This window comes from Nostoc sp. (assembly GCF_036919815.1).
In the GTDB taxonomy this organism is placed as follows: Bacteria; Cyanobacteriota; Cyanobacteriia; order Cyanobacteriales; family Nostocaceae; genus Nostoc.
In genome coordinates, this window is sequence record NZ_JBALCE010000078.1 from 1 (window position 1) to 81364 (window position 81364).

At 41.6% G+C, this 81364-nt stretch carries 69 protein-coding genes, 1 tRNA gene and 3 pseudogenes; 33 read left to right on the top strand and 40 right to left on the bottom strand.

The genetic code is table 11. The annotated features are described in order from the left end of the window. Positions 1-526 (bottom strand): ATP-grasp domain-containing protein (locus V7K15_RS18155; RefSeq protein ID WP_442949693.1); only part of this gene is annotated, 526 nt, incomplete at its 3' end. A gap of 335 nt (positions 527-861) precedes the next feature. Beyond that, the gene (locus tag V7K15_RS18160) at positions 862-1716 is read right to left on the bottom strand and encodes a hypothetical protein (protein ID WP_334907338.1); all 855 of its coding nucleotides are present in this window, start codon (positions 1714-1716) and stop codon (positions 862-864) included. 135 nt (positions 1717-1851) lie between these two features. Between V7K15_RS18160 and V7K15_RS18165 the strand changes: the two genes are divergently transcribed. From V7K15_RS18165 to V7K15_RS18180, 4 genes are all read left to right on the top strand, one after another. Next, positions 1852-2769: a metallophosphoesterase family protein gene (locus tag V7K15_RS18165; protein WP_334907340.1), complete on the top strand. Its 918-nt coding sequence runs from the start codon at positions 1852-1854 to the stop codon at positions 2767-2769. Positions 2770-3101: 332 nt separating this feature from the next. Next, a complete protein-coding gene (locus V7K15_RS18170) occupies positions 3102-4361 on the top strand; it encodes an AAA family ATPase (RefSeq protein WP_334907342.1) in 1260 nt (419 codons plus the stop codon). Next, complete coding sequence (locus V7K15_RS18175) at positions 4358-4999, top strand: retron system putative HNH endonuclease (protein WP_334907344.1); 642 nt, start codon at positions 4358-4360, stop codon at positions 4997-4999. Before V7K15_RS18170 ends, V7K15_RS18175 begins: the two co-directional genes overlap by 4 nt. Before the next feature lie 61 nt (positions 5000-5060). Then, positions 5061-5354: an antibiotic biosynthesis monooxygenase family protein gene (locus tag V7K15_RS18180; RefSeq protein WP_334907346.1), complete on the top strand. Its 294-nt coding sequence runs from the start codon at positions 5061-5063 to the stop codon at positions 5352-5354. Positions 5355-5458: 104 nt separating this feature from the next. Here the strand turns inward: V7K15_RS18180 and V7K15_RS18185 are convergent, their stop codons facing one another. The 4 genes from V7K15_RS18185 to V7K15_RS18200 form a co-directional block, all read right to left on the bottom strand. Then, a complete protein-coding gene (locus tag V7K15_RS18185; protein WP_334907348.1) occupies positions 5459-5740 on the bottom strand; it encodes a hypothetical protein in 282 nt (93 codons plus the stop codon). A gap of 59 nt (positions 5741-5799) precedes the next feature. Next, positions 5800-8124 (bottom strand): DNA helicase PcrA, encoded by a 2325-nt coding sequence (gene pcrA, locus V7K15_RS18190; RefSeq protein ID WP_334907350.1) that lies wholly within the window; start codon positions 8122-8124, stop codon positions 5800-5802. Between the two features lie 49 nt (positions 8125-8173). Continuing rightward, positions 8174-9190 (bottom strand): zinc-binding alcohol dehydrogenase family protein, encoded by a 1017-nt coding sequence (locus V7K15_RS18195; protein ID WP_334907352.1) that lies wholly within the window; start codon positions 9188-9190, stop codon positions 8174-8176. A gap of 405 nt (positions 9191-9595) precedes the next feature. Further along, complete coding sequence (locus tag V7K15_RS18200; RefSeq protein ID WP_334907354.1) at positions 9596-9976, bottom strand: YybH family protein; 381 nt, start codon at positions 9974-9976, stop codon at positions 9596-9598. 112 nt (positions 9977-10088) lie between these two features. Between V7K15_RS18200 and V7K15_RS18205 the strand changes: the two genes are divergently transcribed. From V7K15_RS18205 to V7K15_RS18220, 4 genes are all read left to right on the top strand, one after another. Continuing rightward, positions 10089-10961 (top strand): LysR family transcriptional regulator, encoded by an 873-nt coding sequence (locus V7K15_RS18205; RefSeq protein ID WP_334907356.1) that lies wholly within the window; start codon positions 10089-10091, stop codon positions 10959-10961. A 503-nt stretch (positions 10962-11464) separates the two neighbouring features. Beyond that, positions 11465-12433 (top strand): sodium-dependent bicarbonate transport family permease, encoded by a 969-nt coding sequence (locus V7K15_RS18210; protein WP_334907358.1) that lies wholly within the window; start codon positions 11465-11467, stop codon positions 12431-12433. 4 nt (positions 12434-12437) lie between these two features. Further along, positions 12438-12749: a P-II family nitrogen regulator gene (locus V7K15_RS18215; protein ID WP_334907360.1), complete on the top strand. Its 312-nt coding sequence runs from the start codon at positions 12438-12440 to the stop codon at positions 12747-12749. Positions 12750-12777: 28 nt separating this feature from the next. Further along, positions 12778-13479 (top strand): carbonic anhydrase, encoded by a 702-nt coding sequence (locus V7K15_RS18220; RefSeq protein WP_334907461.1) that lies wholly within the window; start codon positions 12778-12780, stop codon positions 13477-13479. 268 nt (positions 13480-13747) lie between these two features. Here the strand turns inward: V7K15_RS18220 and V7K15_RS18225 are convergent, their stop codons facing one another. Beyond that, entirely contained in the window at positions 13748-15472 is a 1725-nt protein-coding gene (locus V7K15_RS18225; protein ID WP_334907362.1) for a sensor histidine kinase, read from the bottom strand. Between the two features lie 1354 nt (positions 15473-16826). Here V7K15_RS18225 and V7K15_RS18230 point away from each other — a divergent pair. Next, a complete protein-coding gene (locus V7K15_RS18230) occupies positions 16827-17264 on the top strand; it encodes a CAAD domain-containing protein (protein WP_334907364.1) in 438 nt (145 codons plus the stop codon). Positions 17265-17398: 134 nt separating this feature from the next. On the opposite strand, the gene V7K15_RS18235 is transcribed toward V7K15_RS18230, so the two are convergent. After that, complete coding sequence (locus V7K15_RS18235) at positions 17399-18550, bottom strand: S-layer homology domain-containing protein (RefSeq protein WP_334907366.1); 1152 nt, start codon at positions 18548-18550, stop codon at positions 17399-17401. Between the two features lie 175 nt (positions 18551-18725). Beyond that, positions 18726-18980: pseudogene (locus tag V7K15_RS18240) on the bottom strand (Uma2 family endonuclease); the annotation flags it as partial. A 237-nt stretch (positions 18981-19217) separates the two neighbouring features. On the opposite strand from V7K15_RS18240, the gene V7K15_RS18245 reads away from it, so the two are divergent. Continuing rightward, on the top strand, positions 19218-20576 hold the full coding sequence (locus V7K15_RS18245; RefSeq protein ID WP_334907368.1) for a sensor histidine kinase: 1359 nt from the start codon (positions 19218-19220) through the stop codon (positions 20574-20576). A gap of 56 nt (positions 20577-20632) precedes the next feature. On the opposite strand, the gene V7K15_RS18250 is transcribed toward V7K15_RS18245, so the two are convergent. From V7K15_RS18250 to V7K15_RS18285, 8 genes and pseudogenes are all read right to left on the bottom strand, one after another. After that, positions 20633-21712: a sensor histidine kinase gene (locus V7K15_RS18250; RefSeq protein WP_334907370.1), complete on the bottom strand. Its 1080-nt coding sequence runs from the start codon at positions 21710-21712 to the stop codon at positions 20633-20635. Between the two features lie 7 nt (positions 21713-21719). Continuing rightward, entirely contained in the window at positions 21720-22877 is a 1158-nt protein-coding gene (locus V7K15_RS18255) for an FIST signal transduction protein (protein WP_334907372.1), read from the bottom strand. Between the two features lie 353 nt (positions 22878-23230). Beyond that, positions 23231-24727 carry a glycosyl hydrolase family 57 gene (locus V7K15_RS18260; RefSeq protein WP_334907374.1) on the bottom strand — a complete coding sequence of 499 codons (1497 nt, stop codon included), beginning with the start codon at positions 24725-24727 and terminating at the stop codon, positions 23231-23233. A 401-nt stretch (positions 24728-25128) separates the two neighbouring features. Then, the gene (locus tag V7K15_RS18265; RefSeq protein ID WP_334907376.1) at positions 25129-25875 is read right to left on the bottom strand and encodes a class I SAM-dependent DNA methyltransferase; all 747 of its coding nucleotides are present in this window, start codon (positions 25873-25875) and stop codon (positions 25129-25131) included. 187 nt (positions 25876-26062) lie between these two features. Next, positions 26063-26932, bottom strand: coding sequence for an SDR family NAD(P)-dependent oxidoreductase (locus V7K15_RS18270; RefSeq protein ID WP_334907378.1), 870 nt, complete (start codon positions 26930-26932; stop codon positions 26063-26065). A gap of 1316 nt (positions 26933-28248) precedes the next feature. Continuing rightward, positions 28249-29244, bottom strand: a pseudogene (locus V7K15_RS18275) (response regulator); the annotation flags it as partial. 282 nt (positions 29245-29526) lie between these two features. After that, positions 29527-30450: a tRNA (5-methylaminomethyl-2-thiouridine)(34)-methyltransferase MnmD gene (locus V7K15_RS18280; RefSeq protein ID WP_334907380.1), complete on the bottom strand. Its 924-nt coding sequence runs from the start codon at positions 30448-30450 to the stop codon at positions 29527-29529. A gap of 15 nt (positions 30451-30465) precedes the next feature. Next, positions 30466-30705, bottom strand: a complete 240-nt coding sequence (locus tag V7K15_RS18285; protein ID WP_334907381.1) for a pentapeptide repeat-containing protein — start codon at positions 30703-30705, stop codon at positions 30466-30468. 171 nt (positions 30706-30876) lie between these two features. Here V7K15_RS18285 and V7K15_RS18290 point away from each other — a divergent pair, with 171 nt between their 5' ends. Beyond that, a complete protein-coding gene (locus tag V7K15_RS18290) occupies positions 30877-31110 on the top strand; it encodes a hypothetical protein (protein WP_334907382.1) in 234 nt (77 codons plus the stop codon). 155 nt (positions 31111-31265) lie between these two features. Then, a complete protein-coding gene (locus tag V7K15_RS18295) occupies positions 31266-32132 on the top strand; it encodes a sulfurtransferase (protein ID WP_334907383.1) in 867 nt (288 codons plus the stop codon). Positions 32133-32252: 120 nt separating this feature from the next. Here the strand turns inward: V7K15_RS18295 and V7K15_RS18300 are convergent, their stop codons facing one another. Then, the gene (locus tag V7K15_RS18300; protein ID WP_334907384.1) at positions 32253-33548 is read right to left on the bottom strand and encodes a hypothetical protein; all 1296 of its coding nucleotides are present in this window, start codon (positions 33546-33548) and stop codon (positions 32253-32255) included. Between the two features lie 605 nt (positions 33549-34153). Between V7K15_RS18300 and V7K15_RS18305 the strand changes: the two genes are divergently transcribed. From V7K15_RS18305 to V7K15_RS18320, 4 genes are all read left to right on the top strand, one after another. Continuing rightward, the gene (locus V7K15_RS18305; RefSeq protein ID WP_334907385.1) at positions 34154-35527 is read left to right on the top strand and encodes a FecR domain-containing protein; all 1374 of its coding nucleotides are present in this window, start codon (positions 34154-34156) and stop codon (positions 35525-35527) included. Positions 35528-35765: 238 nt separating this feature from the next. Continuing rightward, positions 35766-37142 (top strand): glutathione-disulfide reductase, encoded by a 1377-nt coding sequence (gene gor, locus V7K15_RS18310; RefSeq protein WP_334907386.1) that lies wholly within the window; start codon positions 35766-35768, stop codon positions 37140-37142. A 127-nt stretch (positions 37143-37269) separates the two neighbouring features. Next, entirely contained in the window at positions 37270-37905 is a 636-nt protein-coding gene (locus V7K15_RS18315) for a YqiA/YcfP family alpha/beta fold hydrolase (protein ID WP_334907388.1), read from the top strand. A 413-nt stretch (positions 37906-38318) separates the two neighbouring features. Then, entirely contained in the window at positions 38319-39464 is a 1146-nt protein-coding gene (locus V7K15_RS18320; RefSeq protein ID WP_334907390.1) for a histidinol-phosphate transaminase, read from the top strand. A gap of 8 nt (positions 39465-39472) precedes the next feature. Here V7K15_RS18320 and V7K15_RS18325 read toward each other — a convergent pair whose 3' ends face one another. Together V7K15_RS18325 and V7K15_RS18330 are read right to left on the bottom strand one after the other, a co-directional pair. Continuing rightward, positions 39473-40027, bottom strand: coding sequence for a hypothetical protein (locus V7K15_RS18325; protein WP_334907392.1), 555 nt, complete (start codon positions 40025-40027; stop codon positions 39473-39475). A 740-nt stretch (positions 40028-40767) separates the two neighbouring features. Continuing rightward, positions 40768-41400: a GNAT family N-acetyltransferase gene (locus V7K15_RS18330; RefSeq protein ID WP_334907394.1), complete on the bottom strand. Its 633-nt coding sequence runs from the start codon at positions 41398-41400 to the stop codon at positions 40768-40770. Positions 41401-42364: 964 nt separating this feature from the next. On the opposite strand from V7K15_RS18330, the gene V7K15_RS18335 reads away from it, so the two are divergent. From V7K15_RS18335 to V7K15_RS18345, 3 genes are all read left to right on the top strand, one after another. Then, positions 42365-45955 carry a response regulator gene (locus V7K15_RS18335; RefSeq protein WP_334907396.1) on the top strand — a complete coding sequence of 1197 codons (3591 nt, stop codon included), beginning with the start codon at positions 42365-42367 and terminating at the stop codon, positions 45953-45955. A gap of 68 nt (positions 45956-46023) precedes the next feature. Further along, positions 46024-47289, top strand: a complete 1266-nt coding sequence (locus V7K15_RS18340) for a hypothetical protein (RefSeq protein WP_334907398.1) — start codon at positions 46024-46026, stop codon at positions 47287-47289. A 50-nt stretch (positions 47290-47339) separates the two neighbouring features. Next, positions 47340-47410: transfer RNA gene (locus V7K15_RS18345), tRNA-Gly, on the top strand. A gap of 679 nt (positions 47411-48089) precedes the next feature. Here the strand turns inward: V7K15_RS18345 and pstB are convergent. The 4 genes from pstB to pstS all read right to left on the bottom strand — a co-directional run bounded on the left by pstB (position 48090) and on the right by pstS (position 52155). Next, the gene (gene pstB, locus V7K15_RS18350; protein ID WP_334907400.1) at positions 48090-48896 is read right to left on the bottom strand and encodes a phosphate ABC transporter ATP-binding protein PstB; all 807 of its coding nucleotides are present in this window, start codon (positions 48894-48896) and stop codon (positions 48090-48092) included. Between the two features lie 58 nt (positions 48897-48954). Next, positions 48955-49836: a phosphate ABC transporter permease PstA gene (pstA, locus tag V7K15_RS18355; protein ID WP_334907402.1), complete on the bottom strand. Its 882-nt coding sequence runs from the start codon at positions 49834-49836 to the stop codon at positions 48955-48957. 19 nt (positions 49837-49855) lie between these two features. Then, complete coding sequence (pstC, locus tag V7K15_RS18360; RefSeq protein ID WP_334907404.1) at positions 49856-50806, bottom strand: phosphate ABC transporter permease subunit PstC; 951 nt, start codon at positions 50804-50806, stop codon at positions 49856-49858. Positions 50807-50973: 167 nt separating this feature from the next. Further along, entirely contained in the window at positions 50974-52155 is a 1182-nt protein-coding gene (gene pstS / locus V7K15_RS18365) for a phosphate ABC transporter substrate-binding protein PstS (protein WP_334907406.1), read from the bottom strand. A 723-nt stretch (positions 52156-52878) separates the two neighbouring features. Between pstS and V7K15_RS18370 the strand changes: the two genes are divergently transcribed. Together V7K15_RS18370 and lspA are read left to right on the top strand one after the other, a co-directional pair. Then, positions 52879-53466 (top strand): biotin transporter BioY, encoded by a 588-nt coding sequence (locus V7K15_RS18370; RefSeq protein WP_334907408.1) that lies wholly within the window; start codon positions 52879-52881, stop codon positions 53464-53466. Positions 53467-53581: 115 nt separating this feature from the next. Further along, complete coding sequence (gene lspA, locus V7K15_RS18375) at positions 53582-54058, top strand: signal peptidase II (protein WP_334907410.1); 477 nt, start codon at positions 53582-53584, stop codon at positions 54056-54058. 207 nt (positions 54059-54265) lie between these two features. On the opposite strand, the gene V7K15_RS18380 is transcribed toward lspA, so the two are convergent. Continuing rightward, entirely contained in the window at positions 54266-54988 is a 723-nt protein-coding gene (locus V7K15_RS18380) for a hypothetical protein (RefSeq protein WP_334907412.1), read from the bottom strand. 455 nt (positions 54989-55443) lie between these two features. Between V7K15_RS18380 and V7K15_RS18385 the strand changes: the two genes are divergently transcribed. Then, positions 55444-57711 (top strand): transglycosylase domain-containing protein, encoded by a 2268-nt coding sequence (locus tag V7K15_RS18385; RefSeq protein ID WP_334907414.1) that lies wholly within the window; start codon positions 55444-55446, stop codon positions 57709-57711. Positions 57712-57970: 259 nt separating this feature from the next. Here V7K15_RS18385 and V7K15_RS18390 read toward each other — a convergent pair whose 3' ends face one another. Further along, a complete protein-coding gene (locus tag V7K15_RS18390) occupies positions 57971-59416 on the bottom strand; it encodes a DUF4335 domain-containing protein (RefSeq protein WP_334907416.1) in 1446 nt (481 codons plus the stop codon). Then, positions 59413-60039 carry a DUF3038 domain-containing protein gene (locus V7K15_RS18395; protein ID WP_334907418.1) on the bottom strand — a complete coding sequence of 209 codons (627 nt, stop codon included), beginning with the start codon at positions 60037-60039 and terminating at the stop codon, positions 59413-59415. Before V7K15_RS18395 ends, V7K15_RS18390 begins: the two co-directional genes overlap by 4 nt. A gap of 449 nt (positions 60040-60488) precedes the next feature. Between V7K15_RS18395 and V7K15_RS18400 the strand changes: the two genes are divergently transcribed. Genes V7K15_RS18400 through V7K15_RS18410 form a run of 3 tightly spaced genes read left to right on the top strand, consistent with a single transcriptional unit; the run spans position 60489 to position 62420 of the window. Further along, positions 60489-61007: an adenine phosphoribosyltransferase gene (locus tag V7K15_RS18400; protein ID WP_334907420.1), complete on the top strand. Its 519-nt coding sequence runs from the start codon at positions 60489-60491 to the stop codon at positions 61005-61007. Positions 61008-61039: 32 nt separating this feature from the next. Continuing rightward, positions 61040-62086: an ABC transporter permease gene (locus V7K15_RS18405; protein ID WP_334907422.1), complete on the top strand. Its 1047-nt coding sequence runs from the start codon at positions 61040-61042 to the stop codon at positions 62084-62086. Between the two features lie 52 nt (positions 62087-62138). After that, the gene (locus V7K15_RS18410) at positions 62139-62420 is read left to right on the top strand and encodes a hypothetical protein (RefSeq protein WP_334907424.1); all 282 of its coding nucleotides are present in this window, start codon (positions 62139-62141) and stop codon (positions 62418-62420) included. Positions 62421-62429: 9 nt separating this feature from the next. Here V7K15_RS18410 and V7K15_RS18415 read toward each other — a convergent pair whose 3' ends face one another. The 8 genes from V7K15_RS18415 to V7K15_RS18450 all read right to left on the bottom strand — a co-directional run bounded on the left by V7K15_RS18415 (position 62430) and on the right by V7K15_RS18450 (position 71992). Then, positions 62430-64052: a sensor histidine kinase gene (locus tag V7K15_RS18415; protein ID WP_334907426.1), complete on the bottom strand. Its 1623-nt coding sequence runs from the start codon at positions 64050-64052 to the stop codon at positions 62430-62432. Positions 64053-64067: 15 nt separating this feature from the next. After that, positions 64068-64601, bottom strand: coding sequence for a hypothetical protein (locus V7K15_RS18420; RefSeq protein ID WP_334907428.1), 534 nt, complete (start codon positions 64599-64601; stop codon positions 64068-64070). Positions 64602-65727: 1126 nt separating this feature from the next. Further along, a complete protein-coding gene (locus V7K15_RS18425; RefSeq protein WP_334907429.1) occupies positions 65728-66243 on the bottom strand; it encodes a pentapeptide repeat-containing protein in 516 nt (171 codons plus the stop codon). Between the two features lie 70 nt (positions 66244-66313). Next, on the bottom strand, positions 66314-66880 hold the full coding sequence (locus V7K15_RS18430; protein WP_334907430.1) for a Uma2 family endonuclease: 567 nt from the start codon (positions 66878-66880) through the stop codon (positions 66314-66316). A 270-nt stretch (positions 66881-67150) separates the two neighbouring features. After that, positions 67151-68650 (bottom strand): amidophosphoribosyltransferase, encoded by a 1500-nt coding sequence (gene purF, locus V7K15_RS18435; protein WP_334907431.1) that lies wholly within the window; start codon positions 68648-68650, stop codon positions 67151-67153. Between the two features lie 173 nt (positions 68651-68823). Continuing rightward, positions 68824-71256, bottom strand: a complete 2433-nt coding sequence (gene purL, locus V7K15_RS18440) for a phosphoribosylformylglycinamidine synthase subunit PurL (RefSeq protein WP_334907433.1) — start codon at positions 71254-71256, stop codon at positions 68824-68826. Between the two features lie 42 nt (positions 71257-71298). Further along, complete coding sequence (locus V7K15_RS18445; RefSeq protein ID WP_334907435.1) at positions 71299-71691, bottom strand: type II toxin-antitoxin system death-on-curing family toxin; 393 nt, start codon at positions 71689-71691, stop codon at positions 71299-71301. Further along, positions 71678-71992, bottom strand: coding sequence for a hypothetical protein (locus tag V7K15_RS18450; RefSeq protein ID WP_334907437.1), 315 nt, complete (start codon positions 71990-71992; stop codon positions 71678-71680). The genes V7K15_RS18445 and V7K15_RS18450 overlap by 14 nt, the downstream gene beginning before the upstream one ends. 227 nt (positions 71993-72219) lie before the next feature. Between V7K15_RS18450 and V7K15_RS18455 the strand changes: the two genes are divergently transcribed. Next, a complete protein-coding gene (locus tag V7K15_RS18455) occupies positions 72220-72504 on the top strand; it encodes a hypothetical protein (RefSeq protein ID WP_334907439.1) in 285 nt (94 codons plus the stop codon). Between the two features lie 479 nt (positions 72505-72983). Here the strand turns inward: V7K15_RS18455 and V7K15_RS18460 are convergent, their stop codons facing one another. Then, complete coding sequence (locus V7K15_RS18460) at positions 72984-73469, bottom strand: allophycocyanin subunit alpha-B (RefSeq protein WP_334907441.1); 486 nt, start codon at positions 73467-73469, stop codon at positions 72984-72986. Positions 73470-73619: 150 nt separating this feature from the next. Here V7K15_RS18460 and rlmD point away from each other — a divergent pair, with 150 nt between their 5' ends. After that, positions 73620-75026: a 23S rRNA (uracil(1939)-C(5))-methyltransferase RlmD gene (rlmD, locus tag V7K15_RS18465; protein ID WP_334907443.1), complete on the top strand. Its 1407-nt coding sequence runs from the start codon at positions 73620-73622 to the stop codon at positions 75024-75026. A 394-nt stretch (positions 75027-75420) separates the two neighbouring features. Continuing rightward, positions 75421-75870: an ATP-binding protein gene (locus tag V7K15_RS18470; RefSeq protein WP_334907445.1), complete on the top strand. Its 450-nt coding sequence runs from the start codon at positions 75421-75423 to the stop codon at positions 75868-75870. A gap of 54 nt (positions 75871-75924) precedes the next feature. Here V7K15_RS18470 and V7K15_RS18475 read toward each other — a convergent pair whose 3' ends face one another. Continuing rightward, positions 75925-76203: a DUF6439 family protein gene (locus tag V7K15_RS18475; RefSeq protein ID WP_334907447.1), complete on the bottom strand. Its 279-nt coding sequence runs from the start codon at positions 76201-76203 to the stop codon at positions 75925-75927. A gap of 44 nt (positions 76204-76247) precedes the next feature. Here V7K15_RS18475 and V7K15_RS18480 point away from each other — a divergent pair, with 44 nt between their 5' ends. The 4 genes and pseudogenes from V7K15_RS18480 to V7K15_RS18495 all read left to right on the top strand — a co-directional run. Further along, a complete protein-coding gene (locus tag V7K15_RS18480; RefSeq protein WP_334907449.1) occupies positions 76248-76610 on the top strand; it encodes a hypothetical protein in 363 nt (120 codons plus the stop codon). 178 nt (positions 76611-76788) lie between these two features. After that, positions 76789-78180 (top strand): asparagine--tRNA ligase, encoded by a 1392-nt coding sequence (gene asnS, locus V7K15_RS18485; RefSeq protein WP_334907451.1) that lies wholly within the window; start codon positions 76789-76791, stop codon positions 78178-78180. 294 nt (positions 78181-78474) lie between these two features. Continuing rightward, on the top strand, positions 78475-78768 hold the full coding sequence (locus V7K15_RS18490; RefSeq protein WP_334907453.1) for a hypothetical protein: 294 nt from the start codon (positions 78475-78477) through the stop codon (positions 78766-78768). Positions 78769-78795: 27 nt separating this feature from the next. Next, a pseudogene (locus V7K15_RS18495) lies at positions 78796-78909 on the top strand (VapC toxin family PIN domain ribonuclease); the annotation flags it as partial. 93 nt (positions 78910-79002) lie between these two features. Here the strand turns inward: V7K15_RS18495 and V7K15_RS18500 are convergent. After that, the gene (locus tag V7K15_RS18500; RefSeq protein WP_334907455.1) at positions 79003-79299 is read right to left on the bottom strand and encodes a hypothetical protein; all 297 of its coding nucleotides are present in this window, start codon (positions 79297-79299) and stop codon (positions 79003-79005) included. 141 nt (positions 79300-79440) lie between these two features. Continuing rightward, positions 79441-79644: a hypothetical protein gene (locus V7K15_RS18505; protein WP_334907457.1), complete on the bottom strand. Its 204-nt coding sequence runs from the start codon at positions 79642-79644 to the stop codon at positions 79441-79443. Between the two features lie 520 nt (positions 79645-80164). Between V7K15_RS18505 and V7K15_RS18510 the strand changes: the two genes are divergently transcribed. Continuing rightward, positions 80165-80569, top strand: coding sequence for a hypothetical protein (locus V7K15_RS18510; RefSeq protein ID WP_334907459.1), 405 nt, complete (start codon positions 80165-80167; stop codon positions 80567-80569). A gap of 187 nt (positions 80570-80756) precedes the next feature. Here the strand turns inward: V7K15_RS18510 and V7K15_RS18515 are convergent, their stop codons facing one another. Further along, positions 80757-80948, bottom strand: a complete 192-nt coding sequence (locus tag V7K15_RS18515; protein ID WP_292790970.1) for a hypothetical protein — start codon at positions 80946-80948, stop codon at positions 80757-80759. Positions 80949-81364: the final 416 nt, after the last annotated feature.

The following is an 81364-nucleotide window of genomic DNA, read 5'->3' on the forward strand; positions in this document are numbered from 1 at the left end:
TTAGAACTAACTTTTTATTCAAAAAAACGGCTCTGTATTCAGATTTTATGTGAATAAATTCTTGAGCGATCGCAACGTAATCATACTTTTTATAATTGATATTAAAAATCTCTTTTAGAGCAGCTTCAATTTCATCTGTATTCTGGCATAAAAAAACGTTATGTCCACTCGAGCCAGAATTCCTTTTAACAATCACGGGTGTTTGAAATTTTTCTTTGATTTCTAATATAATATCTTGAAAGCTTGGGAATTTTAAGTAAATCTTATACTGGAGGTCACAAAAAGGAGAAAGAAAACCTACTGTCCGAGGAAGCTTGACTTTTTTCTTTAAAATATGGTAAGTGTATTCCTTGTCTTTGATAATTTGTGCTACTGCTTGATTTATTATCGGAGTACTATAATTACAAAAATAATGTTGTTTATTATTCAGTTTTACTTTGACTAAGTTTTCAGCCGGATGAATAATTTCATAGCTGATATTTAATTTTTCACAAGCTTTGAGCAATAGCGAAAGGTTATCTAACATAAACACTTGATGTTAAACGTCCAAAATAAGTTTTTACATTAATTATTACAAAACATATACTTTGCCTGAATTAACATCCATCAATTCAACGCTTTTTATAATCTGCTTTACGAATTACGTTAGCGTAGCGATAGCAAGTCCGCGTTGGCGTAGCCTCTCGCAGAGAACGTCATTACGAATTACGTTAGCGTGCGGTAGCGAGTCCGCGTACTCTTACAGAGAAGCAAGCTACGCTTTTAGCGTCTGTCTTTGCTACGCAACGCTACCGCGAACGACACGCTGCGCGTAGCTTGTCCTCCGCCAGGAGTACGTAGAGAGCGTCATTACGAATTATTTTAACTTGTTGTTTGCCGTTTAAAAATCACTATCTCATTACCAACAACTGGGTTACGCGCTATCAGCCTATCTTGGGAGTCGATAATTTCTAAATGGGTAAAATCAAGTTCTTGAGAGCGTTGTAATATCTTAGCAGCTAGTTTGTCCTGCTGAGATTCTTTGAGAGTGTACCAATCGTCACTAATTTTGACAGTTAGATTACTCGTGCGGAAGTTAGCTTGAGTTGACTTTATCAGACCAGAGGCAATGCGATCGCTAATTTCGACTACCTGATTTTCAATAGCCGCAATCAAGGCTTGTTCTGGTGTCAATTCTCTGGTTGGTGTCGGGGTTGGGGTTGGCGTGGGAATTGGTTCTGGTTCCGGTTTCAGTTCTGGCGGCGGCGTAATTTCCTCTGGTGGCTGTGGTTCTGGTGCAGTTAACTCCGGTGGAGGAGTTATCGTTGGTGTCGGTGCAGGAACTTCCGCAACTGGGGGAACTATTGCTACTTCAGTCGGTTTCCCAGTAAATACAGTTGTAGTTGTCCAAACGAGAATTACAGCAATTCCAGTCACAATTCCCGTCAAAGCTGTATCTGATAACTTTGTTGACAAATTTGATGGTAAAAATAAGCGGATTGTTCTTAACAGTCCACCCCATCGCAACTGAAGCTGCTGGAAAAAACTGGGTTTTTCCTCAGTACCCGGTGCTGGTGCTGTCTCCAGTTTCTCTACCGTTGTTTCTAAAACCCCAATCGTCCCTTGGAGAAGTTGGATAGTTTTAGCCTTCCAAAATGGCTGAACTCTCTGGTAAGGTTTTTGGGGAGGTTGAGTTATCCGCTCATCCGTCGGTTTTGATTGATTGTCTTGTGACATGGAACTTTCACCAAAAGCAGCGAATCAAAGACAAACAACGTACATTATTACTGTGTGCTGCCTCTTTTGCCTTAATGTATCACTTCATTGCACATTGCTTCAGCTAAACTGACTATTTATTAAATTTGGTAAATTATGAACCTGAAACGCCGTCAATTTTTATTCTTAAGTAGCCTCGGTGCTATTGGTACAGGATTTTTCGGCTGGATGTTAGCTGATCAAAATCATCAAAATGCTGATATTAGCGATTCAACAACAGCTATAGCCGCCAAGCCAGCCAAAAAAGACTTGTTATTACGTTTTGTGTCTGTAGCAGATACCGGGACTGGGGCTAAAGGACAGTATGCTGTGGCTGGAGCGATGAATGCTTATCACAAGCAAAATCCTTATGATTTAGTAGTTTTAGCTGGTGACAACATTTATAATAACGGCGAAATTGAAAAAATCGGCGAAGTTTTCGAGCGTCCCTACCAAGCTTTGCTAAAGCAAGGTGTGAAATTTCAGGCTTGTTTAGGTAATCATGATATTCGTACTGCCAATGGTGATCCACAAGTCAAGTATGTCGGCTTTAATATGAAGGGACGTTACTATACATTTCGGCGTGGAATTGTGCAATTTTTTGCTTTAGATACTAACAGTAATGCTGATTGGGAAAACCAGCTAAATTGGTTACAAAAAGAATTAAGTCTTAGTAATGCTCCTTGGAAAGTGGTGTTTGGACATCATCCGATTTATTCATCGGGTCAGTATGGGAGTAATCCAGATTTTATTAAAACTTTCACTCCTCTATTTCAAAAATACGGCGTTCAACTTTACATCAATGGCCACGAACATAGTTACGAGCGTACTCGTGCTATTGATGGTACAACTTATTTAATATGTGGCGCAGGTGCAGGTAATCGTCCTGTAGGGCGTTCTGAGTGGACAAAGTATTCCACCAGTGATTTAAGTTTTGCTTCTTATCAGGTGTATAAAGATAGAATTGAAGTAAGTGCGATCGCTACTGATAATCGTGTTTTTGATAAAGGTATTATTCAATTAAAATCAGCTTAGTTACATGACTCAGCAAGAACTCCCTTCTGCACTCAACAATATTGTAGAATCATCTCAAACACCAGACGCTCTATTTTCTGCACTGTTACCAATAGATTTTGACCCCTCTCCAAACCTCTCCCCGTTGGCGTCAGCCTGTCGTCAGACAAGCGGAGAGAGGCTTTGAAAGCTAGTTACAGTTTTTCTCTATTTGTATGAAACCACCCTGCCTTCCCGATGCGGAAAGGGAGAAAATTCAAAGTCTCTCTCCTAGAAGGAGAGAGATTTAGAGAGAGGTTTTCCAGATACCATGAAAAGTCGGGTAGTAAATTACGTTCAGCGTTGTTAAAACTATGAAAGTCAAGCGCTTGAAAATGCAAGCCTTCCGTGGAATCGGAGATTTGACGCTGGAGTTTGATGAAACAAGTCCAACGGTACTTATTGGTATCAATGGCGTGGGCAAATCTAGTATTCTTGACTGTCTGGCTATACTCCTATCTCATTGGATAAGTAGAAGCCAATTTGACATTAGCGCTGAACGTTTTTTTAGAGAAGATGATATCAAAAACAAATATAAAAAAACGCACAACCAGATTACAGTTTTACTCTTATCTCGGCAATTAAGTTGGTCTTTAACCACACCTCGTAAACAAGAAACTACAGAAATAAGCAATGACCTTACAGAGTTATTAGCTGCAATTGAAGATGACGATATATATAATCAATTAGAAGGCAGTGAAAACACCAATATCCCTCTGGCAGTTTACTACCCTGTAAATCGAGCAGTTTTTGATATTCCCTTAAAAATCAAGGAAGATATAGCTCAATTATATTTATATGCGTATGACAAGGCACTAACAGGGATAAGTGTTAATTTTGGTCACTTATTTCAATGGTTTAGAGAACGGGAAGATTTGGAGAACGAAGAACGGCGAGATAACCCTGCTCACAGAGATAAACAGCTAGAAGCAGTACGACAAGCTATATATTCGTTAATTCCTGATTTTTATAACTTACGTGTCCGTCGTTCTCACCTCAGAATGACTTTGCAAAAACAACGTGAGGAACTTATAGTTAATCAGCTATCTGATGGCGAAAAATGCTTGCTGGCTATGGTGGGTGATTTAGCAAGACGATTAGCGATCGCTAACCCTAGTTTACCAGATCCACTCCAAGGTAGTGGTGTTGTTTTAATTGATGAAATTGAACTCCACCTACACCCAAAATGGCAACGAGAAATTATTCCTGCTTTGACAAGAACATTCCCCAATTGCCAATTTATTGTCACCACCCATTCGCCTCAAGTAATTAGCCAAGTCAAGCCGGAAGGAATTTATATTTTAGAAAAAACAGACGAAGGTGTTGTTGCTAAAAGACCAGAAAGTTCTTTTGGGAGAGACAGTAATCGTATCTTAGAAGACCTCATGGGTGTTCCAGCACGTCCACAAGAAATTAAAGATCGTTTACATGAGTTATTTAGACTTATTGATGAAGGAAATCTAGATAGTGCTAGGCAATTATTGCAGGAAATTGCTGACATTATTGGACTAGATGAACCGGAATTAGTAAAAGCAAGTGTATCTATTCGACGCAAAGAGATTTTGAAGCGGTGAAATACATCAAAAAAAGTGAGGAGCCAGAAAGTTTTACCATTTGGAAAAACCTAGCAAATGAGGATTGGCAACCAAGCTGGGACAACTTCAGCAAACCACAAAAAATCGATGTACATGATTCTTTGTTACAAGAGCAAGGTTTTATATGTTGCTATTGTGGAAGGCGTATTACCAAGGATATTAGCCATATTGAACATCTAAAGCCTAGAAAAACTCATCATAACTTAGTACTGGAATATACAAATCTGTTAGCTTCATGCCAAAGAGAAAGAGAACGTAAAGAACCTCTGTACTGTAGAAGCAAGAAAGATGAATGGTATGACGAAAATCTCATGGTTTCGCCTCTAGATATAAACTGTGCTGAGTTCTTTAGATATACAGAAGATGGACAAATTCTCTCAACAGAAGTTCTAGAGAAAAAATCTGCGGCCGACACAACAATTGATAAGCTTGACCTGAATATTGATAAGCTAAAAAAAATGCGTAGTGATGCCATAGAAGGTATCTTGGAAGGTTTTGAGGAACTCACAGAGGATGACCGAGAAAGATTACTCCAAGCTTTCTGTCAACCAGATGACAATGGGCAAAATGAACAGTTTTGTGCTGCTATTGCGTATATCCTTAAGAATTATTTTTGAGTTAGTGAAGTAAGCGCGATCGCCTTACCATAGTTCCTGTGTAATTTTTAGGAAAAATTGTATGATTCTTGAGGCAGTTATACTTCCTGTTAAACCTGGTCTGGAATCCAATTTTGAAACTGCTTTTAAAAAAGCTTCTAAAATTATTTCCTCAATGGACGGATATTTATCCCATGAATTACATAAATGTATAGAAGTCAAAGGTAAATACTTATTACTTGTAAAATGGGAAACTTTAGAATCTCATACTGTCGGATTTAGAAGTTCTGTTGAGTATCAAGAGTGGAAAAAACTTCTGCATCATTTTTATGATCCATTTCCCACTGTTGAACACTTTGAAGAAATTGAAATATGAAAAACAAGATCCCCGACTTCTTTGAACAATCGGGGATTTGTGACTGTATAAGCAACAGATACCTCGAAGTCATGTTGAGGTACTCCAAAATCGTGTTGAAGTACTTAAAAATCGTTTTGAGGTACTCCGAAGTCGTGTTGAAGTACTTGAAAATCGTTTTGAGGTACTCCGAAGTCGTGTTGAGGTACTCCGAAGTCGTGTTGAGGTACTCCAAAATCGTTTTGAACTACTCCGAAGTCGTGTTGAAGTACTCCGAAGTCGTGTTGAAGTACTCCAAAATCGTTTTGAGGTACTCCGAAGGCGTGTTGAGGTACTTCAAACTTTGTCGCACCGCGATCTAAGTACAAAGGTGCGTAGGCGTAGCCCGCCGTAGGCATCGCTTTCATAAATCTCCACAAACAAAGGGATGTCCGCTACAATTATTCTTAACCGAACCGTATTGGTATCACTCTACTCGTTGCAACTGCGCTACTCTTGGGTCAACAATTTTTTGTCCCAAACTGGCAAATTTAATTGCCACAGACATTTTACTACCCGTTCCGAAAACATGGGTGATTTCACCAAGCCCAAAAGTTTTATGTAATACTCTCTCGCCTACTTGCCAATTCTGCGTTGTGTTTTGTTTCGCACTAGAAGTAGAGGCACTTTTGGTATAACTTTGACGACTCAGACGTTTAGTAGTTAATAATTCTTCTGGTAATTCGTCGAGAAATTGCGATCGCATCGCAGGTTCACGAGAACCATACAAACGACGTTCCCGCGCGTGTGATAAAAATAACCTTTCTTGGGCGCGAGTTATCCCCACATAACACAGGCGGCGTTCTTCTTCCAAAGATGCGGGATCACTCAGCGATCGGTAGCCGGGAAATAGCCCTTGTTCTAATCCCACCAAAAACACTACGGGAAATTCCAAACCTTTAGAAGCGTGCAAAGTCATCAAAGAAACGGCTGTCTGTCCTTCTTTTAAATTATCCAAATCGGAACTGAGGGCGGCACTACTCAAAAAATCTCGCAGGGAAACCTCTTCGTTTTCTTCTTGAAATTGCAGTGCGGCGTTGTAAAGTTCCTGAACGTTTTGTACCCGATCCGTTGCTTCATCTGTGCCTTGATTCATCAAGTCTTGAACGTAACCAGAATCTTCTAGTATTCCTTGCAAAACCTCAGTCACGGGAAGCGTACCGATTTGCCCTTGCCAACGGCTAATCATTGCGGCAAAACTATTTACAGCTTTTGTCGCCCGTCCAGCTAATGTATTAACTGATGTTTCGTCGCTGAGTATTTCCCACAGGGTTGTCCCTAATTGTTGGGAGGCATTCACCAAAGCATCAATAGTAGTTTTACCAACTCCTCGCCGAGGAGTATTGATGACTCGTAATAAACTGACTGTATCAGATGGGTTAGCGATCGCTCTTAAATATGCGACGACATCTTTAATTTCTTTGCGATCGTAAAATCTCATTCCCCCTACAACTGTGTAAGGAATTTGATATTTCACCAACAATTCTTCAAAGGGGCGAGATTGGGCGTTTGTCCGATAAAGTATTGCAAAACTGCCCCAGCTTAACTCTGGATTTTGGTTTTCTAAAGTGCTAATTTGATTAATCACAAATGCCGCTTCTGCAAGTTCTTCATCGGCTTTGTGACAAGTAATCTGCTCACCCGGTCCCCGTGTCGGTTTGAGGATTTTATCAATCCGTTGGGTGTTATTTTCAATCAGTTCATTAGCCGCTTGCAGAATGTTTTCACAAGAACGATAGTTTTCTTCCAGCTTAACCATCGTTCGGGTGTCATCATCTACCAAACCATCACCAAAGTCTTCTTGAAATCCCAGTAAGATGGTGAAATCTGCCATCCGAAAGCTGTAAATGGATTGATCTGCATCGCCGACAACGAAAACTGAGCGATTTTCCCATTTCCATTCACTCTTTCTGGTTTCGCCATTAGTCACTAATAAATGAATAAGTTGATACTGAGTGCGGTTAGTATCCTGATATTCATCTACGAGGATATGGTGAAACTTGCGATGCCAATAACCCAATACTTGCTCATTTTGCTGAAATAATCTAGTCGGTACAAGAATTAGATCATCAAAGTCGAGAGCATTATTTTCTGCTAACTTATCTTGATATAAATTGTAGACTTGAGCAATTACCCGTCCGCGATAATTTGGTTGATCTTGCTCAAATTCTTGAGGTGATAAACCTTGGTTTTTAGCATTACTAATAGCGTAGCGGACAGAACGAGCGTCAAATTTCTTATCGTCTAGATTTAGCTGTTTATTAACGATTTCTTTAATCAGAGTCATCACATCTGATTCATCAAAGATAGAGAAATTCCGATTCCAACGCCGTCCTTTTTCGTCTACGTATTTTTCAATATCAAAGCGGAGAATGCGAGAAAATAGACTGTGGAAAGTGCCACACCATAAGTCTTTGATCGTGTTTTTGTAAACTTGCGATCGCAATTGCGTTTGTTGATATTCTGTTAACAAATCAAAACGCTGACCGTGTTGTTTCATTGCCAGTTGTTCCGCAAACAGCCGTTGAATCCGGTCTTTCATTTCCCGTGCGGCTTTGTTGGTAAAAGTAACCGCCAGGATATTTTCTGGATCAACACGGTGTTTCAGAATTAGATTCGCAATGCGATAAGTCAGCGCTCGTGTTTTACCGGAACCTGCGCCAGCAACAACTAGCAACGGGCCGCAGTAGTGTTCGACAGCTTGACGTTGACTAGGGTTAAGGTGACTGAGAAAGTCGATGGTTGTTGTCATGGATGTGAAAAAGCGATCGCAGCAGCGCTATTGCCCAGGTTACAACATCCTAACGAAACTTGGTCAATAAAGATTGTTTCTTAGTGCCATTCGATTCATTTACTAATACCACTAATTTTCCTGTTGTTTGATTAGACTCCATATATTCGTGTGCTTCAACAATCTCGTCTAGATGAAAAACACGGTCTATATTGACCCGGTTTTGCCCTACTTCTACACCATCAATAAATCGTTGCAAGTGTTCAATAGATAAATCTTCAGTACCTCCGGTGTAAACGGTCAATCTTACCGTATGAGGAATATCATCCATTGGCGAAAAGTCGTTTAATGTCCAGGCGTTACCCAAAATACCGGTCATGCAGAGAATGCCACTAGGGGCAACACATTGCAGGGAATCCAGCAGGGTAGAGGTTCCTACCAGTTCCAAAACGCGATCAACCCCCTTGGGAAAATTCTGACGGATAGAGGTTGCGATCGCTCCTGTATCTATTACAACGCGATCAACCCCATTTGCTTGCAAGGCTTCTACTTTAGAAGGATTGCGAGTAGTCGCCACAACGGTTAGCCCCAGTTCTTTGGCAAGGTGTGTTGCCGCCATACCAACTGATGAAGTACCCCCCCGAATTAATAGCGTCTGCCCAGCCTGCACGCCCAAACCAGACATGAGAGAACCGTAAGCTGTCTGGAACATTTCTGGAATGGCTCCTAACACTGACCAGTCGAGGTTACTCTTAATCGGAAATACGCAGGCTTGCGGGACACAGGTGTATTCGGCATAGCTGCCATCAAACGCTCGTCCCATACCTCCCATAATCGCTGCTACCTTCTGACCGGGCTGAAATGGGGTGTCAGGGGCGGCTTCGACAACACCAACGCACTCAATTCCCAAAATTCGGGGAAGTTGAACACTGGGAGAGTGCCCTTGACGCGTGAACATCTCAGAACGGTTTAGCCCAAAGGCTTTGACCTCGATTAACACCCATCCAGGCTGAGGAGATGGTTTTGTAATCTCTTGTAACTGAAGGGCTGTCGGATCACCGGGAGATTCTAAAACAATTGCTTTCATAACGTTAATCAGAGACTAAATTAGCTCGTTCTATGGCGTGAAACCCAGTTTTTGGATGAACACCATCATAGAAGGGTTTGTTGCTTGTAAGCCGGAGCATTTATGTTTACAAGCTGTTACCTCGACTTTATCCATTTTTTGGCAACGCTTTAGCTGACGCTGAAAGCTTTGTATGACCGTAGTTTTACTTTTTAGTTTTCACCTAAAATCAGTGATATGGAAAAAGTTTTTGCCAAAAAGCTAGGGTTTTGCCGATACAAGAGATCCAAGTTATTAATTTTGGATAAAGTCGAGGTTACAGCTAGTACCTCTGCGCGGAAGTCAAAAGTCAAAAGTCAAAAGTATTGTATTCCAAGCTTTTGCGCCATTTGGAATGGTATGTTTATTTCCGCCGTGATCTACTAGCTAATTGGATGCCTGTGAAGAGGCAAACAAATACCGATGAATTTTCCAATTGCCGTTCTCCTGCTTGAAGATAAACATCTCATTATTTCCTTCAGACGTAGTTTTATTGTCGGCTAAAACAGTTGCCGTGCCTGATGATGAGGTGCGAGCATAGGCAAATTCCCCCATTGCCTCTACCTCATGGAGCGTAAACTTGACCTGGAGTTGGATAGTTTGAAAAATTTGCTTGTAGGTATCAAGAACTGCATCGCGTCCTACTTGAGCAGGTGCAAACTGGGGCATGAATATCGGATCACTGCTGTAAAGTTCCAGCGCCGCATTCGCATCTGACGCATTCAAAACCTGCTCATATTGCTGAAGAACTTCTTGAATCTGTTTCATAGATACTTTCCTAAATTGAGGTTTTTTAACCTACTGAGCAGTGTACATATTCTTAGATTTGATGGGTAGTGGGTAAAATTGAGAAACATTTTCTCAAATATGGAAAGATAAAATGGACTTCAACTCGGCTGCTTTGTTTGTCAAAGTGGTTCAGTATGGCAGCTTTTCGGAGACTGCCCGACGGACAAATACCCCGGTGGCAACCGTGAGTCGGTGGATTGCGGAACTGGAAAAAGACCTCGGCATTCGACTGTTAGAACGTTCTACACGCCATTTACGAATGACTCAAGCAGGTACAACGTTTTATGAATACGCGGCTCGCGGATTCGAGGCGTTTGAAACTGGCTTGTCTATCCTTGAAAATCAGCAGCAGGAACTGACAGGGACACTACGGCTCTCTCTGCCGCCTGCATTTCTTCCTTGGCAAGAACTACTACATGAGTTTCAAGTACGCTATTGCAAAGTCAAGCTCGAAATTTTTATTACTGAACGCAAGATCAATTTGATTGAGGATGGTATTGATGTGGCTTTAAGAGTTGGTAAACCCAAGGATAATCAGACAATTACCAGGAAGTTGGGTGAATATCGTCATCAGCTCGTTGCTAGCCCAGATTTTCTCGAAAAATATGGTGAACCTTCCCAACCAGAGCAACTTCTCACAATGCCTTGTGCGAGTTGGAACACCCGAACTGATGCGAGAAAATGGTCATTAGGAGATGAGTCTATCCAGATTGCTCCCAGTTTGCAAGTCAATGATTATCTTCATCTCCTGAAGTTAGTTCTAGCTGGTGCATGTGTTACTGAACTGCCCCCTTTCCTGATCAAAGAGCATCTAGCTAGTGGACGGTTGAAGACATTACTGGAAGATTATTCGTTACCCACTCAACAACTAAATCTGCTTTATCCATCCTGTAAGCAACTATCTCGTTTGGTCAGTACTTATATTGACTTTTGTACTGAGTGGGTTGATTGCTTGTTTCAATAGTAAGAAACTTTTACTGACAGAATTTACAACCCAGATTCCGCACCATAAAGTGTCACAGGGCGATCAAGACAAGTAATTAGTACTGATGAACTAAAAGGGAAAGAGATTGTCCCGACAATACGTTAACTTTTCTACGTAGAAAAGTTAGCCGCTAGTTATTCCTGCGCGTTGTGTCGTAAAATCAGCGACGGGGAATCAAACATCAAAAGATGGTGGGCAAACTCTCACTTGTTCTGTTGTTAACAGAGCTTACAGCTATTTTCAATTAATTTAACTACAGATTTTCGTAGGGATACGGCAATGTTTCCTAGCCCGTGGTTTATTTGCTTGAAAAACGCTGTAATACTTAACTGAGAGTATAGTCACCAATAAGACTATTCACTCCTTAAGTACCTAATTGACATTGGGTAGCAATACACGATACATCATGATTGAACCGTTAGATTTTTAAAGATGAAAAATTTCTTTAATTGCAGGTTTCACCAGTATAAAGAGGGGTGGATATGGATTTTAGCTTAATTGTATCTAACATTTTGAATCCGCCAATCTTGTTTTTCTTTTTAGGCATGACTGCTGTTTTTGTCAAGTCTGATCTGGAAATTCCCCCACCAGTGCCGAAACTCCTGTCGTTGTATCTGCTGTTTGCCATTGGTTTTAAAGGAGGGGTAGAACTAATCAAAAGCGGACTGAATCAGGAAGTACTTCTAACGCTCCTGGCAGCAATGATGATGGCTTGTTTTGTGCCAATTTACACCTTTTTTATCCTGAAGTGGAAACTGGATACTTACGATGCGGCGGCGATCGCAGCAACCTACGGTTCTATCAGTGCCGTCACTTTCATCACTGCTGGCGCTTTTCTGAATGAGCTTGGTATTCAGTATGATGGCTACATGGTAGCAGCTCTTGCACTGATGGAATCTCCAGCAATCATTGTTGGTCTGATTTTGGTGAATATATTCACCGCCGATGAAAAGCGGGAGTTTTCTTGGTCGGAAGTTTTGCAAGAAGCATTTCTTAATAGTTCAGTTTTTCTACTAGTCGGTAGTCTGTTGATCGGTGTATTGACAGGACAACGCGGTTGGCTAGTATTAGAACCCTTTGCTCAAGGATTGTTTTATGGCATTCTCACCTTCTTTTTACTCGATATGGGACTAGTCGCTGCTAGAAGAATTAAAGACTTGCAAAAAACCGGAGTTTTCCTGATTTTATTTGCGATACTAATTCCAATACTGAATGCAGGCATTGGGTTAGCGATCGCCAAATTTATCGGTATGCCTCAGGGAAATTCGCTGTTATTCGCTGTATTGTGTGCCAGTGCTTCTTACATTGCTGTCCCAGCAGCGATGCGGATGACTGTTCCCGAAGCAAATCCTAGCCTATATGTTTCTACCGCTCTAGCAGTAACATTTCCGTTCAATATTATTGTGGGAATTCCGTTATATCTCTACGGAATTAACCTATTTTGGAGGTAATAATATGCACGTAGTTAAAAAGATAGAAATTATCGCCAACTCCTTTGAACTTGCCAAAATTTTAGATAGTTTAGACAAGTCGGGTGTACATAGCCATGCCGTAATTAGAAATGTTGTTGGTAAAGGATTACGAGGAACTAGTGAAGATTTAGACATGACCATGCTTGATAATGTTTATATCCTTGCGTTTTGTATGCCAGAAGAACTCAAGCGTGTTGTCGAAAATATCAAACCACTTCTCAACAAGTTCGGAGGTACTTGCTACGTTTCCGATGTGATGGAGATTCGTTCTGTCAGATGTGTCGCATCGATTTAAGGGAGTGATAAATTCAATGAAGCATTTCATGGAACGTCGTGACTTTTTGAAGTTGGGAATGACCGGGGCGTTTGGAATGATGCTAACCGCTAGCGATCTACTCTGGCAGGTTGAACAGGCTAAGGCTGCCGAAATACCCTCAACTTCCCCTGAATCCCTCAATCCCGATGCAGCGTTACAAAAGCTGATGGAGGGAAATCAGCGATTTGTTGCTCATCAACCCCAATATCCCGATCAAACTGCGCTGCGGTTGCAGGAAGTTGCTCAAGCTCAACATCCATTTGCAACTATTCTTAGTTGTGCGGATTCACGAGTACCCGCAGAAATTGTTTTTGATCAGGGCATTGGGGACATCTTTGATGTTCGGATTGCCGGAAATATTGCCACACATGAAGCGATCGGCAGTATTGAATATGCGGTTGTTTTGTTAGGTTCTCCCCTGCTGATGGTGATGGGTCATGAGCGTTGTGGGGCTGTAACCGCAGCTGTCCAAAACGAATCCTTACTCGGTGATATTAGTACTTTTGTTAAGGCAATTAAGCCAGCCGTGGAAAAGGTCAAGAGTCAGCCGGGTGATGCGGTTGAAAATGCTGTGGTTGCAAATGTGCAATATCAAATTGAACGGTTGAAGCGATCGCAACTTTTAACTGAGCAGGTGCGATCGGGCAAATTGAAAATTGTCGGCGGTCGTTACGACTTGGATACGGGCAAAGTGAGTATCATTACTTAATTCGGCATTTGAGTGCTGAGTGGGGAGTGCTGAGTGCTGAGTGCTGAGTGCTGAGTGCTGAGTCCTGAGTCCTGAGTGCTGAGTCCTGAGTCCTGAGTGCTGAGTCCTGAGTCCTGAGTGCTGAGTCCTGAGTGCTGAGTCCTGAGTCCTGAGTGCTGAGTCCTGAGTGGGGAATCTCACTTCTTTACTCAGAACTCGGAACTCGGAACTGTTTTACCCAATGCCCAATGCCCAATGCCCAATGCCCAATGCCCAATGCCCAATTCCTTCAATCCTGCACAGTCATTGGCAGACGAATTGTGAAAGTAGAACCGACTCCCGGCTGACTTTTGACAATAATCTCACCACCCATCATTTCGCAAAAGTGGCGGCTAATTGCCAACCCCAGTCCCGTACCTCCATACTTTTTCGTAGTGGAGGTATCTCCTTGTGTAAAAGGTTGAAATAGCTGCTGCTGTTGACGGTGAGACATACCTATACCTGTGTCGGTAACGGTAAAAGTAATCATACCCAAAGGTGCCTCTGGTCGGAATTCATCCTTTTCTATGTTGACTGTCAGCGTCACCTTGCCATTTGTAGTGAATTTACTGGCGTTGCTGAGTAAGTTTAATAATACCTGCCGCATCCTAGTTTGATCGGCGTACATGGTGCCAAGTTGCTGATCAAAATCCACTTCTAAAACATTGGCATTTTTTTCTATAGCTGGTTTAACTGTGAGGACGACGTTATGAATCAGCATCGCAATCTCGAATATCTCTGGATAGAGGGTCATTTTCCCGGCTTCAATTTTTGATAAGTCGAGGATTTCGTTAATCAAGTGCAGTAGATGTTTACCAGCAGAGTTAATTGTTTCTAAATCTGTGATGAAGTCTGCCGATAAACCAAGATCGGTGGCATCGTCTTCTAAAAGTTGACTCAAGCCAATCACAGCATTTAATGGTGTGCGTAATTCGTGGCTGACATTGGCCAGAAATACGCTTTTTGCCTTGCTAGCAGCTTCGGCTAATTCTTTAGCTTGTTGTAGTTCTTTTGTTCGCTCAGATACTCGCTCAATCAGATGATTTAGAGATTTGGCGAGTAAGCCAATTTCATCTTCAGTGGTGACGGGCGCCCGCAAATCGAAATTAGATTTTCTAGCAACTTGCTCTGCTACTTGGGTGACAATAATAACTGGTTCAGCGATCGCCCGACTGGTACGCCAAGCAACAATAGCTGCGATCGCTACCGAAACCAGCATACTGATGATTACGATCAATCGCTCAACTATTTTTGCCTCATAAACGGCTTTTTGCCTTTCTTGCTCTTGATCTTCAGCCGTTTGCAGAATGTTAGTCAAGTTTTGCGAAAGCTGGTCTAGCCGCATGGCTGTTTCACCAGCCATAATTGTCAATAACTGCGATCGCGCAGAAGAAATTTGCTGAGGCTGCACTTGTTGGGAGTCAATTTTCTGTAAGACGACCTCGATTTGGTCAACGTAAGCTTTTAAATTAGTCTTGTAATCTAGCAATAACGTCTGTAAAGTCGAACTTGTTGCTGCTAGTCTTTTAGGTTTACTATCGATAAATCCGGCAATTTTTGACTCTAATTGTTTAGCTTTTTCAACATTCTTCAGAAAATCGGCTTTTTTGCTTTTTAGCTGTTGTGAATTTTCCAATACAGCAACTAAGTTAGAGCTATGTAATTGCGCCCCGACTACTGCATCTTTATAATTACTCAGTAGTTGTCCTTGTTCATAGGCTTGATTGAATTGCCTAACTTCCTTTCCTCGGTAGTAGTTGGCGATCACTAACCCAGTCAGTGAGCCAAAAAAGCCAATTCCAATCGCTACAAAGTACCCATAGCCAATTTTTTGATGGATGCGCCAAGAACTGGCTTTGAGTTTCCCTCGTGAGGGAAATTCTATAGTCGGGAGTTCGTCTGTCGATGTCTCTTCGGCTGACACTTTTTTGTTTTCTGAACTGTTGTCAATAGGGGTTGGCTTTGGAGTTGGCATTTCTCAAACCTCTTTGCCTTCCCGCAAAAATCACTAAATCAGTCTAGCTTGTGCAAACACTTTAATTGGTGATTAACATCTAGATTATCTTCTTTTATAGCAAGAGCAAATAATTGCTTACTAGATAATTAGTATAACCTTATATAGTCTGAGTTGTTTTGATAGCAATATTGCTAAGTAAACTTACTGATAGCGAATAGAATTCACTTTTTTCAGCCGCAATGAATAATTTTCTGTACTAAGGAATAAGAATTAAATAACATACAATTTATGTCCCTGGCTTACCTCACCCTCAATCCCTCTCCTTATAAAAGAGAGGGAAGCTAGAGACAGGATGAAGTTTTCCATTTTATTTAATCTACGTTCCTAAAGACCTGTTTAAGACCGTCTTCCGATTACCACAGCACTTTCCTCAATATACAGTTGATAGCAAACAGTTCTTGGCATCAGCTATGCCACTACTCTACCTTACTGCTTCCTGATAAAATTAATACAATCAGGAAAAAAACAAAAGCTTTGATATTCGCTGGGCATTGGGCACTTGTACTGACTTGTACTGACTTGTGCCGAGCGTTCGCGTAGCGTCTCGTAGAGAAGTCGTACTCCTGGCGGAGGACAAGCTACGCGGAGCGTCTCGTAGAGAAGTAGCGGCGTCGTTGGCGCAACCTCTCGTAGAGAAGTATGGGGCATTGCTTACAGGACTTACGCAAACAATAGCTGAAAAGAATGATTTTTTTCTTCGGGGCAATACCCATCTCCTCCAAAGCACGCTACCGCGTAGCTTGCTTCGAGGTTCGCGCTACACGAACAATTTTGAATTGATTTCTTCCTCATCCTAAGCACAGATATCATAAAATCCGTTAAAAGTCTAGTCTATGTGAATACACAAAAACTTGTATTACGTATTAATATCAATAGCAATGCGTTAATTGACCAACGCGGCTTAAGATAGCTTTAATATCAGATAAAATCGGCTTTTAGGCTTATATACTTATATAAATGAGAGGTAGACTGATTTTGGGATGATTTGGACTTAAATTCAGTACGATTATGAGCAAATGACACGGAATCACATAATCACAACCTGAGGATTGCAGTTGATTCCAAAAAATCCAACTCAGGAAGTTGATTATAATACATCCTGCTGCATTCTGAGTTCTATCTTCCTACTGACTTTCTACCTTGTAGTTGATGCAGTAGATATTACGGGACAGTTATGATTATAGGACACTAAAACCTTTTTGTGCCCTTCACACAATTGTAGTGATGCACTTTTGCATTACCTAATCAACAGCCTTTTGGTTGTAATTATCCAGATTAGAAAAACTCAACTGTCAAATTTATGGGAGTTAAAATGCCAGAACAAGAATTTACCGAAACCGCATCCAACGAGACAACAGTGGCAGAGATCAACAACCAAACGGCTATGATCACCAAACTCCAGCCTCCCGCGCAGTCTCAAGACGAATGGCTAAAATACGGGGAGCAAATTTCTACCTTTTTAGCAACATTGCCAGAATATGTGGGAAGCTTCTTTAATCAATATAAGCAACCCCTAGTAACAGTTGGTTTAATTCTGGGATCAATTGTTGGGGTTAAAGTACTCTTTGCAATATTAGATGCTTTGAATGATATCCCCTTGGTAGCACCTACTTTTGAGTTGATTGGTATTGGTTATTCTGCCTGGTTTATTTACCGCTATTTACTCAAAGCCTCAACCAGGAAAGAGTTAACTGGTGAAATCACCGTTCTTAAATCACAAGTTGTCGGGCAAGAAATTCCAGAAGCTTAATATCTAATTATCGCTTCTCTATAAGACGCTTGGTGTAGCTTGCTCCTGTGTAAGACTAGGCTGTAATTCCCAATCACCGAAGTCTGATCGCCGGAAGTCGGCGGTCAGACTTGTCTTAAAATTCCCTACGAAGTTCATTGAGACAAACCTCTGGCGGACAATTTCCCCTTTGAGTTCGGTTTTGGAGATATTTTGGGCGATGCCTGGGGCGGGCTACGCCGAAGCACAATGTTTTGAGATGCGATTAAGGGCAACTTGCCGCGTTTTACTAAAGCTTGATGAATCATTGCCGCTACTTCAGCCCGACTAGCTACTTTGTTAGGAGCAAGGATTTGTGGATTTGGATAGTTAACTACCAGACCATTAGCTGTAGCAGTGGCTATTTTCTTAATAGCATAGGTTGGAATATTTTTAGCATCTTTATAGACACTTAAAATCTGATTTGGGGAAGTGGGTGCTTTAAAATTGAACCCACTAACAAGGGCAACTAAAACTTGCACTCGTGAAATATTTTGTTGTGGTTTAAAGCTTTTTTTCGGGTAGCCTTTGAGAAATCCGGTAGTGATGGCTTGGTCAATTGCTGGAGTTGCCCAGAATTTTGCTGGTACATCTTGAAATGCGATCGCAGTCTTAGACGGTTCTTGGTCAAAGGCTTTTTGCAGTATAGCAGCAAATTCGGCGCGGTTTACAGGCTGATTTGGCCTAAAAGAATAATCAGGAAACCCTTTGAGAATACCACGGGAAGAAAGAACGTCTATAAAAGGCCGACCCCAGAAGTTTTTGGGTACATCGTTAAATGCAATTGGCGGCGGAATGATTGATTTTGGTTTTGCCGGAGTTACCAAAGGCAACGCAAATGATGTAATTGATGACTCAAGTCCTATTGAAGAGGATACAGGTGTCTGTGGTTGTGGGGATTGAGTTGGAATTACCTGAGCAGATGGTAACACTGGGCGGGAAGGAGTTGCGCTTTTAATTGGGAATGAAGGTGTCTTGGGTTCAAAAACAGCCGCAGGACTAGAATAGGGCAAGACGTTGTTGGGGACTATATTTGGTTCTACCTTTAGATCAGAGGAGGGCAATACTTGCTTTGGTTGAACACTAGAAGACGGAGTGGAGTCAGGCGACAGTAGCCCGTTTAAGTTCCAGCTAGAATCTCTGCGAGACAATGACCAAAAAAGAATCGCTCCGATAGTGGCGAAGGCAACCAGAATGGCTATAAATTCATCAAAGCCAAGGGCAGTTCTTTGGGATGACTCTGGTTCGGAAGGAGGTCTATTTGTCATCGTAATTACCCTGATAGCAGTAAATTTTGTGTCTAAACAAATTAAGCCACAGATTTAATTCGTAATTCATAGAAAAATATTACACTTCTGGTTCAACGCCGAGCGATGTCTAACGACAAGCCGCTCCGCGTCTAGGCAATTGGGCAGTTAGGCGATCGGCTCTTTGACGTTCCTGTTCTGCTCCTTTTTCCGGGGGATCAGTTAAGCGCCAGTAAATGCCTAAGTCCTGACCAATACAATATTGGTCTTCAGGATTTAATTGCTTGAGGACAGGTGTAATTGAGTCCGTCAGTAAGATGCTTTGAGGATGTTCTTGCCAATTTTTGCCTCCGGCACGCTCCGCGAACACAAATGTGCCATCAGACTCAGGAAGTTCAGTATGGTCGGGGAAAGGAGTGAGGGCGGTGGATGGATCGGTTGCAGAGGTCATAATGCTACCTTTGCACTCTTTGTAAAGGTTATTTTTAGTGTAGCTTGCGATCGCACTTCTTTATATTCTCCACCCAGATGATAAATCGCACGCCAGTTGCTTGCAAGAGATTAAAACGATTTTCACTTTCAAAGGTTAGTCTTAGTAGATACCTAAATCGAAATCGGATTTAGAGGGTGACAAAATGTAAAATATTAACTTATTCTTTACCTATCTTTCTAAAAATCAGGATGTCTTGTGCCAGAAGAACTCAGTTACCAAATTTCACCGCCATTTTTGTCTGTTGGTAGCGATCGCGATCTTGATGTAGAGTCAACCCTCCAAGAACTACCAATGTACAACTTCCCAGTGGAAATCAACCGCACTGGTATGGAAGTGGCTCATTTTCTAGAAAAATACCCCCTGCTACCAGGAGTCATTTTGGTAGAACAGGGAAAGTTCATTGGGATGATTTCGCGGCGGCGACTGCTGGAATTTTTGATTCGCCCCTATGGACAAGAGTTATTTGTTCAGCAACCATTAGCCGTTCTCTACAGCTATGCGCGGATACCGATATTGCTGCTGGCTGATTCAACATCGATTTTAACTGCGATGCAACTTAGCTTAAAGCGATCGCCAGAATTATTAGCAGAACCAATTGTAGTACAAACAGAATCTGGTGCTTATAGATTGTTAGATGTCCAAGAATTAAATATTATTTCTTGGCAAATTCGCGGAATCGACAATTTGGTACGCTATGAACGCAGCCAAGCCCAAATGATTCAAAATGATAAAATGGCAAATCTGGGACGTTTGGTAGACGGCGTAGCGCACGAAATTTTAGACCCAGTAGGTTTTATTTGGGGTAATATAATTTATGTCTCAACCTACAGCCAAGATTTACTCAAGCTGATCGCGGCTTATGATCAAGAGTTACCATCAGCTTCCCAGGCAATTAATCAGGTTAAAGAAGAGATTGAATTTGATTTTTTAGAACAAGATTTGTCGCGATCGCTTGCTAGTATCCGCACAGGAGCGGAAAGATTAAAAAAACTTGTTACCAGCTTACAAAACTTCTGTCACATCGACGAACTTTATCCCAAACCAGTAGATTTACACGCCTGTATAGATAGTATTATTTTATTAATTAATAGTCGTATTCAAGGAGAAATTGAAATTGTCAAATACTACGGTCAATTGCCGCCAGTGTATTGCTTTATGGGGCAGTTAAATCAGGTTTTGATGAATATTTTAAGCGAAGCTGTGGATACTTTACTCAATGAAGCCGTGCGACAGCAGTTGCATCTAGAAGATACTAAGACTCTTCAAAAACCCCGAATTGAGATTACCACAGAAGTTATTTCGCAAGAAGCAAGCAACCCAGATACACCAGATTCCCGCTTGATCTTAATTCGCATTGCTGATAATAGCCTTGGAATGTCTGAGGAGTTACAACAGCAAATTAGGGAGTCTTTTTCTCTGGAAACAAAGACTGGTAAAAATACTAGTTTAGCTGTAAGTTATCGAATTATCACAGCCAGACACGGCGGTAAATTAAATTTACGTTCCCAGCTAGGTGTAGGCACTGAATTTGAAATTTTATTGCCTTTAGTTTGATTGATTCTAAATTATGAATTATGAATAAATTTTTGAATAGCCATCATTATATTACGTTAAATTACTTCACAAACTTGCTGCTGGATAGGAATTTGAACCACAAACTCTGTTCCTTTTCCAGGTGTCGAAAAAAATTCTAACTTGCCGCCATGTTTTTCAGTAATGATTTGATAGCTGATAGCCATTCCCATTCCTGTTCCCTTACCAATAGGTTTTGTTGTAAAGAAGGGATTGAAAATCTGTTTTTGAATCGATTCGGGAATTCCAGATCCATTGTCAGTAATGGCAATTTTTACCCATTGTGAATTAACGACAGAAGTACGAATCATGATGCGACTGGGATTAAGCTGGATTTCTTGATAAGTGCGTTTGGCATTGAATTCTTCGAGCGCATCGAGCGCATTTACTAGAATGTTCATAAATACCTGGTTGAGCTGTCCAGCGTAACATTCTAGATTGGATAAATTGCCGTAGTCTCTGATGACCTGAATTTCTGGACTTTTGTCAGTAGCTTTGAGGCGGTGCTGCAAAATCATCAAAGTATTGTCAATGCCTTCATGAACATCCACCGCTTTGATCTCACTTTCATCTAGGCGGGAGAAGTTACGCAGTGAAAGCACAATGTCCCGAATACGCTCCGTCCCGATATTCATTGAGTGCAATACCATAATCGCATCTTTTTCTATAAACTCTAAATCGATGGTTTTCCGTTCGGTTTGAATTTCAGCAGGTGGGTTGGGAAAGTAACAGTGATAAAGCTCGACTAGTCGTAATAAGTCATGGGTGTATTGGCTAATATAGCTGAGATTTCCGTAAATAAAGCTAACGGGATTGTTGATTTCGTGAGCAATACCAGCCACCATTTGACCCAGGGCAGACATCTTTTCGCTTTGAATCATTTGAGCTTGCATATTATGCAACCTATCTAATGTATTTTCTAACTCTTGGCTTCTGTGCTGCAAGTTTGTGCGAGAGTCTTCTAACTCACAAATGACTTTCTTGAGTAAAAACTCTTTTGTTTCAATGTCAGTTTCTAGCTGACAGCGTTCAGTTTCGCAGCGTTTCAGCTTTTTTTGCAAGATCCGGTTTGTCTTTTTCAATTCTTGGATTTGTATGGAATCATCTTGGTTATCCATAGACCACTTATTTTGTCCCCATTAGCAGTGTGACAAACGTTTTATTATGAAATTGTGTTTGACCTCCGCTCACTAAAGGAGCAATTTCACCATAAGCATAGAAACCACAACAAGGTAATGCCTTTGGTAAATGAGTTTTGACAAGCTGATACTCCTCTTTAGCAAGAGTTCCCAGAATTCGCCGTCGGGCTGCACAGGAAATAAGTAATGCTGCTGTTGGCTCTACACCGGGATAATCGGCAAGAGCATTTTTCAAGGATGTCTCAGAAGCTGACAGAATATTGTCACGAGTTGCATCGGTGATTTGCACAACTGCCTGTTCAGGAATATCTGAGAAGAAGGTCACACTACCAGACTGTTGATCGTAGCCATTGGGTGCTCGCAAATAGAAATGATCTTGATCCTCAAAAACCGCCAGGGCATGGATGGCATAGTTGGACGCAAAACTTTCTTCACCAAGATAGTGCTGATAGAAATCTAAGGCACGCTGTCCATCAATTTCATACACTACGTTGCCATCTACTTTAGTTACACGGCTACGTTGGCCAATGGGAGTCCAACCACTGGCAACTCCGTGGGAAAATAGTAGTTGTCCAGAGAACAGTAGGACTGGAACTGAATCGCTTAAGACTTCACCTTGAAAGAATTGGTAGGTTTTGTCAAAAGTATAGTCATCGGCAGCCATTCCCCCAATGATCGGAATATGCCCTCCCAAGCTTTGTTTTAAACCCTCTAAAATCAAGACCCCATTGCTCGTTAGACTATCGGGAAAGGTGATACACAATTGTGGTAATGATGCACTCTTTGCCTTTGCTTGGGCGATCGCTTCTTGGGCCGCAAGGGCTGGATTTTTGGATGCTTCTCGTCCAATACCTGCCCGAATTTCCACCTCATCGCTAGCAAACAGCATTAAGGTTAGAGAATCTTGCTGAAACTCCAGAATTGAGGAGATTTCTCCATTTGTAGTTCCACCAATCAACTCAATTCCGGGGAAAGCATCCTGGATGCGTTGCAAAATTAACGCATGGTCAAAGTCTATAGCAGTGAATAAAAGTCCAGCCTGAGGAATTGACCCTGCTAGGGAACAGCTACATTCTTGAAGAATTTCAGCGATCGCATTTTGGGAATCAGGATCGTCACTATGACCAACAACAACTCGAAACACAGCTACCCCATTGTAAGTTTCAATATCAGTGTGCTAATCCAATTTGGATGGCAGCACCCTGCAACCTACACTTAGATTTCCCACTTACTTGAACTAAATCTCAATTCACCTGATTTTTTATTTTCCGTCTTATCTGATATTCGGTAAAATACCCATAATATAAAACTTTTGTTGCTAGTGAGGACTTTAGTCGTGTCTACGAGACGCTATGCAAACAAAATCAGGACTTCCGTCCTGACTACAAAAATTTTTTACTCAGCTTGATTAACTGGACATCATATAACACAAAAACCGCATGAAAAATTTTGGGGGCATTTTCTACAAAATTAACTCCCTAGTTCTTAGTTCCCAGCTCAATTCATCTGCAATAAATTTTCGCCACGTTGGTAAATTTCCCGCGCATGGTCAGTCCAAGCGCCTTGTCCCCAATAGCGAAAACAACTGGTTTGCAGCAAAAGGTTATGTAAGAGAATGTTACGATAATGAGATTGTCTGGTAATAGGTTCTGCTGAGTCAGTTTGCAGTAATGGATCAACCTTTTGATGGAATGAACTACTTAATTGATACATTGGAGAAATCACATTTTCATATCCTTTTACCCAACTGATATGATTTGTCCAGGAGGCTCCATCCATGTGAAAATTAGAGTTGATTTGCTTTAATTCTTGAATCGCATTCTCTACAGCTTCCGGTTGACAATTGTCTGCTGAAATTCGCTCCCAAATCTGATGTTGTCCCACTGGCTGACAAGTTGGATAATCTTCAGGTTTACATCCAGCAGCTTCTATTAATTCTAAATATTCTGTACCACATATCCCCACAACACCTGATTTTCCTCCGCCATTATTGACCATATCCCACCAAGCTTGTTTAAAAGCACTAGGAAATTCATTCATCATCACACCACCATTTTCACCATCTCCAATTTGGCTAACTATTGGTGGTACAAAAATACTGCCAATTGGTTGTTTGGATAAGGTTTTAGCTTCATAATAAGGCTGCATTTGTGCGACTAATTTAGTATCTGAACCTTGGGTTTTAATTAAGGCTGTAATGCTAATTGTTTCGCCTTGAGAATTGCGGGCAATCAGACGATGTGGTAAATGTTTATGGGTAAGAGATTGACCGTTAATTGTTTCTACAGAATGTTCTTGAACGAGTAGCCAACGATATCCACATTCTTTCAGCGCTTTCACAAATTCAAAGAGAGCATCAGGGTGATTTGGGAGGTGCATTTCTGGGGGCGAAAATCCTTTGACTCGCGCTAGTGCTTCCCAGCCAAAAATTGCTGCAAAGTGATGTTGCCATGCAATGATCTGCAATTTAATATCTGCTATGGGTGTGGAAGGAATAACTGCATGGCTCCACATTGTACCCAGCCACTCTACATAAGGTTGGTATGTGCGATCGCAAGTGATGCGTTTGAGATTATCGAGAATATCACCGCGTCCCATTTGTCGCAATCCCCACAAAAGATTACCTGAGTAATCCAACATCACACGGGGATTACAACCTTGATTTACAAGTTCGGGAATCAAGTCTCCCATGCGGCTGTAACAATATGCAAAAGCATCTGCATTGTGGTTATCCCCCTCGTTGGGATGTTCAAACATATATTGCAGATTGCTAATTAGTGTACCACCATTTCCAGCAGGTATAGTTGGCTGGTGCATGTGTAAGGCGATCGCAAACACAGCATTTACGTCTTCTAAGCGGATATTCGTTGTTGGTAAAAATACTGGTTGATTATGGTTAACTACAGAGAGAACCTCTGTTTCCCAACCAGAAATATTCGGTAAGCCATCAATGATTTCGGGCAAAGGAGTGAGAGTTGTAGGGAAGGAAAGCATTTCTGGTTGCTCCGAAATAAGTTATATCTATAAAGTTTACGGGAGTATCTAATAGCACCTTAGCCAGCATAAATCCAGTAAATACCCTGATTCATAACATTTTTAGGTGATTTTCAGTAACTGCGAACTCAGGCAAGTCTAGTAATCATTGGTGCAGTCTACCCAGATATTCGCATCTTTGTGTTCTACTTTTTGATAAAGTTTGTTTACGCTCTGCGGATGCACCAAATAAATAGGACTTACACACAAGTTACGGAATAACGTAGACCGCTTCGGCTTGCCGCAGGCTACCACACAGGCGCAGACAAGGCAGTGCGTTGCGGGGGTGGAGGAGTTTGTAGCAACTGGCGCGACACAGAGAAATCAGAGTTTGAGAAGATAAGTCCTAGTAAAGCTTGGCTTCATTTCTGGTTAGGTAGATAGATTGCACTTATGGCACAAAATGATGGATAATTAAAAGTATTTTCATAAAATCTGGGATATTTATTCCTTATTGAATCATTTGGGGTAGCTTCAATTAGGCGTTCTACTACGAAACAATTATCATTTAAAGAATTGACTATTGTTTCAAAAGTATGATGATAACTTACTAATTCCATTTCCTCAAACATATTCCATCTATATTCATCGTTGTGAAAATATGGATGCATGGTCACGTCATAACCACTTCCATTCCAAACTTGACCGATGACTTCATTAAATGGATGATGAAACGAGAAGACAAATTTACCCAAGCTACGGATTACTCTTGCAACCTCAGCAAATAATGGACTTAATTCTCTAATATAGTGAACCATTAAACAGCTATAAATTAGCTCAAATTTTTTATCATTAAATGGTATTTTTTCAGCCATACCAACATAAAATTCTATTTCTGGATGTTCTCTGCGAGCTATCTCAATCATTGTGTTCGACTGATCCAGACCAATAACATTTCCTCCCCAAGACTTCACTTTTGCAGTAAAATTCCCAGAGCCACAGCCCAAATCTAACACATCACGTTGATAAACATTTTTCTCAATCAGCTTTGTCATTGCGGGAATATCTAGATATTCATTCCAAAGACTACTTTCTTTGTTGTTTCGCTTTAGATGATATTGTTCACCATATTTGTCGTACATTAACTTGTTATGTTCTTGATGAATCATGATTTTCTTAACTTCGAGATTATTTTTAGTAGTCTCTCATTTTAAATGACTGACTGAGATGATATTACAAGAAGTTCCTGAAGGCAAATGCATGATCATGGCGCGATCGCAACTCTGGTAGAAATTTTGCTCCCCGGTAGGCGATCGCGTCAAAAAATTTAGGACTTATGTGCAGACACACAACAAATCATGTTCTTGACAAGAACAAATCGCCGAAACGATGGATTCTCGTCAAAAAACTCAGTTTCGGGATCAGCTTGTTCAGTCTTTCACGAGGCTGTTTTGTTGGTGAGGGCGGAGCTGCTATTTTTAAAATTAGCTCTAGCAACCAGGGAGCAAGGCGTTGACACAACACGGCTAAATGACTTTGCCATCCGACTAAAATTTCTGGTGAATCATTTTGCATTCCGGTGACGAGTGCTTTAGCCACTTCCTGGGGAGTCATGGGGATCACCCAGCGAAATAATTTTAAGTCGCGCACCATGTCTGTGTCTGTAAGGGAAGGCAGTAATGCGATCACCCGGATATTATGTTCAGCTAGTTCGCGCCGCAAGGCTTGGGTAAATCCCAAAATTGCAAACTTGGTAGCTGAGTAAGTCGCCATCGTCGGTGCAGCAACTTTCCCCATCAGGCTCGACACATTGACAATTGTCCCTTGTCTTTGGCTGGCCATGCGTCGAGCGATCAGACTAGTGAGGTTGTACATTCCTAACAAGTTCACAGAGAGTTCTTCTTGAACTTGGGGCATTTTAGATTGCAAAAACGAGCTTTGATATGCGACTCCCGCACAATTAACTAGCAGGTGAATCTGTCCATAATTGCGCCACAGTTGGGCAACAGCAATATTCACTTCAATTGTCTGCGTCAAATCTAATGCCACGATCGCAGTTTCTGTGCCCATTGCCTCGATTTCCTTGGCTACCTCAACTAACTTTTGGCGATCGCGTGCTATCAATATTAGCCGCTTGATGCCTTGTTGCGCTAGTTCGAGGGCGATCGCTCGTCCAATACCACGGGAAGCCCCTGTAATGAGGGCTACTTTGCCTTGAATATCCATTGGTTTTATCCTCCAAAATCTAAGTCTTACCAAACTCTTAGTTATTGCTGACACACATAATCAACACCTACTCGCTTATCGGCACAAGGTAAGACAAATAATTAATCGCAATTAAAATCAAACTGAAACTAAGCCTTTATCAACGAGATACTTTTTAGTTAATCTGCAATCCCTCATAATTGTCTATACGAGGCAGACATTTCTCGTTTTTAATCTGTCAAAGCCTAACACACTTGGCTGAATACACGTAGCTCATAGATTTTATTTCTCCTAGATCCAAGCGCTCATCAGCATCGTTGTAATACACACGTTAGCAATTAAATCAAGGTATTGCAATATTCTTTAATCAGAATTTCTTAATAGTTCTTTACGACAAACATATATATGGAAAAGATTTTATTAAATAAGTTTTTATGAATACCTCAGTACAAATATCTCACTTTCCTGACAATTAGCTGCGATTTAGTGAAATTATTCTACCTAAGTCATAGCTAAGAAACAAAAAAGACATATAAGTTTTGCTTTTCTGTTGCAACACTGAGGTTTTTCAAGTATTTGGCAGATTTTAACCAGTACAATTACTGACTAATTTTAAATCCCGGTCTATTATTTTAAATTTTTAAAATAATAGAAAAGAGTTAAATGATTGTCTTCAATGTAAATTACAACGGCATATTTATCTGCCAAAACTTTAGGGAAAATGGTTACTTGTTTGGCTTTAGCTTTGAGTTCATCAAAGGAATGGTTGAGACTTGTCTGGTATATAGCATTCCTTTAATCATTTATGAATAACAAGATCCCCGACTTGTTAGAGAAGTCGGGGAGCTAAAGCTTTCAATCTTCACAAATCAAATAAGATTGCTATAGTTAAAACTCTAAGTAAGTGGGCAAGAATAAATCAAACTATAGCGATTCTGAGTTGAATGCAATACACACCTAACCCCCAGCCCCTTCCCTACAAGGGAAGGGGAGTAATATTCAAAGCCTCTCTCTTTTTAGGAGAGAGGTTTGGAGAGAGGTCAAAGGTATTGCATACAAACGAGCGTAGGCGTAGCCCGTCGTAGACATGGCTATATGTTACGCAATATAAAATTATCGGACTTACGCAGACTCAATGATTCTTCTCTGTCAGACGCTGCGCGTACTCCTGCAAAGAAGCAAACTACGCGTAGCGTCTGGTAGAGATGGCGGTTCGAGAAATTACAGCTATTTTCAGGTAAATAGACCACGCGTAGGGGCACAGCCAAGCCAAGCGTTCATTACAGCAGCTACAAATCATTACTCCCTACTTCCATTCGACTACGCTCACGGCAAGCCTACTGTCTCTCTTTTTCCTGACAAGAGCGAATAAACTCTGCAAACTGCTGCATTAGTTTGGGATTACGCCAACCGGAATCAGTTTCTTTTTGCATGATTGAAAGTGCTTCTGCTGAAGTAAAAGCTCTTTTGTAAGGTCGTTCGCTGGTTAGGGCATCGTAAATATCGATTAACTGAAATACTTGCGCTAGGTAGGGAATATTATTCTCCTTGAGTCTATCAGGGTAGCCTGAACCATCCCAGTGTTCGTGGTGATGGCGAATAATAGGAATTACACCCCGCATACTGCGTAGTGGCTGGCAGATTTTTTCTCCAATTAAAACGTGCTGCTGCATGATCTGCCAATCTTCGGGGGTGAGTTCGCCTTTTTTGAGCAGTATTGCATCGGGAATACCCACCTTGCCGATATCGTGGAGATAACCACCCCACCGCAAATCTCGAATTTGGTAGCGTGAAAGGTTGAGGTATTCACCAAAAACTTGTCCCCGTTTTACCAGCCGTTCACAATGATTACCTGTGTTGGGATCGCGACTTTCAATAGACATGGCAATGGAAAATAGTACTTGTTCGGCATGGTCTAAATCTTCGTTCAGACGCTTCTGCCGCACCAAGGATTTTACGCGTGCCGCCAGTTCCACACGATCAAAAGGTTTGCTGAGAAAATCATCAGCCCCAGCTTCAATTCCCCGAATGCGCGATCGCTTGTCATTTAACGCCGTAATAAAAATCACTGGGATTAGCCTAGTCTGCTCATCCTGTTTGAGTAATTGGCAAACTTCAAATCCATCTATTCCTGGCATCATCACATCCAGCAAAATTAAATCTGGTTGTTTTTGAGTTACCAATTCGACAACAATTGAACCCCTGTCCGCCTCAATCACTTCGTATCCTTCTATTCCCAAGAGGGAAACAACAGCCATACGACTGGCAGGATGATCGTCAACTACTAAAACCCTCGGCGGATCTAAATCAAATCCATTCACTTTAGAACCTTTGACTTATAGTGATCTAGATACCAATGAATGATCACTGCAATTAACATCAGCTTTTATGCAACAATACCTGAGACTTGCCTTTCTTCAAGCATAAGGTTTTCTTGAGATCAGCCTAAAGAATAACCCATAATTAAGCTATTTGGCTTGTAAAAACTTGTTGTCTGAGTATCTGGAAAATAAATCAGAATTTTTGGCGAAAAAATGTCTAACTTTTCTGGAATTAAGGACTGGGAACTAGTTTGTAGTTGCATAGGTTAGCCAGTCGTAGACATCTCAATCTAACTACAAACTAGTTTCCATAAAATCCCTGCCTTGTGTTCCCAATAGCCACTTTTTTCGCCAACCAGAAGTAGGTTCCAGCGAAGAGGTTTGTTGCTCTTGTTGTCGCCGCATCACGATGACTTCGGTTGGATCGCTCAGTTGAGGATCGCGATAGGGAATAGCAGCACGGGTTAGCAAGTGTTCTTTTTCAGCTGGCGAGAGGGGAGGGAGTGCTGAGGAATTTTTTAACTCAGCACTTTTAGAATGGGCTGCCACAGTACCAGGCGATCGCCTTCCCACAGGTGGGGTAGAACCGATGATCAAGCCAGCAGATAAAAGTGCTGTGCGTACAGCAGCAGCACAAGAATAGGTGGCTAATAAACCATCTGGATGTAAACACAATGACAGTTGTTTAATAAATTCAACAGTCCATAATTGAGGACATTGTGGTGGTGAAAAGGGATCGAGGAAAATTGCATCTGAAGAGAAACCTAACTGATGTACTAGCGCGATCGTAGTTCTAGCATCGCCAATTAGTAGCTTCGCTTTCAGGTAAGGTGTTTGCACTTGATGCTCAAAAGCTAGCTGGGACAAGATTCCAGTATAATTACAGTTCCAATTGTCGAACAAGTGATGAGCGATCGCAGCTTGTGGCACAGCTGGATTCAGTTCTAAACCAATTACTTCAACACAACAACTAGGATTCACTGCCCAAATTGTCTGCAAAGCAGCAGCTGTGTTATATCCTAGACCATAACAGATATCCAACAGCCTCAAGACTGGTTTTTGTGCGGCTGTGGCTAGTTGAGTAGGTTCTACAAACTTGAAAAAACTCTCCTGCTTCGCTCCATAATGGCTGTGAAAGGATTCACCAAACTCTTGAGAGACAAAGGTGAAAGAACCATCTGCTGTGAGCTTAGGTGTAAAATTTTCTAAGTCTGACATTTTATATTTTATATTTTATAAATAAACTTGAATTCTTTGAGAGCATTCAGCACCACTCATGTCAGTATCCATGAACTCAACAACATCCAAACAAGCTTTAGTCAAATTGGCTCCACTCAAATTAGCACGAATGAATTTGCACTGGCCCAAGTTGGCACTAGTCAGATTGGCGTTACTCAAATTGGCATCAGTCAGATCGGCACCAGCCAAGATAGTATCAGTCAAGTTGGCTCCACTCAAATTGATTCCAATCAAGTCAATTTCTCCTTTGATGAACCACTACGACCAGAACCAAAAACACATAGCATTATATTTCCCAATTTAGACGTACTCAAGTTTAAATTTGCAGCAATTCAATTAAATAGAATTAGTTGGCGAGATTATTTAATCCAACAAAACCCTATTGCCGCAGCACTTATGGCAAAAATGAATATTTCACCAGAAAAACGTCCGCAAGTCAAGGCGGAATGTTTGCGGCTATTAACTACTCTCAGATTAGACCCCGCAAGGATGCAACTGATTTCTGGTTTTATTGACACTTATTTGAACTTAAATGAAACAGAAGAACAAAAACTTAACTCTCACATCGAACAACATAATATACGCGATCGCATTTCTAAATTACGTGTACTCAAGGTTGCCATAGTTACTTGGTATTAGTTCCTTAATCCAACCTACGAGCGATCGCTAGGCTTCGGTACAAAAGATGATAAAGTCATCATTGGTAACGTCATACTACTCGACAAAGACCTGATTACCGCGATCGCAACTGATAACCCAGTTGCGTAAGTCCTCTAAATAACGCCTAATTTCCAATGCCCAATACTTCTCTACGAGAGGCTGCGCCAACGACAACGCTCAGTACAAGTACCCAAATTGTTGTTTCGCCAGCTTGGTTATTTGAACATCTAGAAGATCCGCAAGTCGTGATTGTGGATTGTCGCTTTTCTCTAGCCGATCCACAACTAGGACAACAACAGTACCAAACAAGCCATATTAAAGGGTCATATTACCTAGATTTAAATCAGGATCTTTCCAGTCCAGTGGGTAAACATGGCGGCAGACATCCTTTACCTAACCCTAATGATATCGCTAACAAATTTGCCGCCATTGGGGTAAATTACCAAAAAAGTTTAGTTGTAGCTTATGATGATTCGCGCTTTGCCTTTGCATCTCGTTTATGGTGGCTGTTGCGCTATCTCGGACATGAGCAAGTAGCAGTACTGGATGGAGGCTTTGCTGGATGGCAAAAAGCTGATTATCCGGTTACGGATGTCATTCCTCAACCCCGGATCGGTACTTTTGTAGCTCAAGTACAAACAGAAAAGGTGGTAGATATTACGGCGGTGAAAAGCCGGAAAGATAGCGACGAGGTAGTATTGGTAGACTCGAGAGAAAGCGATCGTTACCGAGGTGAACGAGAGCCAATTGATAAAATTGCTGGTCATATTCCCGGTGCAGTCAACTATCCCTGGCAAGAAGTTACAGACTCATCCGGCTATCTACTTTCTGAAGATGAACAACGCCGTCGGTGGGAGAAACTAGAAACAGCCGAAGAAATCTTGGTATATTGCGGTTCTGGCGTTACTGCTTGTGTGAATTTACTTTCTTTAGAATTAGCTGGCATTAGCAAGGCTAAACTTTATGCTGGTAGCTGGAGTGATTGGATTTCCTATTTATAGTCATTTGTCATTGGTCATTGGTCATTAGACATCTCCAGAAATTAGGTTTTCACCTTGACAAGATAAGGGTTTGAAATTCTTTTTCGGAGATGTATATTGGTTTTTGACAAATGACAAATTTCAAAACTGACCTAATTGCAAATTGTAATTAATAGTGAAGAACCAGCCATCAAAATCAATGTTTTCATCGGTTGAATTACCTAAACTCACTCCAGCCTGCACATTCATATTAGTGGTATCGGATATTCGGTAATTTAAGTGTCCGAATAGGCGATGAAATTGGTCTTCTCGATCGCGCTGTGTAAAGTCAGAGAAGTTAGCCTGATAATCAATACCAACCTGGAGGGGCTTTTGCAAGTAGTAGTTTAGAGAAACCCAAAAGGAATTGATTATCCGATTACGACTTAGGGGATCAGCAAAATTTACACTCAATTCGTAGAAGCTATCTAGGGTTAATTTTGGAGTTAAGGGATCTCGCCGTCCCAAAGACAATTGGAAGGAATTCTCATTTAAAAAGCGATCGCCTGCTTTGAAGCTATCCAGGCGATCGCTGTTGTTGGCATAAAATAACTGTTGATTGCTCCAACTCATTTCTCCGTACATTCGCTGCGATAGCTGCTGGTAAATACTGAGATTGAATCTTACCTGGTTGTAATCATATTGTGACTGATTTAGATAATGAATCAGATTCCCGTCAATTGAGCCGTTTAAATAAGTCTTAGATCCCAAAGGGAAATATGCAGAGGCTAACGTCAATCCAGAAATAATTAAACCATCTTTTATTGGAATATGATTTGAGGAAAAAATGTTATCTGTCTGGAAGTATCCTACACGGGCTTGTAGAGAGCCTATGGGTTTAAATTTAACAACGGGTTGTTCTGTCGGTGGTAGTGGCTGCTGTTGTAAGGGTAGTAACCGCACACGTAACCCCAATTCGCGATCAGACTCAGGTGGTAGTTTTGGCGATCGCAGCAGATATATTAGCCTCTCTAGTCTTTGGGAGTAATTTATCTCAGGTGCATTTAATAGTTGCTCTTTTGAGTCTGAAGGAGATGTAGGCAAATTACTTGGTTGCGATTCTAGCTGTGGCGGGTCATTTTGCTTTTGAGTATCTTCAGGTTTTTCGATTGTGTTTGGGGCTTGAGTTGTTTCTCGTATTTGCTGTGCCAGATTTAACGGCATCTCGGAGTCTAAAGGATGCGACTCACTAGACTGCTTGCACAAAGAGTTAATTTCTTCTAACTCCAACTTCTGACATAACTGCTGATAATTTACCTGTGTGCTTGCTAAATTTTCAGCACGCAAAATATCTGTATTTGCAGATTCTGTCGCATCTACTCTAATGCAACACCAACTTCCACCACTGGACGCTAACAAAATACAAAAAAACAAATTCTTCCAGTTATTGAGTCGCATCTGGTTAGATCGCTTGTTCGCGTTTGACAAATGTAGATCTAAAAGCTCTATCGAAAGTTCCGACTCATAATATATAATTGAGTGCATCTATTTTAGCTTTGTAGGTATATACTGAAACTACAAACTAAAATTGCTGCTTTTCAGATTTTTTATCATTAAAAAAATATCCAATTATTTCTTGTGGGGTGGGCGACACGATCGCCCAGTAACCAAAGGCGCTAATGTTGCCCACCGCACAAGTAGTAGTAATTTATTTATTGGAAATTTTTTTAAATCTGTCATAGACTTTGTTTCACACAATGTCAGTTTCAGAAAAAAAACTTAAAAAAAATTCGCCCTCACCCTAAATCCCTCTCCCATATCTGGGAGAAGGACTTTGAAATTCTGGCTCCCCTTCTCCCAAATCTGGGAGAGGGGGTTGGGGAATGAGGGCAAATCCTTTTGATCACAGAATAACTACAGGTTTCAAGATAGACGTGGTTTATGTGTTTATTTTTTGTCTATTTTATGTATTAAATGTCAAGTAAAAAGTAATTTAAACAATTAGCAGCCGCTTAAACTTGTAAGTTTTTTGATATTAGTTGAAGTTCACAAATTCTTAAACTATGTTTCATAAATCGTTTCCACTATTAGTTATTGCTTTATGGGGAGTTATAGTACTGCCTTTGCCAAATCGGGTAAATGCCATAACTCCTTTGACGCGAGCTGAGATTCAGAACCTCCTCAACTTGGTACAACTGATACCTAGAGATAAACTCAAGAAACGTCCTGCACGCAAATCAGATGCAATGATTCCTGGGGATGGGTTATCAACTGGTCGAGCTTCCCTAGCAGACTTGCGCTTTAATGACGGCTCTTGGGCACGAGTTGGGGAACAGGCTATATTTCAATTTTTACCAAAGACTCGCAGCTTTAGACTCTCAAACGGAACTGCATTGCTGCTTATCCCACCTGGAAGGGGGGAAACACGTATACAAACGCCAAGTGCAGCAGCAGCAATTCGTGGTTCAGCATTATTTGTACGTTACAACCAACAAACAGATACAACGATTGTGGGTGCGCTGACAAATAGCGGCATTGAAGTTTCTAATAAGGAAGCTTCTCAAACTCACGTGCTGCAAGCAGGACAGATGATGGTTATAGTTAATGGCAAATTTCAGGGCTTATACGATTTTGATCTCAGAAATTTTTATGAAACGAGCGATCTGGTTCGGGGATTTGATTTGAATAGGCAAAATCTTAGACCTGCGGCCGACCCTGCGATCGCTAGCGTTCAAGCTGAAACTGCTGCGGCTTTGAGGGCACAGTCGCCAATAACAGGTGAGGGAGTAGTTGAAAACCCATCTTTTTTACAGTTAACCACTAGTCCTTCTAATTCGTCTAACGACAACATTATTACAAACGATTCCCCACTACACCCTATTGAAGATAATTCCCTATTAAATTCCTTTAAAGACGCAGGACAAGTCCTGTCAAATATTGAGCAGCGTTCTGGGATAAATCGTAAGAATAACAATGTAGGTATTCAAAATCATAACGTAGAACTTACACCAAAAACTCCTGTAGAACTTACACCAAAAACTCCTGTAGAACCTATACCAATAATTCCTGTAGAACTTACACCAAAAACTCCTGTAGAACTTACACCAATAATTCCTGTAGAACTTACACCAAAAACTCCTGTAGAACTTACACCAATAATTCCTGTAGAACTTACACCAAAAACTCCTGTAGAACTTACACCAAAAACTCCTGTAGAACCTATACCAATAATTCCTGTAGAACTTACACCAAAAACTCCTGTAGAACCTATACCAATAATTCCTGTAGAACCTATACCAATAATTCCTATAGACCAAAAACCTATAACTCCTGTAGAACCGACACCAACAATTCCTGTAGAACCTATACCAATAATTCCTGTAGAACCTATACCAACAATTCCTGTAGAACCTATACCGCAAAAACCAACCACATAAACCACATAAACGCAAATTTATACCCCATGCCAGAGGCATAAATATAACAGTTAACTACTGCCTCTACAGCCAGCAAAGCAAAAAGTGATATTCCCTACGACTAGAGAACATCTGCTAACGGTAGATTAAATCAAGGACAGGACTTACACAGCGTTCACCGGATATCCTTATATAGTTCAATCACGTTTTCTGTGTAAGTTCCCAGGAACTAACTTGTTGCTAAAGAGAACATAAATTTATGACTTTTGATTACGACCTGTTTGTAATTGGTGCGGGTTCTGGAGGTTTAGCGGCTTCCAAACGGGCGGCTAGCTATGGGGCAAAAGTGGCGATCGCTGAATATGATTTAGTTGGTGGCACTTGTGTAATTCGCGGTTGCGTTCCCAAAAAACTCATGGTCTATGGCTCTCACTTTCCCGGACTATTCAGTGATGCCGCAGGCTATGGCTGGAAAGTGGGTAATGTAGAGTTGGACTGGGAACATTTCATTACATCTATAGATAAGGAAGTTCGGCGACTGTCGCAACTACACATCAACTCTTTAGAAAAAGCGGGTGTGCAACTAATTCCTAGTCGCGCCAGATTGGTAGACCCCCACACTGTAGAAGTTGATGGACGTAAAGTTACAGCAGACAAAATTTTAATTGCTGTTGGTGGGTTTCCCGTCAAGCCAGATTTACCAGGGATGGAATATGGCATTACCTCCAATGAAATCTTTCATCTAAAAGAACAACCAAAACACATCGTCATTCTTGGCGCTGGTTATATTGGCACGGAATTTGCCTGTATTATGCGCGGTTTGGGTTCTGAGGTGACGCAAATTACTAGAGGTGAACAGATTTTGAAGGGGTTTGATGATCACATTCGCACAGAAATTGAAGAGGGGATGACAAACCACGGAATTCGGTTGATTAAAAATAATGTGGTAAAAACAGTTGAACGCGTGCCAGAAGGGTTTAAACTAACTTTATCAGGCGAAGACCAAGAACCACTAATTGCCGACGTGTTTTTAGTAGCGACTGGTCGAACTCCCAATGTAGATGGGCTGGGTTTAGAAAACGCTGGGATTGATATTGTTGCTACTTCTATGGAAGGGCCTGGATACGCTACCACAAATGCGATCGCAGTCAATGAATATAGTCAAACTAGTCAACCGCATATTTTTGCTGTTGGTGATGTCACTGACCGAATTAATTTAACTCCTGTGGCCATTGGCGAAGGTCGCGCCTTTGCCGATAGTGAATTCGGAAATAACCGCCGCGAATTCAGTCACCAAACTGTACCCACAGCCATATTTTCTAACCCAGAAGCCGCTACAGTCGGCTGGACAGAAGTCGAAGCACGGGAAAAAATCGGTGATGCTGTAAAAATTTTTCATACTCGCTTCCGCCCCATGTACCATAGCTTGACTGGTAAGCAAGAGAAGACAATGATGAAGTTGGTGGTTGATAGCAACACTGATAAAGTGCTAGGCGCTCACATGGTAGGTGAAAATGCAGCTGAGATCATTCAAGGTATAGCGATCGCTGTGAAGATGGGCGCAACCAAAAAAGATTTTGACGCCACTGTAGGTATCCATCCCTCAGCCGCAGAGGAATTTGTCACAATGCGGTAATACGAAAGAGTTAGGAGTTATGAGTTATGAGTTGAAGAAAGAAACTTAAAACTTAAAATTCCAAACTCCAAACTCCTGTACAGACGCGATTAATCGCGTCTCTCCTCACTCCTAACTATCTACAGCCTTGCACTACATATATCTTCACGGCTTTGCTTCCAGCCCTAAATCTGCCAAAGCGCAGGATATAAGCGATCGCTTTACCCAAATTCAGACAAAGCTGAAAATTCCCGACTTGAATGCTGGTGATTTTTCCCAGTTGACAATCACTCGTCAGCTAACTCAAGTTGCCGCCGAATTCAGCAATGATTCTACACCAGTAACGTTGATTGGCTCAAGCTTGGGCGGTTTGACTGCTGCCCATTTGGGACAACAAAATTTACAAGTGCAACGCTTAGTTTTGCTAGCACCAGCTTTTGGGTTTTTATCCCATTGGTTGCCCAAACTCGGTGATGAAGAAGTACAACGTTGGCAGCAAGAAAAATATATCATGGTTTACCACTATGGGGAGGAGCGAGCAATTCCTTTAAATTACGATTTCGTTACAGATGCCACCCAATACCAAGAAAAGCTTCTGCAACGTCCCATTCCCACCCTAATTTTGCATGGAAAAAAGGATGAAGTCATCCCCATCGAAGCCAGTCGTAACTTTGGGCGTTCTTGTCCTTGGGTGGAGTTAGTCGAACTCGACAGTGATCACGCTTTGGGTAATGTTATGGAAGAAATTTGGCAGGCAATTCGCCTCTTTTGCCAATTACCTTAAAGTTGTAAAATATTAAACCTACACATAACCGAATATTTTTCAGTAAGTACTTAGCTGTTAGACATTTAACTTGAATATTACCTGAAAGTAAAACTCTTGTGGGGTAGGCCGGAAAGCCCGCCCTGGTTATGCAAATTAAAAGTACGCTTATTGAACTCATAGATCCAAAGAGGCTATAAACCGCGTCTATCTTGAAACCTGTAGTTCTTCGGTGATGAAAAAGATTTGCCCTCATCCCCCAACCCCTTCTCCCAGATTTGGGAGAAGGGGAGCCAGAATTTCAAAGTCCCTCTCCCATATCTAGGAGAGGGATTTAGGGTGAGGGCAAAAACTACGGTTCTCGATTTAGATGAGGTTTATTTACTAACTTTGATTTAAAATCCAAAATCCAAAATCTAAAATCCAAAATTGATATGCTTCCCTTCATCCGGTCAGATTTAGCACAATTTACCGCCTACAAACCTCACCCCAGTAGCGATACAGCCGCATCTGTAGCCACACAGTTCGATCGCTTGGATACAAATGAAAGCCCCTACGATTTACCACCTGAGTTAAAAGAGAAGCTGGTCTGGACGTATCAGCAAGTAATTGAAACAAATCGTTATCCCGATGGCGGTCATGAAACACTTAAGGATGCGATCGCACAGTACGTCAATCAGTCAGCCGCCCTCTCGCTATCGAATACTGCTGCCAATATTTCTGTTGGCAATGGTTCAGATGAACTAATCCGCTCATTATTAATCGCCACCTGTCTAGGAGGAGAAGGTTCAATTCTCGTTGCCAATCCCACTTTCTCTATGTACGGAATTTTGGCGCAAACTTTGGGCATTCCTGTAGTGGCGGTGGGTAGAAATGAAACAAATTTTGAAATTGACTTAAAAGCAGCACAGTCTGCGATCGCAAAAACTCAAAATCCCCCGATTCGCGTAGTTTTCGTAGTCCATCCTAATTCGCCGACTGCTAATAGCTTAACTGCGGCAGAGTTGGCATGGTTAAGAAGTTTACCACAGCATATTTTGGTAGTAATTGATGAAGCTTACTTTGAATTCAGCCAAACTACCCTAGTAGGTGAATTAGCACAGCGTCCAAATTGGGTAATATTACGTACTTTTTCTAAAGCTTTCCGATTGGCAGCTCTTCGCGTTGGCTATTGCGTCGCTCATCCTGAAGCGATCGCCATTTTAGAAAAAGTTCGCTTACCCTACAATCTCCCCAGCTTTTCCATCGCAGCAGCATTAATTGCTTTACAAAATCGCACACTCTTGCTAGAGTCAATTCCCGAAACCCTGAGTGAACGAGCCAAACTCATCGAAATTTTGTCCCAGCAACCAGAACTACAAATTACCGCCAGCGCTGCTAACTTTATTTACCTGCGTCTGAAACCAAATGGCTTTGATTCACAAGATGCTGTGTTAAAAACTTTCCACCAGAAACTTAGAACACTCGGCACCTTTGTACGACATATTAGTGGAGGATTGCGAATTACTGTCGGCACAATAGAGGAAAACGCCCGCACCGTTAATCGAGTCCAAGCTGCTTTGGCAAATTTGGAATTTTAGCAATTCACTCAGTAATTAAATCGGCTGTCCACCTGACTGCCCAAACGGCGGACTATTCCCACTGTTTGTGGCAGCACACCTACTAAAAGAGCAAAAGCAACATCCGGCAGAAGAACCACTATTTCTGGTGGAAAATATTGCTCAAATTGATCGAGAATCTTTTGAACTCGCTGCCCAGGCACTGGGTTTTCTGTAATTTGTTTGATCAATCGAATCCACTGTCGCCTAATCAAGTAAGCCTTCTGGCGTTCTTCATTAGATTCGGGAGTTAATAAAGATAGATTACCTATGGGCAATGCCCTTTGGCAATCACAATCGTAATCCCCACCCACAGCAGCCCCAGGCCCAGCAAACTCTGCATGGTAGCGTTTAAAAAGTATTAATCCATTTCGTCTACGACTATTGACAATGAAAACTTCTCCACTGTGCAAACGTGTAAGGATATCCGAGCCTTGTGATTGCTCAGTTCCATCTTGCATAACAAGAGAGTCAAGGAAACTAGTTTCAGGGTAATAAGTTGATACCATAGAGGTTTGATAGCGTCGATGCTGTTCGCTATCCATGTTTTTTAAACTTTCAACGAATTTGGTAGTAGTATGCACTTCAAAACGGAACTAGCTGTTATGTCAAATTAGGTTTTGGAATTCTTTTATTATCAAGAGTCTTTTGGCCAATTTAACTAAGATAGTAATCAATAGGCATTGTTTACTAATTGAGTGATCATATTTTATGAAATATAATTAGATTTGTCTCCAAATTCAGAGAGTTTTTTTTTAAAGTTTTTATAAAGATGAATATCTTAATTACAAAGTTATTATGAGGACTTGCTGATTTGCTAAGGGTCATTGTACAGCTATTTTCGCTATAGTTTATTTACTTATCTATATAAAATACTCCAAAGTATTATTCTTTAATTGAGAAATAATAAAAAAGACAAAATGTAACATTTAAGTGAACTTTTCCGAAGTTATCTTTTATTAAAATAATCAGCTTTTATTAATTTGATGAATAGGAAGATCCGGAAAAAGTCTAAATAAAATATTCGGAAAATAATTATCCAAAGCTATATACAGCAGAATTCCGGAGTCAAAATTCAGAATTCAGAACTAAAAGACGCTTTCTCCCTGGCTTTGAGACGAATCGTTGTGTACTTCATAAACTTGAAAATTGCTGTATATTTAGCTATTTAGCTAAGATTGACTGAGTTGTTAATTAAGTTAGTTTGTACTTTGATTGTCGATATTGCTAATAGATTTTCACCAAACTAATTACAACATCAAAATTCCAATTACCAAAATAAAATTCAGATAGTAGAATCAGCACTCAGATGCTTGTGCAAGAACATCTGGCTTGAGCGTCCTAGTAAAAATGCATTCCAGTTCGATTCGACTTTATGTACCCGATATCCCGCCTTGAAATAAAGTTGCCTTGCCTGATGATTATTTTCCAAAACGTGGAGATATAAGTCTTGAAATCCCCACTCGCGGGAGACTTTTTCACAGCTACTCAGTAACCCTGAAGCCACACCATGTCTACGGTATTTTGGGTGAACCGCTAAATTAGATAAGTAAGGAAAACCCATACCAAGCTGGCTCCACGAATCACTGTAACGTACACCCAATTCCACACTTCCCACTAAATTATGAGCCGCACCAGTAGTAGCTTCAAAAGCGACTAAACAAATATGACGCGGCGGAGGTGATGCCATGCGATGCCTTAAGTCTTCGTAAATACCCAAACGTAGCAATGGAAAAGCCCATCCCCACATACCCTTTTGGGAATGAAAGCTTTCAGCAATAATTTGGGCAATATCAAGCAAATCAGCAGGTGTAGCTGTACGAATTTGAAATTGGCAGCAAGCTGGATCGATTGGCTGTTGCTGGTATGGATGAAAAAACCGATATTTCAAGGCTAGTTTAGTATTGATTTTATTCAACGAAAATTTTCTCAAATCTCCTCAAACACCATTTAAACTTATTGAAAACTTTATATCTGCCCAGGAGATTGAACTCACCTAAGACTGCTAATTCGCTTTTCCTTGTAGAGTATACAAAGTTTTACACTTTAGTTTAGGGCTTTATAGCCTGCATTTTTGAAAGAGTCTTAGAAGTTACAGCTTCATAAATCTACAATCTTTCCCTTGCTTTAGGTAGGGAGGATATCAGTCTGTTTACCACAAAAACATCTGTCAAGTCGTACAGGTTTAGGTGAATGGGTAGATAAATAGCATAACCTGTCCGTAGGCAGAACCGACAAAATTGTTAAGTAAGTACACTACCGATAAACTCTGGTTGCAGTACTGAACTTGTTTATGAAATTATCGCTACACTAATAGAACTTTGCTACCAGGCCATAGGAACAGGCTGTACAGCTACTGGGGAAGAATCTGCAAGGCTACTAATCCCTAACTTCTTAACCACTGCCACTTGTGTTAATGATAGTTCTGATTGCTAAATTAGAAAGAGGTATTTGTCTAATAGTATACTTTGGCTTTAAATCTTATTGTTTTAATTTTGCTGACTCTACCATGACTACCATAAATAAAATTTACCTGCAAGTGTTAGTAAAAGCGCTGGGGAGGGAAAACTTAGTATGCAGCTTCATTTGGATTTTTCAGCTAGCTATGAGCGCTGTATGTAATATCAGACATTGCTCACAGGAGGTGAAAGAAGATTTGGCAAGCAAGCATCGACTCTGTAACCCTAAAACTAACTATGAAAGCAATTACACTGCACCAAAGCAAATGGTAATGGGCATAAGCCATTGAGACGAATTACTGTGAGTAAACACTCCTACACTCAGCAGTCATGTAGCCAAACAGCCTTATTGGTCAAAATGCTCTGCTCTTACCTGATCAGATTATTCTTTATCCGACTGCCGTTGCAGCAGGAAGGCGGTGCATGAAATCCCCAGCAAACAGTAAGCCGAAAATTTTGGTTGTCGATGATGAACCAGACAACCTTGACTTGCTTTACCGCACTTTCTATCGGGACTATAAGGTGCTGAGGGCAGACTCTGGCCCTGCGGCACTCGATCTGCTGGCTCAAGAGGGAGAAGTCGCAGTGATTATCTCCGATCAGCGGATGCCGATGATGAGCGGTACAGAATTTTTGAGCCTGACAGCAACTCAATATCCAGATATTATCAGGATTATTTTAACTGGCTACACCGATGTCGAAGACCTGGTGGAAGCAATCAACGCTGGTAAGGTATTTAAATATGTCACCAAACCGTGGGAAGCTGAGGAACTCAAAGCAGTGGTACGCCAAGCTTTGGATACTCACAATGTCCTCAAAGCCCGCACCCGCGAACTAACCCGCACTCTTCGACAAGAATCGCTGCTGAATACCGTTACAAATACGATTCGCAGTGCTTTAGACTATCGCCAAATTTTGCAGGCAATTGTAGATACAGTCGGTCACATGTTGGAGGTGGATGTCTGTCTGTTGCGTCCCTTCCAAGATGAGCAGTTGGCGGATAAAGGATTCATTTATCAGAAGGCTGTTTCTGAAGAAGCCGAGGAAGTTGCAGTAAGTCTTTCCCCTCTCTCTCCAAAGGGGGGTCTGAGTCCCACCATCCCCGGGCCTGTGTCTCTTTTGGCTGAGACGGTGTGGGAAATCCGCGAAGTCCAGGTGATTCACGATGTTACCGATGATCAGCGCATTCACGGTGATACTCCCGAACTGCGCCAACGTGAAGCTGCTTTTGCTGCTGCTAACATTTGTTCTAGTTTAGTTGTGCCATTGATCTGCCAACAAGAACTGATGGCAGTGCTAGCACTGCACCAGTGTTCTCTGCCTCGCTTCTGGGGGGAGGATGAGGTGCAGTTAGTATTGATGGTGGCGGATCAGGCAGCTTTAGCTTTGTCTCAAGCTTATGCTTACGAACAAGTACGTGCCCTTGCCAAGCGAGAGAGCTTGATTAATACGATTACTAGCGCGATTCGCTCTAGCTTAGATCCCCAAGATATCTTTGCGGCAATTACCCAGCAATTGGGACAAGCTTTACAAGTCGATGGCTGTGTTTTGTCTTTGTGGACAGAGGAAGATGAGTTTGCCGAGTGTGTAGGCTTGTATGACAGTTTTCAACATCCAGAAAATTTGCGTAGGCACAGCCCAACCCAGGCATCGCTAGCCCCGGACAAAAATTTAAGTAGTAATAAGAATTTATTAACTCAGAGAATACCCTATTCTCAAGCATCTATACAGGAGAATCCAATTCTTCAACAGATGCTACAGACACATGAACCAGTGATAATTGGTGATGTCAGCCATTCTGCCTCACAAGTACAGGTTTTTAATTTGCCTTTAAAAATGCCAGGGCGATCGCTAATGGTTGTGCCATTATTGGCTGATGGTAAATGTATCGGTAATATTACTTTGCATGAAGGTAAAAAAGTTCGCCGATGGCTGTCATCTGATATCGATTTGGCGAAAGCAGTAGCAGCTCAAGCCGCGATCGCTGTACAGCAGTCACACTTGTATCAAAAAACTCGCCAACAAGCTGAACGCTTACTAGAATTAGACAAACAAAAAACCGAATTTTTCCAAAATATCTCCCATGAGTTTCGCACACCGATCACCTTGATTCAAGGGCCTTTAGAGTCGGCGGTGGCGGCTGGTGAGGGATTATCTTACTCTCAAAGTGCGATCGCCTTGCGTAACTCCCGCCGCCTGCTGCGACTGGTAAATCAACTCTTAGATTTACAACGCCTAGACGCGGGGAGAATGCAGCCTACTTTCCATCCCTGCGATTTAGTCGAATTTGTCAGCCAAATTGTTGAATCTTTTCGTCCCTACTGTGAGAAAAAAGGACTACATCTCACTACCGAGTTAGATGAATGTTCTACGGTGTACTTAGATATGGAAAAATTTGACAAGGTGGTTTACAACCTACTGTCAAATGCGATGAAGTTTACTCCCGAAGGTGGCACAATCAGCGTCAGACTAAAATCTGAAGGCGATCGTTGTATATTGCAAGTACAAGATACTGGAATTGGCATTCTTAAAGAACAAATTCCCTACCTATTTGAGCGCTTCCGCCAAGCTGAAGGTTCAGCAAACCGCTCCTATGAAGGCAGTGGTTTGGGTTTAGCTTTAGTTAAAGAATTGGTAGAATTACATGGTGGTGAAGTCACTGTGGAATCAGTTTACGGCGAAGGCACTACTTTTAGTTTATGGCTTGTGACTGGAAATGCTCATTTACCGACACAGCAAGTACTAGAAACGCCTACCGAACTGAATATGAGCCGCGCTAGCGTAGAATTGGCTGATTTAGAATTGGTAGAGTCAGCAATAAACAGTATTGAAGATATTACAAGAAACTTCTCCCCCAGTATTGAGACTCAAGACTCAGCCCTCAGCGAAAACTCTGAGGATAAGCTTGCAACTATCAGAGGTTCAAAGACTCAGCACTCAATTTTAGTTGTAGACGACAACCCGGATCTGCGAAACTACGTATCCGAGATTTTCCGCCGCAACGGCTATCATGTACAGACAGCTCGTAACGGTTCTGAAGGGTATGCGATCGCTAAGGAAATTATACCCAACTTGATTGTGACTGACTTAATGATGCCCTTGGTTAGCGGACTTGAGATGATTCAGATGCTCCGCAAAGAGGAGAAACTCAAAGGAACACCAATCATTTTGCTGACAGCGAAAGTAGATGAGGAAACCCGCATCGAAGGTACAGAACATGGGGCGGATGCTTATCTAGCAAAACCATTCAATGACCGGGAACTTTTGGCGGAAGTTCGGAATCTTTTAGGATTGAAGGAAAATGAACGGCGAATCGTGGAGTTAAATACTTATCTAACAGAATCGGTGCTAAAGCGCTTTTTGCCGACTGCATTGGTGCAAAAAGCCGCAACCGGAGATTTAACGTTAGATTTGCGCCCCGAACCACGCTTAATTACAGTTTTGTTTAGTGATATCGTGGGTTTTACACAGCTAGCAAATACTCTCAGATCCAGACGGGTAGCAGAGTTGCTAAATGAATATTTAGCAGCCATGACCAAGGTTGTATTTAGCAATGGCGGCACTGTAGATAAATTTATGGGAGATGCTATCTTAGCTTTATACGGAGCGCCGGAAGAATTAACCCCTAATGAACAGGTGCGTCGTGCCATCAATACAGCAAGAGCAATGCACGGCTCACTGGCTGAGTTGAACCAGCGCTGGCAAGCCCAAGGTGTATTCGATGGCCACAAACTTACTAGCGTACAGTTCCGGTGCGGTATCCACCAAGGTACTGCTGTTGTGGGGATGTTTGGTAGCGCTGAACGTGCCGATTATACTGCTATTGGTCCAAGTGTGAATATTGCTGCAAGGTTGCAAGCTGCTGCTGTTCCCGGTACAATCTTGGTTTCTGCTGCCGTGGCAGATTATTTGCAGGAAGAAGAAATTACTAAAGGTAGTTCGCTAGAACTTAAAGGAGTAGATGAAACAGTTTTGACCTTTGCTGTTACATCAGAGATAATGTTTAATCGCTAAAATTAAGACTGGTATTTTAAAGCATTAGCAATGAGTAAGAGTGCCTAATCATATCCAGTTTTTATAATATGATACCATCGGTTGCAGACAAAACTCCAATTCCAGCCAAGGTCTGGAGAGGACACACTGATCCACCAGGTTTATGGATTTCTGTTGTTATAGCTTCAGTCTCTTTGCACTTGCTGGCGTTCTGGCTGATGCGCTCATCTAATGCATTTAGTCTGTGGTTTCCCCAGCAAAGTCAATCTGCTGTCCCCATTGAATTGATAGACATTACTCCTAGAACAAAATTAATAACCAAATCAAAATCAACAGCCCAAACAGTTTCGCCAAAGCGACTATCTTTAACTCAAAAGTCTGTACCAGCACGTTCACCACAAACAGCACGAACTATACCCAGAAATCAAGATTTTGGCGGAATAAATTCTGCGGATAATCTCCAGCAAAAGAGCCGAATTTACGCCTCTAAAGCTAATAGCAAACCTTTTCCTTTTAGGCAACAGAGAGTTTCTACGCCAAAACCTACAGTCACAGCCAAACCTACAGTCACAGCCAAACCTATAGTCACAGCGAAACCTACAGTCACAGCGAAACCTATAGTTCCAGCCGATAATTTACCTTGGAACCGCCGTCAAGAAATCAAACTGGGAAAGGGAACGCCACTACCAACAGGTATTCCATCAAATTCACCAGTTTCGGAAGCTGAAAACAGAGAAACTCCAGCAACTCGAACTAGGGAAACTCCAGCAACTCGAACTAGAGAAACTCCAGCAACTCCCACTAGGGAAACTCCAGCAACTCCCACTAGGGAAACTCCAGCAACTCCCACTAAGGAAACTCCAGCAACTCCCACTAAGGAAACTCCAGCAACTCCCACTAAGGAAACTCCAGCAACTCCCACTAGAGAAACTCCAGCAACTCCTACTATGGGAGCATCGGTAGCAATAGTAACTCCTTTGCTTAGAGATCAAGTGAGTAACTTGATACAATCAGGAAGATTACGACAAGATGCTTTACCCGACGTTATCGCTTTATACAGGGGAAGCAACACAAAACAGTTAGACTCATCAAGTTTTCTTGTCCACAATTCTGGACTTGAGCCAGCACAAATATTGGCTAGCTTAATAATTGATAACAATGGCAACTTTCAACGGGCTGTAGTTCTAGAAATAGAACCAGCAACACTGCAAAGCGAAAAAAGCAGATATCAGCAAGCCCTCAGCGAAGTTTTCAAAATAGAAAACTTTATTGCTGCTCACAACAACGATGGCAGCAAACCACCCTTGAGCAATCTTTATGTCAGGATCAAAATCCAACCTGCCAATTCCAAATAAATGCTTGAATTTTCGCAACCACTGTGTTATATTTAGAAAGTTGGAGATTTGCGGGCGTAGTTTAGTGGTAAAACTATAGCCTTCCAAGCTATTAATGCGGGTTCGATTCCCGCCGCCCGCTTAGAACGAGAAACCCAGAAATGCAGTAGTGCAAGAAGTAAGTCTGCGTTTGGTAAAATAACCAGTTCAAAACTAACTGGTTCAATCATGGAATGCCTACGAATTAATAGCAAGGTAAGGCAACACTAGTACTAGGCTCTATTCTCGAGTGGGTTTTTTGCCCGCCCAGTAAATGCAAGTCTGATGTTAAATAGCTTAATTATTACTTTTATTGACCAAAAATAGCCATAATTGATCAAGCGATGCCTGCGGTGGGCTACGCCTACGCTAATTTTAGGAATAAGAATTAAATAACATACGCGATATGCAACTTATTCTTGGAACCCCGCTTCCATTCCTCTCCCCCACAGTCCGAGAGGCTTTGAATCTTACTCCCCTTGCCTCTCTTCTCTACGAGAGGCTTCGCCAACGAGACGCTGCGCGAATGTAGGGAAGGGGTTGGGTGTTAGGTTTGAGAGAAAATCGCACACGGCGTTAACATACAATTTATGTCCCTGGCTTACCTCACCCTCAATCCCTCTCCTTATAAAGCAGAGGGAAGCTAGAGATAGGATGAAGTTTTGCATTTTATTTAGTCCACGTTCGTTAGCAAAAAAATAAAAAAACTAGAGGAATATCGCACAGCTTTAATTTTCGAGTATCCCTCATTGCTCTAACATCAATAAATGTCAAATATTTATTTATCCAAATTTGCCACTGACGTAATCTCGCGTCTCTTCCTGCTTAGGATTGTTAAAAATTACTTCTGTTAAGTCGTACTCTACCATGTAACCGTTACGACCTCCTGTGTCTGAAGTCCGAACATTAAAAAAGGCTGTCTTGTCAGAAACCCGCGCTGCTTGCTGCATGTTATGGGTGACAATGACGATAGTATATTGTTCTTTAAGTTCGTGAATCAGTTCTTCAACCCGTAAGGTGGAAATGGGGTCAAGAGCAGAGCAAGGTTCATCCATCAGTATAATTTCAGGTTCGACTGCGATCGCTCGAGCAATACATAAACGTTGTTGTTGTCCACCAGATAAAGACGAGCCACTTTGCCGTAGTTTATCTTTGACTTCATCCCACAAAGCCGCTTTTCTGAGACTGCTTTCTACCAATTCATCGAAATTACCTTTATAGCCGTTGATTTTGGCTCCAAAAGTAATATTGTCATAAATTGATTTGGGAAATGGGTTTGGTCTTTGAAACACCATCCCAATTCTCCGACGCACTTCTACAGGATCGATGTCGGATGCATACAAGTTTTTATCGTAAAAAAATATTTTACCTTCTGCGCGAAATGACTCAATCAGGTCATTGAGACGGTTATAGCATCGCAATAACGTACTTTTACCACAACCAGAAGGACCGATAAAGGCTGTAACCTGATTTTTCGGTATATCTAGCCAAATATTCTGTAAGGCTAAAAACTTGCCGTAGTAAATGTTGAGATTTTCGGCGCGTAAAACGGTTTCAGTGTCATTCACTGTGCTAATTTTAGTAGGCATAATATTAAGTCTTGTGTTGGTTTGGGCGATGGGTATCTGGACTATGGATAGTTGTTTACTAAGCTTTTTGACGAGTTGCCCAGCGAGCGATGATACTTGTGATTAAAACCATCAATACCAAAATCAAAGATGCTGCCCAAGCTAGTGATTGCCAATTTTTAAACGGAGAAATGGCATATTTGTAAACCAAAACGGCAAGGGAAGCTGTTGGTTGGAATAAGCTATCAGGCCAAAAGTTGGAAAACAGAGCAGTAAATAGTAAAGGTGCGGTTTCTCCAGATGCTCTGGCGATCGCTAGCGTTGCGCCAGTTACAATTGCTGGTAAAGCTGCTGGTAAGACTACTTGACTTACTGTTTGAAAGTTAGTCGCTCCTAACCCTGCCGATGCTTGTCGCAAATCTGGCGATACTAACTGCAACGCTTCATCGGTAGTTCGGAGAATAATTGGCAACATTAAAATTGCCAGTGCAAACCCTCCACCCAGAGCTGAATATGATCCTAAGTTCAACTTTACCAGTGTTAAAACGACAATGCCATAGGCAAATACCCCAGCAATAATTGAGGGGACTCCACTAAGGACGTTAGCTGCAAAACGTACTCCTCTGGCTACATTAGCCGAACTAAATTCTGTGATGTAAATCGCCCCCAAAACTCCAAAGGGGATGCTAATCAAGGCAGCAATTCCTACCATTAGGAGTGTGCCTAAAATTGCATTACCAAAGCCTCCTCCCTTTTGTAGAGCTTTGGGTGGCAGTTCCACAAACACGGCTAGATTCAGACTGCTAAAGCCTTTAATAATCACGTAAGAAAGTACTGCTAGCAAAGGTAAAAGTGCCAATACTCCGCAGGTAAATGCGATTACGGTCATCACTGTATTAAACAGTGTTCTTTGAGACATGCCCGAGCGAGTTAAACTGCGCTCTGGAAAATTAGAAGTCATAATTTAACCCAAAACTAAGCTATATTCGCTTGACTCTCAGAACGATCAACTCTGCCATAATATTGACTACTAGCGTCAAGAAAAATAGAACTAAAGCCGCGTACATTAAAGCTGCAACTTGCAAACCACTAGCTTCTGAGAATTGATTTGCTAGTAGAGAAGAAATTGTATTAGCTGGTGCTAAAAGAGAGATACTGATGTTGTTGGAGTTGCCAATTAACATCGTTACAGCCATTGTTTCTCCCATTGCCCGGCCGAGTCCCAGCATCACAGCACTAACTATGCCCGAAAAGGCTGCTGGAATGAGAACTTGCAAAATTGTTTCCCAACGCGTTGCTCCTAGTCCTAGAGAGGCTTGACGCAAACTGGAGGGTATAGAAATCAAGGCATCGCGGGATAAGGCTGTGATGATTGGCAAAGTCATAATCGCTAAGATGACTCCTGCCGGCAACATTCCTGGTCCTGTAGGAGAAGTGCTAAAAAATGGCACCCAACCAAAGTAACTATTGAGCCATTTTCCGAAGTTGGTTAAGATTGGCACTAAAACAAAAATACCCCACACGCCGTAGACAACGCTGGGAATAGCTGCCAGCAGTTCTACTGCGAAAACCAGTACCAACTTCACTTTAGCGGGCAAAAAATCCTCGCTCAATACAACAGCAGTACCAACCCCAATTGGTACTGCTATCAGCAGACCAATAAAAGAACTCAAGAGAGTTCCATAAATTTGAGGTAGCACCCCATAGCTATCATTAACTGGGTTCCAAGTGGTGTTGGCTAAAAAGCCAGCACCAAACTTTTGGATGGCAGGCCAAGCGCCAATTGCAACCTGTGACCCGATCCATAATAAAGTGGCAGCAACCCCAAAGGCAAAAATTTTAGTCAGCCAAATAAAACCCCGATCTAGGGACTTTTCTACGTCAGAGCGATTTTTCATCGCTGATGACAGATTTTGAGAATTTGTAGTCATGAATACCGACTTTAACAATTAAATCAGAGAACAATGTGTGAGGCAAGGAGAATAAAATTGTCGCATCATCATCTGGTTAAATTCATCCGTTAGTAACTACCTGTTCACAGTTACTAATCTCCATAGAACGACCAGTCTATCAATTATTGATTAGGGATATTTGATGCTTACTTGCTAGCGCTAGGACCACTGCCAACAGAGATTTTATACTCTGGACTGATTTGGTCAGCAGCAGCAGCTACCTTGGTAATGACGTTTTGAGGTAGAGGAACATACCCTAGTGTCGTAGCCTGTTTCTGACCCTCAGTTAAAGCGTATTCGATAGCGGCTTCAATTGCCTTAGCTTTTGCCGCATTGGAATATTTCTTGTAAGCCAAAATCCAGGTGTAAGTGACGATGGGATAGGAATTGGCCCCTTCTGGATCGGAAATGAAGACGCGGAGATCTGGTGGTAGAGCTACTGATTCGAGAGTTTTAGAGGCTGACTGCTCACTAGCTACAACAAACTTACCGCTTTTGTTTTCCAAAGCAGCAAACTTGAGACTATTTTGTTTGGCATAGCCGTACTCGACATAACCAATAGAACCTTGAATTTGTTGGATTTGGGCGGTAACACCCTCATTACCCTTAGCACCGGTTCCCGTAGGCCAGTTGACAGTTTTGCCTTCACCAACTTTAGTTTTCCACTCCGGGCTAATAGCGCTGAGGTGTTTTGTAAAGACACCCGTGGTTCCGCTACCATCGGAACGATAGACAACTGCGATCTTATCTTTAGGTAGTTTTGCACCTGGGTTAGCCTTGGCAATTTGGGGATCATCCCAAGACGTGATTTTGCCTAGTAAAATATTGGCGTAAACTGTCCGTGGTAGCTTGAGTTCTGGAACATCTGGCAAGTTGTAAGCCAGCACGATACTACCAGCAGTCACAGGCAGTAAAATAACGCCCTTATCTGCTGGCACTTTCTTGATTTCTTCATCCTTCATCGCAACATCGCTGGCACCAAAGTCTACAGTACCTTTGATAAATTGCTCAACTCCAGCACCGCTACCAACTGATGCATAGTCAACTTGCAGATTTGAATATTTTTTGTTTAAATCCGTGAACCAAGTGTCATACAGTGGTGCCGGAAAAGACGCACCAGCTCCGGTTAACTTTACGGTTCCGCCAAGGTCTAATTTGGCGGGGCTAGAGGTAGTAGTCTCTGTAGCCGTGCCAGAAGGAGTCTCCTTGGTGGCTGTATTATCTGGGGTTTGCTGTCCGCCACAAGCTGCTAGGCTGATTGTCAGTGCTAACACTGAAATTGAACCTGTGAGGCGATGAGTTGTTAGTACGCTAAGACGTGAGAGCATCGCGATCAATTTTTTATTAAATTTCCAGGTGAGCGTTTCTAAGATACTCCTAAAAGACTACAATTAAGATTAACAATAGGTTAACAAAGTAAAAAATACTTATTTTTTTTTGATAAAGTGTAAACCCTTATTTCTAATTTGGCTTGATAAATTTTATACTTTAACTAAAGTTAAAGTTAGGAATAGTACCAGATATAAGATACTTACACGTATTTACAAAACTTTATTCTTAGTGTATTTTCGTTGGTCAAGTCATCAAAAAACTATGTCAATAGATGATAAAGCGTGGTAAGCTAATGTAATTTTGATTTGCATAATCAGGGCGGGTTAAGATGCCCAGCCCACAAGAGTTTTACTTCCAGGTAATATGCAACTTTTATGTCCAATAGCGATCGCCTAAAAAAACTGGATTAAGGAAATATTTTAAGCACTTTGTAGCCAATTTAGGCAATGCTCTGAAAAATTAGTAGAAAAAATATTAAGCTCAATGGCATTGATTTTACTATATTTTAGGTGAAATCCCAGAATTAGAACACACTTCAGTCAATAAAATCAGACAATAGATACCTAAGCCGTAATTCGCAGAATTGAAAAATTCTATACCAAAAAGGCAAAAGAAAATATGCTAGTTCTTAAGATATCAGCACAAATTTCATTTCAATATTAATGTTTATAGTGGTTCCTGTTGGTTTTCCCTTTTGCCTTTCCCTGGTTGCCTGATAAATGTTTGCTGCTTCCAATCAATTACTATGGTCAATGATTGGCTTACTCCTGACAATGGGTGGTACCTTCCTAGAAGCTTATGGCATCACCTTACCTTGGAGTTGGAGTAAGCACGGAATTCAGACTTTTTCTTTAGGTGTCTATTGTCAAATTGGCGCAGTGCTGTTGGTGGGTTGTTTAGGGGGCAAAAATGCCGGTGCGCTCTCGCAAATTGCCTATTTAGTCATGGGGTTAACCTTATTACCTGTATTTGCCGATGGTGGCGGTATTGGTTATATGAAGCTGTCTCAGTTTGGCTATCTACTAGGCTTTATTCCTGGAGCTTGGATTTGTGGCTTGTTCGCCTTTAAAGCTAGACCTCGACTAGAAACTCTCGCTTTTAGTTGCATCTGTGGCTTGTTAACTCTCCACCTATGCGGTATTACTTATTTGATTATTAGCTATATTTTTCAGTGGAAAGGCACAGAAAATCTATCCTTGATGCAAGCAATACTCAGATACTCGTGGTTTGCGCTACCAGGTCAACTAACTCTGGTGTGTGCCGTTAGTGTAATAGCATATATATTGCGTCACTTAATGTTTTATTAGTTGATTGTCATTTGTGAAAAGCTTATGACCAATGACCAATGACCAATGACCAATGACCAATGACCAATGACCAATGACCAATGACCAATGACCAATGACCAATGACTAATTCGCCATGCGTTTAAAAAATAGCCTTTTCTGGATCGCTGCCTTCATAGCTTTTTTCTTAGACCAAATAACAAAATACTGGGTGGTTCAAACCTTTAGCTTGGGGCAGACACTACCACTTTTATCTGGGATATTTCACTTCACCTATGTGACTAACACTGGTGCCGCTTTTAGTCTGTTAAGTGGGAAAGTAGAGTGGTTGCGCTGGTTATCTTTAGGAGTGAGTTTAGTATTGATAGCGTTGGCGTTGTTTAGTCCAACATTAAATTTGTGGGATCAGTTGGGCTATGGCTTAATTTTAGGTGGAGCTATGGGTAACGGTATTGATCGCTTTGTTTTAGGCTACGTCGTTGATTTTCTTGATTTTCGCCTGATTAACTTTGCTGTATTTAATGTGGCAGATTCATTTATTAGTATCGGTATTGTTTGCCTATTAATTGCTTCCTTGCAAAAAACACCGACTTCAACTGGCGGGTTGCATTAAATTATTAAGCCTGGGATGATTAATCCCAGGCTATTGATTACTGAAACCCTTGTTTAGTCCTATATGCGAAGACTTGATCTCTAGGTTCCAGGAATTTTGATTTATGATCTTACACCAGTTTGCATAACTGGTGTAAGAGGTCAAGATGCGCTGGCGATCGCTGATGGCAAACTAGTATTCAGATTATGTTATACCTCAGCTTTTAATTTAATTACCTGTGCCAGGAGCTTTTGGCGAACTAGAGTCTGGAGTAGTGGGAGAGCTACCTGGTTGGATACTGCTGCCAGGAGTGCCAGGAGTGCCAGGTTGTTCAGGTGGGGTTGAGCTACCTGGTTCAGTACTGCTACCAGGAGTACCAGATTCAGGTGGAGTAACGCTTCCTGGTGCTGGAGTTAAGTTGTTAGGAGTACCAGGTTCAGGTGGAGTAACGCTTCCTGGTGCTGGAGTTAAGTTGCCAGGAGTACCAGGTTCAGATGGGGTAACGCTTCCTGGTGCTGGAGTTAAATTGCCAGGAGCGCCAGGTTCAGGTGGAGTAACGCTTCCTGGTGCTGGAGTTAAGTTGCCAGGAGCGCCAGGTTCAGGTGAAGTAACGCCTCCTGGTGCTGGAGTTAAGTTGCTAGGAGCGCCAGGTTCAGGTGGGGTAACGCTTCCTGGTGCTGGAGTGCTTTCGGGAGTAGTGCTGCTATTGGGCGTCGTGGTTTCTGCTGGTACTGTAGTGCTACTAGGAGCGCTAGGAGTGAGTGCTGTGCCACCGGGACAGCGAGAGTTGAGCGGAAAATACTCGCAGAGAATTTTCATCCCTTCTGGCGACATTTTGATTTCTGCTGGTGCACTAGTGGCATCGCTACTGGATTCGGCTATGGGGGATTTACTGGATTGGCCTACAGCAATGTTAGCGGTGAGCGCCAAAGATAGAGCTGTACCAATCATGGTCAGAGATTTTCCGATCATTCTAAAATTAACCTCAACGGAACACTCGCCCCATTAAAACAAACTATCAGATTTAGAAAATCTTCCTAAATGAAGATATTTAGGTTTGTTTCAAAATATGTGGATATGTAAAATTGGTAAAAATTAAATCTGTTGTTTCTTGATAAGTAGTGTTTAAAAATACAAAAGCAAAAGTTATGGTTGTAGTTATTGAACTAGTAATAGTAGCTAAAATCAGCCTTTGAGAATGGAGAAAAAATTTCTACCCCTGTAAGTAAGTGACAAAAATCACAAATCAATTCTAGTCATAAACTAAGCTTTAGTATAAATTAGATAAAAAAAGTTCCGTATAGCCAATTTATGCTTTGGCTTATGAGTAAAATGATGAAAGACTAACATCTAAATTGATTGTAATTCGCCCGATTCTTCACTAAAAACTGTGATGTGAATAGCCGATGAGTTCTCCCCAACCGCCTCACAAGCCACAAACGTTACTAGGTCAACTGACTCAAGCAGTACATACGATTCAAGCTAGGGTCGATTTTTCTAAATTGGCGCTCAAGCCTAATGCCAAGGTACCAGAACTTTGGGTGCAGGATGCGGGGGCGGATAAAGCAGAAGTATATCCACTGTTGGGCGATCGCTATATTCTAGGTCGTAGCTCAAAATCGAGCGATATCGTTATCCGTAACCCTGTTGTCAGCCAAATTCACCTGTCACTATCACGGAATTTTACTCAGCACACACCAGTTTTCGTGATCAAAGACGAAAACTCCACCAATGGCATTTATCGTGGCAAGCGTCGTGTTAGTTCCCTGGAACTGCGTCATGGGGATATTTTAACTCTGGGTCCTCCAGAACTCGCCGCTTCTGTGCGGTTGCAATACGTCTATCCACCAGCCTGGTATGTCAAAGCTGCAAGTTTGACAGCTTATGGTGTCGGTGGTGTCAGTGCCCTATTAGCATTAGTAATTGGTGTCGAATGGCTGAAATTTACAGTTAAACCTCTACCTACAGCTACACGCGCCCCAGTAGTTGTTTACGCCCGTGATGGAACTACCCCACTGAGAGAGCCTCGAACTACCTCTCATGTAGACATGAAACGTTTAGAGGAATTTGGCCCTTATTTACCTGCTGCGGTGGTGGCTTCAGAGGATAGTCGTTATTACTGGCACTTTGGGGTTGACCCTCTGGGGATTTTACGAGCCGTGTTGATCAATAGCCGCAGCGGAGATGTCCAACAAGGAGCTAGTACTGTTACCCAGCAAGTTGCCCGCAGTTTGTTCCGCGAATATGTCGGCAGACAGGATACCATTGGACGTAAATTGCGGGAGGCAATTGTCGCCCTGAAACTCGAAACCTTTTACAGCAAAGATGATATTTTGCTGATGTACTTAAATCGGGTTTTTTTGGGGGGAGATACCTCTGGTTTTGAGGATGCATCGCGATATTACTTTGAGAAGTCAGCTAAAGAACTAACTTTGGCAGAAGCAGCAACGTTAGTGGGAATTCTACCAGCCCCCAACGGCTTCGATTTTTGTGGGGATAGTCACAATAAGCTAGAAGCTGCTGAATACCGCAATCGCGTGATTAAGCGGTTACTAGAGATGGGCAAAATTAAACCAGAGGATGCGAACCGAGCTAGACGTTCCACTGTTCAAGTTAGTCCTAAAGTCTGTGAACAGCAAGCTAAAACGATCGCTCCTTATTTTTACAGTTACGTCTTCTCGGAACTGGAATCAATCTTGGGGCAGGGAGCCGCAAGAGAAGGAAACTATATCATTGAAACTCAGCTGGATCAAGCGATTCAGAGCCAAGCCGAAGCAGCGTTGCGGAATTCAGTCAATAACAGTGGCGCAAATTTTAATTTTTCTCAAGGAGCGGTAGTGACCCTTGACTCCAGTACTGGTAGCATCCTGGCAATGGTAGGCGGGACTGATTACAAAAAAAGTCAGTTCAATCGTGCTGTCCAAGCCAAAAGACAACCAGGTTCTACCTTCAAAATCTTTACTTACACCGCCGCCATTCAACAGGGAATTTCAGCATCAAAAAGTTATTCCTGCGCCCCTTTAACTTGGCAAGGCTTTACTTATAAACCCTGTCGTTCCAGTGCTGGTAGTTTAGATATTGCCACCGGGCTGGCTCTTTCAGAAAATCCCATCGCCTTGGGAGTTGCCAGAGAAATCGGACTGAACAAAGTGGTGGCGATGGCACAGAATTTAGGAATAAAGTCACCCCTCGATCAAGTTCCTGGCTTGGTGCTGGGTCAAAGTGTGGTGAATGTTTTAGAAATGACTGGTGCTTTTGGCGCTATTGGCAATCGCGGTGTATCAAATCCTCCCCATGCGATTAAGCGAATTTTAGATAGTAGTGATTGCGGCGATCGCAATGATATCAAAACCTGCCGTGTTATCTACTCCTTCGACCAAGATCCCGATGCCAACAAACGAGTGCTGCCGAATGGTGTCGCCGATGAGATGACTAGTTTGATGCGTGGCGTAATCACCAGAGGTACTGGTCGTAGTGCTGCCATTGGACTGGGGGAAGCTGGAAAAACTGGCACGACTGATAAAAACGTTGACTTGTGGTTCATCGGTTTTATCCCTAGTCGGCGGCTTGTAACTGGTGTTTGGCTGGGAAACGACAATAATTCCCCGACATCTGGCAGCAGCGCTCAAGCAGCTCAGTTATGGGGCAATTATATGCGACGGATTACAAGATAAATTGGGCATTGGGCTATGATTAAAAATTCATAATTCATAATTCATAATTCATAATTATGTAATAGAAAGGGGATTTCAACCGTTCGACTGACTTGTACTGACTTGTACTGAGCGTTCGCGTAGCGTCTCGTAGAGAAGTCGTTGCCGCAGCCTCTCGTAGAGAAGTAGCGCTCACGCCGAAGCCCCAACTAAAACATAACTGCTTGTAGAAGCAAGGGAATCAAACCCTTTTTAATTATGAATTATGAATTAATAATTATCAATTAGACTGATATCCCTGCCAAGGAGTGACCTCCAGCGTACCGCTAGGCTTGAATATCATTTGAAAGTGGGCGAGAGGTTCTTTATTGTTGGGGGCTGCTACATTGGAACCGTAGATAGCGTTGAACATCTTCGGAAGCGGTGTTTCTCGGAAATAGTCAAAGGCGACTTGGTTGAGTGGTTCATAGTCAGCAATTACACCATCTTTGTTAACCGCTACCCGATATTTTAAATCTCGCGTAAAGGTGGGAGTGCCACTCCAGGTTTTGCGAACTGCATTATAAAGCTTTTGGTTTAAACCTTTCACTATATTAGAGTCAGTAATTTTTGCGCCGAGTACCTGTGGTGTACTAGCATATCCCCGCCAAGGGCTAACTTCTAGTACACTTTGTGTATTAAACACGACTCGGAATTGGGCGATCGGTTCATTGGAAATGGGAGCGCGGTTAGCAGGATTGTAAAGTAGGTTAGGCAGAGGAGTTTGCCCTACTCTTAGATTCGCCTCTTTATTCAAAGCTTTATAACCAACGATCGCTCCATCCGCAGCTACACCCAAACGATAAATTAATTCCTCGTTCAATCCTGAGCGATTAGTCCAAGCTGGATGAATTTGGTTGTATACTTGGCGATTTAATGCACGTAACTGGGATGGATCAGTAATTTCAGGAACTGTATTTAAAAGTGCTTCTAAATCTTTAACTGCTGGCTTGGTACTAGCTGCGGGTGTTGCAGCCGCGATCGGTGTTGCAGTAGCGATCGGAGTTGCAGCAGCTGATGCTAGAGGGGTGAGGCTTTTTGTTGTCGAGCTACTTTGCTCATCTGGTTTCGGCTGAGGTGGACGCATTTGGGGAGGTGGAATCAAGTTAAAAGCGATCGCTGCTACTGCTAAAGTTGATACTCCCACAGCAGCAGGAACGGCCTGTCTGACCAAAGCTTGACTAGCACCGCCATAGCGTCTGGTAACTGGTTGTAGTTCTAAAGAAAGTTCTGGTAAAGTTTGGCTATCAGCAAAAAACTGATCGACTGCTTCCACTAAATCAAACAACTGCACCGTATTCAAATCTATTTCAATCGGCGGACGTTTGGAGTTTTTAGAGTGAGACTCGAACCCCTCTGGAGTACCTTCTGAATGTATAATTAACCTGTGTCGGTTGCTGTCAACTTTCTGAAACTCTACTAGCTCCGATTCCTGGTTGTGTGCTTGCGGATTGGGTACACTACTTAAAAATTCTTGAGCGTAACCACTAACAGCCCTCACCAAACTTTCAAAAAATTCCCGCCCTCCGGTTAGGGGTTGATTGTAACCAGATAAATAGCATTCTGCATTTACCAATATTGATAATTCCGGGCGCATTTCCTGGAACTGTGCAGCCCTAGTGACATCACTTAACCCTTCTAAAAGCAGTGTACAATTAGGTAGACTGTACTTACGTTGAATATTCATTCCACTTCACCGTCAAATAAACTAATCCAGAACCTCTGCATTCCAGCTGTACCCGTACAAAATAGTAATTGTCCTAACAAATTTATTGCTAGCTCATCTAATTTTTCATCAGAAGTTAATGCCAGTAAACCAGAACGTCGAGCATTCATCCGGCTTTTAAAATGCGCTCTAAACCGCTCTAAATAATTAGATAGGCGCAAATTCTGTTCTAATGGAATCTGCTTTTCTTCCATTTGTTGACAGATCATTAGTAACTGGCGGATAACAACAGTTAAACGCCGCGCCATGTAGCAAGCAATGACCACCAGAGCTTTTGCTTCCATAATAGTTAAGGGACGGCGCATGTGCGCTCTTCGTAGCGGGTTAGAGCTACGCATCCGCCATAAATTCACCCTGTCTTTAACAATTCCTTTAAGATCCAACTCTTGAGCAAAAGCCAGGATTGCTTCCGAACCACCAAGCTCTAAAGCTTCAATTGCCAGTAAAATCAGGTCAATTTGCAACCGCGTTCTTCGAGGACAGGTCTTGGAAGCGATCGCTGGATCTGGTAAAGTGTCCAGAATCGTCGGCAGTGAATCTTGGGTTGGACTGTTGAACGGCGTTAAACTTGCTGAGACATTCATTCTATAAATACCTTGTGCGGTTCCAACAGATTAGATAAAACAAATTTAAGATCGGTAGTCGGTAGCCAAGACTTGAACATTAGACTTGTAGCAGTAGCATGACTACCTGATATATACATTACTTAACTCTTTCTACTCAAAGATTTCCCTATATTGAAATCAAAGTTTTAAAACATCAGTTAATTCACCTCATTTATGAGTGCAATACCTTTTCTAGCTTGGTTTAGATTCTAATTATCGTCAATAAAGGGTGAAGCTTCAGCCGCGACTCCCAGCGTATGACATTATAGTGTACGATTTTTCAGGTATCTGAAATTAGGCATTGGGCATTGGGCATTGGGCATTGGGCATTGGGCATTGGTTATTAATTATTAATTCTTCTCCCTTATCTCCCCACTCCCCATTCCCCATTCCCTATGCCCCATGCCCCATTCCCCAATCCCTTTTTTATGGATTTAAAGTCTCTCGTTCGTGACATCCCAGATTTCCCCAAACCCGGAATTTTATTTCGGGATATTACTACGCTGCTGCGCGATCCAGAGGGACTGCGCTATACTATTGACTTTTTAACACAAAAATGCAACGAACGTGGAATAACGGCGGATTATGTCATCGGTATAGAGTCGAGGGGATTCATTTTTGGCTCACCTCTGGCTTATAAATTAGGAGTTGGTTTTATTCCCGTCCGCAAAAAAGGTAAGTTACCAGCAGAGGTTCATTCAATTGAGTATCAACTAGAATATGGTACAGACTGCCTGGAAGTACATCAAGACGCTTTACCCCAAGGTAGCCGAGTTTTGATTGTGGACGATTTGATTGCCACGGGTGGAACTGCGAGTGCAACAGCAAAGTTGGTGCAGAAGATTGGCTGCGAACTGGTGGGGTTTGGGTTTATTATCGAGCTACGGGATTTACAAGGGCGTAAATATTTGCCGGACGTGCCGATTATCTCTCTAATTGAATATTAGTCATTGGTCATTAGACAATGGATAAAGGACAAATGACATCTACGAGAATTTCTTTGGAGACAGGTCGGGATTGGCTAATCAGGCTAGTCACGAGCGAAACTTTTGTTTATGTGGCAAAGCGGCTATTGCAGGCACTACTGACTTTGTTTTTGGCGTCAGCATTGTCGTTTTTCATTATTCAACTCGCTCCCGGTGATTATGTAGATACGCTGCGGCAAAACCCGAAGATATCTCCAGAAAGAATTGCGGAAATCAAGCGGCAGTTTGGTTTGGATAGGTCTTGGCCAGAGCAATTTTGGCTGTGGCTATGGCGAATCTTGACAAAAGGGGATTTTGGCACGAGTTTTATTTATCAACGTTCAGTGGCATCAATGTTGTGGGAACGGGTACCAGCGACTTTGCTATTAGCGATCGCATCTTTAATTTTCACATGGGCGATCGCTATCCCTCTAGGGATCTTTGCTGCTGTTAACCAAAATAAGCTAGGAGACAGAATTTTACAGGTAATTAGCTATGCCGGACAAGGTTTTCCCACTTTCATCACTGCCTTAGCGCTGCTGGTTTTAGCCCAAATCACCTCGCCCTTATTCCCAGTGGGTAGTATGACTAGCATCAATCACTCGGAACTGTCGTGGTTTGGCAGAATCTTAGATATCGGCTGGCACATGATTTTACCCACGATCGCCCTCTCAATTACAAGTTTTGCTGGTTTACAACGGATCACTCGCGGCGAATTATTGGATGTGCTGCGTCAAGATTATATCCAAACGGCTCGTGCCAAAGGACTGCCAGAAAACCGTGTCATCTACGTTCATGCCCTCCGCAATGCGATAAATCCCTTAATTACCTTATTGGGTTTTGAATTAGCTGGTTTATTAAACGGTGCCTTCATTGCCGAATTTTTCTTCAACTGGCCCGGTTTAGGGAGGTTGACTCTACAGGCTTTACAAGCTCAAGATTTATATTTGTTAATGGCAAGCTTGGTAATGGGTGCAGTGCTGCTGATTGCTGGTAATTTAATCGCCGATTTGATGTTAAAAGCCGCCGATCCACGCATTCGCCTAGAAAATCTTAATTAGTTATTAGTCATTTGTCATTGGTCATTGGTTTAACCCCATCTCCCTCATCTCCATGCTGTCCGAAGTCTATTACTTGGTGCGCTCAAAAACTGACGGTAATTATCTCATCGCTCGTCCTGATACCGAAACATCAGGTTATTTATTGCTGTTTCAGGAAAACTTTGATGCCTTAAGCTATCTCAACACCCATGCAGCAAAAGTGGCAAATCGCTTTACTGTAGAATCTATTGCGCGTACACAGTTGGGAAACCTGCTAAAACGTTGGGGTTTTAGCGGTGTGGGTATTGTGACTGACCCGTTATTGCCCAAAGTTGAGTTTTTGCAGCACAGTTAAATTTATGGATTAGTGTGGACTCAAAGCAGCTTGTCTCTGTTTGATAGGAATCTCAATCACAAATTCTGTCCCTTTTTCAGGTGCAGAAACACACTTAATTTTTCCCTTATGCTTATCTACTACAATCTGGTAACTAATAGATAATCCTAAACCAGTACCTTTGCCTACAGGTTTAGTAGTAAAGAAGGGGTCAAACAATCTAGTCTTAACTTCCTCAGTTATTCCTGAACCATTATCTTTAATGCTGATAACTACGCACTCTTGATTTTTAACTTCAGTATGAATAGTAATAAAACTGGGGTGTTGTTTAATTTCTTCTTTTAAGCGCTCCATTTCCTGTTGACGTAAAGCATCAATAGCATTACTCAAGATATTCATGAAGACCTGATTTAATCCTCCTGCATAACATTCCACAAGAGGCAAATTCTCATAGTCTTTGATAATTTTAATTTCTTGCTGTTCGGATTTTCCTTTGAGATGATGCTGCAAAATTAACAGCGTGCTATCAATTCCTTCATGAATATCAACAGGTTTCATTTCCGCTTCATCAAGACGGGAGAAGTTCCGTAAGGTTAGCACAATCTCGCGGATACGATCAGTACCAACTTCCATTGAGGATAAGATTTTCGGCAGATCATCAATAATAAACTCCAAATCTATCTGATCAATTAAAATAGTTATTTCTGGGTTGTCATGAGGATATTGTTGCTGGTACAGATTCGTTAAAGCTAGTAATTGCTGAATATATTCTTTAACATATGTTAAATTGCCATAAATGAAATTAACAGGGTTATTAATTTCATGAGCAACACCAGCGACTAGCTGACCCAGTGAGGACATCTTTTCAGTTTGGATCAGTTGTACTTGAGTATTTTGCAATTCTTGCAGTGTCTGTTGTAGTTGAATATTTTTCTGTTTTAATTTTTTCGTTCTCGTGGCAACTTGCATTTCCAAGATATAATTAGCTTCTTCTAAGGCAGCTTGAGCAGTTTTTTTCGCTTTTAAATATTCTTGCAATAAATTTAATACCAAAAGCCATGCCGGAATAAGTATTATTAAACTTATGATAGATTCTAAAATTGCCCAAAACATTCTTTTGCGATATTCAGCAACTGTCTGCTGTAACTGAAGTGAGATATTATGGTTTCTTTTAGCAACACCATCTGCATAAATGTGTTTATGAGTTTCATATTCGCGACTAGACAATAGTAGTTGGGCTGCTTGTTTTTGATTCTTCTTGACTAAATCAAAAGATTGATACTCCATTCTGACCAACTGCTGATTAGCAGCATCAATTTTTTTGGCATCCTCATTTTCATATGTTTTAGGAGCCAGTTTAATAAGTTCTTTAATGATCACATCGAGTTGAGGTTCAAATTGGCGATACCGTTGTTCCCAAGTAAAGTCACCTGTAGCAGCATTCATGCGGGCTGACATGGTTAATACTTCATCAAAATAGATAATTTTATCACTGAGTTTTTGGAGTTGAAATTCATTTTTAGTAATACTATTGAAACGGTAATATGCTTGCCAATTAAGCCAAATTTGAGGAATAAATAAAAGTAACGTTAGTAATACTGTTACAGTTATTATTTGAGATGGAATAAATCTCAGTTTATAAGGTAAGTGCATTTTCATACTCTTGTTTTAGATATAATTAGAATCGGGCATTAACCAAGTTTCAAAATGTCGTATTAGTTGGATCTCATCAGCACTAATCCCAAAATAATTTCTGAGATAATTTATAGTCTTATTGTGATAATTTTCAAAAATTATCTCATTAATTTGTTTGATTTTAATTTTTTTTCCATAAATTAAACCTAAGTCAAAATTTATTAAATCTAATTTAGAAAAATTATATGGATATGGATATATAAATTGAGCAAAAAACTTATATATAAATAAATGCATTCTATTAGTATTTAAGTCATTTCCCATAGTAAATCCAATTACAAAAGCTTCGTCTTGAGGAGAAATCCCTCTACCTAAGAGTATGTGAATATAATCATGATATTGAAGACTAATTTTACCAGGTAATGCCAAGGGGCTATTAGGATTTTCTAGTAACCAAATGACAAAAGGAATTTTCGGATTATGTAAACCAAATACTGTTGAATATGCTTCTTTTAACTTAATATGCTCTACATCTATTTGAAAAGTTGTATCTAAATCAAAAGCCATCTTTATAGTCCTGAACGTTATTTAAGACAAGATTTTTTAAACTTTATTATTAGCCTTGATGAGATTGCTATACCAATCCTAAATCATTCGTGAGATGCAAAATCGCTGAAAGGCTTTAAAATACGTACTTTTCATCTCAGTATTTTCTCACGTTTCAATTCGGATTGCTATTTATATATAGCAATCCTAAATCATTTGTGAAAGAGTAAAAGGCTGAAAAACTTATAAATAAATACGTACTTTTAATCTCCGTATTTTTTAACGATTAAATTTGGATTGCTATATTAATTTGCTTTTATTGTGTAAATAACAAAAGCATGGCAATGAGCAGCTACTGTTAGATTTAATAAAACCGAATCCATAAATTAATTAATACTTATTTTTTATTTACTTGTCTATATTTTTCTGAAAATTTATTCTTATTTTTATAAAAGAATGCTAAGAATTAGTTATCATGAAGTCTCAGTATGATCACTAATTAACTTTTTTAAAATTTATAATTATGTTAGAAATATGAAAATTTAAATATTAAATGTTTGCAAATATAGCATTAGTATTTCAATGTAGTAAGTAGGTAGGCGTAATTAAATATAAGATCAAACCTCACCCTCAATCCCTCTCCTTACTAAGGAGAGGGAAGCCGGAGGCAGGGTGAGGTTTTATATTTAATTTGACCCACTTACTTAATTTATTTTTAAAATTAAAGTAATATCTACATTTATTATGAAGATATATAGGACTCCTATTTGATTTTTGAAATACACGTAGTTAAGAGGGAACAGGGAAATCCCCATAATTAAAATTAGGGGATTTATACAAGGGTGCATTGTCTTAAAAAATCGCTCCACTTGGGGCTTTGCCCAAGACCGCGTTTTTCGCTTTTTCTTGCGCTGCGCGTCCCCTTAAAAAATATTTTTATTTCTTTTCATAAATAAATTTAGTTGCTCTCAGACCCAATATTCGGGCACGTTTTTCTTACTGTTAAGAGTTAAGAATTCCCTGTTAAGTGCCCGAAGGGCTTGGTGAGCCAGTGCATTGGACGGGTTCCCCGACTCACTACCTTTTCCTACTTCTTCAGCAAGCCCTAATTGGATATCGGTCATGAATGTTGGGTTTCGTTTCTCAACTACCGAGGGGAGCGTTTATACCTATGGTCATTGCTCACAATACTTCCATCCCAGATGATGGTGTGGTAAAGAATAGCATTATTGACATTACCATCAGTACTACCCGTCAAGTTAGCATAGCTGAGGTTAGCCCCATCAAAAATAGCAGCCTCCAACTTGGCGTAGGAGAGATCAGCCCCAATCAACAGAGCACTCTCCAAAGAGGCGCTATACAGGTGAGACCTATTTAGGTCAGCACCACTGAGATTAGCCCCACTCAGATCCGCACTCAGATGACTATCACTGAGATTAGCCTGTCTGAGATCAGTATTAATCATTTCAGTAGCCTCGAAGTGAGTACCTACCAAACAAGCCCCACAGAGGTTGGCATCCATTAGGTTTGCACCATCCAAATAAGCTCTACTCAGATTAATACCCTGCAAGTCGGTTTTACTCAAGTTAGCGTTACTCAAATCAACTCGAGTAAAATCTCTATCTCCAGCAGCATAACGCCTGAGCAATTCCTCAGCATCCATACCTCAATTCCGCATTAATTAACATATTCAAAGATAGCGCACTCACCTTCACCGATCGCTTGCTATTGTGTTAAATAAATAAGGATGCGATCGCACAAGTAAAATCAGGCAATATGGGTGAGTTCAACTCATCACTATTGAACAACGTAGCAACTAACTTTAAACTCGCTTGTTCACGCCGATAGACTTCCACCTGTTGCTTGCGCCAATCTATAATCCAATATTCTCTGACACCTCTTGCGGAGTAAAGCTTTAGTTTAAGTTCCCTGTCCCGCTTTTCATTTTCACTACCAGCAGATAGCACTTCTACAACCAGTTCTGGCGCACCAGTCAAATGCCCCGCCTCGTCTAAAAGTAGGGGCAATCTCTCATTGCTAGCCCAGACAACATCAGGAATCACATTATCATTATCGCTAAAAATTATGCCTGGAGCAGTCACAAGTTCTCCCAAACCAGTAGTCTGTGACCAATTATCCAAGGTAGTACAAATTCTTGCACAGGCTTTTTGATGATTCCAGTGAAGCGCTTTAGTTACAAACAATTCTCCGTCAATAATTTCATAGCGGTTCCCGTTATCTGGAAACAATTCTAAGTCGGCGGTAGTCCAGCGCACTTTCTCAGATATCGGCTGGTTCATAAATCATCTCTATTAGAGTATTTAGCTATTTTAGCCTGAGTGGAAATTGGACATTAGTTAATAGTGAGGAGTGAGGAGAGACGCGATTAATCGCGTCTGTACAAGAGTGAGGAGTTAGGAGTTAGGAGTTATTATTCACTCTCTGCTGCCCTCATTCCCCAGTCTCTAGTCCCTAGTACAGTACGGCATATAATAAGCCACCCATTTCTAATGAGCGTCTTGTAGAGAGCATAATTACGAATTACGAATTACGCCTTGCGGTACTAGCCTCTACACCACTACCTTTTCTAAGATCAGCTTAGAACGCTTCACTTGCTGAGGAATTTCTACGGGATAATCTCCAGTGAAGCAGGCAGAGCAGAAACTATTGGTGTCTTCTCTTGTCGCTTCTAGCATTCCCTTCCAACTCAGATAGGCGAGGCTGTCTACTTCCAGTTGCTTGGCAATTTCCGCTACTGACTTGGTAGCAGCAATTAGTTGATCCTGAGAATCGGTATCAATGCCATAGAAGCAGGGATGAGTTACAGGCGGAGAAGAAATTCGCATATGTACTTCTACTGCACCAGCCTCACGCAAGGTTTTAACCAGTTTACGGCTGGTAGTACCCCGTACAATCGAGTCGTCTACGATGATCACTCGTTTACCTGCCAGCACATCTTTAAGGGGGTTGAGTTTCATACGGAGACCTGACTCGCGCATCGCTTGGGTTGGTTGAATGAAAGTTCGCCCAACGTAGCGATTTTTAATCAGTCCTTCAGCGTAGGATACACCAGACGCTTGGGAAAATCCGATCGCAGCAGGTATACCAGAATCAGGAACACCAAAGACAATATCGGCATCTATAGGAGATTCTTTCGCTAATTGCCGCCCTAACCGCATTCGGTAGCTATACAAACTCTCGTTGTGCATGACGCTATCAGGGCGAGCAAAATAAATCATCTCAAAGATACACAATTTCCGCTCGGACTTTTGACTCCAATGATCGGAAGCTAAACCTTCTTCAGTAATCCAAACTAATTCCCCTGGTTCTACATCTCGCAGGTATTCGGCTCCAATGATGTCTAAACCACAAGTCTCCGAAGCCAAAACGTAACGGATTGGATTACCAGCCAAAGTCCCAATTACTAGGGGGCGAATCCCATTGGGGTCACGGACACCCATAACACCAATGGGAGTCCCAATAACTAAACTAAAAGCTCCTTGGCAACGGTGAAATGCCTGAATTGCACCTTCTACCCAATCTGCGCCAGCATTGACGGCTTCTGCGATCGCAAAAGCGATCATTTCTGAGTCTGTTGTTGTGACTAAGTTACATTTATTCTCAAGCAACTCTTGACGCAGTTGCACTGTATTGACTAAATTACCGTTATGCGCCAAAGCTAATGAACCTAAGCGAGTTTCCAGTACTGCGGGTTGGGCATTAACTTTGCGGCTAGAACCTGTGGTCGAATAACGAGTGTGACCAACAGCAAGGCTACCAGGCAACTGATCCAAGATGGATTCATTGAAAACTTGAGACACCAACCCCATATCTTTGTGGAGATGTACTTGTGTACCCTCAAAGGTGGCAATTCCAGCTGATTCTTGACCCCGATGCTGGAGGGCATACAATCCAAAGTAGGTCAGTTTAGCAACGTTTTCTCCTGGGGCGTAGATGCCAAAAACACCACAAGCTTCTTCTGGCTTGTCAGACTGATTTTCATGACTATTGATTGGGTTGTTGTTCTGATCGGGGTATTCATCCGAAGTGACAGAATGAATAGAAATCATGCTAGCTTTGCTCCTGGTGGGGGGGTCAAGTCACTGGGATTCTCTGGATAGATGGTGGTAGACTTCTTAACAAATCTTTAACCATCTATTAAAACAGTACCGTAATTATGCCTAATAAATCCGTTAGGAGTGAGGAGTTAGGAGTTATGCTTTTGATTCCTAACTCCTCACTTTCAACTCCTAACTTCTTTGGCGGTAGTGGTGGGGATGGCGAGACGTCTGGCGATCGCATGGGAATAGCGATCGCTCATATCTTCGATACTAACTTTGATTAAGGTTTGGTTATCAGTGGTGAAAACCCCCAAATCAGTCTCAAAATTACCAACTACACCCAATTTTTCCCACTCTTGACCAAGATGTTCCTGTAAATATGATTCCCAAATTTCTTGTTGTTCTGATGCAACAGAAACTAAAATTCTGGCGCCACCTTCGGCGAACAGCACCTCATCGAGGCGGTTTAACTGCGTTGGTGCTATTTCTAAATTGATTTTGGCACCAAGCTTGCCAGCAATACAACATTCTGCTAGTGCGATCGCCACTCCCCCTTCAGCACTATCATGGGCTGAACGTACCCAACCATTACGAATTCCTTCACGACAAACTTTCTGGACGCGGCGTTCTAAGTCAAAATCTACCCGTGGCGGTTTTCCGGCAACAGTACTGTGGATAGTGGCTAAATACTCAGATGCTCCCAAACTGATTTTGGATTGTATGGGTAATCCCAATAAGTAAATTACATCGCCGGATGCTTGCCAACCTTGACCACAAATTTTGGTTATATCGGGAATCAAGCCCACCATACCCACAACAGGAGTGGGATAAATGGGTTGTGGGATGCCTTGAGAATCGAGGGTTTCGTTGTATAAAGAAACATTTCCGCCTGTGACTGGTGTCGCCAATTCTCGGCAACCTTCCGCCAAACCGCGACAAGCTTCTGCTAATTGCCAGTAACCAATGGGTTTTTCTGGCGAGCCAAAATTCAGGTTATCCGTTACCGCCAGAGGTTCTGCACCCACACAGCTAAGATTGCGTGCAGCTTCTGCCACCACTGCCTTAGCTCCTTCGTAGGGGTCAAGATAAACATAACGAGGATTGCAATCTACCGTCGCTGCCACCCCTGATTTTAGACTTTCCTGCGGAACGCTACGCGAACGGCTACGGTTCCGTCGAGCGAAGTCGAGATGCTCAGTCGAACGATTGGGGATTTCTTCAAGGGGGCGCAAACGGATAACAGCCGCATCTGCACCACCTGGTAGAATTACTGTATTATTCTGTACTTGATGGTCATATTGACGATATACCCAATTTTTAGAAGCGATCGTGGGTGTATCGAGCAAAGTTAAGAGAATATCATTCCAACTTTGCAGCCCTCCTTGGAGTTCTATTCCAGTAGTTGTGCAACGAGGTAAGGAATCAGCAGTCCATTCCCAAGCTTGACGCGCATATTCTGGCGGTTCTGTCAACAACTGCCGATGATATAGTGGGGTATTTTCCGCCAAAGCTTCAGCCGGAATTTCTGCTGCTATTTCACCCTGGAAGAAAATCCGCACGATCGGTTCAGCGATGACTGTACCAGCAACAACAGCTTGAAGTCCCCAACGGTGGAAAATGTCGATTAATTCCTGCTCACGCCCTTTGTGGGCAACGAACAGCATTCGTTCTTGAGATTCCGAAAGCAGATATTCATAGGAAACCATCCCCGTTTCTCTGACGGGAATCTTATCTAAATCTAGTTCAATTCCCACACCGCCTTTTGCCGCCATCTCTGAGGTAGAACAGGTGATACCCGCCGCTCCCATATCTTGCGCGGCGACAACTGCACCTGTCTTAAACGCCTCCAGACAAGCTTCAATTAACGACTTTTCCAAAAAGGGATCGCCCACTTGCACAGCAGGGCGGTTATCGATTGACTCATCGCTCAATTCTGCACTAGCAAAACTCGCGCCTCCCATACCATCGCGCCCAGTGGTGGAACCAACATAAAGCACGGGATTGCCTAAGCCAGATGCTCCCGATTTGACGATTTCTGCTGTTTCCATCAACCCTAGTGCCATCACGTTCACCAGAGGATTACCAGAGTAAGCAGAGTCAAAGTAAACTTCACCGCCCACTGTGGGTACGCCAACGCAGTTACCATAATGTGAAATTCCCGCCACTACGCCTTGGAACAGCCTTTGAGTTTTGGCATCTTCTAGGGAACCGAAGCGTAGCGAGTTTAATAGGGCAATGGGACGCGCACCCATTGTAAAGATATCTCTGAGAATGCCTCCTACTCCCGTTGCGGCTCCCTGAAAGGGTTCGACTGCTGAGGGGTGGTTGTGGGATTCAATCTTAAAAGCTAATTGGAATCCGTCACCCAAGTCTACAACACCAGCATTTTCACCAGGTCCTACGAGGATGCGATCGCCTGTCGTGGGAAACTGTTTTAATAGCGGTCGTGAATTTTTGTAACAGCAATGCTCTGACCACATCACCCCAAACATTCCCAGTTCAGCTTTGTTAGGATGACGCCCTAACCTACGGACAATTTCTTCATATTCTTCTGGCTTTAAACCTTCTGCGGCGATTTCTTCGGCAGAAAAGGCTGGTTTTGAGGTTGCAGTCATGGAAATAATGCACTCTGGGGGACAGAGCATTATTCTATCGATTTACTTGGCTTGTAGATGCAGTTCCAGAAATGCAGATAATTCTTCTTTGGATATTTCTTTCTGAACTACTTGAATCACCAAGTTGTAAGCTTGCTCTGACAATAAGTTCAAACTGTAGGCGTTTAAGGTTATGAAGGTATCCATAACCGCAAATGCAGTGCGCTTGTTACCATCAATAAACGGATGGTTCATCGCTAAATGGTACAGGTACGCTGCTGCTTGCTCGTGAATTGTTGGATGGAGAAGTTCACCGCCAAAAGTAGCTTGAGGTTGTGCCAGTGCTGAATCTAGCAAACCTTCGTCTCTGACACCAGATGTTCCACCAAAGCTGTTTATCTCATCTTGGTGAATATCTAAGACTTGAGAAATAGAAATAAATCTAGGAGTCTGCAAGGCGACGGTAAACCTCCTCCCATTTCTGTTTAGAAGCTAAATAAGCCTGCCATACTTCTTCATCTGAGGCAATCTGATTTGAGGCAGTATTTTCTAATTTGTCTTCATTTTGTTCAATTTCGGGGAAAGATTCGACAAAATCAGGAATATTTAATAATAGTTTTTCAGTAGCTTCGCTTTCTTCTGTTTTTTGTAAATAAGCCAGAAATGCAACTGCTACTCGCAACTTCTCAATAGAAAGTTGACGCAAACGGCTTTCGGCTTCTGATAAATAAGTGCTGTGCTTTTCTTCTGTTGCCATCGTTACCCCAAACTAGGTTTGTTGCAAGACGTTGTGAATCAGTCCTGCTCCTAACTCTAGCTTATCGCGCTATTGTGATTTACTCAATTAAGGCAACTGCAAAAACACTTAACTTCCTAGCCAATTAAGCTGAATCCTTGATAATTTGATTAATTTTTCTATTATCACAAATAAAGGCTTTTTTATAAAATTAAGATTAACTAAATGCAACATATTGAAGTATTAAAATGAATTTTCCTATAATCTTTATTCAGGTTTGTCACAGTCATAATCCATTGGAATGGACTATTATTATTGCTATAGTCGGCGCAATTTTAGCTGGTTCGGGTATAGCTGCTACTGGAATTCTTTCTATTTCAAGCACAGTAATAACAATGCTTATAGCAGGAACTAGTATGGAGACGATATCAGCAGCAATTGGCGCAATGTTTAATACAATTAGTGCAACCACCGCATCAGTTCAATTAGTAGCTATATTGGTGAATGGCGTTAAAAGTATTTTGGGATGCTAATTAATTTATGTTGTAAAGCGCGATATTTAAAGATGACTTAACTAAGTAATTTTACTGTAATATTTAACACTATAAATTGCAGATATCTACTGCAACTTAGAAATTATTCTAGTATATACAGTTTAGCTGTAACAATCATGTGACGAGAATCACACGTATGTATGATTAGGATCGTCTCGCTGCGATCGCTAACTAGGGATAATTAATCACAACTGAACTCTAGCCGAGTCATTAATAGGGAACACACTTAATTGCCGACAGCCTTAATCAAGGACTGTCGGTTTTTTGTATCTACGTGTGATTTGTCAATAAAATTTCCCCACAACTGGTTGATAACTTGACAGAGATTTTGCCACAGCCACTACAAAATGTGGGGAAGGTATGATCAAATTGGGGATCTTATGCCTATTGAGCGCTAATATCTTGCACTGACTCTAGTAGATCGGAAGTATACTCCTAGAACCAGCACACACTTTGTATTAAGACATCGCTTGAATGATGTAATCAAAGTAGGGTGCTGCTTGGGCAGCGTCTTCTGCACTCAGTAAGCTAAGGGAGGCTGTTTTCAGCGAATTCATCGCTTCTACCATTCCAGTTACGGGAACGCCCAAGGAATTGTACATTTCCCGCACACCAATCAAACCGATTTTTTCAATTGGCTCTTTGTCGCCGGCAAGCACGCCATAAGTAATTAGACGTAAGTACCAGCCAAAGTCACGGATACATAGAGAGCGTTGACGTTCTCCGTAAGCATTACCTCCGGGGGAGATAAAGTCAGGACGTTTCTGCCAAAGTTGTTTGGTTGCTTCCTGAACTATCTTTTTTTCGTTTTCGGCTAAGGTAGTCGCAATCCGCGTCCGTTGTACGCCAGTTTGCAAAAAGTCTTTGATGTTTTTAAGTTCGCCACTGCTGGGATAACGCAGTTCGTCGTCGGCTTGGAGAATAACTTGGCTAATTACAGTCATGATGATTGAAATCACCTGAAATATTATTTATCTGTTAGTTTAACGAGTCGGAGGTACACAAGTGAAGAGAGATGATAGAGATCAGGGAGCAGATAGAATTAATAATTTTTGACTCTTTAGTGTTGACTTTTGACTCTTGATTAATAACTAATGACTAAAATAATTTGGCAACAGGGTGAATTAATTGAAGTGACGATCGCTAATCTTAGTGATACAGGCGATGGAGTGGGACGCGCTGATGAGCGTGTAGTGTTTGTCCCAGATACTGTTCCAGGCGATCGCGCCATCGTCCGCTTGGTACATGTTAAACCCAAATACGCCCACGGAAAGCTCCAGGAGCTATTGGAACGATCCCCCCACCGGATTAGACCTAGTTGTATTGTGGCTGACAAGTGCGGTGGTTGCCAGTGGCAGCATATTAGTTATGATTACCAGCTAGCAGCCAAGCAAAATCAAGTTATCCAAGCTTTGGAACGGATTGGCGGTTTTGTCCAACCACCAGTTGATCCGGTACTCGCCGCCCCTTCTGCTTTCGGCTACCGTAACAAATCTACATATCCTCTGGGTACATCGGCAACAGGACAGGTACAAGCTGGTTATTATCAAAAAGGTAGTCACCAATTAATTAATTTAAATCAATGTCCAGTCCAAGACGCGCGATTAAATCCCTTACTTGCGGAAGTTAAGCAGGATATTCAACAGCAAGGTTGGCAAATTTACGACGAACAGCGTCATCAAGGGAAAATTCGCCATCTCAGTTTACGCATTGGGCGACACACTGGAGAAATGTTGCTGACTTTGGTGGTGAAGGACTGGAATTTATCAGGAATTGAAACCCAAGCCCAGGAATGGTTAAAGCGTTATCCGCAATTAGTGGGAGTGTCCCTAAATCGCAATAGCGATCGCACAAATGCTATCTTTGGATCAGAAACCCGTTGCATCGCTGGAGTCCCACACCTGCGTGAAAATTTTGCTGGACTGGAATTTCAAGTGCGCCCAGATACATTTTTCCAAGTCTATACAGAAACAGCAGAGGCACTTTTACAGGTAATTGAATCAGAACTCAATCTTCAAGGGCATGAGTTGCTAGTTGATGCCTACTGTGGTATCGGGACTTTAACTTTACCCCTCGCCAAAAAAGTACGTATTGCTACAGGATTAGAAGTGCAACCAGCAGCAGTAGACCAAGCTATTTTGAATGCCCACCGCAACGGAATTGATAATGTGACATTCCAAGTTGGGACAGTAGAAAAATTGCTGACAAAAATTGGCACAATACCAGAAGTAGTAATACTCGATCCGCCACGTAAAGGGTGCGATCGCGCTGTCATCGAGACTTTACGGCAATTGAAACCATATAGGATCGTTTACGTCAGCTGTAAAGTAGCTACCCTCGCCCGTGACCTGAAATTGCTTTGTCAAGATGGGCAATATACCATCACACGGGTACAACCTGCTGATTTTTTTCCTCAAACTGCTCACGTTGAAGCTGCCGCCTTTCTTGTGCTATCACATTTGGACAAGGGTAGTAATTCCTTTAGCAAAACTGAAATTTGAAATTTTTAGTCTAGTGCATACTAAAGATGCTAAAATTAAATTAAGCTAAAAATAGAAATTCATTTTGTTTAAAGAAATTCAAGTTGCATAGGCTCTTAAAAATGTGAAATTGGATTGTGTAAATTACAAATCGGCAATTAACTAGAGTATGCCAATACTCTTTTAAATTACTAGCATCTTTTTAAGTTGCTGACTTCATTATCAAACTTATTGCAGCCGCTATATATCTAAACAATCCCAACCATAGATAAAGCCAATGCTCTGCTCCCTAGCATTTTCAAAATTTAGTTTTAAAGACGCAAGTTTGAAGGCAGCATGACCACCTTAAGTTTTATCAGGGTGCCTCTAATAGCAAACTGATGTCTAGCTAACTGAAAGCTATGGGGTTTCTCTTGTGATTACTATTTCACTCCGTCCAGTTGGACGTTATTGGGGCACTATTAGTTTTGCCTCAACCCTCTATCTTTGTCCAATATTAGATTTACTGTTGGCAGAAATTCCAGCCAAGTTACAAGCCGAATTGCGGCTAGGACTTCAAGAAGCCCTAGTAAACGCCGCTAAACATGGCAATAATCTTGATCCAAGTAAAACAGTTGTAGTGCGTTTTTCCTTAATAGATAATCAATATTGGTGGATCATCTCAGATCAGGGTAGCGGCTTTACTCCTTCATCTAGTAGTGATGAAGAATCAACAGACTATCTCCCACCAGATGAGGCAGAAAGTGGTCGTGGTTTGTGTCTTCTCTATCAAATTTTTGATCAGGTAGAGTGGAACCGCAAAGGCACAGAATTGAGGCTTTGTAAACAAATGGAAAATCGCCGGGGATTATCTCTGCGGCGATAAGGTATTTAAGAATTAGGAGTTAGGAGTTAGGAGTTGAATAATAATTCATAACTCCTAACTTTTTCCGTGACTCGGACAGGGAGGGGCAGAAATAGACCTATCTAACCAACCAACTGCTTGTTCTAATCTAGCTTGAGCTTCTTGGGGCTGATTCTTTAAAAGATACACAATAGCTGCTGCCACTTGTTCATTAGCGCGAGAATTGCGGTTAGACTTGAGGCGATGCCAATCGTCAGGGGAAATGCTCAACCTTTCCATCAGGGCTTGAGCTAGTTCCAAAGTACTAAGTTCATTCAGTTGACTGGTTTTAGGCAGCTGGGTAAATTGAGACATAACTATTGGTACATTTGCATTTACTTCTACTTTACTACTTGTAAATGAAGCCGCCAAAACAATCGCAAACGCCAGGGGAAACTCCAGAACCAGATTTTGAACAAGAACTGGAAGAAGTAGAGCGATCGCTCCTGTCCTTAAAAGAACGTTATGATCAAGTGCAACGCGATCGCCAACAACAGGCACAATGGCAACAGCGCCGGGATCAACTCAAGCACAATAAATCTCAGACACCAGAAATCAAAGCAGAGTTACGGCAAATTCAACAGCAGTTGGAAATGCTAGAACTAAACTTAGAAAGCCAGTTATTTTCTTGGCGTAGCTTCAAAAAACCTTTCTGGCAAGCCGTCCGCTTTGGTGGAATGGGCGTTATCATAGGCTGGATATTAAAGTCTTGCGCTGGATAATCCCAATTTTGGACTTTCCTGCGGAACGCTACGCGTAGCTTGCTTCCCCGGAGGGGTACGGCTACGGTTCCGTCGAGCGAAGTCGAGATGCTCAGTCGAACGATTTGAGATTGAGCTAACTCGTTAAGATTCTTTAATATCTCTATTCCCTACGTTGACGAAATATAAATTGCATAATATGGTAAATCGACGGATTGCAGAAATATTGCGAAGTGGCCAACCTGATGAGTCCCTCCAAGTTCAAGGCTGGGTGCGGACGAAACGCGATTCCAAAGGGTTTGCTTTTATTGAAGTCAATGACGGCTCATCACTAGCTAATTTGCAAGTCGTCATTAATCAAGATTTGCCGGATTATGAAGCTATCTTGAAAAAATTGAATACGGGTGCTGCTGTCGAAGTGACAGGCTACTTAGTGGCTTCTCTTGGTAAAGGACAGCGAATTGAGTTGAAAGCCGAGACAGTGAAAGTTTACGGAGAAGCTGATCCCGATACATATCCCCTGCAAAAGAAACGCCATTCCTTTGAGTTTCTGCGAACCATTGGACATTTGCGATCGCGGACTAATTCTTTTGGTGCAGTTTTCCGCGTCAGAAATGCTTGTTCGACAGCAATTCACCAATTCTTCCACGAAAGAGGCTTTTTGTGGGTACACACACCCATCATCACTGCTAGCGATTGCGAAGGCGCGGGTGAACTGTTTAGTGTTACCAGTTTGGATTTAAAGAATATTCCGCGTACAGAAAATCAAGCAGTAGATTACACTCAAGACTTTTTTGCTAAACCCACATATTTAACAGTTAGCGGCCAGTTGGAAGCAGAAGTTATGGCAATGGCGTTTTCTAACGTCTACACCTTCGGCCCTACCTTCCGTGCAGAAAATTCCAATACCTCCCGCCACTTAGCAGAATTTTGGATGGTTGAGCCAGAAATGGCTTTTTGTGACTTAGAAGGCGATATGGATTTAGCTGAGGCGTTTCTGAAACACATTTTTAAATATGTGTTGGAAACTTGCCCAGAAGACATGGAATTTTTCAATGAGCGCATTGATAAATCTGTGTTGACAACAGCCGAAAATATTATTAATAATCAGTTTGAACGCTTAACTTATACAGAAGCGATCGCACTTTTAGAAAAAGCTGATGTTAAATTTGAATATCCGGTGAGTTGGGGTTTAGACTTACAATCAGAACACGAACGCTACTTAGCTGAACAATTATTTAAAAAGCCTGCGATCGTTACAGATTATCCAGCGCAAATCAAAGCTTTTTATATGCGCTTAAATGACGATGAAAAAACCGTCCGCGCAATGGATATTCTCGCACCGAAAATTGGCGAAATTGTTGGCGGTTCGCAGCGAGAAGAACGTTTAGAAGTTCTAGAACGCCGCATTTTAGCGCAAGGATTAAACCCAGAAGACTTGTGGTGGTATCTTGATTTACGTCGTTATGGTACTGTCCCCCATGCGGGTTTTGGGTTGGGTTTTGAACGACTCGTGCAATTTATGACTGGTATGGGAAATATCCGTGATGTGATTCCGTTCCCACGTACACCGCAAAGTGCGGAGTTTTAGTTTACATTTTACACCTGGCAATTGGAAATAGCTAGGTCTTTGACTATTGTGGATAAAGAGAAATCCCACTGAATATATTTATCATGAGTCTACAAAACCCGCGATCGCGGGTTTTGTTTGTATAGTCGCGTATTTTATAAAGCGATTAGTTAAAATTAAGATTTTTGAATTCAAAATTTTGTGGGGTGGGCAGCCTTCGACTGAGCGCTCACGCCGAAGTCATACCCGCCTTTTTTTAACGCTGAGGAGGATTGTTTATAATTGAGGTAATTAGTGAAATACTGGGAGAAAATTATGCAAGAAGTTTCTAGCTATCATCAGGAAGTTATCAATCGGATATCGCCAATTGTAGAAAAACTATTTAAAAGTAATAGCTTATACTTGGTTAAATTAAACAAACAAGAAATGATTGAAATGTTGGGAGAACTTTTTGGGCAGCTTTCTCCTGAAGAAATGAGAGTGATTAAAGATAATGATTTAATACGCAGAATTGATAAAACTCTTGTTTTAGAGGCTGTTTTTGGTACGTTAAATGATTTGACACCAGAGCAAATAAAAATGTACGATGAAGCAGTAAAAGCAAAATAGATCAAGTGAGTTATTTATTAGATACAAATATTGATAGGAGCGACGGCGATCGCACGCAGTTTAATTCTCGTTTTTAATGACTCTGATTTGCTACGAGTTGAAGGACTAAGCTTAGAGAATTGGCTATCAACAGATTCTTAGAAATAAGAGCTTCGTCTCTACTTAAATTTACATTTGTCCTTGTGACACTCGTGTTTAAAAACCGGGTTTTTTTGAAAAACCCGGTTTGTAGTCCTAAATTCCTACTAACTTGTCTAAAATAGCCCTAGCGCGAGAATCCTTTAGTCCTTTTGCTGTCCGATAAAAAACCTCCCATTCATCAGAAGTAATTTGTAAATATGATTTGTATTTATCTGCTGATGCTCTCAGGCTTTGTTTGTAATCTGGATATGAAGAGATTTTAAGGTAGCGTCCGCGATTACCTGTGCGGCGAACCTTTACTTTCCACTCACGATTAGCTGTCACATAAAACTGTTTCTCCCAAATCATGTTTAACGCTATGGCGTGTGTGATCGAATAATTTATTGGCATCTTGGGCGATTTCTTTACCAAGTCTATATAAATCTAATATCATTACTTTTGCCTCCAAAACTATTTCAAAATAGGGGTTTTAAATTTATTCTTTTAATTCCCCTGATTGTTCAATTTAAAAAAATTTGAAAGCGAACTTAATTATCCAAAAACTGACTTTTTCATCCCGTAAATAGCTAATCCAGCAGCTGCACCAGTCCCAGCAAATCCTACTAAACCTATTCCGTAAGCAGTTCCTCCAATTGCTAAACCTGCACCTCCAATACTGTGGTATACAGTCACTCCTACCACTGCGCCTACTGTTGCAAAGGTAGCTGCTTCATTGATATTTTGAATGATATCCACGTTTTTGAATTCTAAATAAGTTTTTATCAGCTTATTTAATTTTTCGAGGGAATGCTACCAGAGAAATACGTAATTAAAATATGGATAGCTCCCATGACCTCAGCACAAAGCAACGCTTAGCTGCTAAACTAAGAGAATTAAATATTAACTCCGACGAGTTAGTTGAATTATTTTGGCAACTATCTTTAGATAGATAGGGTAAACACTACGCGATTTATTATTAGAAATGGCTTGTTGTAATGAAAAAATGCAATTTACACATCTAAAAATCTTAATTGCATATTTAATTTATTTTGTCAATAGGTAATCTCCAGTATTGCCTAATAAATTAGTAAGGGCTTCTCTGGACTGAATCTAGATTCATGCTTTCAGTAGATGCAATTATGACTTTGGAAGTGCGATGATATATATTCGAGAACAATAATTAGTTGCTGTTGTTCACAGGAAAAAATTAGATTTTATCCAACTCCAGCAACTTTGCTTTTTAGCCAGTTGTTTGATGTTTTGAGAAGGTAACACAATGAATAATATCTTAAAGCGTACACTTTTATCCAGTCTCATGGCTGCAAGTTTAGCTGGTGTCACCTTAGTTCCCGCGAAACCTGCTGCTGCTGATGACCAAGTACTAAGAGATGCAGGTATTGGGGCTGTTACCAACGTGGTAACAGGAGCTGTTAGAGGACATGGTAGTGTATTAGGCAATGCTGTCAAAGGTGGTGTCACTGGTGCAGCAGTCAACGGTGCAAATGGTCTGAGAAACACTCGCGGTCGCCGTCACCGCAACCTTGGTCAAGATGTTGGAGTCGGGGCTGGGGCTAGCGCCTTGACTGGGATAATTACTGGCGATGGGAGACATACCCTTGGCAATGCTGTTGATGGTGCGGCTGTAGGTGGAGCGATCCACGTAATAACCAATGGCCACTAATTCCTAAATTCATCAGTTGAAATACTTCCAACGGTTAACGAACTTATCCCTCCCTAATTCCTCTCCTTCCTAAAAGGAGCAAACCCAACCTTCCTTCCTTACTAGGGAAGGGAGGTTGGGGGGTTAGATTTATATTGAGATATATGCCACCGTCAGGATCGGATGACGTTGTACTTAATAGTAAACTCTAGCCCTTCAACGCCTTTCTAAAGTTTCGACGATAGGATTGATTTGTAATAAACAAAGCTGGCCATAGCAAAGATAAACCAATGCGATTGGTCAAAGTCGGATTAAAATTAGTCCGACCAAACCCATTCCAAAATTTCAAAACGCCGCCTCCGTAAACCACTATCAAGCCAATAAAAATTAAGGTACTCATTCCCATCAACTCCGTTAGTAACTGACAGAATTTAAGTTAAGTTTTACCACACGAGGTAAGCATTTCATAACCAACACCGAGAAGGTATGACAAAAGTCCGCAGTTTTTGATATAGCGCTTCTCGGCCTTTGTGAGGTACAAGAACCCCACCCCCAACCCCCTCCCCGCAAGCGAGGAGGGGACTAACTATGATTTAACTCATGTGATTAGGAAACGCTATATCTAAGTCAGTTAAACACACATTCTCTTATTCCAGTGTAGAATAGCCTCATGGATTGTAGCTAGTTTGAGGCTCAATGTCTTGCAACTCGTCGCCTAAACGCTAGGGCGTGTCATCAATTAAGCCAGATAACAGTAGCAGCAAGATAAATTGCACCAAGAAAGTTTATTGCTCGCTTATCATAACGTGTAGCGAT

Excerpts from the sequence above, each read along its gene's own strand:
- V7K15_RS18500 (WP_334907455.1), bottom strand. The coding sequence starts at position 79,299 with ATGCCAATAAATTATTCGATCACACACGCCATAGCGTTAAACATGATT.
- V7K15_RS18415 (WP_334907426.1), bottom strand. The coding sequence starts at position 64,052 with ATGCACTTACCTTATAAACTGAGATTTATTCCATCTCAAATAATAACT.
- V7K15_RS18210 (WP_334907358.1), top strand. The coding sequence starts at position 11,465 with ATGGATTTTAGCTTAATTGTATCTAACATTTTGAATCCGCCAATCTTG.
- V7K15_RS18235 (WP_334907366.1), bottom strand. The coding sequence starts at position 18,550 with ATGACAAATAGACCTCCTTCCGAACCAGAGTCATCCCAAAGAACTGCC.
- rlmD (WP_334907443.1), top strand. The coding sequence starts at position 73,620 with ATGACTAAAATAATTTGGCAACAGGGTGAATTAATTGAAGTGACGATC.
- pstS (WP_334907406.1), bottom strand. The coding sequence starts at position 52,155 with ATGCTCTCACGTCTTAGCGTACTAACAACTCATCGCCTCACAGGTTCA.
- V7K15_RS18430 (WP_334907430.1), bottom strand. The coding sequence starts at position 66,880 with ATGAACCAGCCGATATCTGAGAAAGTGCGCTGGACTACCGCCGACTTA.
- V7K15_RS18335 (WP_334907396.1), top strand. The coding sequence starts at position 42,365 with ATGAAATCCCCAGCAAACAGTAAGCCGAAAATTTTGGTTGTCGATGAT.
- pcrA (WP_334907350.1), bottom strand. The coding sequence starts at position 8,124 with ATGACAACAACCATCGACTTTCTCAGTCACCTTAACCCTAGTCAACGT.
- V7K15_RS18420 (WP_334907428.1), bottom strand. The coding sequence starts at position 64,601 with ATGGCTTTTGATTTAGATACAACTTTTCAAATAGATGTAGAGCATATT.
- V7K15_RS18280 (WP_334907380.1), bottom strand. The coding sequence starts at position 30,450 with ATGTCAGACTTAGAAAATTTTACACCTAAGCTCACAGCAGATGGTTCT.
- pstA (WP_334907402.1), bottom strand. The coding sequence starts at position 49,836 with ATGACTTCTAATTTTCCAGAGCGCAGTTTAACTCGCTCGGGCATGTCT.
- pstB (WP_334907400.1), bottom strand. The coding sequence starts at position 48,896 with ATGCCTACTAAAATTAGCACAGTGAATGACACTGAAACCGTTTTACGC.
- V7K15_RS18225 (WP_334907362.1), bottom strand. The coding sequence starts at position 15,472 with ATGCCAACTCCAAAGCCAACCCCTATTGACAACAGTTCAGAAAACAAA.
- V7K15_RS18220 (WP_334907461.1), top strand. The coding sequence starts at position 12,778 with ATGGAACGTCGTGACTTTTTGAAGTTGGGAATGACCGGGGCGTTTGGA.
- V7K15_RS18410 (WP_334907424.1), top strand. The coding sequence starts at position 62,139 with ATGCTGTCCGAAGTCTATTACTTGGTGCGCTCAAAAACTGACGGTAAT.
- V7K15_RS18260 (WP_334907374.1), bottom strand. The coding sequence starts at position 24,727 with ATGCTTTCCTTCCCTACAACTCTCACTCCTTTGCCCGAAATCATTGAT.
- V7K15_RS18200 (WP_334907354.1), bottom strand. The coding sequence starts at position 9,976 with ATGAAACAGATTCAAGAAGTTCTTCAGCAATATGAGCAGGTTTTGAAT.
- V7K15_RS18265 (WP_334907376.1), bottom strand. The coding sequence starts at position 25,875 with ATGATTCATCAAGAACATAACAAGTTAATGTACGACAAATATGGTGAA.
- V7K15_RS18165 (WP_334907340.1), top strand. The coding sequence starts at position 1,852 with ATGAACCTGAAACGCCGTCAATTTTTATTCTTAAGTAGCCTCGGTGCT.
- V7K15_RS18160 (WP_334907338.1), bottom strand. The coding sequence starts at position 1,716 with ATGTCACAAGACAATCAATCAAAACCGACGGATGAGCGGATAACTCAA.
- V7K15_RS18515 (WP_292790970.1), bottom strand. The coding sequence starts at position 80,948 with ATGAGTACCTTAATTTTTATTGGCTTGATAGTGGTTTACGGAGGCGGC.
- V7K15_RS18475 (WP_334907447.1), bottom strand. The coding sequence starts at position 76,203 with ATGTCTCAATTTACCCAGCTGCCTAAAACCAGTCAACTGAATGAACTT.
- V7K15_RS18380 (WP_334907412.1), bottom strand. The coding sequence starts at position 54,988 with ATGATTGGTACAGCTCTATCTTTGGCGCTCACCGCTAACATTGCTGTA.
- V7K15_RS18340 (WP_334907398.1), top strand. The coding sequence starts at position 46,024 with ATGATACCATCGGTTGCAGACAAAACTCCAATTCCAGCCAAGGTCTGG.
- V7K15_RS18195 (WP_334907352.1), bottom strand. The coding sequence starts at position 9,190 with ATGAAAGCAATTGTTTTAGAATCTCCCGGTGATCCGACAGCCCTTCAG.
- V7K15_RS18390 (WP_334907416.1), bottom strand. The coding sequence starts at position 59,416 with ATGAATATTCAACGTAAGTACAGTCTACCTAATTGTACACTGCTTTTA.
- V7K15_RS18295 (WP_334907383.1), top strand. The coding sequence starts at position 31,266 with ATGCCCAATACTTCTCTACGAGAGGCTGCGCCAACGACAACGCTCAGT.
- V7K15_RS18480 (WP_334907449.1), top strand. The coding sequence starts at position 76,248 with ATGAAGCCGCCAAAACAATCGCAAACGCCAGGGGAAACTCCAGAACCA.
- gor (WP_334907386.1), top strand. The coding sequence starts at position 35,766 with ATGACTTTTGATTACGACCTGTTTGTAATTGGTGCGGGTTCTGGAGGT.
- V7K15_RS18400 (WP_334907420.1), top strand. The coding sequence starts at position 60,489 with ATGGATTTAAAGTCTCTCGTTCGTGACATCCCAGATTTCCCCAAACCC.
- V7K15_RS18385 (WP_334907414.1), top strand. The coding sequence starts at position 55,444 with ATGAGTTCTCCCCAACCGCCTCACAAGCCACAAACGTTACTAGGTCAA.
- V7K15_RS18460 (WP_334907441.1), bottom strand. The coding sequence starts at position 73,469 with ATGACTGTAATTAGCCAAGTTATTCTCCAAGCCGACGACGAACTGCGT.
- V7K15_RS18250 (WP_334907370.1), bottom strand. The coding sequence starts at position 21,712 with ATGGATAACCAAGATGATTCCATACAAATCCAAGAATTGAAAAAGACA.
- V7K15_RS18510 (WP_334907459.1), top strand. The coding sequence starts at position 80,165 with ATGAATAATATCTTAAAGCGTACACTTTTATCCAGTCTCATGGCTGCA.
- V7K15_RS18290 (WP_334907382.1), top strand. The coding sequence starts at position 30,877 with ATGAATATTTCACCAGAAAAACGTCCGCAAGTCAAGGCGGAATGTTTG.
- V7K15_RS18490 (WP_334907453.1), top strand. The coding sequence starts at position 78,475 with ATGCAAGAAGTTTCTAGCTATCATCAGGAAGTTATCAATCGGATATCG.
- asnS (WP_334907451.1), top strand. The coding sequence starts at position 76,789 with ATGGTAAATCGACGGATTGCAGAAATATTGCGAAGTGGCCAACCTGAT.
- V7K15_RS18180 (WP_334907346.1), top strand. The coding sequence starts at position 5,061 with ATGATTCTTGAGGCAGTTATACTTCCTGTTAAACCTGGTCTGGAATCC.
- V7K15_RS18300 (WP_334907384.1), bottom strand. The coding sequence starts at position 33,548 with ATGCGACTCAATAACTGGAAGAATTTGTTTTTTTGTATTTTGTTAGCG.
- V7K15_RS18325 (WP_334907392.1), bottom strand. The coding sequence starts at position 40,027 with ATGGATAGCGAACAGCATCGACGCTATCAAACCTCTATGGTATCAACT.
- V7K15_RS18185 (WP_334907348.1), bottom strand. The coding sequence starts at position 5,740 with ATGAAAGCGATGCCTACGGCGGGCTACGCCTACGCACCTTTGTACTTA.
- V7K15_RS18370 (WP_334907408.1), top strand. The coding sequence starts at position 52,879 with ATGTTTGCTGCTTCCAATCAATTACTATGGTCAATGATTGGCTTACTC.
- V7K15_RS18305 (WP_334907385.1), top strand. The coding sequence starts at position 34,154 with ATGTTTCATAAATCGTTTCCACTATTAGTTATTGCTTTATGGGGAGTT.
- V7K15_RS18230 (WP_334907364.1), top strand. The coding sequence starts at position 16,827 with ATGCCAGAACAAGAATTTACCGAAACCGCATCCAACGAGACAACAGTG.
- V7K15_RS18450 (WP_334907437.1), bottom strand. The coding sequence starts at position 71,992 with ATGGCAACAGAAGAAAAGCACAGCACTTATTTATCAGAAGCCGAAAGC.
- V7K15_RS18455 (WP_334907439.1), top strand. The coding sequence starts at position 72,220 with ATGAATTTTCCTATAATCTTTATTCAGGTTTGTCACAGTCATAATCCA.
- V7K15_RS18405 (WP_334907422.1), top strand. The coding sequence starts at position 61,040 with ATGACATCTACGAGAATTTCTTTGGAGACAGGTCGGGATTGGCTAATC.
- V7K15_RS18205 (WP_334907356.1), top strand. The coding sequence starts at position 10,089 with ATGGACTTCAACTCGGCTGCTTTGTTTGTCAAAGTGGTTCAGTATGGC.
- purL (WP_334907433.1), bottom strand. The coding sequence starts at position 71,256 with ATGACTGCAACCTCAAAACCAGCCTTTTCTGCCGAAGAAATCGCCGCA.
- V7K15_RS18320 (WP_334907390.1), top strand. The coding sequence starts at position 38,319 with ATGCTTCCCTTCATCCGGTCAGATTTAGCACAATTTACCGCCTACAAA.
- V7K15_RS18270 (WP_334907378.1), bottom strand. The coding sequence starts at position 26,932 with ATGGATATTCAAGGCAAAGTAGCCCTCATTACAGGGGCTTCCCGTGGT.
- V7K15_RS18425 (WP_334907429.1), bottom strand. The coding sequence starts at position 66,243 with ATGGATGCTGAGGAATTGCTCAGGCGTTATGCTGCTGGAGATAGAGAT.
- V7K15_RS18215 (WP_334907360.1), top strand. The coding sequence starts at position 12,438 with ATGCACGTAGTTAAAAAGATAGAAATTATCGCCAACTCCTTTGAACTT.
- lspA (WP_334907410.1), top strand. The coding sequence starts at position 53,582 with ATGCGTTTAAAAAATAGCCTTTTCTGGATCGCTGCCTTCATAGCTTTT.
- pstC (WP_334907404.1), bottom strand. The coding sequence starts at position 50,806 with ATGACTACAAATTCTCAAAATCTGTCATCAGCGATGAAAAATCGCTCT.
- V7K15_RS18395 (WP_334907418.1), bottom strand. The coding sequence starts at position 60,039 with ATGAATGTCTCAGCAAGTTTAACGCCGTTCAACAGTCCAACCCAAGAT.
- V7K15_RS18170 (WP_334907342.1), top strand. The coding sequence starts at position 3,102 with ATGAAAGTCAAGCGCTTGAAAATGCAAGCCTTCCGTGGAATCGGAGAT.
- purF (WP_334907431.1), bottom strand. The coding sequence starts at position 68,650 with ATGATTTCTATTCATTCTGTCACTTCGGATGAATACCCCGATCAGAAC.